This is a genomic window from Pirellula sp. SH-Sr6A, from assembly GCF_001610875.1.
In the GTDB taxonomy this organism is placed as follows: domain Bacteria; phylum Planctomycetota; class Planctomycetia; order Pirellulales; family Pirellulaceae; genus JBKCUI01.
In genome coordinates this window covers 5,464,979-5,580,321 of the sequence record NZ_CP011272.1, presented here as the reverse complement: position 1 = coordinate 5,580,321, position 115,343 = coordinate 5,464,979, and the positions used below count along the sequence as shown (strand labels likewise).

The 115,343-nt window shown below is 53.2% G+C and carries 88 protein-coding genes and 1 tRNA gene (1 of these 89 cut by a window edge); 46 read left to right on the top strand and 43 right to left on the bottom strand.

Translation table 11 applies throughout. From position 1 onward, the window contains the following. Positions 1-505 precede the first annotated feature (505 nt). From VN12_RS21680 to VN12_RS21670, 3 genes are all read left to right on the top strand, one after another. Entirely contained in the window at positions 506-973 is a 468-nt protein-coding gene (locus VN12_RS21680) for a hypothetical protein (protein WP_146678761.1), read from the top strand. Further along, positions 967-2,268, top strand: a complete 1,302-nt coding sequence (locus VN12_RS21675; RefSeq protein WP_146678760.1) for an IS256 family transposase — start codon at positions 967-969, stop codon at positions 2,266-2,268. The genes VN12_RS21680 and VN12_RS21675 overlap by 7 nt, the downstream gene beginning before the upstream one ends. A gap of 118 nt (positions 2,269-2,386) precedes the next feature. Further along, the gene (locus tag VN12_RS21670) at positions 2,387-2,758 is read left to right on the top strand and encodes a hypothetical protein (RefSeq protein ID WP_146678759.1); all 372 of its coding nucleotides are present in this window, start codon (positions 2,387-2,389) and stop codon (positions 2,756-2,758) included. A 39-nt stretch (positions 2,759-2,797) separates the two neighbouring features. On the opposite strand, the gene VN12_RS21665 is transcribed toward VN12_RS21670, so the two are convergent. Next, positions 2,798-3,391, bottom strand: a complete 594-nt coding sequence (locus tag VN12_RS21665; protein ID WP_146678758.1) for a hypothetical protein — start codon at positions 3,389-3,391, stop codon at positions 2,798-2,800. A 691-nt stretch (positions 3,392-4,082) separates the two neighbouring features. Between VN12_RS21665 and VN12_RS21655 the strand changes: the two genes are divergently transcribed. Further along, a complete protein-coding gene (locus VN12_RS21655) occupies positions 4,083-5,405 on the top strand; it encodes an IS110 family transposase (RefSeq protein WP_240491222.1) in 1,323 nt (440 codons plus the stop codon). Continuing rightward, positions 5,405-5,530, top strand: coding sequence for a hypothetical protein (locus VN12_RS26660; protein ID WP_256388109.1), 126 nt, complete (start codon positions 5,405-5,407; stop codon positions 5,528-5,530). The genes VN12_RS21655 and VN12_RS26660 overlap by 1 nt, the downstream gene beginning before the upstream one ends. A gap of 623 nt (positions 5,531-6,153) precedes the next feature. Here VN12_RS26660 and VN12_RS21650 read toward each other — a convergent pair. From VN12_RS21650 to VN12_RS21635, 6 genes are all read right to left on the bottom strand, one after another. Then, on the bottom strand, positions 6,154-6,645 hold the full coding sequence (locus VN12_RS21650; protein ID WP_146678756.1) for an ABC transporter ATP-binding protein: 492 nt from the start codon (positions 6,643-6,645) through the stop codon (positions 6,154-6,156). Positions 6,646-6,977: 332 nt separating this feature from the next. Beyond that, on the bottom strand, positions 6,978-7,562 hold the full coding sequence (locus tag VN12_RS21645; RefSeq protein ID WP_146678755.1) for a hypothetical protein: 585 nt from the start codon (positions 7,560-7,562) through the stop codon (positions 6,978-6,980). After that, positions 7,549-7,722 carry a hypothetical protein gene (locus VN12_RS25990; RefSeq protein ID WP_168164561.1) on the bottom strand — a complete coding sequence of 58 codons (174 nt, stop codon included), beginning with the start codon at positions 7,720-7,722 and terminating at the stop codon, positions 7,549-7,551. Before VN12_RS25990 ends, VN12_RS21645 begins: the two co-directional genes overlap by 14 nt. 1 nt (position 7,723) lies before the next feature. After that, positions 7,724-8,116 (bottom strand): hypothetical protein, encoded by a 393-nt coding sequence (locus VN12_RS26270; RefSeq protein ID WP_205855115.1) that lies wholly within the window; start codon positions 8,114-8,116, stop codon positions 7,724-7,726. A 125-nt stretch (positions 8,117-8,241) separates the two neighbouring features. Further along, positions 8,242-8,937 carry a DUF4190 domain-containing protein gene (locus tag VN12_RS21640; protein WP_146678754.1) on the bottom strand — a complete coding sequence of 232 codons (696 nt, stop codon included), beginning with the start codon at positions 8,935-8,937 and terminating at the stop codon, positions 8,242-8,244. Positions 8,938-9,620: 683 nt separating this feature from the next. Further along, on the bottom strand, positions 9,621-9,896 hold the full coding sequence (locus VN12_RS21635) for a hypothetical protein (RefSeq protein WP_146678753.1): 276 nt from the start codon (positions 9,894-9,896) through the stop codon (positions 9,621-9,623). A gap of 961 nt (positions 9,897-10,857) precedes the next feature. Between VN12_RS21635 and VN12_RS21630 the strand changes: the two genes are divergently transcribed. Continuing rightward, positions 10,858-11,247, top strand: coding sequence for a BlaI/MecI/CopY family transcriptional regulator (locus VN12_RS21630; RefSeq protein WP_146678752.1), 390 nt, complete (start codon positions 10,858-10,860; stop codon positions 11,245-11,247). Between the two features lie 36 nt (positions 11,248-11,283). After that, positions 11,284-14,133: a M56 family metallopeptidase gene (locus VN12_RS21625; protein ID WP_146678751.1), complete on the top strand. Its 2,850-nt coding sequence runs from the start codon at positions 11,284-11,286 to the stop codon at positions 14,131-14,133. Positions 14,134-14,919: 786 nt separating this feature from the next. Here VN12_RS21625 and VN12_RS25985 read toward each other — a convergent pair. Continuing rightward, a complete protein-coding gene (locus VN12_RS25985) occupies positions 14,920-15,093 on the bottom strand; it encodes a hypothetical protein (RefSeq protein ID WP_168164560.1) in 174 nt (57 codons plus the stop codon). A 695-nt stretch (positions 15,094-15,788) separates the two neighbouring features. Here VN12_RS25985 and VN12_RS21620 point away from each other — a divergent pair. From VN12_RS21620 to VN12_RS21605, 4 genes are all read left to right on the top strand, one after another. Then, entirely contained in the window at positions 15,789-16,262 is a 474-nt protein-coding gene (locus tag VN12_RS21620) for a hypothetical protein (protein ID WP_146678750.1), read from the top strand. 568 nt (positions 16,263-16,830) lie between these two features. Next, on the top strand, positions 16,831-17,337 hold the full coding sequence (locus VN12_RS21615; protein WP_146678749.1) for a hypothetical protein: 507 nt from the start codon (positions 16,831-16,833) through the stop codon (positions 17,335-17,337). 3 nt (positions 17,338-17,340) lie between these two features. Next, positions 17,341-17,688 carry a hypothetical protein gene (locus VN12_RS21610; RefSeq protein ID WP_146678748.1) on the top strand — a complete coding sequence of 116 codons (348 nt, stop codon included), beginning with the start codon at positions 17,341-17,343 and terminating at the stop codon, positions 17,686-17,688. Between the two features lie 269 nt (positions 17,689-17,957). After that, the gene (locus VN12_RS21605) at positions 17,958-18,287 is read left to right on the top strand and encodes a hypothetical protein (protein ID WP_146678747.1); all 330 of its coding nucleotides are present in this window, start codon (positions 17,958-17,960) and stop codon (positions 18,285-18,287) included. A gap of 459 nt (positions 18,288-18,746) precedes the next feature. Here VN12_RS21605 and VN12_RS21600 read toward each other — a convergent pair whose 3' ends face one another. Next, on the bottom strand, positions 18,747-20,168 hold the full coding sequence (locus VN12_RS21600) for a DUF2252 domain-containing protein (protein WP_146678746.1): 1,422 nt from the start codon (positions 20,166-20,168) through the stop codon (positions 18,747-18,749). A 417-nt stretch (positions 20,169-20,585) separates the two neighbouring features. Between VN12_RS21600 and VN12_RS21595 the strand changes: the two genes are divergently transcribed. The 10 genes from VN12_RS21595 (at position 20,586) to VN12_RS21555 (ending at position 30,608) form a co-directional block, all read left to right on the top strand. Then, positions 20,586-21,443, top strand: a complete 858-nt coding sequence (locus tag VN12_RS21595; protein ID WP_146678745.1) for a methyltransferase family protein — start codon at positions 20,586-20,588, stop codon at positions 21,441-21,443. Between the two features lie 398 nt (positions 21,444-21,841). Beyond that, positions 21,842-22,786: an alpha/beta hydrolase family protein gene (locus tag VN12_RS21590; RefSeq protein ID WP_146678744.1), complete on the top strand. Its 945-nt coding sequence runs from the start codon at positions 21,842-21,844 to the stop codon at positions 22,784-22,786. A 308-nt stretch (positions 22,787-23,094) separates the two neighbouring features. Continuing rightward, positions 23,095-23,961, top strand: coding sequence for a hypothetical protein (locus VN12_RS21585; RefSeq protein WP_315850177.1), 867 nt, complete (start codon positions 23,095-23,097; stop codon positions 23,959-23,961). 117 nt (positions 23,962-24,078) lie between these two features. Beyond that, positions 24,079-24,999, top strand: a complete 921-nt coding sequence (locus VN12_RS21580) for a cation diffusion facilitator family transporter (RefSeq protein ID WP_205855114.1) — start codon at positions 24,079-24,081, stop codon at positions 24,997-24,999. Positions 25,000-25,488: 489 nt separating this feature from the next. Next, positions 25,489-26,433 (top strand): hypothetical protein, encoded by a 945-nt coding sequence (locus VN12_RS21575; protein WP_146678742.1) that lies wholly within the window; start codon positions 25,489-25,491, stop codon positions 26,431-26,433. Positions 26,434-26,691: 258 nt separating this feature from the next. After that, positions 26,692-27,672 (top strand): outer membrane lipoprotein-sorting protein, encoded by a 981-nt coding sequence (locus VN12_RS21570; protein ID WP_146678741.1) that lies wholly within the window; start codon positions 26,692-26,694, stop codon positions 27,670-27,672. A gap of 106 nt (positions 27,673-27,778) precedes the next feature. After that, the gene (locus VN12_RS21565; protein ID WP_146678740.1) at positions 27,779-28,720 is read left to right on the top strand and encodes a hypothetical protein; all 942 of its coding nucleotides are present in this window, start codon (positions 27,779-27,781) and stop codon (positions 28,718-28,720) included. Between the two features lie 260 nt (positions 28,721-28,980). Further along, positions 28,981-29,958, top strand: coding sequence for an outer membrane lipoprotein-sorting protein (locus VN12_RS21560; RefSeq protein WP_146678739.1), 978 nt, complete (start codon positions 28,981-28,983; stop codon positions 29,956-29,958). Positions 29,959-30,000: 42 nt separating this feature from the next. Next, positions 30,001-30,144: a hypothetical protein gene (locus VN12_RS25980; RefSeq protein ID WP_168164559.1), complete on the top strand. Its 144-nt coding sequence runs from the start codon at positions 30,001-30,003 to the stop codon at positions 30,142-30,144. Between the two features lie 392 nt (positions 30,145-30,536). After that, positions 30,537-30,608, top strand: a tRNA-Cys gene (locus VN12_RS21555). Between the two features lie 146 nt (positions 30,609-30,754). Here VN12_RS21555 and VN12_RS21550 read toward each other — a convergent pair. Continuing rightward, complete coding sequence (locus VN12_RS21550; protein WP_146678738.1) at positions 30,755-35,611, bottom strand: DUF4011 domain-containing protein; 4,857 nt, start codon at positions 35,609-35,611, stop codon at positions 30,755-30,757. 262 nt (positions 35,612-35,873) lie between these two features. On the opposite strand from VN12_RS21550, the gene VN12_RS21545 reads away from it, so the two are divergent. The 5 genes from VN12_RS21545 to VN12_RS25970 all read left to right on the top strand — a co-directional run bounded on the left by VN12_RS21545 (position 35,874) and on the right by VN12_RS25970 (position 41,758). After that, a complete protein-coding gene (locus tag VN12_RS21545; protein ID WP_146678737.1) occupies positions 35,874-36,704 on the top strand; it encodes an efflux RND transporter periplasmic adaptor subunit in 831 nt (276 codons plus the stop codon). 14 nt (positions 36,705-36,718) lie between these two features. After that, complete coding sequence (locus VN12_RS21540; RefSeq protein WP_146678736.1) at positions 36,719-38,317, top strand: efflux RND transporter periplasmic adaptor subunit; 1,599 nt, start codon at positions 36,719-36,721, stop codon at positions 38,315-38,317. A gap of 24 nt (positions 38,318-38,341) precedes the next feature. Beyond that, positions 38,342-40,504 carry an HlyD family efflux transporter periplasmic adaptor subunit gene (locus VN12_RS21535; RefSeq protein WP_146678735.1) on the top strand — a complete coding sequence of 721 codons (2,163 nt, stop codon included), beginning with the start codon at positions 38,342-38,344 and terminating at the stop codon, positions 40,502-40,504. 289 nt (positions 40,505-40,793) lie between these two features. Then, positions 40,794-41,369 carry a hypothetical protein gene (locus VN12_RS21530; protein WP_146678734.1) on the top strand — a complete coding sequence of 192 codons (576 nt, stop codon included), beginning with the start codon at positions 40,794-40,796 and terminating at the stop codon, positions 41,367-41,369. A gap of 248 nt (positions 41,370-41,617) precedes the next feature. Next, positions 41,618-41,758, top strand: coding sequence for a hypothetical protein (locus VN12_RS25970; protein WP_168164556.1), 141 nt, complete (start codon positions 41,618-41,620; stop codon positions 41,756-41,758). Positions 41,759-41,768: 10 nt separating this feature from the next. Here the strand turns inward: VN12_RS25970 and proC are convergent, their stop codons facing one another. Further along, positions 41,769-42,572 (bottom strand): pyrroline-5-carboxylate reductase, encoded by an 804-nt coding sequence (gene proC / locus VN12_RS21525; protein WP_146678733.1) that lies wholly within the window; start codon positions 42,570-42,572, stop codon positions 41,769-41,771. Further along, the gene (gene metF / locus VN12_RS21520; RefSeq protein ID WP_146678732.1) at positions 42,572-43,438 is read right to left on the bottom strand and encodes a methylenetetrahydrofolate reductase [NAD(P)H]; all 867 of its coding nucleotides are present in this window, start codon (positions 43,436-43,438) and stop codon (positions 42,572-42,574) included. The genes proC and metF overlap by 1 nt, the downstream gene beginning before the upstream one ends. A gap of 262 nt (positions 43,439-43,700) precedes the next feature. Here metF and VN12_RS21515 point away from each other — a divergent pair, with 262 nt between their 5' ends. Together VN12_RS21515 and VN12_RS21510 are read left to right on the top strand one after the other, a co-directional pair. After that, the gene (locus VN12_RS21515) at positions 43,701-44,231 is read left to right on the top strand and encodes a type 1 glutamine amidotransferase domain-containing protein (RefSeq protein ID WP_146678731.1); all 531 of its coding nucleotides are present in this window, start codon (positions 43,701-43,703) and stop codon (positions 44,229-44,231) included. Continuing rightward, positions 44,228-46,687, top strand: a complete 2,460-nt coding sequence (locus tag VN12_RS21510; RefSeq protein WP_146678730.1) for a DEAD/DEAH box helicase — start codon at positions 44,228-44,230, stop codon at positions 46,685-46,687. The genes VN12_RS21515 and VN12_RS21510 overlap by 4 nt, the downstream gene beginning before the upstream one ends. On the opposite strand, the gene VN12_RS21505 is transcribed toward VN12_RS21510, so the two are convergent. Further along, positions 46,668-48,092 (bottom strand): DUF1501 domain-containing protein, encoded by a 1,425-nt coding sequence (locus VN12_RS21505; RefSeq protein WP_146678729.1) that lies wholly within the window; start codon positions 48,090-48,092, stop codon positions 46,668-46,670. The two genes, VN12_RS21510 and VN12_RS21505, sit on opposite strands and share 20 nt — an antisense overlap. A gap of 271 nt (positions 48,093-48,363) precedes the next feature. Here VN12_RS21505 and VN12_RS21500 point away from each other — a divergent pair, with 271 nt between their 5' ends. The 4 genes from VN12_RS21500 to VN12_RS21485 all read left to right on the top strand — a co-directional run bounded on the left by VN12_RS21500 (position 48,364) and on the right by VN12_RS21485 (position 56,508). After that, positions 48,364-49,839 (top strand): DUF1501 domain-containing protein, encoded by a 1,476-nt coding sequence (locus VN12_RS21500; protein ID WP_146678728.1) that lies wholly within the window; start codon positions 48,364-48,366, stop codon positions 49,837-49,839. A 32-nt stretch (positions 49,840-49,871) separates the two neighbouring features. Then, the gene (locus VN12_RS21495) at positions 49,872-54,182 is read left to right on the top strand and encodes a DUF1549 and DUF1553 domain-containing protein (protein WP_146678727.1); all 4,311 of its coding nucleotides are present in this window, start codon (positions 49,872-49,874) and stop codon (positions 54,180-54,182) included. A 16-nt stretch (positions 54,183-54,198) separates the two neighbouring features. After that, entirely contained in the window at positions 54,199-55,539 is a 1,341-nt protein-coding gene (locus VN12_RS21490; RefSeq protein WP_168164555.1) for a c-type cytochrome domain-containing protein, read from the top strand. A gap of 93 nt (positions 55,540-55,632) precedes the next feature. Then, the gene (locus VN12_RS21485) at positions 55,633-56,508 is read left to right on the top strand and encodes a DMT family transporter (RefSeq protein ID WP_146678725.1); all 876 of its coding nucleotides are present in this window, start codon (positions 55,633-55,635) and stop codon (positions 56,506-56,508) included. A 16-nt stretch (positions 56,509-56,524) separates the two neighbouring features. On the opposite strand, the gene VN12_RS21480 is transcribed toward VN12_RS21485, so the two are convergent. The 5 genes from VN12_RS21480 to VN12_RS21460 form a co-directional block, all read right to left on the bottom strand. Continuing rightward, positions 56,525-58,666, bottom strand: a complete 2,142-nt coding sequence (locus tag VN12_RS21480; protein WP_146678724.1) for a sensor histidine kinase — start codon at positions 58,664-58,666, stop codon at positions 56,525-56,527. Positions 58,667-58,679: 13 nt separating this feature from the next. Next, positions 58,680-59,102, bottom strand: a complete 423-nt coding sequence (locus tag VN12_RS21475; protein ID WP_146678723.1) for a hypothetical protein — start codon at positions 59,100-59,102, stop codon at positions 58,680-58,682. 11 nt (positions 59,103-59,113) lie between these two features. Then, positions 59,114-59,797, bottom strand: a complete 684-nt coding sequence (locus VN12_RS21470) for a PspA/IM30 family protein (RefSeq protein WP_146678722.1) — start codon at positions 59,795-59,797, stop codon at positions 59,114-59,116. 56 nt (positions 59,798-59,853) lie between these two features. Next, positions 59,854-63,558 carry a hypothetical protein gene (locus VN12_RS21465; RefSeq protein ID WP_146678721.1) on the bottom strand — a complete coding sequence of 1,235 codons (3,705 nt, stop codon included), beginning with the start codon at positions 63,556-63,558 and terminating at the stop codon, positions 59,854-59,856. A 265-nt stretch (positions 63,559-63,823) separates the two neighbouring features. After that, positions 63,824-64,642, bottom strand: a complete 819-nt coding sequence (locus tag VN12_RS21460; RefSeq protein WP_168164554.1) for a DNA alkylation repair protein — start codon at positions 64,640-64,642, stop codon at positions 63,824-63,826. A 121-nt stretch (positions 64,643-64,763) separates the two neighbouring features. Here VN12_RS21460 and VN12_RS21455 point away from each other — a divergent pair, with 121 nt between their 5' ends. Then, on the top strand, positions 64,764-65,195 hold the full coding sequence (locus tag VN12_RS21455) for a universal stress protein (RefSeq protein WP_146678719.1): 432 nt from the start codon (positions 64,764-64,766) through the stop codon (positions 65,193-65,195). Here VN12_RS21455 and VN12_RS21450 read toward each other — a convergent pair whose 3' ends face one another. The 4 genes from VN12_RS21450 to arfB all read right to left on the bottom strand — a co-directional run bounded on the left by VN12_RS21450 (position 65,196) and on the right by arfB (position 69,122). Next, positions 65,196-66,014: a 3'-5' exonuclease gene (locus VN12_RS21450; RefSeq protein ID WP_146678718.1), complete on the bottom strand. Its 819-nt coding sequence runs from the start codon at positions 66,012-66,014 to the stop codon at positions 65,196-65,198. Between the two features lie 66 nt (positions 66,015-66,080). Further along, positions 66,081-66,944 carry an enoyl-CoA hydratase/isomerase family protein gene (locus tag VN12_RS21445; RefSeq protein ID WP_146678717.1) on the bottom strand — a complete coding sequence of 288 codons (864 nt, stop codon included), beginning with the start codon at positions 66,942-66,944 and terminating at the stop codon, positions 66,081-66,083. 107 nt (positions 66,945-67,051) lie between these two features. Continuing rightward, positions 67,052-68,536 carry a Gfo/Idh/MocA family protein gene (locus VN12_RS21440; RefSeq protein WP_146678716.1) on the bottom strand — a complete coding sequence of 495 codons (1,485 nt, stop codon included), beginning with the start codon at positions 68,534-68,536 and terminating at the stop codon, positions 67,052-67,054. Positions 68,537-68,699: 163 nt separating this feature from the next. Next, on the bottom strand, positions 68,700-69,122 hold the full coding sequence (arfB, locus tag VN12_RS21435) for an alternative ribosome rescue aminoacyl-tRNA hydrolase ArfB (RefSeq protein WP_146678715.1): 423 nt from the start codon (positions 69,120-69,122) through the stop codon (positions 68,700-68,702). Between the two features lie 63 nt (positions 69,123-69,185). Between arfB and VN12_RS21430 the strand changes: the two genes are divergently transcribed. Next, on the top strand, positions 69,186-70,658 hold the full coding sequence (locus VN12_RS21430; RefSeq protein WP_146678714.1) for a PQQ-binding-like beta-propeller repeat protein: 1,473 nt from the start codon (positions 69,186-69,188) through the stop codon (positions 70,656-70,658). Between the two features lie 21 nt (positions 70,659-70,679). Here the strand turns inward: VN12_RS21430 and VN12_RS21425 are convergent, their stop codons facing one another. The 8 genes from VN12_RS21425 to VN12_RS21390 form a co-directional block, all read right to left on the bottom strand. Beyond that, on the bottom strand, positions 70,680-71,132 hold the full coding sequence (locus VN12_RS21425; RefSeq protein WP_146678713.1) for a response regulator: 453 nt from the start codon (positions 71,130-71,132) through the stop codon (positions 70,680-70,682). Further along, positions 71,122-74,541, bottom strand: a complete 3,420-nt coding sequence (locus VN12_RS21420) for a PAS domain S-box protein (RefSeq protein WP_240491452.1) — start codon at positions 74,539-74,541, stop codon at positions 71,122-71,124. The genes VN12_RS21425 and VN12_RS21420 overlap by 11 nt, the downstream gene beginning before the upstream one ends. A gap of 192 nt (positions 74,542-74,733) precedes the next feature. Then, positions 74,734-75,771 carry an esterase/lipase family protein gene (locus tag VN12_RS21415; protein ID WP_146678711.1) on the bottom strand — a complete coding sequence of 346 codons (1,038 nt, stop codon included), beginning with the start codon at positions 75,769-75,771 and terminating at the stop codon, positions 74,734-74,736. Next, positions 75,771-76,193 (bottom strand): hypothetical protein, encoded by a 423-nt coding sequence (locus VN12_RS21410; RefSeq protein ID WP_146678710.1) that lies wholly within the window; start codon positions 76,191-76,193, stop codon positions 75,771-75,773. Before VN12_RS21410 ends, VN12_RS21415 begins: the two co-directional genes overlap by 1 nt. Positions 76,194-76,449: 256 nt before the next feature. Then, positions 76,450-76,806 (bottom strand): hypothetical protein, encoded by a 357-nt coding sequence (locus tag VN12_RS21405; RefSeq protein WP_146678709.1) that lies wholly within the window; start codon positions 76,804-76,806, stop codon positions 76,450-76,452. Between the two features lie 252 nt (positions 76,807-77,058). After that, positions 77,059-77,877: a tRNA pseudouridine(38-40) synthase TruA gene (gene truA, locus VN12_RS21400; protein WP_146678708.1), complete on the bottom strand. Its 819-nt coding sequence runs from the start codon at positions 77,875-77,877 to the stop codon at positions 77,059-77,061. Continuing rightward, positions 77,878-79,437, bottom strand: a complete 1,560-nt coding sequence (locus tag VN12_RS21395; protein WP_146678707.1) for an aldehyde dehydrogenase (NADP(+)) — start codon at positions 79,435-79,437, stop codon at positions 77,878-77,880. A 62-nt stretch (positions 79,438-79,499) separates the two neighbouring features. Continuing rightward, entirely contained in the window at positions 79,500-80,354 is an 855-nt protein-coding gene (locus VN12_RS21390) for a fumarylacetoacetate hydrolase family protein (protein WP_146678706.1), read from the bottom strand. Positions 80,355-80,825: 471 nt separating this feature from the next. Between VN12_RS21390 and VN12_RS21385 the strand changes: the two genes are divergently transcribed. After that, positions 80,826-83,783: a zinc-dependent metalloprotease gene (locus VN12_RS21385; protein WP_240491221.1), complete on the top strand. Its 2,958-nt coding sequence runs from the start codon at positions 80,826-80,828 to the stop codon at positions 83,781-83,783. Between the two features lie 463 nt (positions 83,784-84,246). Here the strand turns inward: VN12_RS21385 and VN12_RS21380 are convergent, their stop codons facing one another. The 3 genes from VN12_RS21380 to VN12_RS21370 all read right to left on the bottom strand — a co-directional run bounded on the left by VN12_RS21380 (position 84,247) and on the right by VN12_RS21370 (position 89,918). Further along, the gene (locus VN12_RS21380) at positions 84,247-84,702 is read right to left on the bottom strand and encodes a rhodanese-like domain-containing protein (protein WP_146678705.1); all 456 of its coding nucleotides are present in this window, start codon (positions 84,700-84,702) and stop codon (positions 84,247-84,249) included. 69 nt (positions 84,703-84,771) lie between these two features. Then, positions 84,772-88,653, bottom strand: coding sequence for an ATP-binding protein (locus VN12_RS21375; RefSeq protein WP_146678704.1), 3,882 nt, complete (start codon positions 88,651-88,653; stop codon positions 84,772-84,774). Next, complete coding sequence (locus VN12_RS21370; protein ID WP_146678703.1) at positions 88,650-89,918, bottom strand: exonuclease SbcCD subunit D; 1,269 nt, start codon at positions 89,916-89,918, stop codon at positions 88,650-88,652. The genes VN12_RS21375 and VN12_RS21370 overlap by 4 nt, the downstream gene beginning before the upstream one ends. A 210-nt stretch (positions 89,919-90,128) precedes the next feature. Between VN12_RS21370 and lpxD the strand changes: the two genes are divergently transcribed. Both lpxD and VN12_RS21360 read left to right on the top strand, forming a co-directional pair. Further along, the gene (lpxD, locus tag VN12_RS21365) at positions 90,129-91,208 is read left to right on the top strand and encodes a UDP-3-O-(3-hydroxymyristoyl)glucosamine N-acyltransferase (protein WP_168164552.1); all 1,080 of its coding nucleotides are present in this window, start codon (positions 90,129-90,131) and stop codon (positions 91,206-91,208) included. After that, the gene (locus tag VN12_RS21360; protein ID WP_146678701.1) at positions 91,201-92,052 is read left to right on the top strand and encodes an LpxI family protein; all 852 of its coding nucleotides are present in this window, start codon (positions 91,201-91,203) and stop codon (positions 92,050-92,052) included. Before lpxD ends, VN12_RS21360 begins: the two co-directional genes overlap by 8 nt. Positions 92,053-92,247: 195 nt before the next feature. Here the strand turns inward: VN12_RS21360 and VN12_RS21355 are convergent, their stop codons facing one another. Both VN12_RS21355 and VN12_RS21350 read right to left on the bottom strand, forming a co-directional pair. Beyond that, entirely contained in the window at positions 92,248-92,697 is a 450-nt protein-coding gene (locus VN12_RS21355) for a hypothetical protein (protein ID WP_146678700.1), read from the bottom strand. Positions 92,698-92,805: 108 nt separating this feature from the next. Continuing rightward, entirely contained in the window at positions 92,806-93,063 is a 258-nt protein-coding gene (locus VN12_RS21350) for a hypothetical protein (protein WP_146678699.1), read from the bottom strand. Positions 93,064-93,240: 177 nt separating this feature from the next. Here VN12_RS21350 and VN12_RS21345 point away from each other — a divergent pair, with 177 nt between their 5' ends. Then, entirely contained in the window at positions 93,241-94,185 is a 945-nt protein-coding gene (locus VN12_RS21345; RefSeq protein ID WP_146678698.1) for an SMP-30/gluconolactonase/LRE family protein, read from the top strand. A gap of 94 nt (positions 94,186-94,279) precedes the next feature. Here the strand turns inward: VN12_RS21345 and VN12_RS21340 are convergent, their stop codons facing one another. Together VN12_RS21340 and VN12_RS21335 are read right to left on the bottom strand one after the other, a co-directional pair. Beyond that, the gene (locus VN12_RS21340; RefSeq protein WP_146678697.1) at positions 94,280-95,707 is read right to left on the bottom strand and encodes a hypothetical protein; all 1,428 of its coding nucleotides are present in this window, start codon (positions 95,705-95,707) and stop codon (positions 94,280-94,282) included. A gap of 152 nt (positions 95,708-95,859) precedes the next feature. Further along, complete coding sequence (locus tag VN12_RS21335; protein WP_146678696.1) at positions 95,860-97,233, bottom strand: DUF6265 family protein; 1,374 nt, start codon at positions 97,231-97,233, stop codon at positions 95,860-95,862. Between the two features lie 105 nt (positions 97,234-97,338). Between VN12_RS21335 and dnaX the strand changes: the two genes are divergently transcribed. Further along, positions 97,339-99,345 carry a DNA polymerase III subunit gamma/tau gene (gene dnaX / locus VN12_RS21330; RefSeq protein ID WP_146678695.1) on the top strand — a complete coding sequence of 669 codons (2,007 nt, stop codon included), beginning with the start codon at positions 97,339-97,341 and terminating at the stop codon, positions 99,343-99,345. Between the two features lie 51 nt (positions 99,346-99,396). Here dnaX and ruvA read toward each other — a convergent pair whose 3' ends face one another. The 4 genes from ruvA to VN12_RS21310 form a co-directional block, all read right to left on the bottom strand. Beyond that, a complete protein-coding gene (gene ruvA / locus VN12_RS21325; protein ID WP_146678694.1) occupies positions 99,397-100,032 on the bottom strand; it encodes a Holliday junction branch migration protein RuvA in 636 nt (211 codons plus the stop codon). Beyond that, positions 100,029-100,589: a crossover junction endodeoxyribonuclease RuvC gene (gene ruvC / locus VN12_RS21320; RefSeq protein ID WP_240491220.1), complete on the bottom strand. Its 561-nt coding sequence runs from the start codon at positions 100,587-100,589 to the stop codon at positions 100,029-100,031. The genes ruvA and ruvC overlap by 4 nt, the downstream gene beginning before the upstream one ends. Continuing rightward, positions 100,586-102,169: a PQQ-binding-like beta-propeller repeat protein gene (locus tag VN12_RS21315; protein ID WP_168164550.1), complete on the bottom strand. Its 1,584-nt coding sequence runs from the start codon at positions 102,167-102,169 to the stop codon at positions 100,586-100,588. The genes ruvC and VN12_RS21315 overlap by 4 nt, the downstream gene beginning before the upstream one ends. A 186-nt stretch (positions 102,170-102,355) precedes the next feature. Further along, positions 102,356-104,443: a carboxy terminal-processing peptidase gene (locus VN12_RS21310; protein ID WP_168164549.1), complete on the bottom strand. Its 2,088-nt coding sequence runs from the start codon at positions 104,441-104,443 to the stop codon at positions 102,356-102,358. A gap of 268 nt (positions 104,444-104,711) precedes the next feature. Here VN12_RS21310 and rpmI point away from each other — a divergent pair, with 268 nt between their 5' ends. From rpmI to pheT, 4 genes are all read left to right on the top strand, one after another. After that, positions 104,712-104,915: a 50S ribosomal protein L35 gene (gene rpmI, locus VN12_RS21305; RefSeq protein WP_409994262.1), complete on the top strand. Its 204-nt coding sequence runs from the start codon at positions 104,712-104,714 to the stop codon at positions 104,913-104,915. Between the two features lie 200 nt (positions 104,916-105,115). Further along, entirely contained in the window at positions 105,116-105,475 is a 360-nt protein-coding gene (rplT, locus tag VN12_RS21300; protein WP_146678690.1) for a 50S ribosomal protein L20, read from the top strand. Between the two features lie 189 nt (positions 105,476-105,664). Next, a complete protein-coding gene (gene pheS / locus VN12_RS21295; protein ID WP_146678689.1) occupies positions 105,665-106,699 on the top strand; it encodes a phenylalanine--tRNA ligase subunit alpha in 1,035 nt (344 codons plus the stop codon). 29 nt (positions 106,700-106,728) lie between these two features. Next, on the top strand, positions 106,729-108,759 hold the full coding sequence (gene pheT, locus VN12_RS21290) for a phenylalanine--tRNA ligase subunit beta (protein WP_146678688.1): 2,031 nt from the start codon (positions 106,729-106,731) through the stop codon (positions 108,757-108,759). A gap of 9 nt (positions 108,760-108,768) precedes the next feature. Here the strand turns inward: pheT and VN12_RS21285 are convergent, their stop codons facing one another. Both VN12_RS21285 and VN12_RS21280 read right to left on the bottom strand, forming a co-directional pair. Beyond that, the gene (locus tag VN12_RS21285; RefSeq protein ID WP_146678687.1) at positions 108,769-109,596 is read right to left on the bottom strand and encodes a TIGR00730 family Rossman fold protein; all 828 of its coding nucleotides are present in this window, start codon (positions 109,594-109,596) and stop codon (positions 108,769-108,771) included. A 94-nt stretch (positions 109,597-109,690) separates the two neighbouring features. After that, positions 109,691-110,308: a TetR/AcrR family transcriptional regulator gene (locus tag VN12_RS21280; protein WP_168164548.1), complete on the bottom strand. Its 618-nt coding sequence runs from the start codon at positions 110,306-110,308 to the stop codon at positions 109,691-109,693. 153 nt (positions 110,309-110,461) lie between these two features. Between VN12_RS21280 and VN12_RS21275 the strand changes: the two genes are divergently transcribed. The 3 genes from VN12_RS21275 to VN12_RS21265 all read left to right on the top strand — a co-directional run. Further along, a complete protein-coding gene (locus VN12_RS21275) occupies positions 110,462-111,805 on the top strand; it encodes an efflux RND transporter periplasmic adaptor subunit (RefSeq protein WP_146678685.1) in 1,344 nt (447 codons plus the stop codon). Then, on the top strand, positions 111,802-114,918 hold the full coding sequence (locus tag VN12_RS21270) for an efflux RND transporter permease subunit (protein WP_146678684.1): 3,117 nt from the start codon (positions 111,802-111,804) through the stop codon (positions 114,916-114,918). Before VN12_RS21275 ends, VN12_RS21270 begins: the two co-directional genes overlap by 4 nt. 131 nt (positions 114,919-115,049) lie before the next feature. Continuing rightward, positions 115,050-115,343, top strand: partial view of a ThuA domain-containing protein gene (locus VN12_RS21265; RefSeq protein ID WP_205855113.1) — the 5' portion only. The gene runs 612 nt beyond the window's last position; the window shows 294 of its 906 coding nt (coding positions 1-294); it begins with the start codon at positions 115,050-115,052; the stop codon falls past the right edge of the window.

Here is a 115,343-nt window from a genome sequence, read left to right as displayed (position 1 = left end):
CGATCCGCCCCGTGATCGTCTTGTGATGACGACTTGGCACGACAATGAAACAATCGAAGATGTTTTGTAGTTTGCACTGATGAATTCAAATTTTGACGCTCATGAATTTCACGACTATTTGGTGCTGATGATCGGCGCGGATCCTGTTATCGAAGCCGAACTTCTCGCCACAATCCAGAGTCAACTTGCAACACAATAAGAGTGCAAACAATAGGATGCACCCGGATACCCGTTGCAGAGCAAACTCCCAACGCCACTGCGTGCTTTTACTTTCGCAACCGCTATTTGGTATACTGACTTCGTCAATCGCCCCATCTCGCATGAGCGATTTGAACTCCATTGAACAATGCCCGTGCCGGGAGTCCCTGAGCGATGCAGGCGAAGGCTTTATCGGCGGTTTTGACTTGCGCTGAGCCTCCTGCTTGCGCCGGCTGAATTGAAACATAGTCGGGAACAGAACCCGAACAAAATGCAAACTCCCCCGAGACGAACCAACGCAACAAACTTGTCGGATGACGAGTTGCTGCTGTTCGACTTCCTTTTCGACAAGAGTCTTTCCTTTCATCATCTTCGAATGGAGGACTATTCGTTTCACATGAATTGCCCTTATTCGCACAGTCTGACCGATGCGGATTTAGAATTGACGCTCGCCTCACTGGTTGCCCGAGGGTTTCTAAATTGCAGAGTTGGGAAGATATGGCGGATTGAAACCCGTGATTATGTTGATGGAAAAACCTATACAATGACAGCTTCTGGTGGCTACCTTTGGGAACTCGAAAGACTTCCAGACTGGGATCAATATGTTGCTACATGCCAATGGATGTTAGGCACTGACAATCGTGAAATGATACGAATCGTCTGCCAAACCGAAGAGATCGGCCGACTTTGCCTGGGTGCAATGTTCGCAGCCGGTTTGATTGCACCAAGTGGCCGTATCAGGGTTCGAAACGGGAAGCGTCCCACTAATTGTTGAAAGTTGAAAGATGGTCTCCCGGAGGGCAGAATCTGCCCTTCGCAACTTTTCAATTTTCGTCGGGTGCAACCGACGGGGAGACCATCATGAATGAAGTTAGTCTTTTGCAATCTCTTGGGCAAGTTTCTGCGTCAGAAACCGGGGAAATCTTTCGAGCGTTCTTACGGGGCCACATCCGCCAGATGATTTGTGAAGTCATGGCTGCCGAAGTCACTGAGCTTTGTGGGCCCAAGCACGATCCGTCATCGAGCGATCTTTATCGCGCGGGATCCGCCTCGGGGCGAGTGCTTTTGGAGGGCGATCGGGAGGAGGTCGTTCGGCCACGTGTGCGTCAGAAGTCCTCAGACGGGACCAGCTGCGAAGTCGAACTGGCCAGCTACCGGGCGGCCAAAGATCCGCAGCAGTTGCAAGCTCAGATCGTCCAAGCGATCGTCTCGGGCGTCAGCTCACGAGCCATTGAGGAGATCAAGCCAAACTCTCCGGGCGTCAAACGCTCCAGTGTTTCACGGCTTTGGCAGGAGGCTGGCAGCCGGTTCGTTGAGCGACTACGCGGTAAAGATCTTGGCTCGATCGCGTGGTGTGCATTGATGCTTGACGGAATCCGATTAAGCAAGGACCAGACAGCAGTCGTGGCTCTGGGGATCGACAACGAAGGTAACAAGCATGTCCTGGATTTCGTATTGGGAACCAGCGAAAACATCGAAGTTTCTCGTGACCTGATGAGTCGAATCGTCCGGCGTGGTTTCGCTTGCTCACATCGTCTTTACGTCGTACTCGATGGCAGTGATGCGTTGCGTGGGGCGGTAAAAGAATCCTTTACCGACTGCGTCGTGCAACGTTGCTTGGTGCATAAGGAGCGAAACATCAAAGGCAAATTATCCAAGCGTCATTGGGGCGAACTATCGCGGTTGTTTACGCGCATTCGCAGTGTGCAGGGGATCGGGGCTGCTGAGGAAGTGTTCAAAGAGTTGAAATCATTCTTGAAGCCGATCAATGCGGAGGCTTACAAGAGTCTACAGGAGGCCGGTGAGGACCTTTTGGCGTTGCAACGTCTTAATGTCCCCAACACGCTTCACCGTTCGCTGCTGAGCACCAACGCGATCGAGAACTCTTTCTTAAACACACGTCGCAAGATCGATCGAGTAACCCGTTTTCGAGCCGAGACGGATCAAGCCTCACGCTGGCTTTCGTATGCGCTACTCGAAGCGGAGAAGGGCTTCCGCAAGATCGCAGGGCATCAGTCGCTACCTGCCCTGATTGCGGCATTGTCGCGTCCCGAGGCGGCACCCACCTGATCGGCTTCGCCGCCATTTTCAATCGCCTCGGCGATTGAAAATGGCGGCGAGCAGTTGAAAGTCAAGTCAAGTAACCCTAAGTTTTCACCAGCGAGACCATCAAGAGTTTCAACAACAAATGGGACATCCCCTGGGATTCGACAAACCAGGAATCAAGCCTCCTATTTGGATCATCGTCTCGATGCTCGCTCTCCAGGTCCTCGGCATGATATCGATGGCGATTGTGATTCTTGTGCGATTCGATCATGGGTCGAAAAAATTGATGATCCTAACGAATGGCCGGCCATATGCCTGGCGGAAGTGCACCCAATTTCTTTCAATTGCCTGTTTGCTTCTGTTTTATCTTCTATCCAATATTTCGGCCGCATTTGCGGGTGCTGAGTTCCTCCTCGCCGGCGCGGCCCCTTCTTTCCTCGCATACTTGGCCTTCAATCGTTTCGCCTTTGCCGGAGCAGAACAGATCGGGCCACAGCGGCCGAGCACTTTGTGACAACGATCAGGATCCTTGAACTCGGATGACTGACGCGTCTTATTCGAACCAGGGGGCTTTGACTTGAACGATCCAATCGGCGACTTCGATACAGAAGTCCCTGTTAGCGAGCATCTGGGCGGACAAATAACTGTCACTGTATCTTTCATACTCAATGTCTTCGTAGCAGTACTCTAGGTACACGCCTTCATCGAGAGCGTAATGTGTGATTCTTACGGCGAAAGGGCCTTTATCGGTCATGTCGGTGTACACTCCGTTTTTCGCGAAGCCATATTGGAATTGGCGCGTTGGTCGGTGACGCTCGACGTCTAAGTTAGCGATAGCCAAAACGGTTGGATAACGCTGGGAAAATTCTGCTATCAGCGTGGCAAAATGGCGTATTGCCATCGCCTCATCGGTCTCATCCCATTTCAAGATCTCCCACCAGCCCATGCTCGTGTTTCCGCGATCAAGTTTACGGACTAGCCATTCAGAAAATTGGCGAAAGGGTGGAACCTCAGGCGACGTCACGATCCCCCTGCTGAGAGCAAATCGATATCCATCCATGAAGGCCCTAATCTCACCCACAGTCGCAATGCTATACGTCTCAGGGTGGAGTCCCATGTCAAGAAGCACAGCGTAGAGGTCAGGCATTTGCTTGGAGAGTCTGTGACAGGTTTACCGTGATCATTCGCCACGAGCGGTCGCCCCAGCGCAAGTCACCATGGCCGATCTAGGGCTTCGCGTCCAATGGTTTGTTTCGTTTTTTTCTGGTCGCGATTAACATTACGAACGTAACCGCGCATGACACCACCATACCAACTGTGGTCGGTGCGATCAAAAGGAACCAGTTGGGATCGTTGAAGTTCTCGGTCAAAAACCAACCCACAAAGCAAGCAGATGGCCCGAACAGCAGAGGAATGAATAACACGTACTGCCGTCTCGTTTCAATCGCGATAGCGAGAAGAGTGGTTGCGGTAACGAACATCATAAAGATAGCAAGCATCCCGTTTAGCCCACGAAACGCATCAGGCATGTGATGACCTGGCAAACTCTGCGATAAATACCGTTCAACATCAGGACGTACTAAAAATAGACCGAGCGAAAAAAGTGCAGCGATTGACGCGAATCCTTGGAGCAGCCTTAAACGAGCGATTCGTAACATGTCGCGATCAGAGCCTAAGTTCGATTTCGTCCGATTTCCATTAGAAAAGAATCCATGTAAGTCCTGGGTTTGGGGCGGGAGCCATTCGAATAAAATCTGGCGACTCAGACCCGTGATCTTAGGTCGCTGTAACGACCGCTGCCACATTCTTCCAACCCCAAACCCATGGAGCAAACCAACATGTTGATTCTCGCTCTCGACCTCGGCAAATTCAAGACAATGTGCTGCTTTTTCAACACCAAAACACGCAAAGCTGAATTCCAAGTCGCTGCGACTGAACGCGATTATCTTGCCAAAGTCTTCGCGTCACGCAAAGTCGACCTTGTCGTCATGGAAGCTTGCGGCCCCTCCGGTTGGATCAATGACCTGGCCATCAGCCAGGGACTCAAAACTCTTGTTTGCTCAACCAACGAAGACGCTTGGAAGTGGTCCAACGTCAAACGCAAGACCGACAAAGACGATGCCCTCAAGCTCGCTCGAATGGCCTCGATGAACGAACTTAAGGCTGTGCACATGCCGTCTGAGAAACTTCGAGAATTCCGCTCCTTGGTCAAATATCGCAAGACGCTCGATCATCGCATCTGCAAGATGAATTGTGCTATCCGCGCGTGGTTCGTTAATCATGGTATCACCATCGACTCGGGCGAGAAGGCCTGGAACACTGGCCGGAAGCGTATCGATTCATTCCGCAAGCCGCTATCGGAATGCGAAGACAAGGAACTGTGGCGAGCCGAACTTGATATCGAACTTACGCAGCTCGATGCACTCACCGCTCAGCATGACCTGGTGGTCAAGAAGCTTGAAGCAATCGGTAAGAACGATAAACGAATCGGACGTATCATGACGATCCCCGGCGTTGGACCAAGAACCGCTGAGATCTTGGTCGCTTGCATCGACGATCCGCATCGCTTCTCTAGCGGCCGCGAAGTGTCTGCCTATTTCGGGCTCGTACCACGCCAATATCAATCCGGTGAGACCGACCGAAACGGTCGCATTACCAAGCGAGGCAACCCATTAGCTCGAACCATCCTGGTCGAATGCGCATGGGCATCGCTGCGATACAATCCATGGGCCAAGTCCATCTACGAGCGAGTCTGCGGCAAGCAACGCACTCGCAAAAAGAAAGCTGCTGTGGCACTTGCCCGCAAGATAGCGGTCTTAGCCTGGGCACTGATGCGAGACGACAAAGACTGGGATCCGAAGCGCATGATTGACGTCACGGAGTCCTTCGGTCGCATGTCGCCTACCCTCAAAGCCACACTCTCCGAGATGAAGCCCAAGGAGAACAGTGACCAACGCAAGAGTCGCCTCCGACGCGAAGCTCGAGCCATTAGAGAGGCTGCGGCTGAGAAAAACGCCAAGGCCAGGCCGGTGAAAACCAAAGCCAAAACGATTGCAAAATCAGACAAGCCACGCAAGACAGCAGCAACCAAGTCTAGTGCAATTAGCAAACAAACACCAACCAAACCACGGCGAGCAAGAAAGCCCGTACCGGCTGCCTGATGCGTTTGACATCGGAGAACGAATGCGCCTTGCTCGCCAATTTACAAAACGAATCATTGGACAACCAGTATCGCGGGCTGATCATTCAGATCGGAGAACGAATTGGACCATGGATTCAACAATAACCCGACAACACCATTTTAACCACGGAGCCAGTGTAACCAGCGATTAACAGACAGCCATCAAGGAGAAGACCTACCCAATCGACTCAACACCCATCAAAACTGACACTGACGGTTCCATTAGGACATGAGCTTCGGCTCACGGAATCGTCAAACACGTCGCCCTAAAGAATGTGTCGTCGAACGGAAGGTAGCTTGCTGCTCACAGAAGCCTCCAGGCAAGCTATAGCCACTGCGGAACAACATCGAATCAAAGATGCTTGAACCGTGTATGGATAACTGAGGGGACGCTACCTGCATCAGCAGGCGCACAAGACCGAAGAGCGTTTACACCTCGAATAGTCGTTTAATCAACATCCTTGTATCGCAGTCACAATCGCCAGGGCCAAGCTCCCTCAAAGCTCTCCAACAAAGGCACCGGTGCCCTCCGCTGCGCCGCTTGTCATTCGCCATACGCTCCGCATGCGCTGCGCCGGGGTGAGCGACCGACAAGCGGCTCCGACGAAGGCACCTACCGGGAACTCTCATGATGTAAAAACAAAAATCCAAAAATCGTGGCGACCGCCGCTTGCAAACCCAGGACTTCATAGTCGCCTGCAAACCCAGGACTTCATAGTCGCCTGCGATCAGCGCTCCGGGAAAGTTGATTTACTACCTGCAAAACCTTGCAAGCCCGGCTCGGTTGCATTGCTTGGTTCTGTGCGCATTGCCCGCATGGCCTCTTCCAAAACCCCACTGCTAAGTAATGCCAAGCCGGTACAGCAAGTCATTACTCCCGGAATTGCAGGCAAAAGACCTCGCGGTGGGTCCGGAATTGCAATGTAGCCAAACGTGACCATCGCGATGCCGCCAAAAACACAAAAGAACCATGACGTACATTCGTAGGCCCGGCCATGTCGTCTCCGTCCGGTCAGAAAGGACGTCAGATACCCCAAAACTGCCGTCAAGCAAAACATGGCAGCGAGAACCAGGACGAGTTGTCGAATAATGGCGAAGTTGACTCCCGGCACGTTGATATTTGGAAGTACCAAAGCGAACGTTAGAGATGGTGCCCAGATTAAGAATGCAAGTGCAAGAATTGCCCTCGATAATTCAAAGAAGAATCGGGGGCGACCCATTGCAAAGATTCCCAAACGTCGAAGATTTCGTACCGAATCGTATCCTATTGCCACCGTGCCAACGAGTCCTGAAATCCACAACGTTAACCAGCCCGACCATGCCAACACAAGATCCTGCACCCAACCGTTGAGTCCGAACATCACGGGCGTCATGATGCCAAACCATGCGAACCATCCCTTGGGCATTGCCCAACCGGGAGACGCTCGACGGTTCGTAAAGATTGCATGGTTAAGGTTCATGGGAACAAAACTGCAGTGGTAACCGATATCGCCGCAGACCACCTATCAAAAACTTAGCGACGCACCGGCGGATTCTTCGGGGCTCCCCATTGTTATTTTCTTCCGCCGGGTTTCCAAATGACGGTATTGGCCACATTCTCGATCGCAGATTGTATTAACCAAAACCGATAGTCGCCGTATCCATTCGCATTTCGTCTCGTCATTGGGTCTTTTTTGTCAAAACCGACGTTAATCGCAGCAACCACCGGGTGAGAAACCATCACCTCAAAACCAACGTCGCAATTTTCGGCATCAAACCCAAACAACTCAAGCAGCAATGCCAGTTTACCATATTCTTCGATCGCGACTTCGCCCCGATGTAGTCCTATCTTCTCTACACCCGTAGTACCTTCGTATTCTGCCTTTCCGTCCCGCCATAACAGAATTCGATACTCCGTGCCGCCGGGTTCGTGGGTAAAGGGATCAAACTGCCCCCACTGTTTCAGTTCAATGAATTCAAATGGAATTTTTTCCCGAAACCCATCTGCGTACTGTTCCTGTACCAATGAAGAGACGAACCCGTACTTGCCTTCGGGTCTTGCCGGTATTGCGATAACCGATGGCTTCGGCACCTTGATGTGGCTTTGTTGGGCAACAGCCACCAACGCTAAGGTCACAGCAGCGCTAAGTGCGATCATAGCTCGCGTTGATTTCCATGGTCGCATCGGCGATTTCTCTCCAGTAAATGACGACAGCGGTAATGGGGCCGCCACCAAGAAACATGGACTTCACAAAGGACGCGATCGGCGGCCTCGCCTCCAACGCTTTGTTCGCCCTGGAGGGACAAGTCAACCTCATTCTACCAATCATTCCACCACCAGATGAGCCTTTTATACGGACGGGCAGAATTTGAGTCTTCTTCCGCGTTAGCAATTAGGTGTCCATATTTCAAAGTCCACTCCTGCGGATTGTCGATCGTATCGCCGTTTGGTGAGTAATAAGTTTTCTTATTAGCTCGTTTCGCTTTCCAACGGAAGGCAAGCGAACCATCGGGAAACCAACGTATAGTTTCGACGCTTTGGATTCCCAAGCTCAAAGTTCGCCGTTCCCATTGCTCCCATGCTCGCTGTCCGTTTGCGTAGCTACCCGTCAAGGCGTATGGACGCGTCCACCATGACCCGAGAATGCCCAATAGAACGGCTACAATAATCGCGCCCAGGAAGAAAGTTCGGATTCGAAAGCGAATTTTCATGGTCGAAGATAGGTTCTCGCCTTCAGGCGAACGGTTGAAATCACTGGGATTCGGCAGGTGACCTGACAATCAAAAAACGCGTGCCCCGCCCCCCCCCGTGCATTTGTTGGTTCTCTGTCAGCGATTCATGTGTTTCGATCGGCGACAATGAAAACCGCATTTTCGATGTCAATCAGGTATATCGTCACGTCAGTAATTTTTACCGCACCATCTACGCCGGTGTGCAGTTTATAGAAGTACGCGACGCGAGTGGTCGGAAACGCCAGCGATTTTGCTGACAAGTCGCGTACGGCGTCACTTCCGAGGGCAAAGTCTAGATATGTCCAATCGGACTTCTCCACTGGGGATTTCCACCCCAGCGAACGCCAATCGTTACCAAAGCCGGTCACATGCGGAGTAAACGTTGAGTTCATTTGAAGTGAACGAAGAATCTCAGATGGGATACGATAGGCAGTTGCCGAATAGCCGTCACCGTTAAACGCTCTACGTGATTCACCGCCGTTTGCTAGTGGAGTCCCCAGTTGAAAAGAAACACCGCAGACCTTTCTTGTCATTACCATTTCGTGATACCAGCCCAAGCCTGGAATCGCGCGAAAGTACATGGCATAGAATGTGATCGCCGTCAAAGAGGTCGCTATGCCAAACCACGCGAAAGTTCTGCCCCGTAGCTCGCCATCGCTATTTCTGATCCGAATCAAGGCGACGATTCCACTGATTAGAGCCAATGGAGCAGCGAGACAGAGAAAGGAACTAAGCCCTAAAGCAAAGGACGCCACAGCAAAAGGATCGCGACGTTCGTTGACAATAATGGGTTGTACCATGCTAGACGTTGCGCCATGTTAGACAAAGATCAGCAGGTTTCCGTAAGCCCCAGCCATTGACTTAACGCAAGTCACAGCGGCCGATCTAGGGCCTCGTGTCCAATGGTTTGGTCTCTCTCTGTATTCTTGTGCTGCTTGCAGGCAGCCAGCCAAGAATCAGTTTACCCATCAAATGTTGACACGGAAGTGCTATCACCAAGACAGCGAAGGCTACCGGCAATGAATGGAGGGCATGCAAACCCGCGGCACCTGCTCTAAGTGCAAGCACTAGGGAAACGAGAAGAATCACTGACAATGGAGTGAATTGTGACACTCGGCAATAGTGCATCCACATCCCGACTGGGAAACATCCGATCATCAATCCAACCGAGTATGCAATTGGTTCGAGGAACGATGATGATTGATGAAAAAGATCAGCAACGCTGAGGCCAGGAATCAAGAGAATCAATGCAACCATTGTGTCAGCAATCCATTGAAATGGATTCTCCTCGCCAACGCGAACGGGGAAGGGTAACCGGTACCAGTCGCGGAAGCGTGCAAGTACGGATCGATCATCGATCGTAGCGGGAGGTGGTTCGTACGGATTGGGTGTCATTTTCATTTGAAAGATCGGATGTTTTCACGGGGGGACGGACCAACACCCTCGTCTTTCAAAAACCTCGCAAGCGTTCCTCCCGTGCCTATCATGGTTCGCCGCTCGATTCGGTCCGTGCTCGTTCACCGCGAAGTTCTTCAAGACGGTCGCGAATTGTATCAACGCCATGCTTAAACCGCGCTGGACTGCCCCCAGTATAGACATACGCACCCCATTTGTATGTGAACTGGGTGTCGTCATGGAGCTTCACCTTGATCACCGCTGGATCCATTCCAGCGATATAAACCAATTCGAAGTCGTAGTCATCCAGGCTGCCTTCGGTAGCGGATTTGATTGGTCTCAAAGCCGAGATCAGGTTTCGCATCAGGCAACAATCGTCAGGAGCGATCGTCTGCCATCACCCGGCACGCGCAAGTGAGGCAACCATGTGCAAATGCTCGATCGCGTGCTCAGGAGCATGGCTTGGTTACGCCATGTTCTTTGTAGGGCGATTCAAGTCGCCATTGCGCCACGAGCCCAGGTCCAATCGTAGCAGACATAATGGGTTGTGTCGAAAAATTGCTCGCGCGTCATCATCAGGGATGGGGCAGCCCAATGGCTGAAGTCCACGCAGTTTCGGAAGCTCTGCCAAGCGGCGGAGCGCATGCAGCGATAATCCGCACCCGTTGCAATCGAGCATCTGTATTCCGGTCAGTTGCGAAATTCGCCTTGCCGCATCATCGTAAACGTCCACGACAGAGAGGTAGGCAGGGCTGGGCGGATTGGCTTCAGGTTTGCTGGCGCTTGAACTTGGCGGTGAGGAGGCTGCACGCACGCGTTATCTGTTTTCGATCAGATTTGTAGCGACTTTCTTCTTGTCGATACGTTCGAATCGCCCTCTGACGCCCTTGATTCCCTTGGATCGTGCAGAAGCTTCGTGTAATCGGTCTCGCACGAGAGCTGGTGATCCAACACGTCCTTCAAGTACTTCCACACTTCGAGACCATTGCGCTTCGCACCGCGCATGAGGGTCATCGGCCTCGCGGACCGCTCACCAACCGGGACATTTGCAACGAACAACCAATTCCTCTTACCCTCGGCAACTTGCCTTACCAGTTGCTCCGCTCGGTTGGACGCGGCAGCCACCCTGGCCGCTGCTGCCGAACACGACAACCGAAATCAAGACCACGTCGGGTCTGAAAGGACTGGTGCTGGTGAACGCTATCACTTGCTCGAGTTTACTCAAAAGTAAAAAACTCTCTTGCGAATGCCTCATGGGTCTTGAATCTGGAATGCGCACCTGCTAACTTATTAGCATATTGCTAATTTCTTAACACAAAGGGGACATGGTGGGAGACACAGAGCCAGTAGAACTTGGAAAACGGCAGCAGCAAATCTACGACACCGTGCTGCGGCTTGGTAGCGCGACCGTCGCACAGGTTTGTCAGAATATGGCAGAGGCCCCAAGCTATTCTTCTGTCCGCACCATGCTTGGGATCCTTGTCGACAAAGGTTATCTAAAAGTTGCCGAGCAAGGAAAACGCTATGTCTATTCGGCAGCCCATCCCAAGCAAAGAGTTCAGCAGAATGCCGTTCGACGCTTGCTAGACGTTTTCTTTGGTGGGTCCTCGACCAGTGCAGTAGCCGCGATTCTCGATTTAGAAAAAGACGGAATAACTGCAGAACAAGCGGCTCAGTTGCGTGAGATGATTTCAGAAGCAAGGAAGCGTGTTTAACTTGCCGTATTCTTTCAATTATGCCCGGGGTGTGAAATGAATTGGATCGAGACAGTCAACACTTATTTGCCAGCGTTCAAGTTTGCTACTGCAGTCGCTCTGCCATTTGTTATTCCGCTATTCGCCGAAGTCTTCCCACGCAGATTTTCTGCGGACTTGCGGTGCAAACTTTGGTTACTCGCCATGTTCTCAATGAGTGCGGCCCCTTTTTTGTACCGCGTCGATGTCCCCTTGCTAATCACCTCGAGAACGACAGCACAAGCAGCGAGACCGCTGAGCGATAGGAGCAACGAATCTGATGACGCTTCCCCTTCAAATTCGCATCCAATTCTTGACGGTCAATCTGGAGCGGAACTTCGTCGCCGACCTGCCGCACTCCCGGAATCCCCGACGTTATCCAATGCCACGGGAAGCCAGTTCAATGCTGTATCCAAAAGCAATCCGTTGTTCTCGTTGTCCACTCTCTACTCAGCAGTAGTTTGCGTATTGCTATGCAAAGTTCTTTACACGCATTGGAGAGCTTTCCTGATTCGTTCTAGAAGCGAACCTGTCGAAAGATTGGGAGGCCATTCTTTCCTGCAAGGATGGTCAAATCAACATTCGATTTCGATCAGAACGTCTAGAGACATTCGGGTGCCAACTGTGGTCGGTCTAATCAGACCGGCAATTCTCTTGCCGAAAGATACGGCAAACTGGCCAGCGGAAAAATTGATGGCTGTGGTTCAGCATGAGAGCGCGCATATCACGCGCCGCGATATTTTTTGGACGACGGTAGCATTTGCTTTGCGGGCTATTTTTTGGTTCAATCCCTTGGCATGGCTCGCTGTCGAACGAATCACGAGACTTCGGGAATTGGCATGCGATGACGTGGCGAGCAAGCAAGCGATCAGCGCGTATTCCTACGCGGAACACCTTGTTGCCATTGCTAGCGAGTTGAGCATAACGCGAGAAAAAAGTCTGTTGACAGCAAGTACCGCGAGCGCCGTCCAGCAAAGCGAGTTAAAACTCCGACTGCGACATATCCTCGACGCACGCCAGAATCGAGCACCATCATCACTTTGGTCAACTCTATCCTTCGCTGTCGCTTTCAGCTCTGTTGCTGCTTTTTGCGGAGCGTTTCTCCCAAGTTCGATTATCCAGACAGTTTTAGCGTCTGAAACACCGCCAACAACCAAGACCACACAAGACACCGTGTTGTTCTCCGGTTATGTCAAGGATGTGCAAGGCAATCCGCTCGCAGGGGTGCGAATCTACCCGGGTATGTGGCAGAGCGAACTATCTGAACAAGACCGCATAAATTCCGAGACGACTACGAATGAAGATGGCTATTTCGAGTGGCGCACTCCCTTGGTGCTTGTGCTTAATATTACCAAGTATGGATACCTATACCAACAGATCGAGGTTGGTGAGCCAAATGAACTTCAGATTGTCCTGCAAGATGCGTTCAAGATTCGCGGAGTGGTACTTGGCCCCGACTCCAAGCCGGTCGCCGGAGCCAAGATATCGGCTTTCATCGAAGCTGACGTTGCACAGCCCCCTCGAACAATTATCGTTACTGATGCACAAGGCATGTTCGAACATGCTGGTGTATCGAGACGGTTTATAAGTGTTGCAGCAATTGACGATGACGGCCAAGCTGGAACTCTTGCCAACGCGAGCAGCATGGATAAGCAAAACATCATCCAGCTTCATCCGCCGAAGAACGTAACGATTAGAGCTAAGGATCACATGGGCAATCCGGTACCAGACGCCAAAATCACCCTGGGATCATGGAACAAAAGTGGCGCAGTTCGCTTTTCGGAGAAGACCAACGACAATGGTGAGGTTGTTTGGCCCAAGGCGCCTTCCGGAACGCTCTTGCTAGCAGCAATGCACCCAGGTTTTCGTACTGCATGGGAAATTCTAGATACGCAATCGTCAGCGACTGCCGAGATCACGCTGTATCCGCCCTTAGACTTCTCATGCACCGCCGTCGACGACGAAACTGGAGAGAGCATAAAGGACTTTTACGTTACACGTCGATACGAGCGAGGGTTCTCTGGACGTTTTGAGGATGAGACGATCGATTTGGGAAGCCTACCCGCAACATTTCGACGGTGGCCGTTGATTGGAGATCGTTCTAAAGATGGAGTCTTAACCTTTGTAAGCAACAATGCGTTCGAAAAAATGGTTTTGCGAGTCCACGCCGATGGATATCAACTTCTCGAAGAAAGCATCGCCTCTAACGCCACTCCACAGCTCCGACGTAATTACCGCCTAACGAAATTAAAACATGACAAGGGAACGGAGATTCAAGTGGTTGGGCCAGATGGAAAGCCTGCAGCTGATACTTATCTGCAGGTTCAGACTCCGGGCATATGGCGCTCACTCAGATTTGATCCGGATTACATGGAGGCCGAGAACTTGGTGTATCCCAACATCAATTTGAAGACGAATTCGGCAGGAATGCTCTTTCTTCCTGCGACCCCCAAAGTGGGTACCGTAACCGCTTGGGGAGACGCTGGTTGGTACTTTGACAACTTGAACAGCTTCGATCCGACAAAACCGCTCGTATTACAACCCTACTCACGCGTTCGGATACGGTTGCCGTTAAACATGCGACAAGATAGGCGTGCAACCTTTGTTTTGAGAAAGTACGTTAGGGTATCGCCCCAAAAAACATCTTTCCGCAATTCCCTTTCCATAAGACTCAATCCTAGCCGTGGTGATATTCCGGACGAGATTGTGGTCGAAAGAGCGTTGGGGGGGACGCTTTCACTCGTCCACACTCCGTTTAAACTTAACGATCCGTCCCGGACCGAAAGCGTTCTTGCTTCCTTTGAGGTCGAACCAGGCTCCGAAATGCTAATCGATCTAACGGGAACATCAAAACCCACGGGTAACTAGACGATGCCAAATACACGGATTCTCGTCCGGTAGCGAACCATTTATTTGTTTGGGTAAACTGCAAATCGGTTACGTTCTGCAAACCATCGCAATGCTTACTTCGATTCGACATACAAGAAGGTCTCTCGCAAAGGCGCAAGGACGCAATGTACTCAATCCACAGCGTCGCGCCTTAGCGCCTTGGCACGCGATTGATTTCCAATCTGAGAACGAAAAGGATCACTGACGTCGAGAGAGGAAAGCATGGACCGCCCGAGGCCGGTTGATCGAGACGTTGAGTGCATCCGTTGGTTAGATTATGCCTGCTCTGAACCCACGGGCTCGACTATGGATCGATCCCTGAGGACGGTCAGGAAGTTGTTGAGCGAAGTGAACGAGTGAGTGACAAACTCGCACCTAGACCGTTTCCTATCAGATCATTCCATCGATTGCACATCAACCCCGGGAAAACCGCTGAAATGAGTCAATCGGTCAGAGCTCGAACAAGGACATTGCTAGAGTGTAAAGTTCAGCGTTTTGAGAAAGCAGGAACACTAATCTCCACTTATTCGCACTAATCAAAACCCGCGACCACCTTGTTGCTGCTCCTTATTAGTGGTGATTAGTGACGATTAGTGTTCTTCTCCCATGCAATCCGAGGATCTGATTGGTCGCGAAGCCATAGGTTATCGATCATATGTTCGGTAGTACACAATTGTTTGCAAATCAACCTTAGATCGCGAAAGACCTGTCGCAACTCTCCTGAGTTTGCATCGACCGATGGGCGAGAGGTGATCCCGATACAAATCAGGGCCGAAGAATCGAGCTCTTCGGTCCAATGCCTTGTTCGCGATACTTCTCGTACTCGATCGATCCCTTGAATACCGTGTCCGTTCGTTGGATCAACCGAGTTAACATCGACACGATGCGCTTCAAATTGATTTTTCCATTCCGATTCAGTTCGGTATGAAGATGCGACATAGTCGATCGCAATTCGGTACCTTCTCCGTATTCGCAGCCGCGCCATATAGAGGAGCAGCGACCACTAATACGTTTTTGTTTCCGAAGATCAAAGAACCACGGAACATGCCGAACACACGGAAATAATTCCACTCCCTTCCCTGGTTTCTGTTCCGTGTTCTCCGTGTTGTCCGTGGTTAAAAATCACCATCGCGACTCGCAGAGTTGATACTGAGTCGTTGTTGCAAATGCGGTACAATCCTTATATCTAACGTGTGCACTTTCATTCCGCGCTGGCACAGCTCATAAACGGATTCGAGCAACCAAGGGCCGAGCACCGCATGGACCTTCATCGCTGCATCGATACTCTAGCCAATGATTTCCTTGATCTCCGTTTGCCTTCCCTCCGCGCATCTCCGCCATCTCCGCGGTTAACCCTTCTTAGGCGATTGGTAATGCCGCCCGTCTAGTACTCTTCGCAGAGCTTATCGATCTTGCTGCTTTTGTTTGTATTCAGTGGCGGATCAACCGCGGAGGACACGGAGTTGATATGGGCCGGATTGCTGATCGGCGCATTAGCCCCATTGCCATTGCGATATACTATTCGCGAACCATAATATTCGCCTAAGTTGGCTTTCGTCGGCCATGTCTTGCGGTGCTATCCGTCCCCAAGCCAACCGACACCCATGATTCAGAAACCTTAGACAATCCAAGCGATGCCTCCAAATCGCTATCGAATGAGTTACGACGTTAATCCATACACTTCCCCCAATGACTTGGATTCTCATGAGCCCGTGCCCCCCAAAACAAGGGAACGCTGGGGGCCGTTACTCTATTTCGCCATTGCAGGAGTCATCGCGATCTTTATTGCCAGTCCGCTCCCCGTTCCTAAATCGATTGCGGTAAGAGACGATCCAAACCCGCTAGGCTATCTTCTGATCCTGATTAGTTTCCCCGTTGGTGGCTTAGTCTACCGAGTACGATCGAGAAAATGGCCGATCGATAAGACCGTCAGGAATCGGCAGATCACCGCATGCTGTGCAACATTACTGCTTCCAATCGCAGCGGCTTTGCTGACCGGAATGGGAGGCCAAGGCTTACACATGACTGTAGTCGGCGGGATCGTATCGCTGGTATTCATGGCCAGCGTACTCATATCCGGAACACGCCGCTGTCGAAACGTGATGTGATAAGGCTATGGATCCAGGTTGCCGAGCCATCGCAGAAATGGCGTTCGATTTTAAAACCTATTCACCCACCGATGGTATTCAACGCTATCGAATTAAGTAGTTATTTATGAATTGAGATGATTCGGTGCAGAAACAAGTATCAATCCGCGGGCTAATGCTTTGTGTTGTGGCGATTGCGATTGGGTTTCAGTGCAATCTTTACACTCGAGTCACTTTCGATTCAACCCTGAACTGGATTGAGCCTACTGGCGATACGTGGAGGAACACAAAGCGAACGCAAGGCTGGCCTTTTGAGGTTTTCGAGCGTTCGCGTCAGAGCCTTGCCCATGTCATCAGGAAGAACGATAAAGGTGGCAATATCTGGTCGATGGTATACTACTCCAAAAAGACACGCCCCATTGCGATACTTGCAAATTTCATAGTCGGTGTTTCGTTATTTGCCATTTTCACCTTTTCGCTTAAGATTGGATATGTGTCATTGAATCTGTATTTTACGCACCGTTCAACGCATTTACCCAATTGTCGTTGGTTCTCATTTCCCTTTCGCTTCACTTGAAGCACCAGACTGATGGTTACAAATCACCTGCTGACCGGATTTACCTTCGGACTTTCGATTTCCGTCATTTCATGGATGGTCGGAATAGTGGGGAATGCCATTTTGCTGAGAACCAGTTACTACGATAAACTCTCCCACCTGAATTTCATTCGCAGCAAAGCCCTGAACCGAGCTCTTGGAATCGAGCAGTTCAAATGGATCGTAAAAAACAGCTTCTTCCGATTCTTCAATCAGAGCATCAAGATTGAAGGCAAGCATACCGACTTGGCCTCGATCCGGCATCAAATGACTCTTGCCGAAGTTGGCCACTTGATTGGGTTTCTTTTCGTGGGAGCCGTCGCCCTGTATCAGAGCATCAATGTGAGCGTCCTCTTTGGGCTCTCCATGATGATCCCGAATGTCCTACTCAACGGCTATCCCTCCCTACTCCAGCAAGAAAACAAGAGACGCATCGACCAGTTCATCGACCGCCAGGCAAAGCGAACCGATGCCCGCCCCCAGCAGCAGCGGAGCCAGTAGAAGGTGGTAACAAGACGTACCGGATTCAATCCAAGCCCTAATAAGCAATTCCGCTTGCGTTCGCTCTTCGTAAATTCGGTTTCCACCAAGACAATCGCTATTGCTTCGATGGGAGTCGGCGTCTTCATCGTCGTGTTCAGCCGGGTCATCGTTTTCCCGGGATTGGAAATGATTCTGGGCATTGAAACATTGGTCGGCAAGGAAAACGTTAGCTACCAACCCAATGGCAACTATGCGTACACAAACCCAGGAGCTATGGCGGCTTGGATCCTAACTGTCTCAGGGATCGGATTGATGATTGCAGCAAGTGGCGCTGTGATTTTGTTTCGCACCCGTAAGCGGGTCGGATGAAGGGCCAGCCACCGACGAGCTGGCCGATGAGCCTGACGGACAAGATTGCCAAACCGATTTGTTGACGGACTAACATTCTTCAAAGAGAATAATGCTCGCTAGGACTGCCACTCTGCGATTGAGTAATACACACCAAAACGCCTAACATGCGACTGCACCTATTGCGTGGTCAAGACGGTTTTTGAATACACATTTTCTGTCGATTGCGGGAGTATTGATGTGTAGATTGCAATCGATCGTTTGGATAATTTCTTTAAGGAAACTGTTTGGTGTCGAAAAACAATCGCAGCGCAACAAGAAGCATTGGCACGGGATTATTTCTGACAGGACTCGCGATCCTTGCGTATGGCGCTATCGCTTTTTGGATTATTAAATCGCTCCCGCCCAACGGTGGACCTACTGGACGTCTGCCAAGTTTATACGTGATAGGGGTTGGGATTGTCGCCGTGCTGGCTGGTTTAGCGGTTCGCGATCTTCGTACGCGGCACAAGAATTCAGTTTCCACCGAGGGCGAAAAAAAGAGTATCCCGACGAGCGTCGGTTTACTCATTCTGGCGTTGATGCTGGTACTATTCTTCGTCGTTGTATCTCAACTCTGACCGAAAAGTTTTCGTTTACAAGGGCATATGCGTGGCATGGGTAGTGGTCGACGAGCGTTCCTTCGCCTTCTCGGCGTTGGTACTCAACGCCAACAGAGTTCGCGCGTCGTTGTGGAGCTTCGCCGAGGATTCGTCGCAGCTCGGGGAAGACAAGGCAGCTACAAATGTCTCGGTCCTTTGTGGTGCTCGACATCTGGCTTTGGGATGCTCATATGTTCAACTCCCAATAGTTGTCATCCCAGGGCTGTGATTGAGTTTCTGATGGCGTACACAGACCGCCGTACCGACTCTGGCCAAGATTGCACGTCACAACGCATTGGCTTTCCTCATCCGCTTGTCGGGTTAACGCGGTGCGCGATTCACGGTTTAGGACGCGATGGTCAAGAACATCAAATCTTACTGAACTCCGGTTACGCACTCGAGCGGAGGATTCTAGGTAGCATTGGCAACGTAAAGCGATTATGACTCCTCTTCGACAGTTGCCTCAATTTCGCCACTTGCGACGGCAGCGACGAGCTCTGCATGATCTTGCTCATTTTGGTCGGCATAGGCCGTGGCAAAGTCGCCGATCGCACAATCAAAGTCATCCGATTTACCCATGTAGCCGCTAATCGTCGCTGCATCGCCTGATTTAGCGTGTGAGTGTGCCAACGTTTGGCCGCAGATTGTTGCATACAGCATCGCCTGCCGAATTGAAACATCGACCGTGACGCTCGCGGACATTTTCATGTCTCGCAATTGTCTTACGAAGAAATCTCGGCCGCGCCGACTTCGGGTCCACCCCAGGAAGATGTCGCTGGCGGACTGACAAAGGCGTTGCCCCACCACGACGCGCTGGCCATGGTTTTCATAGCAGCTTTTGGCGACGTAGGGTTCCAAAACAGAAGGACCTGCTTGTTTGAATTGTAGCAATAAGGGGTGATTCTCGGAAGAAAAGAACAGCCCCACAAAACACATCGTACCGACGCTTCCGATCCCCACTGCTTTCACGACGACATCCGCGAGGCTGTATCGATCAAAAAGAATTCTTCGTTCATCGGGCAAAGACAGTCGGTACTGCTCCAATACATCGTGGATGATATCTTGCTGATCGGAATCTTGTTCTTGGGTGACATGAAACATCAAAGGAGGTTGGTCGATGATTCTCCTACGTCCTCCGACCTCTTCACTAATCTTTGGGTAAAGGTAATCGCTGATACGCTCTTTGGCCTTGGAGACAACTTTTTGACGAGTGTCTTTGATATCGGCGTCGGGTGCAGAGTCAATGAGCAAGCGGGAATCTAATTTGTAATACCAAACATCGAGCGGGCACATCTTCGAGAACTTCCTCAACTGCTCTCGATAGGCACGAACGCACTCGATGGCGATTGCCTCGGCATCCTTATCGGTTAGGCCGATTTCACGCGCGGCAGCGACAAAACTGACCGCCAGTCTCTTGAGGTCCCATTCCCATGGCGCAGGAAGCGTTTCATCGAAGTCGTTCAGATCGAAAATCAAATTACGTTCGGGAGTCGCGAACAAACCAAAATTGAGCAAGTGGCAATCCCCGCATGCCTGAACCCGAACGCCCGTCGTCGGAGTGCTGGCCAAGTCAGCAGCCATGATCCCCGCAGAACCACGTAAGAATGCAAATGGACTTTGCATCATTCGTCCGTAGCGGATTGGTACAAGTTCGGGCATCCGATCCCGGTTGGACTCCTTGAGAACTTCGATCGGGGAACGTCTATCCCTCGGAGCATTCCAACCGGCGTGACTTTCACGTGCTACTCCCTCTCGAAGAGCTTTGCCGATGGCGATGCGATCATCCCGGGAGCGAAACAACGAAGCGTCTTCGCCTTCGGCGGCAGGGTTTGTATTGGCGTTGGAGATATCGTTTCGCATGGATGATCGTCTAATACTGCAAAGGTGCAATTCACCCCTAAGAGCGAGTTTTGAAATTGCACTGAATTGAAAAAATCGCTTTGGCTGGAGGAAGCGAAAAAGCTTCCCGGACACCAGGGGTCCTTAGCGATCATAAGTGGACTGGATTATCCAAGTTGCCTATCCGACAAGCAATGGCAGTTGATTCAAAAACTATTCCCCCCCGCCAATCTTCGAGGACGAAAACGACTCGATTTTGTTTTGATATCCTAGTCGACTTGCTCACGCCCGCCCTCCTGGATCGATCGAGTCGTGTTCTTAGGGTTCTTGAATTTTGTAGGCGATTGCTTTGCCGCTCGTGCTTCGACATACTGGTCTGTGCCTGCAGGTGCTGCAGGGTCTTGTGCTCCGTTCGGGGTGTGTCTTTGAGAAAGACGTATGAAAGAGACCGCTTACCTACTGCAATCTGTATTGGTTAGCCTCTGGTGGCTCGGACTCGCTTCCGACCAAGTCTTCTTTTCTGCTTTTCAGTTTGAAGAGATACCGCCCTCTGCGTTTTGGGCATTCCTGATCCCCGATCTCCTTTTGATCGCCGGCCTATCGGCAATTCGCGCTCACATCCAGACCACTTCAATCGAACATGTGATTTTGGGAGCATTTGCCTATGCAACACTCTACTGTTTGAACGCCACAATTCTGACTGCCAGCGGTTTCCTGCCGACCGGACTGATGCTAATCGGCCTTGCGTACAATTCGTTTCTCACCTTCAATGCTTCCTTCTTCCGTGTCTGCTCAACCACCATGACATGGAATGTAATCAAGACACTCATCCAGGTTGTTTGCATCTGGATTCTGGCATTGGTGCTCATTCCGTATGTAATTCTGGACGCATTTGACGCTTTAATGCACCCGAGCATGGGGCCATCGCTGGGCGTCGGTCTATTTCTCTTTGGCAGCTTTAGCGTTCTGGGTTTAACCAGCGCGTTTTTCATGGTTCGAGACGGAAACGGGACTCCACTCCCACTTGATCAAACCAATAACTTGGTTGTTTCAGGCCCCTACCAATACGTTCGCAATCCCATGGCCATTGCGGGAATTGGACAAGGGATGGCACTTTCCGTTATCTTTCAATCGGTGCCAATTTTGATCTACTCCGTCCTTGGGGCTTTGGTTTGGCATGTCGTAGTGCGACCATCCGAAGAACGCGATCTGGCGCTGCGTTTTGGGGAACCCTACGAGGTTTATCGCCGACAAGTTTCTTGCTGGATTCCCACCCTCAGTCGACGGCCCTCGTAAATCGAGAAACTGCCTATCGAAACGTGCCAGATGTTAAGCGATGGCGGCCTCACCGTAGATTAAGGAACCACAGACCACACAAAACACACCGAAATAAAACCATACCCATTCCTTGTTCCCTTTCCGTGTATTCCGTGTCGTCCGTGGTTGAAAATTCCATGCGACTCAAGGCAACGATCACGTGCCACACGGATTAGACGGCCCCCACCTTCGTTGAAGACGAGTGTTCGGGCGAAGCTAACAATTGTGGGAAATAAGGCCATCCGTCGGCAGGATTTGGTTGACCGTCGAATCACTATCGAGTAACAACGAAGCACAAACGGATATCCGAGCGATGGTGTCTATTCCCGAGCATCATACTTCGGTGTAAGTACGTGATGCTAAACCAAGGAGTTCTTATGCGAATCATACTAACGATACTTGCCCTCGTTGTAGCCGGTTGCGACGCCTCATCAACTTCGACGTCGTCTCTCAATTCATCATCATCGTCGCTGGGCGCTTCGTCGAAGCCACATCAATCGCTACTCAAGGCGAGGAAGGGATTCGCAACCAAAATAATCAAGTCGGGGGAGTCGGTGGGCGCCCCGGACAAGCCACATGGGAGCGAATTCGAATTGACGCAATATCCGTCTCCCATCGGCCCCTTATCCGCTTACGTGACGCCAAACCCAGGTGACGGCAAGAAACACCCAGCGATCGTGTGGATTACAGGGGGTGACAATAATTCAATCGGTGATGTGTGGACGCCACAGGATCGGAGCAACGATCAATCTGCCCGCGCGTTTCGCAAGGCCGGGATCGTCATGATGTTCCCTTCGCAGCGGGGCGGGAACGACAATCCGGGGAAACGCGAGGGGTTCTATGGAGAAGTGGATGACATTCTTGCCGCGACCGAACATTTGGCAAAATTGCCGTATGTCGATTCAGAAAAAATCTATTTAGGCGGACACAGTACAGGAGGAACGATCGTCATGCTGGTCGGAGCGTGCTCTGATCGATACCGTGCCATTTTCTCGCTTGGCCCGGTCGCCGCGGCAGAGCAATACGGTGGTGAATATGTGTACTGCGATCCGAACAATCAGGATGAAATGCGACTTCGTTCGCCAATCTACTGGATGCACTGTGTTACGAGTCCTATGTACGTCCTGGAAGGAGAAGAAGGAAACTGGGATGGCGCGATTGAGGTCATGGCGAAAGAGAATTCCAATCCGAGAATTCATTTTTACAAGATCGCTGGTCATGACCACTTCAGCGTGATCGCCCCACTCGCAGAGTTACTGGCTAGCCAAATAGTGAAGGGGCAGATCGACGTAACACAGCAAACATTGCAGGGTTTGCGATGACGAGCAACGATCGGTGGTGCATCGACCCTACCTGCGATGCTTACTCTGTGGACACCTGCCATTCGCTGTAGGGAATGCGGTGAACGAGCTAACCGTTCTCTCCATGGGACGCATGCGAGATTGGCCGAACACGCAAAAACCCCACAAGTCGCAGAGACCTAAAAATGGTATGTTTGTTCTTGCTCTGTTTCCCCGATGCTCCAAATGGATGACCATCTATGCTTTTGTGCCTCCGTCTACTGCTAAACGCCTCAGCCACTTTCGTCTTGCTCTCAGCAATGATGGGATCCTACGCTCGGTGTGATGACGTGACGCATCGCTTTCTCGCCTGTGGAGCGAAGACATATGTCATGGAAGCGGATGGAAAGGCATCTTGGACCTATCCGCACAGCACTCGAGATGGATATGTGCTCGAGGATGGTCGCATTGTTTTGACGCTGAGCAAATCACCGAAGTTTCCCTCAGGTGCGGTGATTGAAATCAGCCAAGATGGCAAAGAGCGTTTGATATGGAATGGAACACAGTCCGAAGTCAACAGCGCACATCCAACCGAAGAGGGAACGTTCGTCATCACGGAGGCCGGCCCCAATCCACGATTGCTTGAGATCGACAGCGAGGGGAAGGTGTTGGTGGAGTTCCCGCTTCAGTGCCAAAAGCCTAACCATCATATGCAAACGCGAATGGCGAGGAAGCTCCATGACGGCACGTACCTAGTACCACACCTCCTGGATTTCGCCGTCAAGCAGTATGACAAAAAAGGGGATATTTTGAATGTGATCGATACGAGTGTCCAAGAGGATACGGAACGAACGATACACACATGGCCTTTCACCGCTATCCGCCATGGCGAAGGGCACACCCTGGCCTGTTGCACCAATGGGAATCGCGTCGTCGATTTCGATGCAGCGGGCAAGATCGTATGGGAATTGACCAACAAGGATTTGCCGGGACCGTGGTTACAGGATCCTTGCGGAGGCCAAGTTCTTCCCAATGGAAACATCGTGATCACAAGCTACGCGGCCGGTGGTAAAGATCCGAAGGGACCCAAACTGATCGAAGTGAATCGCGAGAAGGAAGTTGTGTGGACTTATGTCGATGGACAACCAGTCGGAATCCACCACTTTCAGATTTTGAAAACCAATGGAGAGGTACTTCGCGGCCCCACGTTGAAATAGGCGTTGCCCCCCCAATCTAGGGAGATACGTTTGTCGGGGGATACGAGTGAACGTCGGTATGATCCTAGCTCCGAATTCGATGTGGCGGTCAGGAGAATGGTTGCTAGGATAGGACAAATGAATCCACCGGACAGGAACTCGACCAACTTGACCTCCGTGCCACTTCTTGGCATGGCGGTCAATGCAGCGTTGGCTTCGCTCAAGATCGTCGCAGGGGTGTTCGGGAATTCGTATGCGTTGATTGCCGACGGAATCGAATCGACGGCGGATATTGTCACGTCGCTAGTTGTTTGGGGTGGTCTGCGGGTTTCGATCACTCCAGCAAATGAAAAACATCCTTATGGGTATGGGAAGGCGGAATCGCTGGCAGGAATCATTGCGGCGATTGCATTGCTGGGAGCTGCTGCGGCGATCGCCTTTCAGAGTATTCGTGAGATATGGACGCCACATCACTTACCCCACTGGTCGACACTCGTTGTGCTCTTGCTCGTTGTGGCGGTCAAGGAATCCCTTGCACGGTGGGTTGGAAATCTTGGAACCGAGGTCGATAGTTCCGCGTTGCAGGCGGACGCGTGGCACCATCGCTCCGACGCGTTGACTTCGCTTTCGGCATTCATCGGTATCAGTATCGGTTTGATCGGCGGGCCAGGCTACGAACCGGCAGACGATTGGGCCGCCTTGGTTGCATGCATTGTTATCTGCTATAGCGGTATAAGGCTGCTGACAATCGCGGTTCGCGAACTACTCGATGCAGCTCCCCCCAAACACTTCGAAGATCAAATTCGGCAGCTAGCGCGCGAAGTTGCGGGAGTACTCGATGTCGAGAAGTGTCGGATTCGAAAGAGCGGAACAACCTATTTTGTCGAGATCCATGTTGAAGTGGATGGCGATGCGACGGTTCAGCAAGGACATGACATCGGTGGCAAAGTAAGAAGCAGGCTGAAGAACTCATCGATGCGCATCGCTGACGCCTTCATCCACATCGAGCCTTATCGCAACATTCCCCTTCCTGACCGGGAAGCCTCGCGGTTGGATTGAACCGCATCTTCGGGCGGCGAAAGACGAGTCAGATTTTTTCGGATATTCTCGTCATTGTTCGCAGCGTCCAATATCGATTCGATACAATTTGAGCGTCAGGTTTCACGACGCACTTCTTCCATCGCGTCACCTTTTCCCAAAGGGTCCAATGCCCATGCGCCTCCTGAGTCTTCTCTTTTCGTTTGTTATTGGTTTACCATTTCAGACGCTTTGTCTCCTCGGAGAGATGCCCGATCAGGCTGTTGATCTTGGGAAATGCCAAGTCGGATCAATGTTCGAGGAAGTTATCCCATCAGAACGTCTTCCAGCGGGATTCGTCATCAAGCAGGATGCAAGTGAACGACGGAATACAACGGAACAGGATTACCGCTAAGGTTTTATCGAACGATTTTTGGAGGAAGTACAACTCGGAAATGATCGGAACCAAGCGTATCGATTGACCGCTAGTTAGGCTTTTGTCGAAAGTCCCATCAAGCAAGGGTTTAGACGATGTTAGACAAGATCAGATCCGCCATTGCCCGTACGCTGTCCATGGCATTAGCAACTGTTTGTATTCTCTTGGAGGAATCGAATGGTCAAAATGCCTTTTCCCCTTGTGATAAATCTGAGATCGAGACGTTGGTCATGGATTTTGGCATCAATGCCGAGCGAAAACATCACTTCGGATACAAAGCCGATGTAAAGCTTGAGCAGCATGGTTTTACAGACCCGAGAGAGTCTGGAACTACGACATGGGATGTTCTGTGGTTTGAAGACCGAAAGTCAAAATCGAAACGCCAAGACGTTTTAACTGTATTGCCCAATCCAACGGATACGTCTTATTGGGTTGTGGCAACGACCCACAAGGGGAAGTTCAATGTATCGATGGGCGACCGGACCATATACAACAAATCAGTTCCGAGTATTGGGCTTGCGCCGATTGCCGAGGATCCGTGGATGGCCCCTATCTCCGAACCGCGTCTTGTGGAGAGGGGAAAAGCGGGGCGCCCTGGTTATTGGGCAGATTTGTTGTCGATGGACAAGCTACTCTGGTGCGAATCAAACGGTCGACTAGTAAGGGGGGAATGGACCCTCGGTGAAGGAAAGTACAAGACTTACGTTCAAGTCTATTTTGATAGTGCCAAAGATGGAATGCCCGTTTTAACTCGATTTGTCATCCCAACGGACTACGAGAAACGATTCGCGAAGTTTGGGAAAAGATATAGTTGCGAAATCAAAACGAAGTGGCTCAAAGAGGGTGACATCTATATGCCCCTTTTAGTAGAGACAGCGATTGAAAACTACTCTACCAAGGGCGTGTTCAGATCAACTATGGATTACAGTGTGGAGTACACTTGGAAATCTAAGCTAGTTACCGAAAAGGGTGTCGATCCAACCGTGTTTGAACATGCCAAGATTCCGAGTGAGGAGTTGTCAGGCATGTTTGATCCTTAAGTGATTGCAGGGTGAGTTTCGCAATGAGTTTGCGTTGCTTGCATCTATCCCCAATCCACTTGTAGATCGGTTCACCGGCGACTACCAACCGCTAGCTGTCGAGGTCCTCATTGTAAATTTCATCAACGCCGGCCCAACCATGTCTGTGAGTGTCGACTGCCTGAATTCGACACCCCTAGTAGCCCTTCATGCGATGGCTCAGTTCGCCATGCCCTCCTATCCCTGCAACGAGCCCTTAAATCGAGCGAGTGTGTATCTATGAGACCGATCCTTATCTACCTTGCGGCGATGGTTGCTTTTCAGCTTGGCTCAGTGCCGCTTCTGGCCCAAGACAATGCTCGCGATCTCATGCTATGCGTTCTCGAAGAACGAACGGAGCCGATTCGGTACGAATTTGATTTTGAACTCCGTGACAATTCGTTTACTGCGGTTGCTTCGGAGAAGCCTACCGAATACGGGATGCTAAAGGTGACGAAAGGGAAATTGAAGTCGGATGAGCTAGCTGGCTTTTACTACGTAGAGATGGAAACGGAGATAGTTGATGTGCTAGCCGAGACTAAGTCAGAAGAGGAAGCCATCACGGAAAAAGCCAAATATTATTCCGAGTTTCCTGCCATGAGATTGATCCTACCTGATATGCAGTTCATGGTTGAGCCAAGAGCAGGTGTGGTAACTCAGGTTAGTTCTCGTGGTCGACCTGTGAAGGGGATGATTGACTTTGATTTTCGAACACTCGGGTGGGCGTTGGACTCCGAACACCAATCCAAAGATTCCCTGCGGCAAATATTACAACACCGCATTGAGAATTGCTCCCCAGACCCAAAGGACGAGTACACAAACTACCGGGTGAACGACGACGGGATTGCCTCTTTTCGTTGTATAGGTAGGGATTATTTCGTGGACACCAAGAGGGATTACGGGCTCACGAAAGTAACCATTCCAGCGATCATTCCGCGGAGTGGTGGTAAAGAGCGGGTGTCAGCCCGAACGGATATTGAACTTGAGAAACTGGGGGAGAGGTGGGTACCAAGCAAGGTAAAGATTGAAAACTTCGAGCCTCGCGGGCGATCCAAACAAGAGTACACCTTCAAATGGGAATCGTATAACAAACCGATTCCTCAATCCTACTTCTCCGAACAGTATCTGAATGACCGTCTTGAGGCGCTTGTCGACGCAAAAGACAAGCGCCTTCAGGAGAAAACCGCTAAAGAATCCTCCAAATATTCTGAAAAAAAGTAAGTTGCGGCCCCCTTCTCGTTTGGCTTCCAATCGGCCCGCCTGCGTGGGCGCCCCCTATAACCACACTATTTTGTCCTTACATATTTTTTCACGGGTTGCATGAACAATGGCATTAAACACTTTGATCAAAGCGACATTTATTTGTCTTTTAGCACTAGTGCCACAGATCGCTAACGCTCAAAACAAGTTCGTTTCATGCGATCCGTCCGAAATCGAATCTTTGATTTATGATTTTGGTATTAACGCTGAGCGGCTGAATTCATTTGGATACCTTGCGGAGGTTTGCCGAGAAAGAAATTATATTGCCAAGCAAGAGCCATCACAAAGTCTTCAGTATGACGTGGTCGCTTTCGAAGACCGAAAATCCAATTCAAAACGAGTGGATTGGATGCGTTACATCGGCTCCCAACCTGTCCCCTTAGGGGGCTGGAGCGTCTTTACTGTGCTAAAGGGAAAAACCTTGGCATCCATTGGCGACCTCCCAATTGTCAATGAAAAAGGAGAATTCTCCCCCGTTGGGCGGTCCCCTGTTCCAGAAGACCCTTGCATGGTCGCGATCGCCGAGCCTCAACTAACAACATCCGGTGGCGCCGGTAAACGTGACTCTTGGTCCGAACTTCTAGACATGAAGAAGATGCTTTGGTGTGAAACCGATGGGAGATTAACTCGGGGGGAATGGACATATGGCACCGGAGAGCACCGCGCGCATATTCAAGTTTACTTTGACAAGACACAGGGTGGAATGCCGGTTCTGACGCGGTACATACTCCCAAAAGACTATGAGAAGAGATTCGTTCGTATTGGTCGGAGGTATTGCTGTGATATTAACACGAAGTGGACTAATTACAATGACGGGTTTGTCCCGGCCCGCGTCGAGTGCAGGATTGAGAACTATTGGGGCGATAACGATCTCCGTACTACAGAGAACTTTAGTATTGGTTACGTTTGGAAGACAAGCCTGGTTACTGCCAAGGGTGTTAATCCCGATGTCTTCGTCCACAATAAGATTCTAAGTGAAGAGCTTGTTGAAACATTTAAGGCAAAGTGATTGATGGCAACGTAATTGTTTTGCAAGTCATTCGGTTGATTCAAAGCACTCTACCAACCACTTGTCGATTAACTCACTGATGACCACTAATCGTTGATAATCAAAGTCTTCGTTGTAAATTTCATCAACGCCGGCCCAACCATGTCTGTGAGCGTCGACTGCCTGAATTCGACACCCCTAGTAGCCCTTCATGCGATGGCTCAGTTCGCCATGCCCTCCTATCCCTGCAACGAGCCCTTAAATCGAGCGAGTGTGTATCTATGAGACCGATCCTTATCTACCTTGCGGCGATGGTGGCTTTTCTGCTTGGCTCAGTGCCGCTTCTGGCCCAAGACAATGCTCGCGATCTCATGCTATGCGTTCTCGAAGAACGAACGGAGCCGATTCGGTACGAATTTGATTTTGAACTCCGTGACAATTCCTTTACAGAAACTGCAGCAGCAAACCCGACTCAGTATGGAGTTTTGAAAATCTCCAAGGGCAAGGTAAAATGTGATGAGCTGGCGGGATCCTATTACATGGAAATGGATACCGAGATTGTTGATGTACTGGCTGGCTCAAAGCTGGAGGAAGAAGATGTCCTTCGGAATTCCAAAAGCTACACAGCCTACCCTGCAATCCGAATGGTCCTCCCAGACTTACACCTTGTGGTTGACCCAAGAACAGGTGAAATCCGCACTATAGGTTCGAATGACGGGCGGGTGCGAGGTGTTGTTGACTTCGACTTTCGAACACTTGGATGGGCAATGGATTCAGAGCACCAAGCGCGAGATTCTGTGCAGAAGATCTTACAGCACCGGGTTGAGTTCACGTCTTCGAACCCGAAGGAAGAGTACACAAACTATCGGATGAATGAGGATGGAATCGCAATATTTCGTTGCATTAGTCGAGACTACTTCGTAGACACGAAGAGGGATTATTGGTTAACGAAAGCAGTTCTCCCGGCGATCATTCCGCGGAGTGGTGGCAAAGAGCGGGTGTCTGCCCGAACGGATATCGAGCTTGAAAATCTAGGGGAGAGGTGGGTACCAAGCAAGGTAAAGATTGAGAACTTTGAGCCTCGCGGGCGATCCAAACAAGAGTACACCTTCAAATGGGAATCGTATAACAAACCGATTCCTCAATCCTACTTCTCCGAACAGTATCTGAATGACCGTCTTGAGGCGCTTGTCGACACAAAAGACAAACGGCTTCAGGAGAAAGCCGCTAAAGAATCCTCCAAATCTTCTGGAAAATAGTAAGCTACCGCACGTTTCAATTTGGGATAGAGAAGGAAGCTTTTGAGTGACTGCATCCCCCAACCACTTGTCGATCAAGTCACCGATGACCACGAAGCGTTGGTCGTCGAAGTCCTCGTTGTAAATCTCAGCAAGGCCGGACCAAGCGTGTCCGGCGGAGTAGGACCTGGCGCACTTATCTTTTGAAGGCACCGCGATGGTAAAAGCAGTCCTTCGCGGGGAAGCAAATTCGGTGTTCCAATTTCATTGGAGGCGAAACCATATGCGTGTCGATACGATGCCAGTACAGCACTCCGCCGCGACCAATTCCTTGAGGGCGTCAGACCGGTTTCTAGACTCGTGCGAAAGCGATTCAGAATCCCGTTGATGCCTGGAAGTCAGGTCCCGATTTTTTGGGGCTTCCAAGGAAAATCCGGACTGGGGTTGATTAGTGGTTTGTTGATCGGTTACACTCCTCGTCGATACGGAACACACGGGCTCAACAACATCTCGTTTTGAGACGTCGCGAGTGTGATGTGGAGTGTGACCTCGAAAAGGCCACGCTCGACAGTATCGAAAACCCTGCAAAATCATTGCTCGGCTCCGTAGCCAAGTGGCTAAGGCAGCGGATTGCAAATCCGCCATCGTGGGTTCAACTCCCACCGGAGCCTCTTTCCAAAGACCCAGTGCTAGCGTTTCAGCTGGCACTGGGTCTTTGTCGTTTCTGGATCGGAAAGTTCGTTTCGGATTGGGTTTTACCCCACGTGAGCACACCCTTCGGACCGATAGTTCGGGACCCTTATTGCGCCCAGAGTTGCTAGGAAGCGGCGTTCACCAGTCGGTGGATCGCTTTTCGCAGGCGGTCTTCTTCGGCCGACCGATGGAGAAACCAATCGACGCACCAAATGCGATGGACCGGCCAGCCACGTGCTTCGAGAACCTCGTTGCGAATTCGGTCGCGATCGCGAGCGGATTTGGCTTCCCGGTAACCGGCACCATCCGATTCGATTGCGATCAGAAAGTCGGTTGGAGAATTGGGGTGCCGGACCGCGACATCGAGATAGCAGCCCGAGACCCCGACCTGAAAAACTGGCTCCAGGCCCATCGACCGGACGACGCTCGCGATGGCATCCTCCAATGGAGACTCGGGAGATCGAGATGGTGGCGTCGCCCGCTCCTGCGAGCACTCTGTCTGGATGAACTGGAGGAATTCGCGGAACGCGCACACACCGCGGCTGGCATTCGCACCGACTGCAATTTGGTCGAATCGAAGGGACGAGAACACCTCCATCCGCTTTCTCGCTCGGGTTACCAAAACATTCAATCGCCGCCAACCCGCGTCGAAATTGATCGGGCCGAATCGCTGAAACACCTTGCCCGTTGTGATATCCGGGCCGTAGGTGTACGACAGGAACATCACGTCCCGCTCATCCCCCTGTATGCTCTCTAGATTCTTGATAAAGAGCCCGTCATGGCGTTGACTCAACTGGGCCACTGCTTCTGCGGCACGAGGATCACGGCGACAAATCAAGGCAACTTGGTCGTCGATCCACTCCGCTTGCAACTGATTGAATGCGGCGACACCGAGGGACTCGTCAGGATTATCTAAGGCGTGCTGGACAATCGCGTGGGCAATCATTTCCCCTTCAACTTGATTGATCCCTTGAGAGAAACGCCCTTGTTCGACGAAGTGGCTGCGGATTCCATAGCCAGCATCCGGCCCTTTGGGGGAGGGAAAGACGATCAAGTCTCCGTCATAGAATTGCTCGTTGGAAAAACGGATTAACTGCTCGTGATGGCTTCGATAGTGCCATCGCAATCGGCGACATGGCTGGAAGGCGCGCATGGCGACATCTAAAATCGATTCCGCATGATCGAATTGCGTTTGGTCGGCTTCCTCCTCTTCAGAAATCTGGCGTTCAAAAAAATGGGTGGGGGGCAATTGTTTAGGATCTCCTACCACCACGAGTTGCTTGGCACGCAGTATTGCCCCAATTGCGTCTTCGGGTTTGATCTGAGACGCTTCGTCCATGATGACAAGATCGAAGGAAATCGATTCCGCGGGCAAATAGCGTGCGAGTGACAGTGGGCTCATGAGAAAACAAGGCTTCAAGGCTTGCACGGCACTTCCCGCTCGGCTCATCAAATCGCGAATCTTGCAGTGCCGCAGTTTCTTGTTTACCTCATGCTTGATAAGCCCCAGTTCGGTGAACTCGCCAACCCGGCCTCGGTTCGAACCGGTTGGGATGGGACACTGGATGAGATTCCCTTGTATCTCTTGAGACTTGAGCGTCTGAAACGCGTGATCCAGCTTCTGGTAGGAGGCAATCGCGTCTTCTAGTTCGGTGCGGGTAAAAGTTTCTCCCCAATGCGAATTGGAAACGGCGCCCGATGCAATCCTGTCGAGGAGAGTCAGTTCGAACACATCCCCCAGTTGCTCCGTAATGGGCTCTTGCTCAAAAGCCCTCCAGACAAAGGCTTCGCATTGGCATCGTTTGCACCGGGCGATGGTTCGGCAGAGACCAAACCACGCCTCTAGCCGCCCAAATTGGGAACCGAGGCGGTCCATAGGCCCTACGAGATCGTCTTTGAACTCATTCTTTTCGCCGTGTGTATTGGGAGTTGTCCAGTTAGCCCAATCCGAATTCATCTCCGAGGTGGTTCCGATGAGACCGCGGATCTCATCCCACCGTTTCGTCGCAATCTCCACGTCCAACGCGCTGCGACATAGGGACTCGCACAGCTGCTCCGCGCCCATGCGATCGAGTTGGCGGATGGCTTCCGTTCCCAGCTCTAGCAGCTGAAAATTCCGAAGCCACTGGATTTCACTTCCGATCGCGCCTCGTTGTTGACGGACGTACTCCCAAATCTTTTGTCGAGTAGGATCCGGCGAGTCGGTAAGAACCATCGCGCGTGCGTGAGCTTGGCGATGTTCAGCCAGATTGCTGAGGATCTCTTCAAGTTCAGAAAAGGGAGAAGTCTTTCCAATTCCCGCGAGGTTGGCAAAAGCCTCCAATTGCTGGATACCCGATGCCCAGTGCTCCAGAAGTTGACTGGAGTCATCCCATGCCCCTTGGCTATGGGGCATCGCCGGTGTGAGAAGACGCTGGGCAACCGGGAAATCAAACTGGAGAGTCCATTGATCCCACGCGCGGAGAAACGCCTCCCAATCCAGGTGGGCTGTCAATTTGCTTTGCAGCGAGCGAAATCGGTTTGCCTGTTTGGCATCGGCGCCGAAAGATTGCAAACGAGCGACTCGGTCCCAAATTTGGGAGACCAATTCCCAATCGGTTTGGTCCTGTTGGAAAAGCGGTCCTAAACATCGTTTCCATTCCTTTTGATTGGAAAATTCGGTTCGCTCCACTTCAAACAGGCGAAGGGACTCCAATGCGTGGATGATTCGAGCGATGCCAAAGAACCGATGAAAGGTTGCAAACCTTTGGATGGACCGAAGGGTTCTGCGATACGTGGAGTCGAAGAAACGCCACCATCGGCTGGCGTAGGGTTGCAGTGACTTCAACAAGTGTTTCAGTTCGTCAGCACCGGGGGCCTGCTCTAGATCAAAGTTCGTTTCCAATTCTCGTCGACTGGATCGAAGTCGTTGATTTCTATCGAGAGCCGCCTCGATGGTTTTCTTTGTGGATTCGAGGAACCATTCTTCGGGTATCGATTCGAGTCCGTTCCAGACAGGTTCACCTAGCAAGGCCAGCATCTTGGCCTTACGAATCGATTCGTCGATCCGCTCCAAGGGTTCTTGAATTGCATCAGCGATCTTGTGCACATCATGCCGAAGTCGTTCTTGGAGGGAGCGAGTCGTCGAAACCCAGCTTTGAAAGGCCTCCAGGGTGTGAACGGGTGAAAGGGGATCGAGTTTCTTTAACAGATCCAGAGCGAGGTCGTTCGGGATGTTCGAGTGGTCGCGGGAGTGTTCTCGCCACGCAGGCCAAATGCGATCGAGCCTCGCCTCGCATCGATCGATTGTTTCGATGCAGGCTTCCAGTTCTAAAGCGACCGACTGCAATTCCGGGTCAAGAAGAGCTTCGCAAGAGACTCCCGAACCTGACCGATAGGAGGCTTGAAGTTCTCGGATGCGAGCGATGGGCGGGTCTCGCAAAAAGACATTCGATCGATCGCGTGCACCGAGTAGAGAATCGAGGGATTGCCGTTCTCCTTCGATCGAATGCGCGAGAAGTCGTAATTGGGTGACGCATTCTTTGACGGTATTCAATCGAGATACAGAGCAGTCCTCGGGAAAGAACCCAAACCATTCGCTTTGAGAGGGGTCCCCGAATTCATTGGCCGTGCGAGCGAACGCGTTGAGAGCTGACTTGCACTCGCCCAGAACGTCTCGGGAAAGATTTAGATCCAATTCGGCCGTTTGCAATGGAACAAGTCCTTTTTGTCGCCATGGAACCATGCGCCACATCAGCTGATGGAGCGGTTCACGATAGGGACCTGACTCCTGGTTTGTCCAATGCAGATACGACTCGATGGTCTGCTTCGCGCACTGGATTTGTTCGCGTGTTTGGGACAATAACGGATTAGGGGGTTCGGACGGGCAGTTCAACCGCCTAGCGAGTGATTCGAAGACGTACTTCGGTGCAACCGAATGTCCGTGCATTTCCAGGCAGTAGTTTCCAAGCCCGATGCTATCCAATCGTTTGGCGACAACATCGAGTGCCGCAATTTTTTCTGCGACAAACAGAATTCGTTTCCCTTGGCTGATCGCGTGCGCGATTGCATTGGCAATGGTCTGGGATTTTCCCGTCCCTGGTGGTCCTTCGATGACCAAGCTTTTTCCTTCCGAGATGTCGGCGATCGCTGAATGCTGAGAGCTGTCGGCATCGAGAGGTAGTTCGATTTTGGAGGCAGAGGGGTGAACATCGATGGCATAATCTTCTACGTACAGAGAGGGCTGGACGTTTCCGATCGATCCGACGATGAGTTGATAGGGTAGTGCATCCGCACGGAGAGCATCGGTCCGCTCCCAATGTTCGGGATGGATGTCCGCGTACATGGAGAGTTTGTGAAACGAGAAGAATCCGAGGAGCATAGTCTCTGCGATTTGCCAATCCGGTTTGCTTTGCAATACGGCTTGAATGGACGCGAAGAAGGCTGAGGGAGTCTCATCTTCCGCTCGTTCGGGCAGCGTGAGGCGAAAGTCCGTTTCCAGTTTTTTCCGAAGGCTCGGATTGGTCTGTACGTCGTCTTCATCCCATGCGACGAAGTACTCGATTTCGCCGGAGGGTTGAACGCGAGAACGAATTTCGATGGGGATAAGAAGAATAGGAGCGAGGCGATCATCGTCGTTCGCTGGAGCGACCTCTTTCCATTTCAAAAATCCGACAGCAAGGTGTAGGTAGTTGATTCCGGTTTCTTCGATAATTGTCTTTGCGTCGCGTGAGACGCTTCTCAACAAACCGTCTAACTCCTCGGCTTGATATGGGGTATGCAAGCACTCCGGTTCGCTATCGACGGTGAGGGGAGTGAGCCTCATCGGCCGGAACTGGTCGACCAATCGATGGAAGACGGCATCCGGCTGTTGGCCTTCCAGCAAGACCGTCTTTCGTTTTCCTATGCGGTAGTTCAGCAAAGGGTTTCGCAGGCTCAGGTCGAGCAGTTTGGATTGGAAACGCAGCAGCTCGCTTCGAATGTCGATCGCGTTTTCAGGCATAGTGATGAGAGTCAGTGAGTGAATGGGATTGTGGGTGCATCGGAGTTTCGAAGTCGGCCACCCATCGTAACTGCGAAGAGGATTGGGTATGAGGAGGCACCATCGACGTTACGATTGGCATAACCGAATTAATTGGAACGCCCTTTTCGTGAAAGTTTGAGGAATAGGAAGACTAGACTCGATTCCGGTGACATTGTTGGTTGGACAAATTTTTAGGCATAGTGCCTAGAGTCCGATTTGGTTTCCATTCACCGAATTCGCCATGCGTTCACATTGCCTCCAAACGCTCGCGCTGTTATTCGCGTTTTTCTGCATCAGCGAGCCACTCCTGTCTCAGTCTGTGATTTCGAGGAACACATCCTCGATCGATTCGCAGGGTGGATTGGAACCGTACCGAGTCACAGAAGTGGCGACGGCGGAAATAGGCTTAGTGCGTGAAATCTACGTGAAACGAGGGGAAACCGTCGTCGCAGGAATGCCTCTTGGGCGTTTAGACGATGAGCAGCAGAAAGTGGCATTGAAAGAGGCGGAGGCGGACGCCCTGGCGACGGGAATGATCGAAACCGCCCGCAAAGAAGTCCATTTCAACGAGAAGCGTGTGGCTGTCACCAAAGCGCTTGTCGAGGATGGGAAAGCCAGTCCCAGAGAGTTGGAACGTTATGTCATGGAATGGGAGATTGCTGCGGCAAAGCTCCGAGCGCAGGAGGAGTCGAAGCAGATTGCGAAGGTCCGCCGCGAGAAAGCCATGATCTCTCTCAAAGACCGCACCATTCGAGCTCCCCATGATGGCGTGATCGATGAAATTTTTCGCGGGGAAGGGGAGTACATTGCAAGCAATTCTCCATCCTTCGTGCGGCTCATCGACGTTTCCCGTCTCAGAGCCACGTTTATGTTACCGGAAGAGTTGGCCGACAAATTTCGGAACCGTGTCGAAGCCGAGATCAGGTTGCCGAGCCATTCCGTGGTTTCTGGAAAGATTGAGTACCTATCTCCCTTTGCGAGTGCAGAGGGGAGAACCATCGTCATGACCGTCTTGATCGAGAATCCTGATTCGACCATTCGATCTGCTCATTGCGAGCTCGTGTTGCCCTAGTTGGAGATTCGACGATGACCGATCCTCTCTCATTCCGACCAAAGGGCACCGAGTCCCATCCAGTTCCGTCCTCGGTACTGAGCTCACCATTGATCGATATGGATACCACGCTTAGTCGGTTATCCGACGCTGGTGCGATGCTTGAAGAGTCCCTCGACGCGAGCGAGCAAATTCTTCGCGAGTTGGCTGTTGGTTCCCAACTGGATGAAATGCAATCCGGCGTCAAGCAGCATGGAGATCGGGTGGCGATCCCTTCTCCGACGCCTCCGGGCCTGGACCCCATGGATCCCCATTTCTTGGACCGTTGGCTTTCAAGTGCGAGCCAAGTCTTCGAATCGGCCGCGGGTTTCGTTTTGGTAAACGCATCCGGGAAGATACTCGAGAGTTACTTCAAGGGATTTGATAGTGTGCCGCTGCGGCTGCAATCGGGCATGCTGACCAAGATCGCGAAGCAAGCGATACTCGATTCGAGCGTTCTCTTGTCCGTAAGCAGTATCGCTGCAAATGATTCGGAGGATGATCCCACTATCCCCGCTTCGAGCAGCAACTCCTTTTGCGTGAACCTCAATCGATTGAGTCAGATCACAAAGAGACCGCTTCTGGCGTGGGTATGGCGTCTCCGTCACTCGTCGGGCTTTGCCATGCTCATTGTGGATGCATCGATCGATGCAGAAGAAAAGATCCGATTGGCCCAGATCATCGACCATCAACCTACAGAAGCGAGGTTGATCCGGCTCGAGCGTGAGCTCGACGCTTGGTATCTCATCAAACGATGCAAATGGGCCATCCGTTGGTTCCATCGAGCCGACTGGATCAAGACACACCCGCGAGCCTTTGCGATTCCAGCGATCTGCGCCGTATTGAGCTTAGTGTGTCCGGTACCGTATTACCCCAAACGGGAATGTGTTTTCGAGCCCGAGTTCAAGCAGTTTGTCCCCAGCCCCGTCGAAGGCCGTATCGCAAAATGCTTCGTGCGACCTGGGGATCGCGTGGAAACTGGTCAGTTGTTAGCCAATCTCGACGGCGAAGAGATGAAGCGAGAGCTCGCAACAGCCGAAGCGGAATTAGAGGGTGCACAGAAAAAATTCAATTCCGCCCTGGCATCCAAATCGTCCGGTGAACTGGGACTAGCCAAGGTGGAGATACAAAAATCAGAAGCCAAGATTCATAATCTGCGAGATCAATTGCAACGTCTCGAAGTGAGAGCGACCACGGAAGGGGTGATTGTGCAAGGCGATTGGCAGAAGAGTGTCGGCATGCCAGTGACACTGGGACAAAATCTGTTTGAAATTGCAAAATTGGAATCGATGACCGCGGAAGTCCATTTGTCCGCACAAGATCTGGGCCAGATCACAGTAGGGGATCGGGTTGCAATCCGCACGGATGTATCGGGAGGGCATACGTTCCTGGGTGAGATTGGTCGCATCGAACCTCGCGCCAAGATCGAAGATACCGAAGCGATTTTTGTGGCAGATGTCGTGATCAGTGATCCCCACTTCGAATTGCGTCCAGGCATGAAGGCCAGCGCGCAAATCACAGCTGGTTGGCGATCTGTCGGCTGGTTGCTTTTCTCGCGCCCTTATCGATGGTTTCTAAACCAATGGGTCTGGTAGTCCAGATGCAGGAGTCCTGAATCTATGTCTAACAAGAACCCTATTGTTCGATTGCGACCTGAGGTGAGCTTTCACTGCGTGCCTACCCGGCAGGGAGTACGCTATGTGGCGGAGGACTTGAGCCGGGACAAGTTTTGGCGATTGGGCCCGCTCGAATACGAGCTATGTGCACTGCTGGACGGCGAGTGGCGACTGCAGGAAGCCGTGGCCATCGGACGTAAACACAGCCGCGTCATCGGAGCGCAAGATCCTAGCAAAGTTCAAAAAACGCTTGTCTGGCTAATGCAGGCGGGCATCTTGGAACGAACCGACGAAGAGTCTTCGGTCGCATCGCTCGAGCCTGCGACAGCAACACCTCCTCCGAAGCTTTTTGATCCTAGTTTTTTTCGCATACCGGTTCTGAATTCCGAGCAACTCGAAGCGATCACAAAACCTTTATTGTGGTTACTTTCCATTCCCGCAGCTTGTGTCGCAGCGTTGATCTGGGGAATCGGGATCAGTTTCGCGATTACCGATTTTCATAAGATCACATCGCTGAGTTCGGAGCTCTTTGTCCCGGGCAGCTATTGGTGGTTATTGATTGCCTGGGTTGTGCTCAAAACGGTGCATGAATTGGGACATGCTGTCGCATGCACTCGAGTCGGAGCGAAGCCTCGTTCCGCAGGCATTGGATTCATGTTTTTCGCACCATCCCCCTATGTGAACGTCACCAGCGTTTGGAGAATTGACAATCGATGGTCTAGGATCCTCGTCAGCGCATCGGGAATGCTTTTCGAATGGACGATTGCAGCGGTTGCAGCGATCGGGGTTTGCACGTTGGAGTCACCCAATCTTCGGTACATGTGCGCTTCTATTGTGACGATGGGGACTTTTTCAACCCTCGTCTTCAACGGTAATCCATTGATGCGATTTGATGGTTACTACATTTTGATCGATTTGATTGGACGTCCAAATCTGTGGCAGGACGCGCAAGCCACGGTGAAACAGATAGGGCGTCGAATGTTCTTTCGGTCCGAGCGAAACACACCCATTGCACCGATGTTGTTGCTTTATGGACTTGCAAGTTGGGCATCGCGAATGCTGACCATGTTGACGATGGGCTGGGGTCTTTGGGTCGCCTGGGATGGAATCGGCATGCTGGTCGTCGTAGCGTTTTCGCTTTTGTGGTTCATCGTACCGCGTGTACTCGCACGCAAATCAACATCGCCGGGGTTGGGATGGCGAGCGATCATGAAATCGTTTCGGGAGCTTGATCCAACCAAATGCAAACGAGCCGCGTTGCTGCTTGCGGGCATCATCGTTCTCGGATTCCTTCCCTCTCCGCTGCAAATCTACTGGCCTGGCTGTGTCGACTTTATCGAACCCTCGGAGCTCCGCGTGGATGCGTCAGGGTTTGTGAAGGAAGTTCTGGTGCACGATGGACAAGGGGTACGCGAGGGGGACGAAATCATTCGAATGGATAATCCTGCGCTGCAAATCGAGTACGAGATCGCGGTGCAGATGAAAGAGTCCAGTGAGCGTCGATGCCACATGCTCCGCGCGCAAAAGAAAGAATCGGAATTACAAGCCGAAGAAGCAGTTCTGGAGGCTCTGCGATTCCAGTGCACTTCTTTGAAAGACAAATTGGATTCGCTCATCGTGAAGGCTCCTCGAGATGGCGTCTTAATGATCCGAGCGTCTCAGAATTTGAAAGGCAACTACCTGGAATCAGGCAGTTCGATCGGTTTGGTCGTCGATCCCGCGAAGCTCGAGGTTCGAGCCAGTATCCCCCAGGACGCTTGGGAACGAGTTTCGTGCACGAACGGGGAGCCGATGGTCGTTAGACTATCGAATGGCGAGCGCTGGGAAGGATCCGTGCTTCAAGTCCTCCCGAGATCGACCGAGGTCTTGAACTTTCCAAGTTTGGGGGGCATCTTCGGAGGTCCCATCGCAGTGCGATCGGAGAAGGATGAGCAGGGGAAGGAAGAGTACAAAACAGATAAACCGAGGCTGGAAGTTCGCGTTGCATTGAAGCCCAAGTCAGTCACTTCATCTGCGTGGAACACAGCTATGGCTCGAAGCCTTCCTCCTGCCGGCATTCATTGCTCATTGCGTCTGGAAAACGAGAGCGAAAATAGTTGGCAATCGCTATGGCGGTGGGTCGACGCAGCGCTGAGGTTTCAGTTCCGAGACGGTCCGACTGCATAGGACACAAAACCCGGTACGCAAAGCGATTCGACAATAAGCCCGAAAATTCCACCTCGAATACCGATTGGACTTTAACGGTTGTATCGATCGTAGGGTCTTCGCGTGGTAAGACGTATCGATTATGCGGCTTCTGATTTTCACGTTCGCGAAAACTTCATCGCAACGTGTCTTTTGCTCAAGTCAAAGCTTTAATCCCAAGATTGCCATGGATACATTGGAGGGGACGAGTTGCTCGATCGAGACCTCGCACCAACCTGACTCACAGCTCTCCAAGAATGCGTGCTAAGCAATGTCGCAAGTACCCGTGCCAATCGAAAGCGAAGTTGATTTGTTGCTCCGAAATGCTCAATTGCGCGACGAGCTGGAGCCTTACCTCGATGAATCGGTTGACTTAGTCTCTCTACGGCAGATGTCGCTCGTGGAGGAGAACGAGTTTCTCGCCTCCATTTTGGCTTGGGAGCGAGCCCCGACACTTCCGATCAGTCAGTGGTTTGAGCCCGAGCTGAAGCTTCCCAATCCTGAATCATTGTGCGATTTGGAATTGCACCAATTACTGTGGCAGACGATCACAGCGTTGTATGAACAACGGGTCGTACTTGACTTGACCGATCACCTCAGTGACCGCCAACTGTATTGTCTCATTGCGAGAGACATACTTCCCTCGTACGAGAAGCGTATTGCGGACCATCGTAACTATCTTCACTGGCATTGCTTGGAGGAGAACGATATGGAGTGTTGGTTGAGGTACTATGCGACGGATTGCGAGCGACAGCAATGGGAAGAAGAAAACGGGATGGCGGCACCGGAAAAGTCCGATCCTCCCTACCCTCGAAAGATGCCACGTCGCCCCAGCAACCTTAGCTAAGTCCATGTTGGATTGCTGCCCTCAGCGTTCTTCGTGACCCCTCCAAGGCCGCATTTCATGCGGCCTTGTTGCATTTTGGGTGACTTCTTCGCGGAAGCGGACCGATTTCGAAAATTCCGCGCCCATTCGACTCTCCACATCAACCTTGGTAGGTTAATGGCAAGATGTACCAAAAGGTTGGTTCATAAACCGGAGACAGGAGAAAGCACAATCCGCAGGGGTGGCCGCTGCGAAAGGAGTTTTGCAACATGTACTGGTGGCTAGGGATTTTTGTCGTCCTCTGCTTGTTCCCCGTCTGGCATTTTCTCGCAAAGTGGTATGACGAAGACAAGCCCTCTGGATTCACACCACGAGGGGAGGAAGAATCCTCTCGAAGTTATCCCGAGTAATGAGACGCAATCAGCTCAGTTCGCGCGACCGTTGGGAAGCAGCCACGACAGCGTCGATGAGAGCGCTGCGGAATCCTGCTCGCTCGAGGACAGCGAGAGCAGAAGCGGTTGTTCCGGCAGGGCTGGTAACTTGCTCGCGAAGCACCGCGGGATGGGTTCCAGTCTCTTGCACCATGGTAGCTGCCCCTAGGACTGTTTGTACGGCCAGTTCCAAGGCTGTTTGTCGGCTGAGTCCGCTCATGACACCACCGTCGCTCAGGGCTTCAATCATCATGAGCACATAGGCAGGTCCCGATCCCGAGAGCCCGGTTACGGCGTGCAATTGGTCGTCGGTGCACCGGACAAAGCGCCCTACAGCACCGAAGATCGACTCGCACCACGCGGCGTCTTGCGGGCTAACCCCTTTCCCAACGGCGATTCCACTTGCACCTTGGCGGCTTTGGCAGGGGGTGTTGGGCATCACACGGATTACGCGTTCGCTCTCAAACCAATCCGACAACTTCTTTAGGGGAATGCCCGCTGCGATGGATACGAGCAAATGCTCGTTGCGGGTGTGGTGTCTCAGCGAGATCGCGATCTCCGCAAGGACTTGCGGCTTAACAGCCAGCACCACGCGCGCGGCCTTGTCGAACAATTCTTGCGTTGACTCGGGGAGTGTGCACTCTGGAAATAGTTCGCGCAATCGGGTTTGTTGCGTGGCATTCGGTTCATAAATCACCAAGTCCGAGGGCTTTGCGAGCCCTGCAGCGATGACACCCTTGGCAATCGCCGTGGCCATTTGCCCGCCGCCGAGAAATCCGATTGTGTTTGACATCAGGCGACAGTCCAGTGGGCTTTGAGAACTTCGGAAGTCGCTTGCGACTTGTTCAACACATAAAAGTGGACGCCAGGAACTCCTCGTTTCAAGAGATCATCCACTTGTGCTTGAGCGAACTCCACTCCGACTTGGAATTGCCAGCTTGGGTCGGCATTGTGCTGCAGCCGTGATACAAACGAGTCAGGCAGGGACGCTTTGCAGAGGGATGCGATCCGTTGAATTTGGGCCAAATTGGTGACAGGTAGGATTCCAGGAACGATGGGGATCTCGATTCCTTTCGCCTTGCACTTGTCAACGAATCGGAAGTAGTCCACGTTGTTGTAGAAAAGCTGCGTCACGATGATGTCGGCCCCTGCATCGACTTTTCGCTTTAGGTTGTCCAAGTCGACTTCGGCGTTGGGAGCCTCTTGATGCACCTCCGGGTAGCCAGCCACGGCAATCCCCAATTGGCTGAACTCGGATCGGATCAGAGAAACCAATTCATTCGCATAGCAAAGTCCCCCTTCGGTTTGCTGAAAAACAGTTTCCCCCTTGGGGGGATCACCGCGAAGGGCGACGATGTAGTCCGTACCGATTGCGATCGCGGCACGAAGATAGTCACGGAGCTCGTCCACCGTGGAGCCAACGCACGTCAAATGCGAGGCCACGGGGATGCTCGTTTGTTTTTTCACTCGCTCTAAAATTTCTAAGGTTCTTCCCCTGGTCGATCCACCCGCGCCATAGGTGCAGGTGAAGAAATCGGGCGAGAACTCTGCCAATTCACCGACTGTCACCAGTAATTGCTCGACGCCTTCGTCGCTCTTGGGAGGAAAAAGCTCGAACGAAAGACCTCTTCCAGAACTAAAATAATCGCGAAGCCCCATCCAGACTTTCCTCAAACGGTTGAACTGTCGATAGAATTCCTACCCTCCGGTTCCGCTGGTCACGACCTCATAAAGGTCATCCAGGGGGAAGGGAGTCCCTGTGCCTAATTGACTTGGACAGGAGCTAGTTTAGTTGATCCCATCCGGTGGACAAAGCGGTCTTCGCGTTGCTTTTGCCCTCGCGGATCGAGAAAAGCTAGAAACCGATGCCAATTGTCCCTACCGCTTGCCAACCAAAGAAACTCCTTGAGGGAAACACCGTATGCAAAAGCCTCTCGTTAACCGACGAGTTCTCGCATTCGTCGGGGACATCTATGAAGATCTAGAGCTGTGGTATCCCAAGCTTCGGTTAATCGAAGCGGGGGCGGAATTTGTCATCGCGGGAGAAGAAGCTCAAAAAGTGTACGAGGGGAAAAACGGATACCCCTGCAAATCGGACATCAGCATCGATCAGGCGAATGCTGGCGAGTACGACGCGGTCCTGTTGCCAGGGGGCTTCATGCCTGACCGATTGCGAAGGCTGCCAAAAGTGAAATCGCTCATTGCGGAGTTTGCGGAGAGCCAAAAGTGCGTGGCGGCGATCTGCCATGGTGGTTGGCTGGCCATTTCTGCCGGAGTCTATCGCGGCGTTCGCGTGACAGGATCTCCTGGAATCAAGGATGATTTGGAGAACGCCGGAGCGATCTGGGAGGATGCTCCTGTTGTTGTCGATCGTCATTTTGTGAGCAGTCGCAAACCCGACGATTTACCTTGGTTCGCCTCCGCGATGATCGAAGTGATCAGCCAACGATGAGCGTTGATCGACTCGATATTGCGGCAGAGTACTTCGAAAAGCTGGCGTATACACCTTACCCTGTTCAAGAAGAAGCCATTTACGCTTACTTCAGCTCCGATCAGGGAGTTTTGGTGTGCGCTCCGACCGGCACCGGCAAAACGCTCATCGCAGAAGCGGCCATCTACGAAGCCTTGCGCACGGGCAAGCGTTGTTATTACACGACGCCGCTAATCGCCCTAACCGACCAAAAGCTTTTGGAGATCCAACAAACGGCTTTGAGATGGGGCTACCCCATCGATTCGATCGGGTTGGTTACCGGCAATCGCCGGGTGAATCCCGATGCTCCTGTTTTGGTCGTCGTCGCTGAGATCCTTCTTAATCGGTTGATGGGACAAGAAAACGACAACTTCGACGACGTCGCGTCGGTAGTCATGGATGAGTTCCATTCGTTCAATGATCCCGAGCGAGGGATTGTTTGGGAATTGACACTTGGATTGATGCCCAAGCATGTTCGAACCATGCTTCTTTCGGCCACGATTGGGAACAGCGTCGAGTTCTGCAGTTGGCTTTTTCGGTCACACGGTCGCAATTTGGAACTTGTTCAAGGGACCGAGAGAAAAGTTCCCTTGCAATTCGAATGGGTCGATGATGCTTACCTCGATGAACATCTCGAGCGGATCGCAGAAGGTGACGAAGCAAAACGTCGCACTCCAGGATTGGTATTCTGCTTTAATCGCGAGCAGTGCTGGCAAGTTTCGGAGCTGCTAAAAGGAAAGAAGCTCATCGACAAAGAGCGGCAGGCGATCATCACCAAACGGATTGAGACATTCGACTTCTCTAAAGGCGCAGGCCCCAAACTCAAACAGATCCTCATCCGCGGCGTCGGGGTGCACCACGCGGGCATCATGCCCAAGTACCGCCGTCTCGTCGAGCAGCTTTTTCAAGAGAAATTGCTCAGCGTCACCGTATGTACCGAGACGCTTTCCGCGGGGATCAATCTACCCGCACGGAGTGTCGTTCTACCAAGCATTGTCAAGGGTCCGTTCGGCAAGAAGAAGATTGTCGAGCCCAGCACTGCGCATCAGATATTTGGGCGTGCGGGACGCCCTCAATACGACACGCAGGGATTCGTTTATGTGCTCGCACATGAAGACGACGTGAAGTACCTGCGATGGAAGCAGCAGTACGATCAGATTCCTGAGGACACCAAGGATCCCAATCTTCTTCGCGCCAAGAAGCAGCTTAAAAAGAAGATGCCGACGAAGAGAGCGGGCGAGACGTATTGGACTCGCGAGCAATTCGAAAAGCTACGCAATGCCCCCGCTGCCAAACTCGAGAGTCGCGGCATGTTGCCATGGCGGCTGCTCGCCTATCTGCTTCTCAACGACTCCCAGGTGCAGCCGCTTCGCGATCTTGTCGGACGGAGATTGCAAACCGCCGATCAGATTGCCAAGGGCCAAAAGGACCTCAATCGCATGCTCGTTACCCTCTGGAAAGCAGGTTTCATCGAGCTGACCCCCAAGCCTCAGCCGTTGCAACCCACCGCAACCCCTCCCTCTTCCCAAAAGAAAACGACTCAGCCACGTTGGCTCGATATCGACCTCCCCGAAGCCGAAACGGAAGAAGACGAGGACCTGCCAACGGCGGGATCTCCTCTGAGTGAAGAGGAACCGATCGCGTTGGATCTCGAATCGTACCGTCCGGAATTAGCTGTACCGACTGATCGTTTAGCCTACCTTTCGCAGCTCCGCAGCATCAACCCGATTTACGGACTCTATTTAGTCAACATGCTGCAGTACGCAGATGAGGGGGAACGTATCCAAGCGCTCGAGAGCGTTCTTGAGTTGCCTGCGAACATCGCCAAGATTGTTCGGGTCCCGTTTCCGGATCAATTGCCACCTGGTCCGCTCGCCCACTCGATCTTGCATCCTCAACTCCTCTCTCTGGGACTGGCCAGCGCCGCAGAGCTCACCGGGCGAGCGGAGGATGAAGAAGAAGAACCGGACGCCGAGCAGCTTCAGGCGGAGGCTGGAGGGATGAAGGGTCGCTATCGACGTTGGGAAAGTCGAGACGAACCACCTCCTCGGCCCTTGGTGCTCGCAGAGAAATTGCGGCGAGTCTTCGATTACGAATTTCCTGGCGTGCATGATGTTTTCACACGCGGAGTTTGGGTCGTTGGCGAGTTGCTCGAATTCGGTGGCGATTTCAACAAGTACATCGTCGCACGAGGGCTTCAGAAACACGAAGGACTGCTGTTCCGACATGTGCTTCGATTCATACTGCTGGTCGAGGAGATCGCTCAGATCGCGCCATCCGAAAGCAAGCAAGAGGATTGGGAGGATCCACTCTACGCGTTAGCCGATCGATTGGTCGAATGCTGCCGCAGCGTGGATCCGGAATCGACGGATGAAATTTTGCAGGGGGAAAGCAAACGGCCCCATCCACGATCGGCCACTAAAGTATCGCTTGAATAGGGGTACCATTGCTAATTGCCAATGGCCTCCCGAATCGGTCTTTCAATTCAGTCGATGGACCGAACCCCAGACAGTGAAAGATGGTTGCCGCCAAATCTTGGGGTTCGACTCGCCCCTCCAGTGGGTAGGCTCCTTGACGATCCGATGCACCGAAGACAGTCCCGCCCTTTACACCGCCTCCAGCGAGTGCCCCACTGAAGACATGGCCCCAATGGTCGCGACCTCCGGCGGCATTAAAGCGTGGGGTTCTACCAAACTCTCCGATCCATACCACGAGCGTCTCATCCAATAAACCGCTTTGCTCCAAGTCTTCTAGCAAAGCGGAGTAGGCTTGATCCATCGGGGGCATCAGTGCGTTTTTGATCCGTTCATTATGTTTTGCGTGGGAATCCCAGGCGGGGGCGACATCTTCGTCGTTTTCCCATCTTGTCCAATTAACTTGAACGAGCGACACCCCCGCTTCGATCATGCGACGCGCGAGCAAAACACTCTGACCGAATCGATTTCTTCCGTAGCGATCCCGCACGGCTTCTGTCTCCTTGTCCAAGGCGAATGCACGTTGTGCAGCAGGAGTTTGAAGCAGTTCCACCGCCTTGGATTGCCAAGAGGTCCAACGTTGCACCGAAGCATGCGATTGGATTTGGTCGAGTCGTCGATTGAGCGCGTGGAGAAAGTCACGACGCTGCGCAAAACGTTCGCTGGAGATATCGTTTGGAAGCGCGATGTCGGGGACTCGGAAATCGGGTTTGTTAGGATCGCAAGTGATAAGCCAGGGGTCGGATTGACTATCGAGCCAGCCCGCGTCCTGCCCCGGCCAAAGAAGCCGGCCAGTGTTCCAGATTTCTTCCGGCAACCGAACAGAACCAGGCAATGCACCTGAGTCCCCTTTGAGATGTCGAACGACTGCTGCAATCGAAGGCCAATTGTTGGGGGCACCGGGGAGAGCATTCTCCGAATTCTTAGGCGCGTGGGGATGCCCGGTCAACATCCAATAGCCGCTCGAAGAGTGCGCATTGTCGTCCGTGGCCAATGCTCTTAGGACTGCGATCTTATTCGTAAGTTTGGCAGTGAGAGGCATCAGCTCGCCGACTCGCAGGCCGGGCGTGGCTGTTTCGATCGAGCCAAATTGCCCTCGAACTTCCTCAGGTGCCTCAGGCTTCGGATCCCAAGTCTCATGCTGCGGAGGCCCTCCTAAAAGGAATAGCACAATGCAGTGTTTCGCTTGGCCAAATCCAGATAGGCGCTTCGGCGCATCTCCCTGCAATGGGTCGGCCCCCTTGGCGTTTTGGATTCGTAATAGATCAGCCAGGGACAAGGCTCCTGCACTGATACCACCCACTTTCAGCCACTCACGACGAGATAGGCCATCGCATAGACGGGCAGAACGACCTTGAAAAGATAACATTGGCGGAGACTCCGACCGGGTTGCACTTCCAGAGGCGAGGGAAGTTTCGTGGTCTTCAGAGATCGTAAGGAGGGAAGGAAGGGGATAGGCGACTCAAAGGCTGGACCCGCATTGTAACGGATTTTTGAATGCAACGCCTGCTTGACGTCATGTCCCCACTGAGGAGCACTTGAGACGATAACACACCACGCGTATAGAGAAATCGACTATACTTTACGAGGACTCCATCCCACCTCAAAGCCACCCACCCGTCCCATTAGGATTCCCTCCCATGGCTTTCTCTCGCAATGAAAAACCGAAGGATTCGGTTGATTGGCATCATTCTGGACTCGCCAGGAGGACTGCGCTTCAAATGGGTGCGGTTGGAATTTTAGGGCTGGGGAGCAATCATCTGCTCGGGCTCCGCGCGGCGACTGCTGCTGAGAATTCGCGCCCCACCGGCAAGGCGAAGTCTTGCATTTTCATCTTCCTTTCAGGTGGACTGTCGCAGCACGAGAGCTTTGACATGAAGCCCGAGGCACCCGAGGATATTCGGGGAGAATTCCGTCCTATCGCGACCCAAACGCCGGGGCTTCAGATCTGCGAGCATCTTCCTAGATTGGCCTCGACAAGTCATCTCTGGTCCCTCTGCCGATCGCTTTCGCACCCTTCGAATGATCATTCGACTGGGCATCATATTTTGCTAACGGGTCGATCGAACTTGCCTACAGGCTTCAACCCGAACCAACCCAGTCGGTCCGATTTCCCCTCGATTGCCGCCAACGTGGGTTATGCTCTTCCCTCCCAAAATAACTTGCCGCCTGCCGTCGTTCTTCCCGAGCGATTGGTGCATAACACCGGACGCATAATCCCCGGCCAACATGCGGGCGAGATGGGACAGAACCATGACCCTTGGTTTCTTGAAGCGTCACCATTCCATAAGGCTTCCTACGGCGCATTTCCTCAATACGCATTCGACCATCAGCAGAGGCCTGGAACAGACGATCGCGTGTTCCAAGCTCCCCAATTGACTCTTCCTCATGGATTGGGAATGCGAGACGTGCATGGGCGTCTAGAACTTTTGGAGAACCTTAATAGACAAAAGCGACAACTCGAGGTTGCTGCAGTCACGCAGCGTTTCGATGCACAGCGTCAAGCGGCCGTATCGCTCATGGTGGACCCTAAGGTTCAGAAGGCGCTCGACATTCGCAAGTTCGATGCGAAGCAAGTGGAGCGCTATGGCCCCCATTCGTTCGGCTGGTCCTTGCTGATGGCGCGTCATTTAGTCGACGCGGGGGTACCGCTCATCCAAGTGAACTTGGGAAACAATGAAACTTGGGATACCCATGGCAACGCCTTTCCCCATTTGAAAGACCGATTGCTACCTCCCATGGATCAATCACTGTCGGCGCTGATTGAGGACTTGCACGAGTCTGGCCAACTCGACGAGACGCTGATTGTGATGGCTGGCGAATTTGGAAGAACTCCGAAAATCACTCACTTGGCCCAGCATTACAAACTTCCTGGGCGAGACCACTGGGGAGCGCTCCAGTCTGTTCTTTTTGCCGGAGGTGGAATACGTCCCGGTGTCGTGGTGGGCAAGTCGGATGCGAGAGGAGAATTCCCGGTCGATTCACCTGTCTCTCCCGAAAGTTTTGCAGCGACGATTTACCACTTGCTCGGTCTTCCTCGCGAAGCGGTTTGGATGGACGCCGTCGATCGGCCCCATGCGATTTATTACGGTGAGCCCATCGACGGACTGATCTAGTTTCACCTCCTGCCCACCTGGATTCCCTCCCTATGACCCGTTCGTTTCGCTCCATGCCCCCCTTCACTTGGTTACCGCTCCTGCTGCTCGCGTTGTGCTGCCAAACATGTGTAGCGCAGCTTCAAGTCCATTCGGTCTCTCCCGTTGATTGGACTATCGGCGCCAAGAATCGAGTGACCTTCACAGGCAAAGGCATGTCCGACGAGATTCGGTTGCTCTTTACCGAGAAGCTCCAATGCAAAGTCCTCGCGTCGACCAGTGAGAAGCTGGAGGTGGAAATCGATGTTCCACCAGGTATGCCTCCGACCGAAGCGGGTGTTTGGCTCTCAAGCAAATCGGCAGTCAGCTCGGCGCATCACGTGATCTTGGATACGCTCCCCTACGCGTCCGAAACGGGCACCGACAATCACTTGTTCGAGAACGCCATCGCCGTCTCGTTCCCTTCGGTCATCGAAGGCAAAACGGAGGCATCCCACACGGACTTCTATCGGTTCTACGCTTTCGAAGGAGATTTGCTTTTCATCGATGTGCTTGCACAGCGATTGGGAAGCAATATGGACAGCTATGTGAAATTGTACGATCCCGACCGGAAGCAGATCGCATCGGTCGACGACACCGAACTGGGACCCGACAGTCAATGCCACGTCGCGATTGAAAAAAGCGGATGGTATACCCTTGCGGTACGAGACAGTCGATTCCTTGGTGGTGGCAATTACCTCGTCAGGCTCTCACCCGCCTATGATGACCAAACCATCTCCCCCCTTCTCGCGCACCGATCCCCAAAAGATGGGCTCGAACTGAGCGACCCGAAAGGGACACCGCATTGGATCCTTCCGAGTTCAAACCCGTTTGCGTTTCCGTCCATTGTCTATCAATCTTCCACATCGGTACTGGATGAAACAGATACGTCGCTCAAATCCAACTCCCCTGCCGCGCCGAAGCCGCCATTTACCTTGGTCGGTCATCTGCAGTTAGATTCCGAGCAAGACTCTTTCTGGTTTCAAGCCGAGAAGGGCAAGACACTTCGAATCGCAACCCAAACCCGATCCCTCGGCTCACCCGCTTTGTTGAGAGCTGAGCTTTGGAAGGAGGGAATGACCAAGGTCGCCGAATCACCCGTCCAGGATCAGGACGAATGGATATTAGAGTTTCCTGTCACGGAAACGGGGACCTATCAGCTTCGGGTCAACGATTTGCTACGGCGAGGCGGCCCGAACTACGGGTATGCGATCGAAATCAAGTGGAAAAACGACTTCGACGTGGTGTGGAAAGTGGATCCGAAAGGGACGGAAGCACGCTTGGCGGACGTGAAAGCGGGTGCGATTGCCGTTGATTTGGTTGTTCAGCGTCAAGGATACGAGGGTCCGATCGAAATTCGATGCGAAGAACCTGCAGGTTGGCGGGTTCTCAATCCACGCATCGAGGCGAAACAAGTCGGTGCACGGTGCTATGTCCAAGCAGCCACAGATTGGGAAGCGGGCGAGGTCCAATGGCTTCGCTTCGTTGCATCCCCCGTGTCCCAGGAGGCCAGCGGAAGCGACCTCCCGGCAGCGAAAGTGGTTTCGAATCTGTCTTGGCTTCGAGCTAAGCATCCCAATCAACCGTATCCGGCTCGATGGAAACAGCACCGTGGAGTCGTTCTGACAACGGCTGCATCAGACGCACCCGCTTCGGCTCGTGCACCGGACGTGTCGCGTCGCAGTCGAGAAAGCGAAGCGTTGGAATGGAAGATTGCCTTGGCTGCATTGCAAGGTTCCTTACCGGCGGGGGCGGAGTTTCCAGCCATGGAAATTGCAAACCACTGGACGGTCAAGGGAAGCGTTAACAAGGAACATGTTCACTTGTCCCTCGCTCGAACGTCGACCGCTGATAAGTCGACCGCTGATAAAGTGTATCCCGAATCGTTTTCTGTCCCCTTCTATTATGAAACGCAAGGGATTGGACGGCTTGGAACGTTCGAGCTCCCGATGGAATGGTACGACTCCCCGGAGCGCGTCGAGTTTTTTCCTCAACGCATCGCGGTGCATCGGAGCCGGGACCATCAGCGACTTTCGTTATCCGGATGGGATTCGTCAGGCATGGTCCGCGATTGGTCCGATTACGTCGAGTGGACGGTTTCCGATCCGAAGTTGGGAGAAGTGAAGGGTGGGATTTTCTATCCCAAGGATTCGGGAGCAGGTACCGTTACAGGGAAACTTGGCAAGCATAGCATCCGTGTTCCCGTAACCGTCGAACTCTCAGGCAAAACGGCGTCTGTGGAATTCGAGAACGAAGTGCTCGTGGCGTTGTCGAAACAGGGATGCAACTCCGGTGCATGCCATGGTTCACCGAGTGGCAAAGGGGGGTTCCGGCTTTCGTTGAGGGCGTTTGACAAAGAACTAGATTCCCTCACGCTCGTAAACGAATACGCTGCACGCCGAGTTAATACCCTCGAGCCGGACGAGAGCCTGTTGATCAAAAAAGCCTTGATGAAGGTTTCGCATGGTGGCGGCATGCAACTCAAGAAAGGGGAGGCCGCTTACCGCGTCCTTCATGACTGGATTGCGGGAGGAGCGAAGCTGGATCCACCTGATGCAGCGCGCTGCGTAAAGCTAGAAGTCTATCCCAACGATGCGCGAACCCTTCCGCTCCAGACTGGTCAACAAAAGCTCATCGTCATGGCTCATTTCGCCAATGGCACCTCGCGAGACGTCACCGACTTGGTCTCGTACGAGAGTTCGAGCAGCACTGTCGCAACGGTGTCCAAGCAAGGGATCGTGACGCCCAAATCACAAGGGGAAACGGTTATTTTGGTTCGGTTCCTGGAACATATCGAATCGATTCCATTCGTCTTTATCGACTCCCAACCAGAATTCCAATGGGTTAAGCAACCTGAATTGAATTGGATCGATGGGTTGGTGGATACAAAGCTCGAGCGATTTCAAATCAACGCATCTCCCGTGTGCGACGATGCGACATTCTTGCGTCGTTCCTCGCTCGATGTCATCGGTCAGCTCCCGACGCCGAGCGAGACGCGAGAGTTTCTGGCGAGCACGGATCCTGGCAAACGTTCCAAATGGATCGATCAGCTTCTGGATCGGCCGGAATACGCGAGTTTCTGGGCACTGAAATGGGGCGATCTCCTTCGTGTGACAACCAAAGGAGTGACCGAAGAAGGGGTCTATAAATACCACCGATGGATTGAAGAAGCATTCGCTGCCAACAAACCTTACGATCAGTTCGCGAGGGAATTACTACTCTCCAAAGGGAGTACCTTTCTTCATCCAGAAGCCAACTTCTACCGGACGGCCAAAGATGCACAGGAGAGCGTGGAAACCGTCTCGCAATTGTTTCTAGGGGCAAGATTGCAGTGCGCCAAATGCCACAACCATCCTTTTGAACGATGGACTCAGGACAACTACTATGGGCTGAGCGCGTTTTTCAATCGGGTGCAGCGCAAGAACACGACGCGCCCCAATGAACTGTGGATTTGGACTAGTGCCCAAGGAGAGATTCAACAGCCTCGCACCGGAAAAATCATGGCGCCTTGGGTACCGGGCGAACTCGCTGCGTTGGCTGCCGACGCAGACCGTCGGCAAGCATTCGTCGAGTGGTTGGTGAATCCCGAGAATCCCTATTTCGCTCGAGTGGAAGCCAACCGAATTTGGAGTCAACTTTTTGCGAGAGGTATTGTCGATCCGATCGATGACTTTCGCGATTCGAATCCTCCTACCAACAAGCCGTTGCTTGATGGTCTGTCGCAATTCTTTGTCGAGCAAGGTTACAATCGCAAGGCATTGTTGAGAGTCATTCTTAATAGTCGCACGTATCAAGCTGATTTCGCAACCCATCCTAGCAATGAAGAGGATGCGCTCTACTTTTCGCATCAAGAGCCAAGGTTATTGTCGGCGGAGCCACTTCTCGATGCGGTGAATCACTTGCTCGGAACCGAGCAGCGGTTTGGGGTATTACCGGAGGGGACCAAGGCGACGCAGTTGCCCGCACCGGACGTTGCCAAGCTCGAATTTCTGCGAGTCTTCGGTCAACCAGAGCGTTCCACCGTTTGCGCCTGCGAGCGTTTGGATGAATCCAATTTGGGAATGGCTATCGAACTGTTCAATGGTTCGTTCCTCTATGAAAAATTGCGAGCCCCCGAGAATCGCTTTCGCCGCATGCTTCACTCCGGGAGCGATTTGAAGGCAATCATCCAAGAACTCTATCTGGCAGGTTTTTGCAGGGAACCTAGCGAAGAAGAGCTACAGCGATGCGTGGCTCATTGCCAGTCGAAAGACAGCTTGGAGGCCGGGTTGGAAGACCTTTGCTGGGTATTGCTCAACACCGATGAATTTCTGTTCCAGCACTAAAGAACTACTTCGATCCATGCTTACTACTGTTGTTCATCGATCCAGTTTCGTCGTCGTTGGATTATGGCTCGGCACCTCGGTTCCAAGTCTTTCCGCCGACGAGCCTAAGGAGATTTCGTTCCGACGCGATATTGCGCCGATCCTTCAAGAGCACTGTGTCGCTTGCCACGGAGCGAAACGGGCGGATGGAGGTTATCGCCTAGATACCGTCGAGAATCTCCGATTACCAGGCGAATCCGAGGAACCCCCTCTTTCTCGCGATCTAAACAATCCAGGAGAGATCCTCGCGCGCGTTTGTTCGAGCGATCCCTCTGTTCGGATGCCGTCAGACAGCGAGGCCTTGAGCGCTCCTCAAACAGAACTGCTGAAGAAATGGATCGCATCAGGAGCCAAGTTTGATGTCGACGACGAGCGTTCACCACTCTGGATGTCTATTTCCCCGAAGATGGCAGCTGCTCCCCAAAGCTATGCTCAGCCACAACCTATTACATCGATAAGCTTGTCAAGCGATGGGGAAAAAGTCTGGCTTGGAGGGTATTACGAGCTCTTGGTATTCCCAAAACCGGAATACGGTTTGGGGCAACGCGTTGCTCATCAATCTCAGCGGGTCACGGCACTCCTGCCAACTCGCGAGGGACAGTGGATCGCAGCGGGCGGTGCCCCTGGTTTAAGCGGAGAGATCCGGATTACGGAAGCGAGTACGCACGAGGTAGTCCGAACCAAGGTCTTGGGCACCGATTTGGTTCTCGATGTCGCACTCCACCCAGCAGGTACGGAGTTGGCGTGCGCGATGACCGACGGAACCATACGCATTTTGGAACTCTCATCCCTTCAATCGAAGAAAGTTCTAGCCAGCCATTCGGATTGGGTAACCCAGGTTGCGTACAGTCCGGACGGCAAGCAATTGGGGAGCGCGAGTCAAGACAAAACTGCCAAAGTTTTCGATACGACGAGTTGGGAAACGGTTGCTAACTATTCAGGTCACCAGGCTGCTTTGCGAGGCATTGCGGCAGCTGGAAATGGAGAATGGCAAACGGTTGGCGCCGATCGACAGTGGCATCGCTGGACCACAGCTGGAGCGAAGAAAACAGCCGGGTTGGCATTGAGCGGAGATCCGGGAAAGATCGCCGTTTCCGATACGGAGACCATCGTTCCATGTTCCGACGAGGCTTGGCATCAAGTCGACTGGAAAGGGAACAAGATTACCCGTTCGGTGCGAGTTCCCATGGCCATCGGGTCCGTTGGTGTGGATCGCGAGCGAGGCACGGTCGTAGTAGGTGGCCGTACCGGGGAATTTGGAGTCTGGAGTTTGGCGGACGGAACGATGCTACGGATTGTGGAAAGACCGTTTCCGTAGCGGGACGAGCGAATTGAGAGTTGGCAAATATCCCGTATCGTCAATACTGGTGTGTCGCTCAGCTTTGCTCCGAATCGGTTCCGCGGTCGCCACATGATGATCAAAAAGTCGGGTCTTTTGTATGCGATCGCGAGCGCATTGGCATTTGCGATTATGGGCTATTGGGCAAAGCACCTCAGTCGCGAGATGCCTTCAACAGAGGTCGTCTTCTTTCGAGGATTTCTCGGTGCCATCTTGTTGCTTCCTTGGTGTTGGAATGAGTTTGGGCATTTCCGAAATCCTGCGTCAAAGTATTTGGTGTTGCGGGGAGTAGCGGGTGCTGGATCTGGACTTTGTTATTTTGCAACGATTGCAAAGACCACGGTGGCGAACGCCCGCGCAATCGCCGATGTTGCGCCGATCTTCGTCGTCTTACTCGGTTGGCGCTTTCTGGGGGAGCGACCGACGAACAGGCAATTGGGATATGTGCTAGTGGGATTATCGGGCACGTCCCTTCTGGGAATTCCGGGTGCAAGCACGTGTCCTACCGATGCTTGGTTAATCGGGTTGCTGGGAGCTTTGTTTGCCTCGCTCGCCTACTTTTCTTTGCGGCAGGTAAGTCAGATCTTTCCCATGAGTCTTACGGTGTTCCTCTTCATGGCAGCTTTGGCGATGACAGCCTTGTGCTTTATCAGCACAGGCTGGGTATTGCCTACCGAAAGTCAGTGTTGGGTTCTCTTTGGTATCGGGATCAGCGGAGTGGTTGCCCAATTATGGATGACGGCTGCGTACGCTCGCCTTCCGGCATTCCTAGCGACTTCGTTTGGACTTTCTTCGCTCCCGATCATTGCAGCGATCGAATGGGCTTTTGATCAGGATATGCCGGAGCCCTTCGAGTTGCTCGCCTATGCGCTCGTTTTGTGTTCGGTGATGCTCCATGCCCATTCGACATGGAATCGCACTCCCGTTGCGGCAACGCCACCGGAGTGATTCGGTTCAACGCGTTTTAGAGATTTGAACGAGGTAAGACGACCGTAAACGTTGCCCCTTGTCCTGGAATGGATTGGAGGGAGATCGTTCCTCCTAGTTCCTGAACCCGTTCTTTGACAATGTACAATCCCAGTCCGGTACCGGTCTCTTTGTAGGTAACAAACGCCTCAAAGATGAAGTCTTGGTCCTCAGGTTCGATTCCTTTTCCGTTATCGATCACCGATGCGTGGAATGATTTCTCGTTCGCCCCGGTAACGACCCTGACTTTGGCATGTTGATGTTCCGAGCAAGCTTCGATGGCATTTTTGACGAGGTTCATAAAAACCTCGTTCAGTGTTTGTTCGCTCCCCGCCACGGCGATTTGTGAGGCCCCCAGTTCGAACTCCAGAACCGTGCCGCGTTGCAAGGCATAGTAAGAGAGGATCGATCCAATCTTCGAAATGACGGCATCGGGTTCCGAGTGGGAATTGGAATCCTCCGGGAGTCTTGCATAGTCGAGCACTCGTTGGAGTGTGAGATGGAGGCGATCCACTTCGGAAACGATCATTTCGACGTCGTGCCGGTGAGGGCTACCAGCCGGTGTTTCTTCGGCGACGAGCGATGCGATGGTACGAATGGAAGAAAGAGGATTGCGAAGCTCGTGAGCGAGAGTTCCTGAGATCATCCCGAGGGTCGAAAGCTTTTCTTTTTGAAAAAGGTCTCGCTCCATCGTTCGACGCATTCGTTCTTCGACAAGGTTTTGGAGGGTCGCTGCGAATTGATCGACCAAAACAAGGAGTGAGGTCAATTGTTCATCTGCTAACTGCAGGAAGCTTTTATCATTGCCGAAAAGAATCGCTCCTCGAATGGACTGGTAGTTCATGGGAAAAGCGGCGTCGCATCCCAACGTATCCATCGCCTCTTCCAGGACCGAACTGTTTGTATATCCCCGTTCTAGAGGAGCGGTCCGATCGACAAGAGCACGGAGAAGATGGGCCAGTGCATGGGGGTCATTTTCGGGCACCCAGACCTTGTACGGAGAGATACGAACTCGTGAGGTGACAGGATCTACTACACGGAATTCTCGATAGTTCTCTGCGGGCTGACCGGCATCCAAATACAAAATGCGTACCCACGTCAGTTCAAAACGGAGGCGCAGTTGTTCTGCAAACCACTCACATCGAGCTGAGATATCAGGGGATGTTTGTTGCGTGACTGCCAGTGCGAGCTCTCGGATAGCATCGCGAACCTCAAATGCTCTTGGACTCATCAGGAATCGAAGAGACTCGCTGGCGCGGCGTCGAAAAGGCCGAATCCAATAAATCAATAAAACCAAGATAGCCAACTCAAGCAAGACAAAATCCACATTGATAATTCCTCGCAATCGATTGGCGACAGGCTGTGCAATCAATTGATGTGCAAATAGCCCAGCAATCAAGAAACCACCGTAGACAGTCGTCTGTTCGAATACGACCGGTAATAGTCGATTGGTCAATACGTACCAGACCAAGACAACTGAGGGGAGCAACGGAGCGATCGCCAGACCAATACGAATGGGATACTCCCATTCCGGCCGGTCGGAGAGAAGTACATAAGCGGTTGCCGCCACGGTGAACAAAACGAGAAGAGATGAAATCCATACAAAGAACCATCTTCTGTTCGAAAAGGGGGTGGTAATGGCGATGGTTGCGAAGATGAGCGTGCAAACCCCGTTTGCGGTAGCAAGCCAGCCGATGTAAAGAGGTTGGATGGGCCGGACGCTTTCCATGAAGTTCCCGCGTGGACCGGTAAATATTTGGTACACCGCGGGCAATAGTAGTAGGAGGGGAAAATAAAGAGCCCAGTACAATCGACTGTGGCGTGACATAATTGGTATGGGGTGGCGTAGACTCGTGCGCAGGTGCAATGCAGCGTGGAGCATCGCTGACGGCATGATAAGCAGCCCGGTACACAGAATGAGCATCGCACCACGGTCACCGATAAATGCCGCATCGGTCTTTTCATGGAAGAAGAACAGACGTCCGAAATAACCTAGGTGAAAAAGAAATGCGCCACCGACGAGCCATTTCAACCAAGGTGCCGCATACTTTCGATTGATCGGTTGGCAAAGCAGGAGGAGCAACACCAGCTCAAAGAGCCCTGCCAGCCCTACCAATAACCACTCCAACCGTTCCAGCATGTTGTAGGCGTTTTCAAAGAGATAGATTTTGAGAAGGGATCATCCAATCCTCGTCGAGCAATAGTTCCCATTCTAGTCCAATCGGGCGTGCTTGGAGCATCGAACGGAAGCCATCGCTCGGAAGAATCAAGGTATCTTGATACGTCGGCCTTTGCTGAGTCCAGTATTGCCGGAAGACCGGCTCACTGTTCAACGATGCGTCCAAGATAATGAAAAGGGGCCGGGCGTGGTGCCCCTCTTCATTTCCTAGATGCAAAACACGAACATTTCTTAATTCCTCAACCCTCAATTCCTCCACCCGCAATAGCGAGTAAAGATGATCGCGAAAGATCAGATGATCCCCCGGGCGTAAAGACCCCAAGAGCAGCGAGCGTGAGGAGACGCGGATACGATCCTGCCCCCACCAAGTCTTGAGCAACTCTCGGACTGTCTTCATGAGCCCGTTTCTCATTGGGAACTTTCAGCAGAGGTCATTTTTCGAAGGGCGTCGAGCTCCGCTTCGAGGCGTTCCTTTTGTTCCTGCCGTAAAAACTCTTGCTCGAGATCGCTGGGAACATCGTCGTCCCCCATTTCGGAAAGCGCCTCCAGTTTGGCTTCCTGGCGATCGATGCGATCTTCCAGCTTTTGAAAGTGTGAGAATGCCGATTTGCTGTGGGTTCGGTCCAACGCTGATTGAATTTTATTGGTCGACTTGGCGCGCGCAAGCTTCGCAACCAGCAGTGTCTTTTTATGTTGCGCCTGACGAATCTTGTCTTCCAAATCTCGGACAGCTGCTTTGAGTTTTTCGACTTCGACCACCTGTTTGTTATGATCCGACTTGTACTGCTCGAGTCGCTGTGTGCAGGACAGTCTTTGTTCCAAGGCGGTTCGCGCCACCGATTCGTCCCCTCGCTTGATGGCCTGGGTCGCGCGTTCTTGCCATTTCGTTTCCTCTTCGGCCTCCTTGTTAATACGTTTTCGCATCAGGATTTCGTCGGCGACCGCATCGGCGACACTGGATCGAACGACATCCAGCTCGTTCTGCATGTCGATCAACAGTTGATGCAAAACCTTTTCGGGATCCTCGATCTGCTCTTTGAGCGCCGTAACGTTCGATCGCATGATCAGGGTAAATTGAGATAACCAAGACATAACCATTCTCCTTGAAAGGAAACAACAACCAGGGGAAGACGGGAATGGAAACTAGATCAATTCCACGTCGCTAACTCATCCGACAACTCTCGAATTCGAGCACGAATCCGATCGCGATAGATTTCACAGACAGCACCGAGTGCAATGACAACGACTCCAATCGAGAGTCCAGCAATCCACAGTCCACCCGGTTTGTCCATCGCTGTCCGTACCAGGATCGAAATCAGATCGATTGCTAGGAAGGCCGTACCCGTTGCCATCAGCACCTTGATCCGCAGGCCGATGGCTAGCAGGACAACAAGTACGCTTAAGACCATGAGGGAGATCAGGTGCCACCAGCTTCCTTGAACAATCTGGGCCAAGGGGGAGACCAACGCAACGAGCGAACCGGCTAGACGCAGGTTGTAGGCGGTCGACTTTGTCAGGTTGGCTCTCAGTAACTCCACCATGGCAACCATCGAAAATCCGAGTGGGACCAAATAAAGTTGAAGATCGCTCCACCCTACGGTTCGAGTCCACGACGTTAGGCCCGCGTTGAGTAAAACTAGGAGCGCCCAAAAGCTCCAAGTGGACTTGGTAACGTACGCTTCGAACGCGGAATAAAAACTGGCCAGAAACAAACAGAAGGTGGTAACGGATTTCCCGTGCTCGTGAATACCGAACAGATGCGTCATCACGAACCAGACACTCAAGCACGATGCGATTCCCATCGCAACGATCTGGAATGGGTGAGCAATGAACTTCCAATCTTCCTTCGTGAGAGATCGCTGTGCACACCATGCGAGGCTGATTGCCAAACAGGTCCACCCAATCGGCGTATACTCCGCAAACTCCGCGAATGGGATCTTGGCGGTGCCTAGAAGAATGGCTCCCAACAAAAGTCCGAGGCAAATCCAGACACGGGATTCATTCTTCGCCCAATACGCCTTGGCCATCTCAACGCCGCTGAGCAAAAACAAGAGTGCAGTTCCGACTAAACACCACTGGATATCAGCACGGGTGCTCACGCAGGCGATCCAGGTCATCTTGAAGATAAGAAGCATCAGGCCTCCTTCCCAACCACGGGCGAATCTTCGATCAAGATGCGGCAATAGAGTTTGAATGGCGAGCAAACTGAACACAAAGAAGCTCAAAACGGTTGAGACATAGGATCGACTCTGCACCCAGCCTGAAACGAAAAGGATCTCAAAGGGATTCACTCTCATGCCGTGGCACATCAGCATAAATGCGTAGTAGTGGCAAGCTACTGCCCCGGCCCCAAAAGACGAGGAACCAAGGGATGGTTGCCTCACCCCATACAGGACAACCAACGCGATCAACCCAGCCCATGCCAAAAGCGGAACAACAGGGATGCAGCAAAGACAGAGAAGCAAAACGCACCAAGCCGTCGCCGTGTGCTCGAACCACTTCACCCAGGGCTTCGCATCCTCGACATGGCGATTCCAAAGACTTATCGGCAAAACCAACGCTCCAACAACAAGCCCCCATAGGAGCGGGATCGCGTCCTCTTTCGTAGAAATCCAGTTCATGTGAAGAGCGAATCCGGACATAGCTAGCGGAGCCATCAACGTGAAGATGAATACCGAGAGTGGAAGTCGAAGCACCGCAATACTGCCCAACAACCAAGCGATAGTCAGAATCAGAGACAATTGAAAACTTCGATCAAGGTTCCAATGGATATCCAACAACATGACGAAATGCATTCCACAGCAAGCCATGGATAGGATCGAGAACCAATCCCGGGCAGGGACGCATAACGCATCCCATAAAGTGCCAGCCGAGACAAAATCGGGTCGATTTCGATTTGGACTTGTTGCGTGGAAATGAATCATTTCGCTCCAACCAAAGCCGATTTGGGAGTTGCGTGTCAGCAAATACCCCACACCGGAGCCGATCGTCGAAACAGCCGAGATTAGCCACATCCAATCACTCGCATCGTGAGCGATTCTCGAGAAGAGAAGAGCAATGGCAAATGTCCATGCAATGCAATGAGCTGCACCCGAGATATATCGGCGCGTCATGGTTGTGTTCAACGCATGCCCGATCATCACGAGAGCGAGCCAAATCCAATCGAGTTTCGACATGCCAGCCCCGCCAACCCGGAGAGCATGTGTCGCCAACGTCAGGGAAAGGATGGTTAGCAAGATCAGTGCGAACAATTGCCCGAGAGGAGCCAGTCTCCCTTTCCATACCGGCCAAAGTTTTGCAGTTGCATCGGGAAGACTGAAACGTTGAAGCAAACATTCGGCTGGTAAAATAAACAACAGGTTGCACCAAACTCCCAGCAGAACGAACGACATGCTCGAATCCATTTGCCACCCGAACATAGCATTTCCAAACGGAAGTGCACTGTAGATCGCCGCACTCATTGCGAAGAGTGTTCCAACCATGTATCGACGATCATTCCACATCGCCGCTTGAAAGGTGTAGTAGACAACGTAACACGCCGGAATCAGGAACATTGCCTTGGTATTGCTAGCGGAGAAGAGGAGCAAGGCGAGCCCCAAGAGATTGGCGCCCCAAATGAGTGGCATATAAAAGACGCGCCAGTCACCCTGTGCAATTCGTAATGATTTTGACTTCAAGGCGTACGCGAGGGTCGACCAGCTGAGAATCAATGGGAGACAGGTCAATCCGTAGAAAGCGATCGGCAGTTTGGATTCATTCAATCCCGATGCGGCAGTCGAAGCGACACCGCGTGCCCAATCCGCAAACCACACCGGACTGATGATGTATCCGATCACGACCAGACCAAGTCCCACCCAAGTCAGAACAGATTGTTTCGATTCGTATGCCGCCCAGAAATAGATTGCCGCAGCCAGGAGACTCGCAGGGACAAGAAGTTTCAGATCCGGACCGAGATGAAGGAGGACATTGCTCGATAGAAACACCCCTGCGGTGGCCATCAGCAGACAGATCACCAACGTCACCCCTGCAGAAACAGGCCAGGTCTTCAAAAGCCCACCGGTTCGCACACGATGAACATGCAAAAGAGATTGCGCTGTGACGGCGACAGGAATTGCGCACAGGACCAAAGCGAAACCAAACCAATGCTGCGATTCCACCCATCGCAACTTAGAAGAGAAGAGAAGCAACATCTCGATTCCCATCAGGCGGACGGGGAAGAATTGGTATGCGCTCATCGGTGCACGGTGCTGTTCACCGAGCCAAAAGAGATAGCGATTGATCTTGATAATTCCAACCGTTCCCACGAGCCAGATAGCAATGGCCATTCCTGTGGTCGGGATAGAGAAGGAATCGGGAATGCTCCCAATAACACCGAGGAGAACAAAACAAATCTGATAGGTGATTTGCCTGCCCGACAGAAGCTCTCGAAGGATGCAGTCCGAGATATAGGTAACAACCCCAGTCCCGACGACGACTGTAGGAAGCCACTCCCAAAGGCTGATGGTCTGATGGTTACTGAGCCACCCAAGCGAGAGAAAGCTTATCGGCAACAGAAAGAGAGTGATACCTCGCAACGTTGCGGATGTCGCTTTCAAACCCAACAATCGATTGCTCGCTTCGGCGAACCCAAAGATGGTCGCGATGTATCCGAGAATCGAAAAGAACTTGATCGACAGATGCCAATCTTCCCATTGCTGGGCGACTAGTTTCAAAGAGCAAACGACGATAATCGCCGCTCCGATCAAGAGCATCCACTTGATGCTTCGTTCTTGCAGGAAGGCTTGAAGGAACTGTTCAAGAAGGGGGCGACTTGTCGTCTTGTCGTCGCCCTCTTGATGGGTTGCATGTTGCATAACAGAGAACCTTGCACTCGTGGGGGAAGGAGGTAGACGTCGCTTCGTTTGCGTCCACCATCACTACCCAATACACAAAACGTGCCAAGTGTCCTGTCTGAGAAAACAAATATCCTAAGTACTTAATAGGAAAGACCTTACGCTCACACAATTATTTGCCCGTTATCGCTGGCTTCCGCGCGCTGCAGAGGAGAAACTGCAGGGAGCATGCAGGGTGAGGACTGCAGTTTCGCCGGGTTGGCGAGCGAGGCAGGTCCGGATTGCGTCAGGATTTTCCGCGGAGAGTCCGCAATGCGCGGCGGATGATATATTGCGTGTGAAGGGAGCCGGACTCGCGTTGCCAGCGATCGGTGATCTCGACCACCCAATCCGGTTTGGTTTTGCTGGCGTCGTTCAGCCAGTTCGCAACCGAGTCTTTGACGTATTTGGAATCATCCTCTTTTAAGGGTTCCAAGATATCGATAGCCAACTCCGGGCACCTTTTGAGTTGCGCGATGTGAAAAGTCCACACACCTCGCGGTCGGGTGAGTTCGCTGGCGAAGCGTCGCAATCGCTCATTTCGGCTTCCCGTCCAAGGCACGAGGCGCCGGATGCACTCCTCGGTATCGCGGAGAACGTCATTACGGAGGGAGATCCAAGCAATCTCACGAAGCCCTGGGTTGGAATCATCCGCGAAGAGTTTGATCCAAGCTAGTTTCTTTAAGAACGACAGCGGAGCGTGCCCGACGACCAAGGCAGCCCATTCACGCACGACATCGCTGGCGTGGATGGACATCGATTTCCAAGCGTTATCACCGACCTGAACGACTGTCGCCAGATAGGCTCCAATCCATTGGCTCTTTTTGAGCGCTGCCAATTCCCGCGTGTCATTTTGAACCAATCGAATCGCTTCGTCAGAGATCGGCAACGACAATTCCTCGGAGAGATGTTGCAGTAAGCGAATGCGATCCACGCTAAGCCATTCCACCAAATTCTTGGACTCCAAGACGCCCAACGACAAGCCCTCACGGACCTCATCAGCGACTTCCACCATGCGTCTCGCAGGTTTGCGATCTTTCCACTCTTCAAATGTTTTTCGACTCATCCTACCCCTTCGGAAGCTTGCTACAAAGAATGCCAGCGGAACAGTATAATCCAGCGTTGTAACCTCCTGTTGGGCACGTGCTACTTCGTCCCGTTCTGTCATCCTCAAGGGCCGTTTCATCATGCCATGGTCGATCAACAAGCCAGTTTTGGTTCCCTTTGATTTCTCCGAACCTTCTCATGCCGCGATCGACAAGGCTCTGGAGATGGTGGAGGATCGATCCCAAGTCCACGTGCTGCACGTTCTCCCAATTTTCGTACCTCTCGCCCCCGAGGGGATTCCGATCGAGTGGAGTGACGACCAGAGAAGAATCGATCAAGCGATGGACTTGCTTAAGAAGGAATTCGCGGAGAAACGATACGGAGGAATCACGGAAGAGGTGATGATCGGTGATCCAGGAACCGTTTGCGCCGACCGCGCCGAGCAAATCGAAGCGGGTCTGATCATCGTCCCATCGCACGGCCGAAGCGGGCTGACTCGACTGTTGCTCGGGAGTGTTGCCGAGCGGATCGTTCGGTTAGCGAAGAGCCCCGTACTTGTTCTGAAAATCTAATCACTGGGTTTGTTCGAGCCTGCTCCAGTGGTTTAGGTAGAGTTGGTAGGCGGGATGGGAATCGGATTGTTCTTCGAGCATACTTCGGACTTGCTCGATCAATTGCGACTCCCGTTCCGATGTGATCCGTCCCATTACCAACAGCGATCGGAGGTAAACGAAGTATGTGTCGAGTACATCGCAGCGGCAGTACTCGCTGATTTCCGCCAGTTTCCCCTCATTGTAAAGCTCGTGAACCATGTTCCCCTGAACATCAATTTTGCCGGGCTTCTGAATAATTTGAGCGGCTAGGTTCAAACCACCGCGGAACCAACTGCTGCCAAAGTTGGTCAATATCTCATGCAGATCAAGGTGAGAGCTGACGTTGTACCGATTTCGGTATTGCTCAAACGCTTTGTCGTAAATGTTGAACCACGATGGAATGCTTACTCCATAGCGATAGGCAGACAGTTCCATAAGCGGTAGATCGAAGGAGCGACCGTTAAACGTGATAAACGTGGGGCGAGCGTACCGTTCCCACCCTACCCAAAAGTACTTCGTGATCACCTGGGGACGATGTTGCGGTTCATCGAGAGAAACAATCTCCATCAAGCTGAAATCGTCGCGAATTTTCGCAATCACGACAGCGACGGGTATGTGATAGGTGTACGGGATAAAGTCCTTCCCTGACTCCTTCAACAGTTCAAAACGAAAGCGTTCGCAAGCTTCCTCCGGTGCGAGCCCCAAACCTGGGTAGCGAGTCGATGCGATCATGGCACCATCCGCGACACTTTCGACATCGAATAGCAGATATTTGACTTCGTTGCTCGGTTGGGTCATTTCTGTGTCTTTGGGCGTACGTGAATAGCAGGCCGGTGTGCTCGGCCGGGGGAGAGCGAGTAACTTCTACGGGAACTTGGTCGGCCGCTTTTCAACAAAGGCTTTCAAGCCCTCGGAAGCCGACTCGGTGCTCATGATGGTGGCCATCACGGCGGCTCCACTGGTGAGGTGAGACCAAGTCGATTCGCCAACCATCTCATTGAGCAATCGCTTGGTCATTTGCATGGACTCCACCGAGGACTGTGCGATATCCTGAACAATCTCATTTCCCTTCGCCCAAATCTGTCCGGAGTCTACCAAGTAATGGACCAACCCCCAATGGTAGGCCTGTTCAGCACTCACTGGATGGGGATGCAGCAACAACCGCGCAGCCACCGAGGCTCCTGAGCGGAATGCGAGAAGCGGGGCGACCAATCCCGAAACCAACCCTACCCGGGACGCGAGCGACGCGAAGCTCGCTCGTTTCGATGCCACCACCAAATCCGAGGCTAATACCAGACCGAGCCCCGCCCCTAGCACCGGGCCGTCGATGGCGACGACGATAGGCTTCGGAAATCGAAGCATCGTTTCATACAACTCCTGAAGTTCCGTTGTCACATCCTGCCATGCGGCCAAGGACTCTTCGCTCCCTTGAATCTCACTCCATTGCTTCAAGTCTATCCCCGAACAAAACGTTGAGCCCGTAGCGGTCAGGATGACAGCGCGCACGCTTTTCTCACGGTGAAAATCGGCAAACGCCTCGGTGAGATCTTCGATGGTTTCGCGTGACAAGGCATTCCTGGTCTTCGCGTTGTCCAACACAATCGTTCCGCTGGGTGCAGATGTTTGGATGCGAATCCTCAATGATGACATACCGACCTTCGATGCCGTGAGAAAGAGAACAGGTAGCGTTTCGTAATGATAACGCGACTTTTCTACGAGAGATACCATGCTCAAGCGGTAAATGGAACGAGGCCGATGCAACCGCTCGAGGAAGCATCGGCCTTGGAAGATTCAGAATGAAGACGTCTCGCAGGGAAAGATCGAGAACATTCCTCTTAGACGGACTGTTCGGAAGGAAGTTCGTATCCTTTGCGGTATTCTCGCGAGAGCATGGTATTGGCTCGGTCGTTCCCGACAAAGGATTCGGAAATGGGGTCAAAGACCAAATGAGGGCCAACCTGAACTTGAAACGACTCTACGGAATTTTCCTTCAAATGGTCCACAGTCCGATCCCATGCCTCCGCAACCTTGGATGGACCCGCGATCTTCGCAACACGTTCGGCCGCGTCCTTCTTTTCCAACTTATCCCCCATGAGCAAGGAAATATTGCCGAGATGGCACAACGCGCTCGAGAGATGTCCTTCTTCGACGTCGGCGTTGAGAAGTTTGTGATCGCGTGCTCGTACCGCCTCTTCAAAGTTCTTGTAGTGGTAGGAATCGCTTCCGCCGTCAAAGGTCTTGATCGGTTTTCCGTCCAAGTCGAATGCCGTTCCTGATTGGTAGGTGGTCATGACAAGGTATCCTTTCGATCCTTCGACGATGATACCAACGCTCGCGCCTTTGTAATCACCCGTCTTCAATCCTCGGACTTCGAACGCCAACTGCTTCTCGCCGAAATCATGAACAACGAGTTGCGTATTGGCGGTCTCACCTGCGTCCTCGTAGCCTAGGCGTCCACCGATGGAGAACGTCTGTTCGCAAAGCTTATTCGCATTGAGAGCCCATCGGCACAAATCCATTTGATGGATACCTTGATTGCCGAGATCACCGTTGCCGTATGCCCATTGCCAGTGCCAGTCGTAGTGAAACTGTTTGCGCGTTACCGGCAGGATGGGAGCTGGACCGGACCAGAGGTCGTAATCGACTTCCTTGGGAACCTCGTAGGTACCCTTCGGTCCGATGGAGGGTCGACGCTTATAACACAGCCCCCGAGCCACGGAGACTTCTCCAATACCCCCGGAATGGATGAATTCCATCGCCGCACGCATACCCGGATTCGATCGGCTTTGGGTGCCGGTTTGTACGATACGGTTATGCTTGCGAGCCGCCTGAACCAATCGTCTCCCTTCGAGCACGTTGTGGGACACAGGCTTCTCGACATAAACGTCTTTGCCTGCCTGCACCGCCCAAATCGCTCCGAGCGAATGCCAATGGTTGGGCGTCGCGATACTCACTGCATGGATAGATTTGTCTTCTAAAAGCTTCCGGACGTCTTTTACCCAAGCCGGTCGCATTCCACCTTGCTTTTCCGCAGCGGAATCGCAAGATCGCTGCCCAGCCCGTTCATCGCAATCGCATATGTGAGTGACGATCGTTCCTTTTTTGCCCGCGAAACCACCGATGTGGGACTGTCCTCTCCCCCCGCCTCCAATCACCGCCACGTGGATCTGCTCGTTGGGACTCACCGAGGGCGACTGATTGTCCTGCGCCATGGCTGGGGATCCGAACCGAGATTGGGCTGCTAGTAGCGCTGCCGTGGTCAGCATCGATCGTTCGAGAAACTCGCGGCGAGAATTGGGTCGGGAACGGGACACGCTCATGATCGAAAACCTCAGAAAGGGCAGGTAGGGGTGCAAAGACGCTATAATACACCAGTTCAGGAGAAATGGCATCCATCCGGGACGAGGCGGGGAACCGGAACGTCTGGAGTTTGCATCGAAAAAGGAGACGTCGCTTTGCGATGGATTGGGAGTTCTCGTGTGGCTACTCCCAGCCCCCGGCCCTGCCTTGTTTTTTCTGGCTCTGGATACGTTTCCCCTCGATGCGGCGCCGCTGAGATCCTCGAGTAGGTCGCGTCGGCTTACGGACCGTCGGTGGCGTCATGGCATCGAGAATCATATGACGAAGCCGTTCGCGACACGCTTGAATGTTGCTGAGCTGATCGCGATGGACTTGGCTGGTGATCTGCAACATTCCCGATTCCGTCAATCGCGAACCAGCGAGCGCCTTTAGCCGTTGCAAGGTCCCAGGGTACAATGCCTGGGTACCTGCGAGATCCCACGTCAACGTGGCCTTCGAGTTGACCTTGTTTACGTTCTGCCCCCCCGGCCCCCCACTTCGCGAAAATGTAAATTGCAATTCGCTCGCTGGGATCAGGACGTGCTCATTGATGACTAAGTCTTCCATCCCCGCTCCTCACCTTTCTCAGCACCCACCGCTCCACCCGCTTCTTTACCCAACAAATACACGATGTTCGATTTCACGATGCTCGCCTTCACGATACCCCACCGCAGCCAACGACTGAAACACTTCCTCATTGTCGCCATTCTAGGATTCGTCACAACCGTATGCCCGTTGAGAGGCGTGATGGCCCAGGTTGGTTCGGGGGAAACCCAGTCCCTTTGGACCCGCGCGCAAGGCGAGGATTGGCCCCGCATGCTCGGAGCGCGTTATGATTCGACGAGTACTGAGAAGGGCATACGGACCAATTGGGGAGACCAAGGCCTGCGCGTGGTCTGGTCGGCACCGACGGGGGAAGGTTACGGAAACGGTGTCGCGAGCCATGGTCGCTGGTTTCAATTCGATCGCTTCGAAGATCGTGAACGATTGACTTGCCACCACGCCGAGACTGGACAGATCCTTTGGACCTGGGAAAGCCCCGTCACCTATTTCGATGCTTACGGATACAACAACGGGCCACGCTGCAGCCCCGTAGTCGATGGAGAACGAGTCTACGTTTATGGAGCAGCGGGCAAACTGGCCTGCGTGTCCACAAGCGATGGGAAGCGGATCTGGGAAAAGAACCTCAATGAGGAGTTTTGGGTCATCCCCAACTTCTTCGGCGTGGGTGCCTCGCCCTTGGTCTATCGCGATATCCTCTGGGTAATGGTCGGGGGGAGCCGTCCCGACGGGCGGTCCGCCGCGGATCTTTCGGTCAACGATGTCCCTTCCTCTCGCCCAAACCAATGTGCGCTGGTTGGTTTCGATAAGCGAACCGGCAATGTACTTCATCGTGTCGGCAACTATCTCGCTAGCTACGCCGCACCGGTAGTCCGCGAAATCAATGGCAAGGATGTCTTGCTCGCATTCGTTCGCGAAGGGTTGCTCGCATTCAATCCCTCCGATGGCTCAGACGAACGCTTTTATGCTTGGCGAGCGTCATCACTGGAAAGTGTGAACGGGGCGCCACCCACTTTGGTGCAGGGCGATGTTTTAATCGGTGAAGCGTACGAGAAAGGGGGCTCACTGCTTAAGATAGGATCCAGTGGACTGCAAGCTATATGGACCGACGGCAAGTCGCGCCGTGATCAGGTTTTCCGCCCCCACTGGACCAATCCATTGGTCATCGGTTCGAACGTGTTTGTCAGCAGCGGTCGGAATGAACCCGATACCGATCTGCGGTGCTTGGAATGGAGTAAGGAAAAAGGCAAAGTGGAAGTCACAACCACTTGGTCCATTCGCAATCGCGATCGCATGACAGGGATTGTGATCGATAACCACTTGCTCCTTTTGGGAGAAAGAGGAGTTCTGCAATTGGTGAAGCCCAACACATCCCGGTTCGAATTGGTGGCAGAGATGGACCTCACGAACCAACAGGTCCCGGGAGAACAACGCCCTTACGTTCATACTCCAAGCTGGGCGCCCCCTGTCGTTTCGCACGGCTTGCTTTATGTTCGCGGTACGGACCGAATCGTGTGCTTGGAGTTGATCCCTACGAGTTGAGGTGGTGAGGTCCCCATCTGATTACGAAATCGAAGCTGGATTATTCACTCGCTTGATTTCCAGCTCCAAAAACTCTTGGGGAACTTCGGCCTTGCTCATCCTTCGTTCGCGGACCATGGTCCGCATCCGCTCCGCAAACGCGTTGTAATCGGTCGGCTTGAATACAATCTCGTCAACTCCACGCAGCTCAAGGTCTTTGGTTAGCTTGGGTTCCAAAACCGCTGTATGCACAACGATAAACGGCCTTTCTCGGCTTTCTAGCAATGTAGACGCCAGTGCGTATCCGTTGGTCTTGGGCATCGCGAGATCGGTGATCACGAGATCGAATGTGCCACTATCCAAGGTTGCAAAAGCGTCAGCACCATCGGTGGCGCAAAGACAGCTGAAGCCGATTCGTCCGAGAGCAAAAGACAACATCTTCCGCACGACTTCATCGTCGTCCACGATCAATGCACTCATTCGTTCATTCATCATCGGTTACAACTCCCTGGCGAGTCTCTTGAATCGCTTGCCCCTGTCGAAGAATCCTATGTTTGCATTCGCCAATTGAACGATGGCAGGCATGTACTTCTCGCACCAATTGTTCGAGGCCCTCCGTCATGGTGAGTCTATCCTCCGTTTGTGCGGCCATCTCGACCTTTTCCGCTAACTGCGCGAGCCGGGACGCTAATACAACACCAGCGCTTCCTTTTAAGGAATGAGCGAATGCACTGGCCGATGCAAAGTCTCCGGATTGCACGTGTTCGATGAGAGCTCGCAATCGATCCGAGCTTGTCGCGAGGAATGAATCCAAAAGCGAGACGGCAAAGTCCATCTCCCCCATGCATCGCTCTTCAAGGAAGGCCGACTCGTTGAAGGTAGAATCGGGTGGATCGCAAGACTCGCACGCGGGGCCGATCAAATCGGAATGCGATTCGTCGGATGGACGATTTTTGATCACGGACTCAATCTCTTCGAGGAGAGATTTAGGAGTGAAAGGCTTTGAAAGATACGCATCCATTCCGGCGGCTAAGCATCGCTCTCGGTCCCCCTGGATGGCGTTGGCAGTCAACGCAATGATGGGCACGCGAGTCTGAGCGTGTGTACTCTGTTCAAACTCTCGAATGGCGGCGGTGGCAGCAAAACCGTCCATGTCTGGCATTTGGCAATCCATGAGCAGGACATCGAATTTCGATCGTTTATAGGTTTCAACTGCACTTTTGCCGTTGTCCACCACTTCACAAACCCAACCATGCCGGGTGATCACCTCTTCCGCAAACATTTGGTTGGTCGGATTGTCTTCAGCCAACAGAATGTGCAGCACACGGGAAGGGATCGGGTTGGCTTGATCATCGGTTGGAGGAGCGATCTCGGGGAATGTTCCTAGTGGCAAATCGAGTTGAAACCAAAACTCCGAGCCAAACCCCTCGGTGCTCTTGACGCCGATGGATCCTCCCATCGCCTCAATAATACTCTTACTGATCGACAATCCGAGTCCTGTTCCGTTGAATCGTCGGCTCGCAGACTGATCCACTTGGGAAAACTCTTTGAACAAAAGTCGGAGTCGATCTGCTGGAATACCAATGCCTGTATCTTTGACCCGTACACGTACTTGGGCCCGCTCTTCGGTGGCTTCCACGGGATCCACAATAATGGAGATCAACCCTTCGTCCGTAAACTTCACAGCGTTGCTAAGTAAATTGGTTAAGACCTGACGAATCCGATGACTATCTCCGAGCAAGCACAAGGGGGACGGATGTTCGAATCGAAGACGCAATTGCAGATCTTTTTCTTCCGCCCGGTGGCCGATCAACTCCATCGACTCTCGGATCAGCTGCAACAAGTCAAACGGGTGTGAATCGAGCTCCAATTTGCCAGATTCGATCTTCGAGAAGTCGAGAATATCATTGATCAGTACCAACAGATTTTGACCGCTCTTACGACACGCATCGACAAATCGTTGTTGACGTGGTTCAAGCCCCGTGTCCGACAGCAGTTCTGTCATGCCGATGACACCATTGAGAGGAGTACGCAACTCATGGCTCATCGCTGCCAAGAATTCACTTTTCGCTTTACTCGCTTGCTCGGCGGCCTGCTTTGCCTGTTGGAGATTCTCCTCCGATCTCTTTCGATCCGAGATATCGACTTGGGTCGCAATAAAGTTGGAGAGATTTCCTGCCTCGTCGAGCACAGGATCAATCTTCAATTCGATCCAATAAGGCCTGCCGCTCGCATGATAATTGACAATTTCCGTTGCGATACTAACCCTTGCTCTTAGCGCCTCGCGAATACTCGTTACGGCTTCTGGATCCGTCAATTCTCCCTGAAGGAATTCGCCGGGCTTGCGCCCAATCACGCTGTTCGTTTCAAATCCCGTCAATCGAACAAAGGCTTCGTTGCACCATTCGATCTTTCCCTCCGCATCGGTGATCACCACGGAGTGCTGAGTTTTGCTCGCGACTAGGGAAAGCTTTTCTACTCGATCGTGATATTGCTGGAGTTCCAGTTCGGTTTGCTTTCGACAATCGATATCCTCAATTACTTTCACAAAATGCTTCGGTTCGCCGCTCGAGTCGCGAACGAGAGAGGCCGAGAGGCGCACCCACACCGCGTGCCCATCTTTGCGAACGAACCGCTTTTCCAAGCAATACGATTCCATCGCGCCGTCAATCGCCGCGTGCATCGACGCATTGCTTTTTTCCAAGTCCTCGAAGTACGTGATCGTTTGCGAGGACATCTGCAATAGTTCGGAGTCAGAATACCCCAGAATGGAGCATAGGATCGGATTCACCTTCATCCACCTTCCCTGTACGGATACCTGAGCGATCCCGATCGCGGCATTTTCGAAAGTGCCTCGAAAGTTTTGTTCGCTCTCAGATAGTGCCGCATCCTTGGTATGCTTTTCGGTGATGTCGACGCACACACCGATCAACAATCCTGGCTCTGGAAGCAATGAGCTCCCTGGCTCTTCTACAAATCTTCCTTGGTATTGAACGAACCGAATTGCACCGTTCGATTGAACAATGCGAAACTCTGTCTCAAAAGTAGTGCGACCGTCGACGGCAGCTTGGAGCGCGGCGGAGAAGCGTTTTCTGTCATCGGGGTGCACCGTTTCTTGAATGGCAAGGAAACTTTCGCAAGATGGACCCTCCTCCCATCCGAAAATCGCTCGCGTCTTCGCATCCGCGACGGCTTGCTGTGCTCGAAAATCCATTTCGAGAACACCGATCTTGGCCGCCCCCAACGCAATGTCCAATCGCTCTTGGCTCTTGAGTAATTTGGTCGCCAGCAAAGCACTCGACGGCAATCGAAGGGCGATCGGCATGATTCGAACTAGCACGATTACCGTTACCCAAGAAACGATGGCTGTCAGGCATTTCACCAATCCCGAGAACCGATAGACGGGCCACCAAAAAATGGATGCTTCGATCAGATGCCCCAGACCGCATGCGAGGATGAATGCAGCAAAGAGCCAGATAACTTTCGGAAACGGCAGGTCTTTTTTACGCAATATGAAGAAAAGAAGAACACATGGAATCGCGAAGTATGCGGTGAAGATGCCTAAATCAGAAAGGATGTGTAACCACCCCACGTCAGTCGACCATACACCGCAATACCACCGGGCGGGAAAGTCACCAGTGTCGAAAAGCTTGGCGACGAATGTCTTTACGCCCTCGGTTTCAAATGGACGGCGAACGCCTCCCGATGCGAGAGTGGCAGGGATGCAGCAAGTCGTCTGTAAGGACTCCGACTTGGACGGCTGCAGGTCAAGGAGTGAATCCGCCTCAACGGGGGCCATACAGATCGTCAGGAACAATCCAGCGAGGATGGACGAGATCATGAACTGTTCCTTGAAGCAGTACTTGGGACCTAGCACTGCGGATGAAACGACATCACTTCGCATTGCCACAATACGGCGCCTCCTAGGTCGGACAATCGGAATAATCCGATCGAGCGACACTTCGTGATGCAAGCGTAGCTCGCGACGGTTGCGCTGCACAAGGCGGACTGCTTTTTTGTGGGATTTTGCCAAGCCGCAGATCGAAAGCAACCATCGGGATTGGCACGTACCGATCCGTGCCGCTCGTCGGTTCGATCAGGGTGCTGGCGATAGGCTCCCGCCGAAAAGGAAAGATACCGTCGCTCTGGTAATGTTCTCGTCGCTCATGAGAAATGAATGAATGACCGGAAATGTGCGGATTTCCGACGCGGTCTCCAAGGTCGCTTCCGAAACCGTGACGATCCCGTCGCTAGCACCTTCCAGGAAGGGGTTTTGCAATCGAGATTGAGAAATATCACCGATCACAATCGCAAAGGGGCAAGGAGGAGTTCCCAGTTCACTTTGAAGCTTTTCCCAAGCCGCCCCGAGATGAACTCCCGACGAACCGGCCAAGGTTTCAAATACACCAAATCCCGTAAGCGACTTCGCCAAGGCAGAGCCGTTGTTGGGAGGCCCTAACATGACTGCCCGTTCGATGCGTGGCAGCAATCCTTTTGGATCGCCTGATCTCTGCAAGTCACCAATCATGTATCGAAAGACGATATTGCCAAGGCTATGTCCGACGAACCAAATTTTTGGCTCCCCCTCCAAGTTTTCTAGCAACTCACGCATCGCCGTTGCGTGGTGCGCAATCGAATTTCGGGTGCTCGCATAAGTCATCGACACGCATTCACGCTTTTGTGTCGGAAGCTCGGGATGTGCAGCTTCGTAACGACGAAGCTCTTCGGCAATCGGCACCATACTGCCATGGGTTCGGAACAAACCGTGCGCCAGAAGAACGACAACCTCCGGTGTATTAGCATTCGAAGCCGTTTGCTTCGTCGCTTGGAGTTCATCGAGCATGGCTTGCTTTCCACCCCATGCGCGACGGATCCCCTTCGGATCCAGCAATCGCCAATGATGGAGGGTGCTGTTGTATTGAACTTTCCATCCATTCCACCAGCGGAAGTCGGTCCAAAACTGCTTTCCCCCCAGCGTGGGAAGTGGAATGTTCCAAGCCTTCTTTCCGTCTTCCATATCTTCCGTTACCTCCTCCAAGTCGGATGTCTGATCTTGAGCGACCACGGATAGTGAGCCTATTCCCGCGCCAAGGCCGAAGACACTCGCCAGCAACAGCCGAATCGCTGGCAACATCAGATCCTCACTTCCGCTTCGGAAGACTCCCCTCCTGCTTCGTGAATTCCGAGAGCTCCGGCGATCAACGCCAATGCTGCTCGCTCGGATCGATTCACTTTGTTGCCGAATCCAAACGTCCCGCCTGCGGCATTCGCGATCGCCTGGGACATTTCATAAAGCACGTTTAAGAATTCCGAAGCGTGCTCGGGATAGCGTTCGAGAACGAAGTTTCGGCAAAGGAGTAGACGAGCTGGCAATACCATCATGTCTTGATTCCCAAGCTCCCGCACCAAGGCTTCGCAGTCTCGATACAGTCGCCGGCTCGCTGCCTGAAACACCTCGCTCACCAAAGGATTGCGATGTTCACGCAGCTGCGACACCAACTCTTCGAACCGACTCTGTTCTTTGGGATCCACATCGCCGTCGAAGGCCGATGTCAAAATAAAGCAAAGGGAGGGTGAAGACTCTAGTAAGTCTCTGTGATCGGGCTGGTTCATCGATCGACATGCCTATCCGAGGAAAGAATTCAACTCGAAGGCTTTATAGAGGGGGAACAGACCGCTGGCAACCCAAGGGCGATATTGGGTTTAGATTCTTATTTGGTTCTCAGCCAATAAGCGGTCATGGCAAAAATGACAAAAGTGAGCATGGCACTTCCTCTCTTTGGAATAAGTATCGACGATTCCGTCGCCGCGATCACTTTTGGTTCCAACGATCTGCCATCTCCGAAACGGCCTGGAACAAATCATACCAGTGGCGAAAGGATTCCAAAGTATCGACGACCCAAGCGTCGTCGCGATCGAATCCTCGTTCGCTGATGCGAATGGTCTCCGAAAGGTGGTGCCCTGCATCGACACTTTTGATTTCGTTCGATGCCTGCAGTTCCAGTCCTTCATCCGACTCGCCCCATTCGCCCGCATCACTCTCATCGACTTCATCCAGGGGTAACACGTCCCCCATCACCAGATTCACAACCCACAACGCGGCTCGATCCAGATCTACACTATCGATGACAGCTCGAACCGATCCACTTTGAACGTAAAACTTGGCCATGATTTCTCTTCCTTGATCTTGTAAGTGTGTCAGCAACTTGGTTGGAGGCACCACTCCTCCGCTCCTGGACGTGACCTTCAAGATGAGGGGTCTCGGAGAGTCCAGGAGCAGAGGATTGGTCGCTTTTGGGAGTGTCAGGGCGATCCTTCGGATCTTGTGGCTCAGAGGTGATCGACGTCTGCTTCGTCGCCAACCACCGTCGCCTTGACAACCTATTTATCGCCCACCCTTGGACACGTTAGGTCCCACCGCTCAAGAATTTTGATTGGAGCTGGAAATATCTTGCGAATCCTGGGTTCCCAATGGAATAAAACAACTTTCGGGATACCGGACAGAAACCAAACAAAGCCCCTGGCCCGGAGCGGTTTGGCTCGAAGAATCTCGCATCTTGGACTCCAACACGGACTGGATCCAGCGCGGCGAAAATCGACCTACCCCAACTTCGCACAGCGCTCCGACGATATTGCGAACCATGTTGTACAAAAACCCATCCGCCTCCATCTCGATGGAGATGTTTTGGCCATCGAGATAGGGAACCGACCGAACGGGTAAATCGTAGATCGTTCGAATGCTCGATTTGCGAGGAGAGCCTAGGGTCTCAAACGCTTTAAAATCATGCGTGCCTAGCAATAAGTCTGCGGCACGTTGCATGGCCTCGACATCGAGAGGTCGCGGCACCCACCAGTGAACTCGGGCATGCAGTGGGTCCGAAACCCGCGCATTCCAGATTGAGTAGCAGTATCGTTTGCTCTTTGCATTGCGAATCGCATCGAAGCCGTCGACGACGTGCTGCACGGATCGGACCACAATGGACCTCGGCAAAAATCGATTGATCGCCGGGACCAATCGTTCGGGCGGTGCCCTCCAATTTTGCAATCGAATAGAAGCGACCTGCCCGGTCGCATGGACTCCCGAATCGGTTCGACCGCTCCCTTGTACATGCACCTTCTCCCCAGTCGCCTTTTCGATCGCGATGATCAAATGCTGCTGGATGGAAGGTGCATTGCTTTGGACTTGCCAACCGCCGTACGTGGTACCGTCATAGGCGACTGTAAGGGCAAACCATCGCATCTAGAGAGTCCAAGCTCCGTCGATAAGTCGCCATGCTTTTCGCGGATTGCTATCCTGCAAGAGATGTGGCAAACGGTCGTGACGAACCGCATCGTAACATGTCAACTTCGCAAAACGAATCAAACTCGCGGGGATCCCAACGGCTGTAAATCCTGGATGGGCCGTCGCAGGGAACGGTCCACCATGGTTCATCGCTGGGCTCACGGCGACACCGGTTGGCATCTTGTCATTGAGCAAACGCCCAACCTTCTGCAACATTTCCGTAGCGATGGGCCCATACATCGCGTCATCGCTCCCATCGGTTGCAGAGTACACGCAGCCGGTCAGGTTACCTTCGAGGGACTCGATCGCTCGAAGGATTTCCATCAAGTCTTTGCAAACGACAATGAGCACTGCGTTGCCAAACGCTTCGGTTTGGAATTGAGACGGTGCGAGAAGGAACGCTTCACCGGATACTCGAAGGACGGTGTTCGCCACAGCGCATCGTCCGCCCGCGATCTTGTCTCCACCAGCCAACAACTCGGCACCTGCGTCCTTGAGCACGCCGATGCTCTTGACCAGCGAGCTTTCCACTCCCTTGGACAACAGGGTTCCGGGCGGAATCTGCATGTACTTCGCGACGACCCCTTCCACAAAGTGTCGAGCCTCGGGCGAATCGATCATCAGCAGCAACCCGGGATTGGTACAAAACTGCCCAGCCCCCATCAAGCCGCTCGTGACATATTCCTCGATCAGTTTGTCCCCACGCTCTTTCAAGGCGCCGGGTAGGAACACGACGGGGTTCACACTGGAGAGCTCCGCATAGAAGGGCTTTCCGACGCGATCGGCAGCCGCTTTTAACTGCAATCCAGCATGCCGCGAGCCCGTGTAACCAATCGCAGCCAATCGCGGATCGCTCACCAATTTTTCCCCATCCGCGTGGGTCGTTCGGTAAATCAGCTGGACCAATCCTCGCGGCATCCCCGTTTTCTCGATGGCTTGCAAGGCCAGCTCTGCAAAGCGCTGCGTGGTGGCTGGGTGGGACGAGTTCGCCTTTCCTATCACAGGATTTCCGGCTGCAATCGCCGCGGCAAAATCTCCCCCCGCCAAACTGTTGAAGGCAAATGGAAAGTTATTGGGGCCGAAGACGCAGACCGGCCCGATCGCTTCGTACGAGGAGCGAATATTGGCCTTGGTATCGATCGTCGGCATAGCCCAGGAACCGGTGCGCGCTACGGCCGCCGCTTGCTTGAGCTGGCTCACTGTTCGTGGAAGCTCGACATCGCCGAGCCTGGGTGAAACGGGCAGGCCGGTCTCTTCGTGTGCCAAGGCAACCAATGTTTCCTTATCAGACTGGATCAAGTCCGCGAACGTTTCCAAGAACTCCGCGATCGTATTGGGATGAATCGACCGCAGTTCTTTGAAAGCTTGACTCGCAGCCGCGAGCGCTTGATCGAGCTCGCTCCAAGCGCTCAGCGGATAGGTTCGAGCAATCGATTCGCCGGTCATCGGATTGGTCGCTTGAAAACTTCCGTTGGTGTTGGAGTCGATCCACTGACCGTTGATTAGAACTTTTTCCATGGTGTTATCGTCGATTTGAATGAGTTAGGGAGCTGAATGAAGAAACGGCAATCGGGTAATCGCTACCCCTGAACGATCACGTTGGATAGCGTTCCGATGCCGTCGATCGATATATGCACTCGGTCCCCAGGAGCGAGCGTGAAGCTGCTGTCGGGGACAATTCCGGTTCCCGTTAAGAGAAATGCTCCATTGGGCATGTCGTTGTCTCGCAGCAACCAGGAGACGAGATCTTCCAAATTCCTCGCCATCTGGGAAACACCCGTTTCCCCTGTGAAGACTTGCGCACCATCGCGATGAATTTCAAGTCGAATTCCAATCGTCGAACGTTCGGGCATCGCAGACGCGAGTGTGACCCACGGTCCCAAACCACAGCACTCGTTGTAGACCTTGGCCTGAGGAAGATACAAAGGATTGTCCCCCTCGATATCTCGACTGCTCATGTCATTGCCGATGGTATACGCCACAATCTTTCCGACTCGCGAAATCACCAACGCCAATTCGGGTTCAGGGACATTCCAAGTCGCATCGGTTCGAATGCGAAGCTTTCCAAGATGGCCGCTGCACCGGTTGGGCGTCGCTTTGAAAAAGATCTCCGGTCGGGCTGCGGTGTAGACGCGGTCATAGCAGCTCGCGGCCGCCTCGCTCTCTTCCATCCTCGCTGTTTGTGATCGTTTGTAGGTCACGCCAGCAGCCCAAACCTCCTGCTGGTCGATCGGCGGGAGCCAGCACAAGGAATCCAGTTTCATCGCATCGCCAGGGGTCGGCAGTTCGACTGCGAGCCGCTCCAGATCCGGCGACGAGAGAAGATCCTGTAGGGTCGTTAACCCAGCGGCTCCCAAATCCAAGACCGCGGCTAGATTGTTCTGGATCCGAACGACGGCGACATCGGAACCGATTTGAATGCGTCCAAGTTTCATGAGGAGGAAGGCCTAGCGCGACAAGGGAATACAAATGGAGACTTTGAATCGGTATTGAACCAGCTTGGGGATCGATTGACCAGTACCAGCCCCCTTGGAGTTCCCGTCCCCATCGCCGCGCGAACCACAGATTGAATTGTTAAGAAATCACTAGACGGAGCCCAACAACGGACACATAATTCTTGCTAATGCGAGAATTACGACCTAACGGTTGTGACGGCAAGACAATTTATGCGGTTGTTTTTCGGCAAAGCTCCTTGGACGGTGACTTTCCTCGCTATCCCCACTCGGACGCTGACCTAGGCTTTTCCACTCCCTCCAGCCTGCGCCCGTCGACCGGCCAAGCCATGTCAGCTCTGGATGGATCCCCTAGAATACGAACGAACCAATTCAATATCGTTATCTCCCGACGACAAGCGAATGGGTTGTGCGTACTTGTTTTGCATCGTTGTACCTCTTTGGAAAATCAGAATGAAACGGTATCGAGATCTGATGTTGAGATACTCGCTGTTGGCTGCGGGGACTTTGCTGTTCCCAACCGCAACGGTTGAGAAGAGTTTTGGACAGGAGGGAGCCGTACCCGAGTACCCTCCCTTTGAAAAGGTGACAGAGGGCTTCACTAAAATGGAGTCAAAGTCCCCTGACCGAGCAGCGAACCCAAACGGTCTGTGCAGCGTTTGGACTCGCGAGAAAGACGGCCAAATGCTTTTGGAAATCCCAAAAGACTTTGCGAGCAAGAAGTACTTTATCGCTTTGACAGTCAGCGCTGGTGATCAATTCGCAGGACTGCAGTCGGGTGATTACTACGTCTATTGGCGACAATACAACAAGCGACTCGCGTTGGTTCTTCCAAACTTGGAAATCCGTTCCAATGGCGAACCTGAGTCGAAATCGTCGGTCAAGAGACTCTTCACCGACACGGTTTTGCTCGACGTGCCCATCGTCACGATGGCTCCCCGCGGCGGCCCCGTTATCGATGCTGACGCACTCTTTGTTGGGCAAGCTAGCAAGTTCTTCGGCGGTGCCGTGCGCATCCAAGATCCACAGCTGACCAAAATCGCCAAGGCAAAAACGTTTACGAAGAATGTTGAACTGGCTTTTGAAGTTGTCTCAGCCGGTGGGAAGTTTCAAACGCTTCACTACTCGATTAGCGAAGTCCCAGAAGACTCTGGCTATCGTCCTCGCAAAGCAGATCAACGCGTTGGCTATTTCGTAACCAACTTCACCGACCTCGGTAGTTACGACGACGATAAGAAACGAGTTCGTTACATCACTCGCTGGCGACTGGAAAAACGAGACCCGAATTTGAAGGTGAGCCCTCCGGTCACACCCATTCGGTTTTACATCGAGCACACCACTCCCGTGCGATACCGCCGCTGGGTGAAACAAGGGATTGAATACTGGAACAAGGCCTTTGAATCGGTTGGTTTTTCCGATGCGATCGAAGTCCTCTACCAGGACCCGCGTTCCCCAGCAACTATGGACCTCGATCCCGAAGATGTTCAATACAACTTCGTTCGCTGGCTGAACAACGACGTGGGAACCGCGATTGGGCCAAGCCGCGTGCACCCGATTACCGGAGAAATCCTGGATGCGGATATCGTGTTGACCGACGGCTGGATCCGGCACTTCAATTTCCAATTCCATGACATGATGCCCGAGTTGGCCATGGAAGGAATGACTTCGGAAACGATTGCTTGGTTGGGCGAAAACCCCAGCTGGGATCCGCGTGTGAGACTTGCACCTAGCGCCAATCAAAACCATTTGCGCGAAGTATTTGCCAAGCAAGCAAAGCTCCCGTTCGCGGGGCACCCGATGACCAAAGTGGATGGCCGTCTGATCGGCAACCAACCCTATGACGGTCTCGTCGGACGCATCAGCCAAGTCAATGGTTACTGCAACGTAGCCCTCGCCAAGCAAATGGATATGGCGATGGCACGCATGAGCATGGAGCTTCTCGAAGAGATCTATAGCCAAGAAACGAAACCGGGCGAAGCCGGCGATAAAAAGCCGGAAGAAGGCAAACCCGAAGAAAAGAAACCAGCCAAACCCAAAGAAGACATGCTCGATGGGATGCCGGAATCTTTTATCGGCCCCTTGTTGGCAGAACTGGTCGCGCACGAAGTTGGACACACCCTGGGGCTCCGCCACAACTTCAAAGCTTCTAGCCTCTACTCGCTCAAGGAGATCAACTCCGATGCGGTCGCTGGCAAGAAACCCCTCGCATCGTCGGTAATGGATTACATTCCAATCAACATGCCGTACAAGCTCGAGGAATCGGTTAAAGGTGATTGGACTATGACCGGCATCGGGCCCTACGACATGTGGGCGATCGAATACGGTTACTCCACCGATGAAGCCAAGCTTCCGGAAATGCTCAAACGGACTTCGGAACCTGAGTTGCAGTACGCGACCGATGAAGACACCGGCGGTCCCGATCCTCTGGCCCGTCGCTACGACTACTCCAAAGACCCTCTCGACTACGCTGAAAACCAGATCCGTCTGGTGAAGCTCTATCGCGAACGGCTCTTGGATAAATTCGTCAAAGACGGGGATAGCTGGTCCAAAGCGAGACGCGGGTACGAGTTGACCCTCGGAGAGCAAATGAAGGCAGTCAGCATGATGGCCAACTGGGTCGGTGGAGCCCACGTCAATCGCGACAAGAAGGGGGATCCAGGTAATCGACAATCCTTGGTTCCTGTGCCTGCCGAAACCCAACGCAAGGCTTTGGAGTTTGTCATTCGCAATGCGTTCCGAGACGACTCGTTCGGAATCACCCCGCAAATCCTCGAACGACTCACCAACGACAAGTGGGCTGACGAAGGGATTCGATCGATGGGCGAGTCGACATTCCCCGTTCACGACCGCATCCTCGGGTATCAAGCATCGACACTGACCATGCTGATGAACCCGACCGTTTTGCGCCGCGTGTACGACAATGAGCAGCTGGTTCCACAGGACAAGGATGCGATGACGCTTCCAGAACTGATGGACAAACTTTACAACGAAGTTTGGTCCGAACTCGATGCGAAGGTCGAAGGAGAGGCTTCTCCTCGCAAACCACGCATCTCCTCGTGGCGACGCAATTTGCAACGCGAGCACTTGGAACGCTTGATCACTCTCGGCATGCCAACTAGCACTGCCGCAGTGAGCAAGCCCATTGCCTCGCTCGCATTGCTCCAGCTGAAAGAGCTGAAACGAAAGATCGATGCCGTGCTCGAAACCAAGGCGGGTCTCGATCCCTATTCACTCGCTCACCTCGGCGAAGCTCAACAGCGTATCGCGAAGGCAGTCGATGCCATCTACATCTACAATATGCCTTCGAGCTTCGGTGGCGGTGGCGGCGGAATCATCATTCTCGGTCAAGAGAAAGATGGCGAGACCAAGATCGTTGAACCGACGGAACCTATCGTCCCAACGCAGCCCTAGTACTGCGAGGACAAACGAAAGTCCCTAAAAGAAGTCTGTAATAAGAAGTAAGTCCCATAGGTCGCATGCGACCTATGGGACTTTTTTGTTGAACGTGACATGCAGAGTTGGAGCACCGATAGTCCCCGTAGGGACACACAAAACCATTGCCATATCAATCGTTTGCAAACCGCCCCGCTCGGCATCCCTTCGTTTAACAGCCAGCCGCACGCGTACACGCTCCACCGAAGGTGGATACCAGAAACGCAGAATCATTGACCAGGACCAAACGTCAGCTCCAAGTGCTCGGTGCATTATCTTGCTCAAAGAGCTCTCTCAACCCGCCATCTCGCGTGCCATGCGATATTCTGATTGACCTTCAGCCGACAAGCCTACGTGTCACCACCTCGGAGCGAGCCTCTTGCTCTTTCATCCCGACCGAGACGACGTCCGGGGCCATCAATCCATTGCGAAATTCTGTGTTTCAACGGCCGTCCAAGTCATATTTATCACTCTTAAAGCCAGCAGCGACAAGTTCTTTGTAGCCAGGCTTGAGAGGACGGACTTCGATACCAAACTTCTCGAGCATGGCACCTGCCTTCAGAGATCGATAGCCGACTTCGCAGTAGGTGTACGCGATCGTCCCTTCCGGAATTAGCTCCCGATACTTCTTTGCATCTGGCTTCTCTTGCATACCACGCCACGGAAGATGGACCGCACCCGCGATGTGCCCGTTGTTCCACTCGACGAGTTCTCGGACATCGACGAGCACCGCCTTTTTCTTCTCAATCCGTTCTTTAACTTGCTCCAACGAATCGGTGGTGTGCTTCAATTCCTTCTTCGGCGGCTGGGGATCTTCCGCCATGGCAGCAGGAATGCTCCCACAAGACAAGAAGGGGATAGCGATCACAAAACCGAGCAGGAGCTTTCTTCGCAACATAATTATTCGATGGGGATAGAGGGAGCGACGTGCGTTCCCACCAGTATAGCGAAGCGAACCCAAAAGTCCCTATTTGGCTTCGCTCCACCAGAGGTCATGGGGTTCACCTTCGAAAGGGAGATCCATACGATCGAGCTCGTTCCAAAGACGCTCCGCAGGATCCCCTGCCGGTGTTTGGGTTGCCTCCTCTTCGTACCACATGGCGAACGGCATGGATTCGTCCTCGTCTACCGTGTGCATGGCAGGCACCGGTTGACGTCGCGGCTTGAGCACCAGAGGCTCGACCGGGACGACCGATTCCTCTTTCTCTACTTGAGGCTCAGAAATAGTGGGACGCTCCACTACGATCGGCGCGACGGGTACTGGTGGCAACTCGACATTTGGTATTACCTCCTCCGCTGCGGGTGCAATCGGAGCTGGCTTCGGTTTGGTCCGTTTTTCGACGACTGGTTCGACGATCGGTTCGGGAACTTCAACCACCTCGACGGCCAAGCGTATTGGCTTTTCCACCGGTAGATCGTGGGGTTGATAAACCTTCGCTTCTCCCGATTGGCCTTGCGCCGGGAGAACACGGACTTGAACACCGATATCGTGGAAGATTCGCATGATATGTTCGTGGCACGTGAACATGATGACTTGGTGACCTAATGCTGCGAAATCGCGAAGCACTTGAGCAGCAAAGCTAGCTCGAATGGAGTCAAAATTCACGAGCACGTCATCGAGGACCAATGGGAGCGTCACTCCGCGGCGCGAGTAAGCGGCCGCCAAGGACAATCGCAATGCGATGAAAACGGCTTCTCGAGTTCCTCGACTAAGCACCTCCAAAGGCAAACTCTGGTTTTTATCGTTATCGATTCGCAACGCGTTCTTTCCGAGAGGCGTCCAGACGCGCACATACTTTCCATCGGTAAGTTGCTTCAAGAAGGCCGAAGCCTCGCGGAGGGTCTCAGGCTGTCGCTCGGTCTCATATACCTCGCAGACTTTCTCAAGCATGCAAGTCGTCGCACCGAGGGTTCTCCAGTGTTCTGCACAGGCAGCGATCTGCCTTTCGAGACTGGCAAGTTCCAATTTCGCTTCCGCGATGCGGCGATCGGCGGCCAAACTCTTCATCTCCTGAGACGTCTCCCCTTGCCGTTGCAGAAGAGCAGCAACTCTTTCCTCGGCTTGGGTAATGCGCTGACCGAGCGTTTCCCATCGCTTTTCTAGCTCATGTGCCGGGGTATTCTCGAGAAGTCGCATGACGGTCTCATACGGAACATGACCACCGATCGTACTTCGGATGCGGTGATCCAATTGCGCTACCTCGTTCTCCAAGCGGAGATATTCCGATTTGATTTGCAAATGCTGCTGTAGCTGCTCCGCGTCCTCGACACCCAAGTCGGCGAGGTGCGATTGTCGTGTTCGAATCCACTTCTCCATCCCTCGCGTGGCAATCTTCTGCTTTCGCGACAGCTCTTCGTCCTGCGATTTGAGTTCTTTACGCAATACGATGTACTGTTTGTGCTGGGCGAGGGTGTTGGTGAGCTCCTGCAGTCTAAGCAAAGGCCCTTCGCTGTTATCGGGTGCTGCGGCAGCGGCGGCGGCCCGCAGGGAGATCTGCTCGTCTCGCTGACGTTGATCTCTGCGATCCCTGTCTCGGTCCTTATCCCGATCTCGATCCCGTTCTCGATCTCGGCGCTCTTCGCGTTTTGCTTCTTGGGGAACGCGCACGCCATCTCGGCGCGATTCATTAGGATCGCCCCAAGTCGGACGCGTCGCATCCTTGATCGCCTGATTGGACTCTTCGATCGCAACTTTCAATTGGAGCGACAGAGCCTCGATACGTTGCATGGCCGTAGAGAGCTCGATTTTTCGCTGGGCTAACTCGTCTTGCTGCGCCTTCAACCGACGTCGCGTTTGCGTAAGCGATTCGTAGCCCTCAGCCAAAATGCGAATGCTCTTAGGGGACAAGGATTCGGCCATTCCAAGCTGGCTCAGCATCCTCTTCCAAGATGATCTGGCCGATTTCAGACCATGCATCGCCTCCTTCGCATGTTGCTTTGCTGTTTCATAGCGCTGCTCTGCGGCTTGGAGATTGTGCAACGTCGGGAGATAATTCTCGCACTGTACCAGATCGCTTTCGGCGTCGCGGATGCGCTGCTCCAGGGTTCCGGTGTGTTCGGGTAGTGATTCGAGCAACTCGTCCCGTTCCTGAACGGTTTTACGAAGCTGGGAATCGACGGCGTCGAGCTGCGAGTCACAGCTGTCCAGTTCGTCTTTCGAATCCTGTTCCAAGCTCTTCCATTTAAAGAATGTGTAACACAGCAATCCGATCCCGACGAGAACCAAGAGAAATCCGATCGTTTGCTCGCTTTGGGCAGGGACTTGCGCCGTGCCGCTCGCGGCAATGCGTGACGCCCGCATCAAGTTCCAGCCAAGGAACTTTCCAAGCCCCAGTACGAGCATCATCGAGCCGCCGACAAAAGGGAGCAGCAGGCGTCTTGCATCGTCGATCGGAAAGACCTCTTCCGATTCCAAGTCGACCGCTTGGTCCTCAATCTCTTTGCGATGGCGGCGATATTTTTCAATCCGTTCATCGAGTTGCTGCACCTTGCGAAGGTTGCTCAGCAAATCATGAGCGCTCTTATGGGCTGTTTGGAGATCGCTCACACCTTGTACCGACAGAAATCCCTCGATCTCAGCGGCCAACCGGGACGCTTCTTTTTTATCGTTGAGTCCTTGCTCTTTGGCTTGCTTCAACCGTGTTTGGTAGCTTCGCACGTCCCGCGCGGGGCCTGCCAATTGGCTGATCGCTTGCCTGGAAAGGTCTGGCAGATTGGCCAATCGCTTATCATTGAGCAAAGCCTCTTGGTCTTGCTCCGTGAGCCCCAATCGCTTGGCATCTTCGAGCAACTGCTCTTCGGATTGTTGGCACTCCGATTCAAGCCGTTGGATTTGCAGTTGCAGGCTGGTAATCCAAGGTCCTTGTTCATTGGCTGCGTCAATCTTTCCTGCGAGCGTGAGAATCCCTTTGCTTACAGGTAAATTGGTGGCCCGCTGGCGAAGAGCCTTTCGTTCTTCTCGGATCGATTGGACCAGCTCTCGTTTCTCTTCGATTTCGCGTTGGATCTCTTCCAAGCGGACGTAGCTGTTATCGGGAAGATCGACACGAGCATTCAACGATTTGAGCTTGGTCTTCGTCGATTCGCGCGACTGCCAGGGCTCACGAATTTGGATCGCCGTTTCGACGGTCTTCGACTCGAGCTCCCACTGGCCGACTCGGAGTTTTAGCTCTTCTATTTCGTTTTGTTGGTTGCGGCGGTGAGCGGCCAGCTCACCCCATCGGCGACCGCGTACGGTAAGCGCCTCGATTTCATCGCGAAGCTTCTCTCGCCGTTGGAGCATGAGCGCCATCTGGCCTTGGTCGGCTTCGGTTGAAACGATTTGGCCGCGTGCACCCTTCAATTGCCGCATGACATCCACGAGCGAGACTCGGTCCAAACCGCTCGAAAGTTTGTAAAGCTCGTCCGCCGCAGCGGTATCGTCGAGGGTACTCAGCTCTTGCAGCTCGCGCAATCCGATTGCAAAAACGTTGGTGAAAATGGATTCATCGACACTGCCGAGCAAGGAGGTGAGACGATGCTGCCCCTGGGTAACTCCGTCGCTGCTCGTGACGGTCAGCTGTCCCACGATGGAAGGATCGTTCAACGTCGCGCGGCGAGCTATCTCGTAACCTCCCCCTGGACCGGTTACTCGCATCGCTCCGCCAGGCTTGCCCCCGAAAACTGGAGGCAGATATCGCTGACGTCGATCGGCCGTGAAACCGTACAGCATGGTCCGGAGGAACTGCATCAACGTCGTTTTGCCCGCTTCATTGGGCCCGTAGAAAACAGTCATTCCCTCGGGCAGGGAATCCACAGACAATCCCGACCAAACACCGAAGCCATCGATTTGGATGTCGCGGACCTTCATGACTTCATTCCTCCGAAGCGTCGTGTGGGTGCGAGCAGATCCATTTTGTGCCCGCGGAGCATATCCACACCCAATAGGGTTGATTTATCAAGCATCGACGTGACTGTGGTCGGTTCGTCGTTATCCAAAAGCGATTGCCATACCGGCGTTCCGGGCGTTTCGCATTCTACCAAAGGCTTGAGGTTGATGTTCTTGCCGAGAGCCTTGCGGGTATCGGTAGCTGTACGAAGAAAATCACCGAGGATGGTATCTTCTTCTTGCCATTTGCTCGGGAATGTCTTCGGCGAAAGGACTTCGATGTCGGTTGACCATACGCTGCAGGCACCATGTCCGTATTCGCGACGGACCCAACCCAACATTTCTTCGAGAGCAGCAGGCCCCACCATGGCGGCATTTTCGAGATCCATTTCGATCTTCCACTCGATGATCAAATGTCGCGTGCCGTTTTCGGATTGCAGCTTGGAGATCCGCTTGGACATCAACTGCCTGATGTCGCGTCCCATGGCGAGATCCTCAGCGTCCAACGTCTGGGTGATATAGCGAAATAGATCGACATCCGTCGAAACGATTTGCGCATCGTGGTTCCCATCCACTTCCACAGTGTAACAACCATGTGCACCGCTTTCTTGGAACGATCTCCCTTGAGGCGTTCCGCAGACCCGCATGTGGGGAGCTTCACCATGAAGCGTTTGTCGCTGATGATTACCTCCCAAAGCCCAGTAGTCGATTCGTTGACTGATGAGTGTATCCCGTTCCGCCACACCGTGAGCCAAGCCAATGGTGTAGGTATCGTCTTCATCCATTTGGAATTCGGCGGCGCGAATCGATTCGCGACCATCATTGGATCGGCCGAGGATGGTGGCGAGAGGCGTTCCGTTTCGACGATAGATAACCGGTTCGACTTGCTTCTTGGAAAACAAATGAACGTTGGGTGGGAGGCTGACGGCTTCGGGCCATCGTTCGGGATCGTCCACCGTACCCGACGCCCAGAAGACCTGAATTTTGTTTTGATTTAGCTTTTCAAATTGTTCCAACAGAAAAGCGGGCCCCGCTGCGCCGCACGAAACGGGATTCAGAATATCCCCTGCGAGCAGCACGAAGTCGACATTCTCGACAATCGCAGTCTCGAAGATTGTCTCGGCCGCCTTCCATGGGGCATCGACCAATTGGGATTTGAGATGCTCGGGCAGATCGAGCAAATCCTGCATCGGGCGTTCTAAATGAAAATCACCTGCGTGGATAAACCGAATCGACTCTTTTGCCATCGCCCCCTCCCTGGTGCTGCGAACCGCGGCGTCCTACCTATCTTGCGCCGCGCGTTAGTTTAGTGGAATTGCGAAGACTAAGCCAACATCGATTTAATGGGTAGGGGAGGAAAACTGCGTTGATTTTGGTAATTCAGATCACGTATAGTCCCGCTCATGAATCCCCTCTGCGGAAGCAGGGTCAATCCTCGGACAGAAAAGGACTTCAAGATGACCGCCATCGATCTTGCAACGCTAGCAAACCGCGTCCACGGCGAACTGTTCGCGCGAAGCAATGAATCTCAATCGAACGTCCCTTTGATCACAGGGGCCTCTCCCCTTGCGGATGCAAAGCCCGGCCACATCACCTTGATCGATAACGAGAAGTACCTCCCGCGATTGGAGAACTCCCGTGCTGCAGCGTGCGTGACAAGACAAACCTTTCCCAATTGCTCGATTCCCCAGATCGTGGTTCCAAACCCACATGAGGCTTTTGCCCAAATCTGCCAGATCTTCCGGCCCGCTTGCATTGTACGCTCGGCGACAGGCATCCATCCCACCGCGGTGGTTGCTGAAACAGCCCAGGTGAGTCTCTCTGCCGTCGTGGAGGCACATGCTCACGTGGGCGACCACTCTCAGATTGGAGACCGAACCCATATCCATCGCGGTGCCACGGTGATGGAGGGATGCAAGATCGGTGAGGATTGCCAGATCTTCCCAGGCGTTGTCCTCTACCCAGGCACGGTGCTCGGCGATCGCGTAGTGCTTCATGCCAATTGCGTGCTCGGTGCGCATGGATTTGGTTATCGCATGGTCGATGGAAAGCATGTTTCTACCGCTCAATTAGGTTGGGTCGAGATCGAGGACGATGTCGAAATCGGTGCGAGCACCACCATCGATCGCGGAACCTTTGGCGCGACGCGAATCGGTGCGGGGACCAAGATCGACAACTTGGTCATGATCGGCCACAACTGCTCGATCGGTAAACACAATTTGATCTGCTCGCAAGTCGGAATTGCGGGGAGCACCTCCACCGGTGAATATGTCGTGCTCGCTGGTCAAGTTGGATTGCGGGACCATATCCACATCGGTTCGCGCACGATGGTTGGAGCGCAAAGCGGCGTCGCCTCGGACGCCCCCGAAGACCAGATCTTGCTCGGCAGTCCCGCCATCCCTCGGATGGAGCAAGCCACATTGTTCGCTGCCATCAACCGATTGCCCGAGATGAGAAAATCTCTCAAACGACTTGAAAAGCAAGTCGAAGCACTGAAGTTGGATGCAGCATCGAATGAATCGGGCTCGAATGAATAGTTCGCAAACCGTTGGGATTGTGGCAGGCTGGGGCGAGTATCCCATTTCCGTGGCGAAGGCGTTGCGGGAAAAGGGATGCCGCGTGGTGATAGCAGCCATCCGAGACCACGCATCCCCGGACATCGAACAAGTAGCGGACGCCACCCAATGGGTGGGAGTGTGCAAGCTTGGTGGGATGCAACGCTTTTTTGAAAAAGAGCGCGTCGAGCAAGTTTGCCTATCGGGAAAATTATTCAAAGAGACCATCCTCTTTCATGGTTGGGGATGGATGGGGCACTTACCGGACTGGGAGTGTATCAAAACAATGTTTCCACTTCTTTACTCGCGGCGAGCCAACACGACCGACGACTCCCTCTTGGGCGCAGTCGTCCATTCCTTTGCACGCAAAGGTATGACGACGATCCCCGGGACCGATTATGCCCCGCAGCTTTTGGCGGAGGCAGGCGTGCTGACTCGCAGGCATCCAACGGCACGACTTCAGGCGGACATGGACTTTGGCTGGCGAATGGCTAAGGAAATGGGGCGACTCGACATTGGTCAGAGCGTGACCATCCGCGATCGGAGCGTCCTCGCCGTGGAAGCGATAGAGGGGACCGACGCATGCATCACCCGAACCGCCTCGCTGTGCCCGCGCGGCGGATTCTCGCTGGTCAAAGTGGCAAAGCCTCAACAGGACATGCGATTCGATCTGCCCACTATCGGCCCACGAACGATCGAAACGATGAGAAAGGCAGGGGGAAAAGCCATTGCCATCGAAGCGGGGAAAACGATTCTGCTAGACCGGGAAAAGACTCTGGCCGCCGCCGAAAAAGCCGGAATTGTTATCGTCTCCATCACCCAATAAGGGAGGCGAGGGCCGATCCCGCTGTTGCCCTGAGCTCGGTCCGAGACCTATACTGACTGCAGGAGTTGTTGATGTTCCAGAAGTCTGTCGCCATTTATTTAGTGCTCTTTATCGGGGTCGGTATCGACCCCGGCTGCTGCTTGCGCGCCTGGATTTCCAACTCCTTCGCCTCGGCACTAACTGCTCCATTTTCCATTAGCAAACTTCACTCCGGTACAGGTCCCTCTCGCGACGGTTCGGCTTGTTGCGCCGAAACGTGCTGCGTGCAGGACGAAGGGCGAGCCGAAGAACATCGAACAGCCCATGTCGCGACCGACGAATCAAGCGATTGTTCGGTCGACGCGTTCCCATCTTCTTGCTGTCTGCGTCACGCCTCCAAGCCACCCGTCGGTGCATGCCAATGGGATGGTGAAGAGAGTTGCCGATGTAAGTTGTCCAAACCTTTAGCGACCTTCTCGTATGATGGCACAGCCTGGACACCGATCCTTCTTTCGGTTTGGATCGAAGAACCCATTGCCCTTTCAGCTGGAACTTTTCCAGCTCCTCGCCAAGGGATTCCCATCTGTAATACGAGCCCGCCGGAGCGGCTGGCGGAATTGTGTCGATGGAATTGCTGACATCGAGCAGATCGATCGGCATTTTCATTTCTATTGTTTGACACAGTTTTGGTTCAGGATTTACACAGATGTTCAAAATGAATTTAGGTTGGTTTGTAGCTAGTTTTGCCGCGTTGGTACTCGTCGTAGGTGTGACCTATGCAGCGAACCAAAAGAGTTCGATTTCGACCGCCAAAGCGGAATGCGTTTGCGCCCAATGCTGCGAGGGCGGCGTCTGCTGCTGCGAAACGGGCGTCTGCACTTGCGAAGCGTGCGCATGCGACTGTTGCGTCAACAAAGCAGGTTGCTGCGAAAAGGGAGCGTCATGCTGCTCCGAAAAAGCGGAATGCTGCAGCGTTCCCGCAACCACCGAGTGCACCGAAGCTGGTGCTTGCAGTGGTTCGGCTTGCAGCATGAAATAGTAGCGCGAAACCTCGATTAAAAGGCCTGTTCCATGCAGTCGTTTTCGGCTGCTTGGAACTTGGCTGGGGAGTGATTGCGATCCTCGAATGCGAATCGCTCGATCCGAGAGTAGAATACTTCTTCTTGAAACGGAGTTGTGTGTTTATCCTCTCACTCAAAGACTTAGACGATGCGTGCATTTTTTCTATCGACGATTCCCTTCCTCGTGTGCTTTCTCGGTGCATTTGCATCGACCCACTCGAGCTGCTCAGCGCAGGATTTCCCAACTGCTGGACCTGTAACGAAGGTTCACGACGGTTTTCAATTCACAGAAGGCCCTGCCTACGACGGCAAGAAATATCTTTACTTTACAGACATCCCCAACAACCGAATCCTTCGAACGGATTTGAAGGGAAGCCTCGAGGTCTTTCTGGAGCCTTCAGGCAAGTGCAACGGGCTGATGCTAGACGGGAAAGGGACCTTGATTGGCTGCCGGATGGACGGTGAACTCATTGCCGTGGATACCACTTCGAAAAAGGTTACCACGCTTTCGGGAAAGTACCGAGGCAATCGCTTCAACGCATGCAATGACTTGGTCATCGATCAACAGGGGGGAATTTATTTCACCGACCCTCGTTATGCGGCCCCTGAACCTTGGCCACAAAAGGTCGAAGCGTTTTACTACCGATCGCCCAATGGTGACGTAACCCGGCTTGGCGAACAATTGACTGCACCGAACGGCATCATCCTAGCACCCGATGAAAAGACCCTTTATGTTCTGCCGAGCATGCAGAAGGAACTGATGGCCTACGAAGTCGTCGCACCAGGCAAGATAGGTATCGGCAAGGTTCTTTATGAGATCAAACAGCCGGCAGGAAAAACGAATTCAGGTGGAGACGGTCTATCGGTGGATGTCGATGGGAATCTCTATTTGACCACCGATTTGGGGATTCAAGTTGTCTCGCCACAAGGGAAGCTGCTGGGGATAATACAATTGCCAGAACAACCTGCGAACTGCGCATTCGGCGGGCCCGGCAACAAGACCCTGTTTGCCACGTGCAGGACTGGCCTTTACAGCGTCGAGCTTGCCAAACCGGGACATGTGTTCCCTGGAGTGGTGTCGCTTCAGCCCTAGAACCGGCTGGGTCTTTTAGAGAGTCGAGCGGTCCTGGAGACTCGCTCGACGGATTGGCTACCCAAGTATGGAGGCGTGTTCGCGTATTGGAAGATTAACGAGTGGATGACTCTGCGTTCTCGGCGGTCGCAACCTCCAACGCTTTGCGATCGATCTTCTTCGGCCAGTCGATCAGCTCAAAGGTGCTCACAACCTGAGCGTCTTCCGATGCAAATGTTTCCATCTGCTCGGCATTGAGCATGAAGACTAAGACGGCACGACGGCCATTGTCGTTGGATAAGTGGTAGTGGATCCAAACGATGTCCACGCCCTGAACCGTTCCTCGCGAGGTTACCTTGATGGCTCGGAGCTTCGAGGAGGTCAGACTTTCCGTAGACTCCAGCAACTCGGACATCATGCCTTCGAGCGACTTCTTCACATCGCTTACGAAGCCTTCCATGCTCAATTGTTTACCAGGCTCGAAGTCCACCATGTTGGTGACATTGCACTGCGCAACGCGTTGGTTATCGATAACGTAACGAAACGTTGCTTCTTCGCCATTATCTCGATAAGTCGTCCATTTTCGATTGGCGAGGAATCGGTAATATCCCAAGTCGGATTGGAATTGCAGGAGATCCGCGTTCTCTTTCGTCGGAATACGGGATTCGATCGACGCGAGAGACTCGCTGTTGGAGAGCTCCTCGATCGAAGCGCGGCGGATTTGAACTTGAGCCAGAACCTTGAAGCCAGGCTCGTACTCCCCGATGTCGCGCGTTTCTTCGAGGTTGGCCGCGAACCACGTGACGGAATGGGTCTTTCGGTCGACTTGTGCTTTGGCGTCCAAGACGATCGTCGTACCAACTTGCCGGATCGAACCCGAGACAGTTCCCTTGAGGTCGAGTTGAGCGGTGGAGTCGTTTGCATCGACCAAGCAGACGGTGATCTCACCTTCGAGAATGGCATCGAGTCCGAGAAGTCGACAGGCAGCCTCTTCGTCCATCTGCCATTTGTCACTGATCTTCACCTTCGTCTTGGTGGTGATCTTGTCGAGGAACATCGAATTGATCGGGGGTTCCAGCAAGTCACGCTCGGCCGCGAAAAGTGGATTGTCTAGACAGGCAGTCGAGAGTCCTTGGTCATTGCAGAGGCGAACAATATCGAGGCAGGTATCGCGCAGTTTGGTTTTCGTGATGTGCCGATCCACTTGCACTTCCGATTCCGCTTGGGCAACTCGTAGATACGCTTTGCTTTCGGAGAGGGGAGTGCTGAGCAAGACATCTTCCTCGTAGTCGAGGTTTGTAGTGGCCTGCATCGGAACCGTCTTGGCCGAGGAAGGTTTCCCATTGCGGCTGGTAGCATCTGCGATCTGACTTTTCAGTCTTACTTCGCCGTGCGTCTTGATCACGGTACGGACACGAAATCGATTTCCGACGCCAGAGCTATCGTCCGATGCGAAGACCACACGCCCTTGGGTTACCCCCATGGCAATGCAACCCAGTATCCAGTTTCGGCGGTTGAAAGCGGAAATGCTTGGCTTCGTCATAGCTAATTTGAATTCGGAGGCTATAGGTTCGGATCGATGCATCTAAAAAGTCCATCGACCCGAAGACGAGGCGAGCCTGAGGGGAACCCGAATAACCGACAAACTCTCTCGAATTTCTCCAAATACCCAAGAGCCCTAGAGGTGGCTTTTCCTCACTTAGAACGCTCGAATTCGAACATCAATTCCTTCGACGCTCCATCCTTTTGCTTCATGCGAACGATTGCCTGCATTTGGGTTGGGGAGACCTGGATATAGGTAAGGCCGTCAAAGTGAAAGCGATTGCCGATTCGCTTCACAAATGGAAACTCCACATACTTGTCCTTTTCCTCCCAACCGACCATGTCGGCTCCGAAGTGCTTCAGCTTCAAGGTGACAGAACGGCCTGATGGCGAAATCGTGAAGACCTCGCTGAACACGGGTTTGCCATTCTCGGCGAAGAGAAAGCTCCCAACTAGAGAGCCTGCGATCGGCTCGCTCCAGGTCTCGACACACTCTCCCCCGAGTCCTTTGCCTCGCCAACTCCCTGCGAGCCACGACAAGGCATCGGCGGTGATGGGCTCGGGCGATTCTCCCTGAGCGAGCGAGATGCACATCGGTTCCAGGCTCGAGCTCGATTCCCCCGATGCCAGCTTCGAAGTCAGTTTTGTGAGCCCCGCCAAATTCGCTTGGAGCTGAGTGCGAGCGTCGTTGTCCGTGTGATTGAGAATCCCGATAGGACCGCGGTACTTTGAATTTTGGATAGCCTTGAAGACCTCCACATCGCGATCCCCTTCACCTATGACCAGAATCTTCTTTCCAACTTGATCACCGGCCGTTTGCATGCCATTGACATTGAGTACCAGCAAATGAGGAGCAAGAAGCTCGAGGACTTCTGGAAGCCGATCGAGTTCATCGTGAGCATGATGCAGGTTGTAAACGATCCCAACGTTCGGGCGATCGATGGCACGAAGCAGTTTCACCATATTTTCTGGCTTCCCAAACCAACCACCATGATTGTAGAGTCCCACTTTGCAGCCAATCTCGGCAGCCGCGTCCGCAATCGGCCGAAGCCTTTTCTTTTCGGACTCGATAAAGGATGCTTCTTGTTCCGCAGACATCTTCGCGCCACCTCCTCCCATCACCCACAGCTGTGGATGAATCTTGTTCTTGGAGATGACCGAAAGAATGTGTTTGGCTTCATCGTTGAGCTGGGTGGGAAACCACCAAGCGCTGATTTCGATCCCGTGTTTTCGTGTTTGCGAGATTTCCTCTTCGAAAGTAGGTATGTGCTCCGCCCGGTAATCGTACGCGAACTTTCGAATCCCCAGGTCCTGCAGCATCTCGGCTCGCTCGGCAGGTGTTCGCTTTTTGCTGTCGAAGGGAACGATACACCACGCTATCAAATTCTCGCGTGAATAGAGCCCCGCAGGTGCCGTTGATTGCGCTGCGACGGGGGAAGAAATCCACCCCAGGGCGACCAGCCAGACAATGCAAGTCCAACTGAGTGCCTGCGATCGAGATGGAGTCGTAAGACATAGAGAGTGCATAGCAAGCTGGCCTCAGTGCAGCGGAGGGAATGGCTGTTGTCGTCAGAGTAACCGGAGTATACTCAACCCCGGAAGCGATCGACTACCCGCTGGACATTGTAAGACATGGAAACTCCCTTGGATGCTACGACCGGAAATCAGAAATACACGGTCGTCGCACGTAGGTACCGGCCGAAAACCTTCTCCGAATTGGTAGGGCAGTCGACGGTAGCCCAGGCGCTGCTCAATGCCATCCATACGAACCGGGTCGGACATGCGTATCTCTTTACCGGGGCGAGGGGGGTTGGAAAAACCAGTACCGCCCGCATTTTCGCGAAGGCGTTGAATGCTTCCGCGAGCGCTGACGGAGAATTTGACCCTCAATCCGACATCGCCCAAGCGATCGACTCGGGTGAGGATATGGATGTCATCGAGATCGATGGCGCGAGCAATCGTGGGATCGATGAAATTCGACAGCTCCGCGCCAACGCTGCAGTTCGTCCCAGCCGATCTCCGTACAAGATCTACATCATCGACGAAGTCCACATGCTGACAACCCAGGCGTTCAACGCATTGTTGAAGACGCTGGAGGAACCGCCTGGACATGTGAAGTTCATCTTCTGCACCACGGACCCAGAAAAGATGCCGATCACGGTATTGTCCCGGTGCCAACGTTTTGATTTCCCCCCCGTTCATACCGATCAGATTTTGGGGCGGCTTCAATACATTTGCGAAAACGAGGGTACCGAAGCAGACGAAGCCGCACTGCAGATCATCGCTCGCCGCGCTGCAGGCTCCATGCGTGACAGCCAGTCCCTACTGGAACAACTGCTCAGCTTTAGCGGTAATCGGATCACCGTATCCGATGTGCATGCGATGCTTGGAACAGCCGACGAAACGAGACTGGCTTCGTTCGCATCCAAAATGATTCAACGCGATGCGGCCGGAGCCCTCGACGAATTGAACGTCGCAGCAGGAGAAGGAGTCGACGTCGGTCAGCTCGCCGAACAACTTCTTGGTTATCTGCGGGACATGATGGTCGTGACGGTCGGGTGCGGTAGCGACCTTATCAAAACCGCGAATCCATCCAGTCTCGAGCCATTGCGAACCTGGGGACAACAATGGGGCGTCGCCTCGCTGATGGCTGCGATTCAGATTTTGGATGAAACAATCGTCAAGATGAGGCACAGCGTCCAGAGCCGTGTACTCGTCGAAATCGCCATCGTCCAAATTTGTCAGCTTCAAGATCTGCAGGCCCTCACAGACTTGGTTAAGGCCCTGGCGTCGGGGCAATCCCTCCCTCCCCCCCGGCCGCCCGTTCATACCACGACGGCACTACCAACGCCTCCTGCAGGATCGTCGAAGCCTGCAACTCCAGCGCAGCCAGTTGTTCCAAGCACAGGTTCCTCGCAACAAAAACCTGCCTCCGCTGCAGCATCGGAATCGACCGAAGCAAAAAAAAAAGATGAGACCGTAACGGGAGCCACGCTCCCTTCGAGAAACGAACCATCGCCCGGGACCGAGAAACCCGCCGCACTGACCGCCGCTGCGACTTCGCCGACGACCGCGACACAAGCGAACGACCAAACCGCAGCCCTGTCCGTGTCGAAGGAGGGGGAACCGACTCCTAAAAATCCTTCCGATACGAACGTCGCGGACACTCCCCTGCATCAACTGCGAGCCGCAGCGCAATCGATCGGTGGATTGATTGTGGAATGCGTCAACATGATCACCCGTGTCCAGGTCGCTGACAAAGGAAAATGGAGAGCTTTCGTTGCCAAGGAAGGTCGATTTGCGATCGATTATTTCCAAACTGCGGACAATTCCAGAAAGCTCACAAGCTCTCTTGCTGACCAATTCCGCGTCGAAGCAGTTCTTGAATTCACTCTCACCGATGAGGTCGCCCCGCATGTTGAGAGCAAAGCGCCGGCACCCGTTGTCGAGGAGTTCCGACCGAGTGTTCCTCAATCCCAATTGATTCGCAAAGCGATGACCAATCCCATCGTTCAGCAATTTGTCGAAATGTTCGATGGCCAGATCGTTCGAGTAGATCCAGCTCAATCGATCCGTCCGGTCATCGCGCAAACGAGCACTTCCGAGCCGAGCGAACTAATCGCCGACACCGACGAATAGTATTCATTGCAAAAGAAATGTTAGTGCCGAGGACCTACCCGCCGAGAATGGTCACTTCTGAGAGTTTGCTTGGCGTTGGTAGATGGCTTGTATCATGGTCTCGGTGTCTTTGAATTTCTGACCGGTCGCGAGAGCTTGTTCGATCAATCGACGGGCATCGGCTTCACCGTGTCCCAACACCAGCAACGCGGCAAACGTTTCATCGACAACCCCGGGCTTTTGCACCTCTGCGTTGGGCATTTCTCGGCGGACCAAAAGTGCAAAGCGAGGCATTTTGCGACGAAGGGTCGCAATGATCTTCTCGGCCGTCGCCGCTCCGATTCCGGGCAAAGTGGAAAGCCCTTTGGCGTCTTGCTGCTCAATCATGATCGCCGTGTCTTGCACCGGACGGACCATGGCACGAAGCGCTTTCTTTGCCCCAACTCCATCGACCGAACAAAAGAGCTCAAAGAAGTCGCGTTCAATCGTGGTCAAAAACCCGACCAATTTCGGGGTGAGACGCGACCCCTGTGCTGCGTTTCCATCGATGTAATGCAAGGTGTGGAGGGAAATCGATTTCCCCAAGTCGGCCTGCAAATGCCTGCGGGTGTACTCGGGAATCGAGACTTCGTATTCGAATGGCGGAATGTGAAGGGTCGCGGTGTCGTTAGAAAGGCTCAACAGCTGGCCAGTTATTTTCGTGATCACTTGGTTTTCCTGCTCTTGGTGATGATCTCTGCCATGGGGCCTTGAGCATAGTAATGGCACAGAGCGATGGCGAGAGCATCTGCCACGTCAGGGGGATCCGGAGGAGCTTTCAATTGGAATTGCATCTGAACCGCGCGCTGCATCTGATCTTTGGGGGCGCGGCCGTTGCCCGTCAAAAGCTTCTTGACCTTGGTCGGTTCGTAAGAATGGACCGAAATACCCTTCTGGGCTGCCGCGAGAGTCAGTACTCCGCGAGCGTGCCCCATGAGGATCGCCGTCCGAGGCCGCGCGTAATGCGAATAGAGCTGCTCGATCGCAACCGCAACGATTGGATAGCTCTCGATCACCTCCGATATTCCGCAGTGCAGCTCCAGTAGCCGCTTGGACATGGATTGATTTCGTGAGACACGAATCACACCTGCCTCAATCAATTTTGGACGACCGGGTGTCCATAGGATGACCCCATAACCCGTCACTGCGAGCCCGGGATCGATACCCAGCACATACGACGTCTCCGATCTCAGTCCCGACCTGGCATTCGGTGGCGTCGAACTCATGGCGGCACCGATTTCGATTGGATCCCCTCCTCCGAGGGAGAGAAGAAACAAACCATTTCAGAGCCATTGCGCATGAGAATAAAGGGACCTGCGACCGCCGGATAATTCCATGTAACTCCATCGAGCACATCGATCGCATGCAATTCCTTGCCTTGATCGGGTTCTACGAGGATCAACCGCCCATCCTCCGAAGTCACCATCAGCCTGTTATTCACCATCAGCAACTGGCCTTGCCCATATCGACCTCCTCGCCAAATTCTCTTGCCCGTTTCTGGTTCGACGCACTCGAGTATGCCATCGCTCAAACCGTACAAGCGGTCGGAGTGATAAATGGCATTGGTCAATTTGGTTTTCAAAATCCGATGATTCGCCCAAACGTCTTCGGCCGACCAAGAAGCAGGGCCATCGGTTTGCGACTTGCCAATGCGAATCAATTTCGATCCTGCAGCGTAGCCTTTTCCGAGCAGGATGCGATCCGATGAGCAATCGACAGGCGACGACGAACAGGCGTCCGCATTGGAATGGCTCTCCCAGGGTGAACTCCAGAGAACGTCGCCCGTCTCCACGGAGTGCCCAGCCACGATGCCTTCGTGAATCGCGACGATCTGTTCGACCCCTGCGAGTTTCATCAACATGGGAGAACCGTATGCGATTTGAGCAGCTCCCCCTTTCCACTTCACTTCACCCGAACTGGCATCCATTGCGATGAGCGAACCCGACTGATCGGTGTCAGGCTTTCCACCCAACGGGTAAATAACCAAAAGTTGCCCCGAAGACTGCACCAGTAGCGGAGAACCACTGCGTCCCCATTTGATGGATTGCTCCGACTCAGATTGACTGGCAAACCCCTCTCGAAGCAAGTCTTTTTGCCACTCGATGGTTCCCTGCGACGCATCTAGGCAAGCCGCGATGCCAACGGCGGTTTGGATCCAAAGCTTACCGTCTTGCCAAGTCGGTGTAGAGCGAGGACCTGTCCCACCCATAGGTTCCGTATGCCGTCCAGGAAACCGGGTTCGCCACTTTTCCCGCCCTGTTGCGAGCTCGTAGCAAACGACGGCTTCCTCGGCTGGGTCCTGAAGCAGGGTCCACACCATCCCGTCGGCAACGGTGATACCCGACCAGCCATCCGCCACCTGGACTCGCCACAAAGGAGTAGGCCCTTTCGCGTGCCAATCCAAATCGATCGAAGGTGACTGGATTTTACCGCTGCGATCATTACCGAGAAACTGGGTGAATCGAGCGTGCGTCGTCCAAGGCTTCAGACGCTCGACCGCTTCATCATGACCCGTCTGTCCGAGGCCTTCCCGGTCAGACGGGATCGACTGCGCACGCCATCGGAACGTTGGGACGAGCTCTCCGGTAAAGCCTCGAAACTCGAAGTAACGGGAAAACAATGCGATGGCCAAAATCACCGTCACCAAGTAGACGATTGTTGCGACCCACGGTAGTCGCCTCAGGATTCCTATCGTGAGAGCGAGCACGCCCACTGCGATCAACAATGCGGTTGCAATATTGGCATATTGATGATCGATTTCCTCGAGCGACCATCTCGCGACTGGCACCAAAAGCAAAACTCCCATCCCGATCCAGATCGAGAGGGGAGTTTTCTTAGATACTGAAGTTTTCGGAGCAGCGTCGCTCATAGGCTCTCTCGGGTTGTAAACCACTGGCACTGTATCCATGCCAAAAGGTCGCCACTGTCGCGCCCCCAAACCGTAGTGCATGACCGCCGGGGGAATGGCCCCGACGATCTACTTCGCTACGATCTACTTCGCTACGATTTTGTTGTTGCGACGGAGTGCTTCGACATAATCTTGGGTGACGTTCAGAACTTCTTCGTTATAGAAGTTCTTATAGAAGATCTTCCCTTTCTCTTCCTTCGCAATGATCTGCTCCTCTTCCACCTTTTCGGAGTTCAGTTCTTTGCGTCGAGCCATGTAATCCGACTCTTTCAAGGAAATGGTCTTTTCTTCTTTTTGGCGGACGTAGGAATCGATTCGAGCCAAAAGCTTTTCGAACTCGGGGTTCTTCGCGACTCGATCGTTGGCTGCATTTTGCAACGCCACCTTCATCGCCGGGTCGGTCATTTTGTAGTGCTTATGAACCTTGGCGGCGACTTTGTCCGCCGGGAGCGGATAGTCCAAGTCCGATTCGGAAATGTCGAGCTTGGCGGTGATCGAGGGGAGAACCACATCGGACGCAACCCCATCGAGTTGGGTTGATTTTCCGTTGGGGAGATAAAACTGTTGGATAGTCAGTTTTAAGCCGCCGTAGGATTTGGATCCACCGATACTCCACTCTTGAGCGAGGTCGCGGAGGGTCTGAACCGTTCCTTTACCATGCGTCTTGGGATCACCGACGATCAATCCTCGATCGTAGTCCTGGATTGCTCCTGCAAAGATCTCGCTAGCGCTCGCACTCATCTGGCTGATCTTTACCACGAGGGGTCCCGTCCAGATCATGCTGCTATCGGTGTCATCGAGCGATTCGACATCGCCACCAGGGGACTTCACTTGGACAACAGGTCCCCGTTCGATGAACAGGCCGGTCACGGCGATGGCTTCTTGGAGAGATCCGCCACCATTCTTGCTCAAATCGAGAACGATGGCATCGATCCCTTTTTGTTTGAAGTCGTTGATGATGTTGGTCAGGTCGCGGCGCGTGCTTCGATAGTTCCGAACATTTCGGCGAGCTGCATCCATATCGAGGTAGAAGCTCGGGAGGTTGATGTAGCCGATCCGATACTTCCCTCCATCGGGACGCATACCGTGTTCGATGATTTCGCCGCGCGCTGCCTCGTCTTCGAGTTTGATCAAGTCGCGAGTGATCTCATAAATTTGCGTTGCGCCGGTCCCGCCGGGTTTCACGTGGAGGCGGACGCGCGTTCCTTTCGGGCCACGAATCAGCGAGACGACGTCTTGCAGTTTCATGTCCGATGTTTCGACAACTGGCGAGCTCTCGTCCTGCGAAACGCCGACGATATGATCCCCTACCTTGAGCCGTCCATCCCGGTCCGCAGCCCCACCCGTAACAATGTTTTCGACAACCGTCTGTCCATCGTCGGGACGAAGGGTTGCACCGATGCCCGTGAATTCGAGCTTCAAGTGAACCCCGAAGTCCTCTTGTTCGCGCGGCGACATGTAGGTGGTGTGCGGATCCAAGGCATTGGTGAGGGAGGTCAGATAGATTTCCAACAATTCATCGACGTCGGTCTGCGACTTGGCCAAGTACAGCGTGCGATAGCGTTTGTGCAGCGTCTCACGAGCTTGCTCCAGCGTCTTGTCGTCCGCTTTGAGGGACAAGATGTTCAGCTTGATTGTTTTTCGAATACGATCCTTCAGTTCGGCTTCGTTGGCCGCCCAAGGAATCTCTTTGGCATCGGCAAGAATCGTTTCGTCGACGTTGAAGTCGTGATCTGCATCGATCTGCTCGTGGATGTAAGGCATCATCTCATCGAGGCGAGTCAGATAGCGTTTGTAGACTTTGTATGCAAATGCGACATTGTTGACCCGGATCAAATCGTCCAGTTTGTCGCGATAGACCAAGAACTCGTCGATGTCGGGTTGGATGAAATACATCTTGAGCGGATCGACATTGCGGAGGAACAAGTCGAAACCGCGAATCGACATTTCGTCATTGAATTGGGGGTGGGAGATATGCTCGTTCTCGACCAATCCCTTTACCATGCGAACGATCATGGCCGTGTTCGCTGGCGGTTCCTCCACGGCGGCGACTCTCGGCAATTCTTCCGCGACGGATATCGCGGGGACCGAAAAACAAGTCCCGCTGACCAGCAACCCAGCGATCGTCGCCCTTGCAAAAATCCGTGCCTTCCAATCCGCTTGCTTGCGCATTCTTCTTCGCCCCGGGGAGTCCATGGTAGGTAGTTTAGAGAGGACGGGTAGGATTTGTGCCCTCATCTTGTAGTGCATAGTAGGAGATGGTCACCCTCAAAGCAACATGGATAAACCTGGCGAAAAATCCGACCGCCCTTCTGACCGTCCAAGGGAATCTTCCGGAAAACTTGTTGAAATCGCGATTTTTGGCATCCCTTTACCCTTGGACGATTTTTAGACCCTCGTTAAACTCTGGGCCCTCGAAAATCCGAAGGACCACTCAATCATGACAAAACAAAAAACACACAAGTCCACACGCAAGCGATTCCGCCTTTCCGCCAATGGTAAGGCAAAGCACCGCAAGGCTGGAACCAGCCACTTGGCCATCAGCAAATCGGCCAAGAAAATCCGACAATTGCGAGGGACGAAGGTTCTCGAGCCTCAGTTCGAGAAGGCGATTCAGGAAGCGCTCCGCGGATACAGCTACTAGTATCGCACCGGCGTGGGCACGTTACCGCGTCGCAGCATTTCCTTCGAGTTTCCTTGAAATTCTGTAAATCCAAGGCCCTATTTCCATCCTGGTGTTTGGGTATTGAACGAACGCAGACCGTCGCGACGGGCCGCCGAAGCTGAGAATTGCTCAGACGTTTGCGTTGACCTGAGGCACTTTAGCAACCGAGTTGCATAAAAATGAGAACAAGAAAAGGTTCTGCCCGTAGGCAGGCGAAGCGTCGTTTATTCCAGCGAGCAGAAGGGTACGTCGGCGGTCGCCGCAGGCTGTATCGTACTGCAAAGGAAACGCTCTACCGAGCTGGCAAGTTTGCGTACCGGGATCGCCGCCGCAAGCGCCGTGATTTCCGCCGACTTTGGATCATTCGATTGAATGCGGCGGCTCGGATGCACGATCTGCGATATAGTCAGCTGATCGACGGTCTGAACAAGGCGAATATTGAGCTGGATCGAAAGATTCTCTCCGATATGGCGATCCACGATCCAGCAGGTTTTGCTGTGGTCGTAGCGGCCGCTAAGAGCGCTCTCGGCATCAGCTAGCAGTTTATCTGAGCGGACTGCCGTTCTGCGAACAGGAATGTCGATATTCCTGTCGCTCGCGAGTCGGCATTCCAGCGCTGATGGAGATTCACGAAACGGCCCCCTGGTAGGGCCGTTTGTTTTTTGGGTCAGCACTTTTCTGACCCTCGTTTTTCATAGTCTTCGGCGATCTCCAAATTGGAGCGAGTTATGTCGTTGAGTCGTTTCTTGGCAGCCCTGGATGAATTGGTCGAGGATGCCACGCGAAGTCTTGCATCCGTTGACAGCACGGAGACGTTAGAAGCTCTGCGCGTGAAATTCGTCGGGGCAAAGAACGGCGCTCTCAAAAGCGTCCAAAAGCTATTGGCTTCTGTAGAAGTTCCCGACAAACCAGCCGCAGGGAAGCGATTCAATGAGGTTCGCGACACGATCCAAGCGGCACTGGATGCCGCTGCAACAGGGCTAGGTGGAAACGCCAGCACTCACCCTTCTGGCCCCAAATTGGACCCCACCCTACCAGGACTACGGCCTCGGTTGGGGCAATTGCACCCCATCACTCAGACGATTGAGCATCTCAAGGAGATTATGGGGCGACTGGGATTTTCGGTTACAGAAGGTCCCGAAATTGAAGACACATGGCACAACTTCGTCGCGCTTAATATCCCAGAAGATCACCCCGCTCGCGATCCGCTCGACAATTTCTATCTAGCGACCGCCAACAAACAAGCCGCTTCTGACCACGATGCGATGCTGCTTCGAAGCCAGACGAGCACCGTGCAGATCCGTGTTATGGAAAGCCAACCGCTTCCATTGCGAATCATTTCGTTGGGCCGGGTTTACCGTCCGGATGCGCCCGACGCTACCCACTTCCCCATGTTCCATCAAATGGAAGGGTTGTGGGTCGATAAGCATGTGACCATGGCGCAGCTCAAAAGCGTACTGAGGCTCTTTGCGACTAGCTATCTCGGTAGTGATGTCAATGTGCGGTTCCGACCCTCGTTCTTTCCCTTCACCGAGCCCAGCGTAGAAGTGGATTATTGGTGGAACGGGCAATGGATCGAATTCGGGGGAGCAGGGATGGTCGATCCGAATGTATTCGCTCATTTGAATATCGATCCCGAGCAGTACTCAGGTTTTGCCTTTGGACTGGGAGTGGAACGTCTCTGCATGCGACGTTTCGGCATTACCGACATTCGCGATTTATATCGAAGCGACGTCCGTTTCCTTCGTCAGTTCGCGTCGTAGATCGTCTTTTTGAGAGAAGTGAATTCGCCATGCTGGTATCTTGGGAATGGTTGTCGGACTACGTCGATCTCACCGTGGATCATGATGAGATGGCGACGCGATGGGCATTGACCGGATTGAATCACGAGAGCACCGAGTTGATCGAAGGTGTTCCAGTGATCGACTTAGAGGTAACGAGCAATCGCGGTGACTGTCTCGGGCACATTGGAATCGCCAGGGAAGCCGCCGTGCTCCTGTCGCAAACGCTCCGGATCCCCCAACCCAACCCCTCGGAGAGTGGCTCCGCGGTCTCGGAACAATTGCGTATTACCAACCAATTCCCCGAGGGATGTCCACGCTACATCGGTCGATTGATACGCGGAGTGAATGTTGGTCCTAGTCCTGAATGGTTGCAAAAGCGACTGCGCGCCATCGGTGTCAAATCGATCAACAACGTTGTCGACGCGACCAACTACGTGATGTTTGAATGCGGCCAGCCTCTGCACGCCTTCGACTTCGCACAGATTCGGGGCGGCCATATCATCGTTCGCAGAGCAGAGCCCAAAGAGACCTTTGTGGCAATCGATCACAAAACCTATTCCCTCGACCAGGATATGGTCGTCATCGCCGATAGCGAACGACCGGTCGCCCTGGGGGGGGTGATGGGTGGCGTCGATAGCGAAGTCACCGAACAAACCGTAGATGTTTTGCTCGAAGCAGCCGATTTCGTTCCGATGGCTATTCGGCGAACGGCTCGCAAACTCAAGCTTCACTCGCCCGCCTCCCATCGATACGAGCGACGCGTCGACGCAGAGCAACTCGAATGGGCTTCGAAGCGTTGCTGCGAGCTCATTCTGAAACTTGCAGGGGGAACGCTTCAATTGGGCTCGGTCGACACGGGTCGCCCGGGGCGCTCGGTTCCCGAGATAACTCTGCGAGAAGAGCGCATCGCGAAGGTTTTAGGGATTGAAGTACCGTGGACAACGTCGGTGGACATTCTCAAGCGATTGGGGTGTTCGGTCGTCCAAAGCGAGTCTTCGGGAACAGCCGCAGTATTGCCTCCTTCCTACCGAATGGATCTGACCCGCGAAATCGATTTGATCGAAGAGGTCGCCCGCATCTACGGCTACGACAAGATTCCGGAGGATGCGGTAGTACCGATGGTGGCCAGCGCTCGGAGGCCCAAGGACACGATGATGCAGACCGTTCGCAACGTTTGCTGCGGGTTTGGTTTTTCCGAGGCGATGACTCCGAGCTTGATATCCAAATCGCCCGCCTCCTCGATTTCGCCTTGGACGGAGATTGCTCCGCTGGCTACGGTCGTGCCATTGTTGGAGGGCGCCAGCCAACTTCGCCGATCGCTGGTTCCTAGTTTGATCGGTTCGAGACTCCACAACCAACAGCAGTCGAACAAGGACGTGCACCTTTTCGAAACCTCTAACGTTTACTTGCCAGTGACCGCGGGCCTGCCCAAGGAACAATTCCATTTGGGTGTACTCGGTGGAGTTGATTTACGGGAGGTGGTCGGTCTCTTTGAGGAGGTGATCGGGCGCGTCTGCGGTTGGGATCTGTTCGAAAAGCAGATTCAAAAGGAAGTGGTTTCGTGGCCGTTCCTCCAAGCTGAATCGGGGGTGCAGTGGACACTCGACGGACATGCGCTCGCCTGGGCAGGAATCGTATCGCGATCGATTGCGGACGGAATGAAGCTCGACGCGGCGGTAGGAGTGGGCGAGCTAAACCTGGATCGGCTTTTGACTCGGGCGCGGGAAGTTCCTCGGTTGCAGGGGATCGTTCCGTTCCCTGCCGTCGACCGAGACTTGAATCTGATCGTCGACGAGCCTTTGCGATGGCTCGAACTGGAACAAGCCGTTCGACATGCAGCAGGCCCCTTATGTGTCGGAATTGCGTTCCAAGAGGTTTATCGCGACACGAAGAAAGATGGCGAAGGGAAGAAGCGGATTCTGTTTAGCCTCCAGCTGCAGAGCGCGACGGAAACGCTGACCAGTTCCCAAGCCGATGAAGTAATCCAGCAGGTTGTGAGCCGATGCAAGGAACAGTTTGGCGCCTCGCTCCTAGCATAACAAATCCCATCAGGACTTCGGTACAGCGATCGGTTTCAATTTGCGTGCGTAAGCAATCGGGTCGGTTTCGCCCAGCCACCAGCGAGGCCGCGGAACTCCGTGTTGCAGACCGAACGTAGTCCGAGCGGAATGGCTGATGCGTTCTGCGATCTCTTGGGCTGAGTCGGTAATGATAAATCGGTCAATATCCGCTGCATCGATCGTTCCATTGGCGAGCATCGTCTGTCTCAGGAAATCCAGCATCGGAGTCCAGTACTCGACGCCTGCGAGAATGATGGGAAAGGCTTTGACTTTTGTGGTTTGCACCAACGTGGCGATTTCAAAGAGTTCATCGAGCGTACCAAACCCACCTGGACAGGCGACGAACGCGTAGGAGTATTTCGCCAACATCAGTTTGCGAACGAAGAAGTAATCGAATTCGACAAAGAGATCGAGGTAGGGGTTCGGGTTTTGTTCGTGAGGGAGAACGATATTGCATCCCACACTTCGGCCTTGCACATCTTTAGCTCCGCGATTGGCTGCTTCCATGATTCCCGGCCCGCCTCCGGTCATGACCGTGAAGCCAGCTCGCGCCAATTCGGCTCCAATCTCCCGTGCCTGCGTGTAGAAGCGATGGTTCTCCGGGAATCGAGCGGAGCCAAAGACGGTCACGCAGGGACCTACGAAGTGGAGATAGCGAAAACCGCGAATGATCTCTCGAAAGATCTTCAACGATCGAAACAGCTCGGCGCGCCGGCTGCTGGGACCTTGGAGAAATCGCCGTTCCTCAGCAAATTGCTTGGCGGAGTTATCGGGCGGCTCAGAAACATCCCCCGTGGGGATTGGGATCGTACGCATGGGTTCTAAAAGACTGGGGCTTGGGGCATAGGAAGGCTTGAGGGAACACGCGTGTAACGTGAAGTCAACGACTCCACTCTAGCTTGAGCGGTTGCTATCGGGATGGTGCGCGGTAGGTCTGAAGAAACATCTTGACAGCGGCGTTCGCGATTTTCTTCTTTTGCGGCTTGGACGGGTTTGTTGCATTGAGGATGAGCTGGGGCCAAACACAGAATCCTTCTACGAGCATCAGTAGTTGTTTGGAAGCAAAGTTCGCATCGCCTTCCAAAATACGCTTGTCCTTTTGGGCCGATTGGATCCATTGGACGAGGAGATTTTCGAAGATTTTTGTATTGCCAAACATTTCATGCCCGAGCTGTGGATTACGGATAAACCGGGAAATGAGGATTCTTCCGAGAACCCGCGAATCCGGATGACAGTGGAATTCGATCACGCCGAGGCAAAAGGGCTCCAGTTGCCGTTCCAGCGTTTCGTCCGACCGGTAGCAAAGAGGGACCGCGCGAGCGGCATGGTCTTTGAGTTGCGACACAATCGCCTCGAAGAGGCGATCTTTACTGGGAAAATGGTTGTAAACCGTTCGCTTCGAAACTCCGGCCTGCTGCGCGATCAAATCCATACTGGTGTTGTCGAAACCCATTTCAGAGAAACAGGATACGGCGGCGGAGAGGATATCGACTCGCTTACGGTCGGTTAGCCGTTCACCGGTTTGCATCGCTCCAAGATCCCTTCCTATCACAAAAATTCTTTCCAACTCGCCATCTCGAGAAGGACCATGTTGTAGCCGAGGGGGCTTGACTTCGTAACCGCCCCGGAAAAAATCCCTAGGCCGTAGAAAAACTACACCGTGCAGTGTACATTCGGAGGAATGATGAACGAAACCGAAAGCAAATGGAAGCGGGCTATCGCTGGTGTAGCGTGCGTGGGGATTCTGGCAGCATCGCTGGCGATAACAGGCTGCGGTGGGCATGGAGCAGGAGGAAAACTGGGGAAACCAGGTTCGGGCGTTCCTGGGGCGTCCATGCCGGAGAGGCCTTCCACCCCCGTCGATACCATCGATGCCAAGGTCAAACAGGTCACGGATTACCGGGACTTCACAGGGCGGACCGCCCCCGCGCACTCGGTCGAAGTTAGGCCGCGTGTAAGCGGATACCTCAATCAAACTCCGAATCGGTTTCCCAGCTCGCCTCGCCCCACCTCGTTAGCACCCTCGGCGCAATCCATTGCAACCGATCGGTTCACTCGGGCGGTCTCCTATACCCAACCCTTTATAGTCCAAGCAAAAGAGGGGGAGAAAATCGAAGCAGGAACTCCCTTGTTCGAGATCGACCCAAGACCCTATCAGTTCGCCCTGGAACAAGCACGCGGAAATCGCATCGCTCTCGAAGCGCAACTGGAACGACTTCGGAGCGAACTGAATCGACTCGAAAAGCTAAAACCATCGAATGCAATTAGCGATACCGATTTAGAACTTGCGAAAGCCAATCTTCACGAGTCCGAAGGACAATACCAAACCCTCCTCGCTGCCGAAAAACGAGCGGAGCTCGACCTGGAATTCACTCAGATCAAAGCCCCCATCGCGGGCATCCTAGGTCGCTCTTTGATCAATCCGGAGAATGTGGTCACGGCCGATACGACGTTACTCACCACTATCGTTTCGGTCGCCCCAATTCATGTTTATTTCGATATCGACGAAGCCTCTTTTTTGGAGTACCGAGACTTGGTTCGCGCTGGCAAATTACCAGCAGCCAGTGAGGGTTCGATTCCCGTTTCGCTCGCTCTGACCAATGACGCCACGTTTCCGTATCACGGACGTATCGATTTTCAAAACAATACGACCGATCCTGGGACAGGTAACACCCTCATTCGAGCCGAATTCGCCAACGAGCAAGGCCTCCTCACTCCGGGACTCTACGGCAAGGTCCGAGTTCCGTTCTCGGCTCCTTATGAGGCTGTACTCGTACCGACGAAATGCCTGGCCATGGACCAACAGGGCAAGTACTTGATGGTGGTTGATCAAGACAACATCGTGCACCGAAGAACCGTGGAGGTTGGCACGACGCATGGTTCCTATTCTGTCATCCGCGAAGGACTGATGGTTGGAGAGCAAGTCGTGTATGAGGGATTGCAGAAGATCCGCCCTAAAGATCGGGTTCAACCCAGTCCCTCGAAAGAGGTTCCTCCGCTGAATACGGAGCGAATCGGTCAATGAGCATATCCAGCTACTTCATATCGCGCCCCGTCGCCGCCAATGTCATCGCAATCTTGACGGTCCTCTTTGGACTGGTCGCGGTTGTAAATCTGCCGGTAGAACGCTATCCGAATATCACTCCTCCTACGATCCAAGTCACCGCAAATTATCCAGGAGCTAACTCGCGAGTCGTCTCGGATACCGTCGCATCGGTCGTGGAGCAGCAGATCAACGGCGTGGAGCGGATGCTCTATATGTCGTCGACTTCTTCCTCCAACGGTTCCTACTCCCTGACGGTCACCTTCGAAGTCGGGACGGATCTCGATCAAGCGCAGGTACTGGTTCAAAACCGCGTGGCCCTCGCCGAACCGCTCCTCCCCTCGGAAGTCCGGCAGCAGGGATTGAGCGTGAAGAAGCAGTCGACGAATATTCTTCTCGTCGCTTCATTGATCTCTCCCGACAAATCATTCGATAGCCTCTTCTTAAGCAACTACGCAAATCTTCGATTGCGCGATGAATTGAGTCGCGTCCCGGGGGTTGGGGAAGTGACGGTGAGCGGAAGCGGAGCGTATAGCATGAGGATCTGGGTCGATCCCACACGACTCGAAGCTCGCGGTTTGACGTTCCAAGACCTTTTAGCCCAATTGCGACAGCAGAACATCCAAGTTGCAGCGGGACAGATCGGGCAACCTCCTAACGAAAACGCACCCGATTTCCAGCTCACTATCAGCGCTCTGGGAAGACTGACCGATCCCGAGCAATTCGAAAATGTCATTATCAAATTCTCGGAGGATGGTTCGCTTACCTACCTTCGCGATGTCGCGAGAGTGGAGATCGGAGCCCAGTCCTACGATTCGTTCGCACAGCGTGGAGGCATTGATTCCGCGAGCGTTCTAATTTACCAGCTACCCGGTGCCAACGCGCTCCAGGTAGCGGATCGTGTTCGAGAAGCCATGGACAAACTCGCACAGTCGTTCCCCAAAGGAATGGAGTACGATATTCCCTTCGATACGACCACCTTTGTCTCGGCAGCGATTCATGAAGTTTATAAAACCTTAGCCGAGGCAGGCATCCTCGTCCTTGTCGTGATCCTGGTCTTCCTCCAGGATTGGCGAGCGGTATTAATCCCTGCTACCACGGTCCCCGTTACCATCATCGGCGCCTTCGCCGCGATGCCATTCTTGGGTTTCTCCATCAACCTCCTCACTCTCTTTGGGCTCGTTTTGGCCATCGGAATCGTGGTCGACGATGCGATTGTGATCGTGGAGAACGCGGCCCATCACATTGAAAACGGGGAAGCCCCCAAGCAGGCCACCGAGCGCGCGATGCGCGAGGTAACGGGTCCGGTTATCGGGATCACTGCCGTCTTGCTCGCCGTCTTTGTCCCTACCATCTTTTTGGGTGGAATCACCGGCGAATTGTATCGCCAATTCGCACTGACCATCGCCGCAACGGCTCTGATCAGCGCGATCAACGCGCTCACGCTTAAGCCCGCACAATGCGCGACATGGTTGAAACCTGCGAAAGGAAAGAAGTTCTTCCTAGCGAGATGGTTCAACACTTCCTTTCGTTGGGTCGAGGGTTGGTATATCTTCTTTTTGAAAGGTGTGTTGAGAGCTTGGCCAGCCACCCTCGTGGCGTTTGCGATCCTCATCGGCGGTACCGTATGGTGGTATGCCAAAATGCCAACTGGATTCCTCCCTTCCGAGGACCAAGGCTACTTGATTACAGCGATCCAGCTTCCGGACGCAGCCTCTCAATCTCGAACGAAAGAAGTGATCGAGCAGATCAACGCAATCCTCGCCGAGACCGAAGGGGTGGAAACGTGGTTCACGCTTGGTGGAACCTCGCTCTTGGAGGGGAGCCAATCCTCGAACGCGGCCACGGTTTTCATTCGAACCTTGCCATGGGAGGAGCGGACAACCGAAGAGCTTTCCCAAGAGCGCATTGTCGAGAATTTAATGGGCCGATTGGGTGCGATCAAAGAGGCTTTCATTCTGGTCATTACACCACCCGCAATTCAGGGGCTCGGCGTCGGTGGCGGATTCGAAATGCAGGTAGAGGATCGAGGCGGAGTCGGGTTGGTAGAACTGCAAGCAGCGGTGAACAAGCTCGTCGCCGAAGCTCAGAAACAACCGGAGCTCGCCCGCGTGAATTCTACCTTCCGCGCGGGGGTGCCTCAGATCTTCGCCGACATCGACCGAGCTCGCGTGATGTCGATGCAAGTTCCAATTGGAGATTTGTTTAGCACCATGCAGGCCGCGCTCGGTTCGGCTTACGTCAATGATTTCAATCTCTACGGTCGAACCTATCGGGTGACCGTTCAAGCTGATGAAGAATACCGTGACAATGTCGACGACATTCGTAAACTAAAAGTTCGCAATACCAAGGGAGAGATGGTCTCGCTCGGGAGCGTAATGAATCTGAAAGACTCATTCGGAGCCCAGATTGTTCGACGATTCAACCTTTATCCTTCCGCGACCATTACGGGCTCCGCAACCCCCGGAAGCAGTTCGGGCCAAGCATTGCAAAAGATGGAGCAGCTCGCGAGCGAATCATTCTCGGATGCGATCGGCTTTGATTGGAGCGGTGTTTCCCTGCAAGAAAAGAATAGCAAAGGGGAAGAGATCTATATTTTCGGTTTGGCCGTATTGCTCGTCTATCTCATCCTCTCGTTCCTGTACGAGAGCTGGATTTTACCGATCGCGGTAGTGCTCGTCGTTCCATTGGGACTGCTAGGCACGGTAGCGGCTATTTGGTGGGCGGGGATGGATAACAATGTGTACGTGCAGATTGGAATCGTGTTGATCATCGCTCTGGCGAGCAAGAACGCGATCCTGATTGTCGAATTCGCACGGGAGCTTCACGAGTCGGGCAAGTCGGCTTGGGATGCAGCCATCGAAGGATCTCGCACACGATTTCGACCGATCTTGATGACCTCCATTGCGTTTATATTAGGGGTGCTACCCCTTGTATTTGCGGAAGGAGCGGCAGCAGCCAGTCGCCGAGCGCTCGGAACGGCTGTTTGCGGTGGCATGATCACCTCCACCGTGCTCGCGATTTTCTTCACACCGGTTTTCTATTACGTCTGCCAGCGAATTGCCGATCGCTTTACCCGCAAGGCGTCGGCTTGATGGGGTTTTGCCGAACTTTGTAATCGATGCGTTCCCGTGGAATGCCATCTACCTAACGGCAGGAAAATCTGGCTAGAATGGAGGCGTCCTATTTCCCATCTTTCCTCCCTGCCACCGAAGAGGCAACACCTGTGAATCCATCTCACCCCTTGGTTTCCCGTCGTTCTTGGATCCAACAATCGGCGATCGTTTCGGGCGCTCTGCTCGCGGCCCCCAGCTTGGCCAGCGCTGCGAAGCCTGCTCCGAAGAAACTCCTTTTCTACTGCCGCAGCGCGGGCTTCGAGCACTCGGTCGTGAAACGCAATAACGGTGCCCCATCCTATGCAGAACGAATGATGGACGAGTTTGCCAAGAAGTATGGCTTCGAAGTTACCAGCACCAAGGATGGTCGCATCTTCGATAAGGACTATGAAGCATTTGATGGG

Coding starts and splice junctions, on each gene's coding strand:
- VN12_RS21600 (WP_146678746.1), bottom strand. CDS start 20,168: ATGCGAAACGATATCTCCAACGCCAATACAAACCCTGCCGCCGAAGGC.
- VN12_RS21590 (WP_146678744.1), top strand. CDS start 21,842: ATGCGAATCATACTAACGATACTTGCCCTCGTTGTAGCCGGTTGCGAC.
- VN12_RS21615 (WP_146678749.1), top strand. CDS start 16,831: ATGGTTACAAATCACCTGCTGACCGGATTTACCTTCGGACTTTCGATT.
- VN12_RS21550 (WP_146678738.1), bottom strand. CDS start 35,611: ATGCCTGAAAACGCGATCGACATTCGAAGCGAGCTGCTGCGTTTCCAA.
- proC (WP_146678733.1), bottom strand. CDS start 42,572: ATGTCAAACACAATCGGATTTCTCGGCGGCGGGCAAATGGCCACGGCG.
- truA (WP_146678708.1), bottom strand. CDS start 77,877: ATGCGATGGTTTGCCCTTACAGTCGCCTATGACGGTACCACGTACGGC.
- VN12_RS21275 (WP_146678685.1), top strand. CDS start 110,462: ATGATGAACGAAACCGAAAGCAAATGGAAGCGGGCTATCGCTGGTGTA.
- rplT (WP_146678690.1), top strand. CDS start 105,116: ATGAGAACAAGAAAAGGTTCTGCCCGTAGGCAGGCGAAGCGTCGTTTA.
- VN12_RS21395 (WP_146678707.1), bottom strand. CDS start 79,437: ATGGAAAAAGTTCTAATCAACGGTCAGTGGATCGACTCCAACACCAAC.
- VN12_RS21475 (WP_146678723.1), bottom strand. CDS start 59,102: ATGAAGACAGTCCGAGAGTTGCTCAAGACTTGGTGGGGGCAGGATCGT.
- dnaX (WP_146678695.1), top strand. CDS start 97,339: ATGGAAACTCCCTTGGATGCTACGACCGGAAATCAGAAATACACGGTC.
- VN12_RS21630 (WP_146678752.1), top strand. CDS start 10,858: ATGGTGGGAGACACAGAGCCAGTAGAACTTGGAAAACGGCAGCAGCAA.
- VN12_RS21530 (WP_146678734.1), top strand. CDS start 40,794: ATGTCGCAAGTACCCGTGCCAATCGAAAGCGAAGTTGATTTGTTGCTC.
- VN12_RS21620 (WP_146678750.1), top strand. CDS start 15,789: ATGCCTCCAAATCGCTATCGAATGAGTTACGACGTTAATCCATACACT.
- VN12_RS21635 (WP_146678753.1), bottom strand. CDS start 9,896: ATGCGAAACCTGATCTCGGCTTTGAGACCAATCAAATCCGCTACCGAA.
- VN12_RS21380 (WP_146678705.1), bottom strand. CDS start 84,702: ATGTTGCGAAGAAAGCTCCTGCTCGGTTTTGTGATCGCTATCCCCTTC.
- VN12_RS21440 (WP_146678716.1), bottom strand. CDS start 68,536: ATGAGCGTGTCCCGTTCCCGACCCAATTCTCGCCGCGAGTTTCTCGAA.
- VN12_RS21595 (WP_146678745.1), top strand. CDS start 20,586: ATGAAAGAGACCGCTTACCTACTGCAATCTGTATTGGTTAGCCTCTGG.
- VN12_RS21340 (WP_146678697.1), bottom strand. CDS start 95,707: ATGACGAAGCCAAGCATTTCCGCTTTCAACCGCCGAAACTGGATACTG.
- VN12_RS21565 (WP_146678740.1), top strand. CDS start 27,779: ATGGCATTAAACACTTTGATCAAAGCGACATTTATTTGTCTTTTAGCA.
- VN12_RS21490 (WP_168164555.1), top strand. CDS start 54,199: ATGCTTACTACTGTTGTTCATCGATCCAGTTTCGTCGTCGTTGGATTA.
- VN12_RS21560 (WP_146678739.1), top strand. CDS start 28,981: ATGAGACCGATCCTTATCTACCTTGCGGCGATGGTGGCTTTTCTGCTT.
- VN12_RS21655 (WP_240491222.1), top strand. CDS start 4,083: ATGTTGATTCTCGCTCTCGACCTCGGCAAATTCAAGACAATGTGCTGC.
- VN12_RS21645 (WP_146678755.1), bottom strand. CDS start 7,562: ATGATCGCACTTAGCGCTGCTGTGACCTTAGCGTTGGTGGCTGTTGCC.
- VN12_RS21310 (WP_168164549.1), bottom strand. CDS start 104,443: ATGCGCAAGCAAGCGGATTGGAAGGCACGGATTTTTGCAAGGGCGACG.
- VN12_RS21315 (WP_168164550.1), bottom strand. CDS start 102,169: ATGGGAGTTTTGCTTTTGGTGCCAGTCGCGAGATGGTCGCTCGAGGAA.
- VN12_RS21420 (WP_240491452.1), bottom strand. CDS start 74,541: ATGCGAAGTGATGTCGTTTCATCCGCAGTGCTAGGTCCCAAGTACTGC.
- VN12_RS21540 (WP_146678736.1), top strand. CDS start 36,719: ATGACCGATCCTCTCTCATTCCGACCAAAGGGCACCGAGTCCCATCCA.
- rpmI (WP_409994262.1), top strand. CDS start 104,712: ATGACAAAACAAAAAACACACAAGTCCACACGCAAGCGATTCCGCCTT.
- VN12_RS21580 (WP_205855114.1), top strand. CDS start 24,079: ATGAATCCACCGGACAGGAACTCGACCAACTTGACCTCCGTGCCACTT.
- VN12_RS26270 (WP_205855115.1), bottom strand. CDS start 8,116: ATGAAAATTCGCTTTCGAATCCGAACTTTCTTCCTGGGCGCGATTATT.
- VN12_RS21280 (WP_168164548.1), bottom strand. CDS start 110,308: ATGCAAACCGGTGAACGGCTAACCGACCGTAAGCGAGTCGATATCCTC.
- VN12_RS25985 (WP_168164560.1), bottom strand. CDS start 15,093: ATGTCGCATCTTCATACCGAACTGAATCGGAATGGAAAAATCAATTTG.
- VN12_RS21500 (WP_146678728.1), top strand. CDS start 48,364: ATGGCTTTCTCTCGCAATGAAAAACCGAAGGATTCGGTTGATTGGCAT.
- arfB (WP_146678715.1), bottom strand. CDS start 69,122: ATGGAAGACTTAGTCATCAATGAGCACGTCCTGATCCCAGCGAGCGAA.
- VN12_RS21470 (WP_146678722.1), bottom strand. CDS start 59,797: ATGTCTTGGTTATCTCAATTTACCCTGATCATGCGATCGAACGTTACG.
- VN12_RS21570 (WP_146678741.1), top strand. CDS start 26,692: ATGAGACCGATCCTTATCTACCTTGCGGCGATGGTTGCTTTTCAGCTT.
- VN12_RS21375 (WP_146678704.1), bottom strand. CDS start 88,653: ATGAAGGTCCGCGACATCCAAATCGATGGCTTCGGTGTTTGGTCGGGA.
- lpxD (WP_168164552.1), top strand. CDS start 90,129: ATGACCGCCATCGATCTTGCAACGCTAGCAAACCGCGTCCACGGCGAA.
- VN12_RS21575 (WP_146678742.1), top strand. CDS start 25,489: ATGTTAGACAAGATCAGATCCGCCATTGCCCGTACGCTGTCCATGGCA.
- VN12_RS21460 (WP_168164554.1), bottom strand. CDS start 64,642: ATGAGTCGAAAAACATTTGAAGAGTGGAAAGATCGCAAACCTGCGAGA.
- VN12_RS21370 (WP_146678703.1), bottom strand. CDS start 89,918: ATGGCAAAAGAGTCGATTCGGTTTATCCACGCAGGTGATTTTCATTTA.
- VN12_RS21425 (WP_146678713.1), bottom strand. CDS start 71,132: ATGATGAATGAACGAATGAGTGCATTGATCGTGGACGACGATGAAGTC.
- VN12_RS21345 (WP_146678698.1), top strand. CDS start 93,241: ATGCGTGCATTTTTTCTATCGACGATTCCCTTCCTCGTGTGCTTTCTC.
- VN12_RS21480 (WP_146678724.1), bottom strand. CDS start 58,666: ATGCTGGAACGGTTGGAGTGGTTATTGGTAGGGCTGGCAGGGCTCTTT.
- VN12_RS21670 (WP_146678759.1), top strand. CDS start 2,387: ATGGGACATCCCCTGGGATTCGACAAACCAGGAATCAAGCCTCCTATT.
- VN12_RS21350 (WP_146678699.1), bottom strand. CDS start 93,063: ATGCTGCAAGCCGAACCACTGCAAGCACCAGCTTCGGTGCACTCGGTG.
- VN12_RS21430 (WP_146678714.1), top strand. CDS start 69,186: ATGTTCGATTTCACGATGCTCGCCTTCACGATACCCCACCGCAGCCAA.
- VN12_RS21535 (WP_146678735.1), top strand. CDS start 38,342: ATGTCTAACAAGAACCCTATTGTTCGATTGCGACCTGAGGTGAGCTTT.
- VN12_RS21545 (WP_146678737.1), top strand. CDS start 35,874: ATGCGTTCACATTGCCTCCAAACGCTCGCGCTGTTATTCGCGTTTTTC.
- VN12_RS21485 (WP_146678725.1), top strand. CDS start 55,633: ATGATGATCAAAAAGTCGGGTCTTTTGTATGCGATCGCGAGCGCATTG.
- pheT (WP_146678688.1), top strand. CDS start 106,729: ATGCTGGTATCTTGGGAATGGTTGTCGGACTACGTCGATCTCACCGTG.
- VN12_RS21465 (WP_146678721.1), bottom strand. CDS start 63,558: ATGCAACATGCAACCCATCAAGAGGGCGACGACAAGACGACAAGTCGC.
- pheS (WP_146678689.1), top strand. CDS start 105,665: ATGTCGTTGAGTCGTTTCTTGGCAGCCCTGGATGAATTGGTCGAGGAT.
- VN12_RS21385 (WP_240491221.1), top strand. CDS start 80,826: ATGAAACGGTATCGAGATCTGATGTTGAGATACTCGCTGTTGGCTGCG.
- ruvC (WP_240491220.1), bottom strand. CDS start 100,589: ATGAGTTCGACGCCACCGAATGCCAGGTCGGGACTGAGATCGGAGACG.
- VN12_RS21355 (WP_146678700.1), bottom strand. CDS start 92,697: ATGAAAATGCCGATCGATCTGCTCGATGTCAGCAATTCCATCGACACA.
- VN12_RS21640 (WP_146678754.1), bottom strand. CDS start 8,937: ATGGTACAACCCATTATTGTCAACGAACGTCGCGATCCTTTTGCTGTG.
- VN12_RS21360 (WP_146678701.1), top strand. CDS start 91,201: ATGAATAGTTCGCAAACCGTTGGGATTGTGGCAGGCTGGGGCGAGTAT.
- VN12_RS21450 (WP_146678718.1), bottom strand. CDS start 66,014: ATGACCCAACCGAGCAACGAAGTCAAATATCTGCTATTCGATGTCGAA.
- VN12_RS21415 (WP_146678711.1), bottom strand. CDS start 75,771: ATGTTGCCAGCGATTCGGCTGTTGCTGGCGAGTGTCTTCGGCCTTGGC.
- metF (WP_146678732.1), bottom strand. CDS start 43,438: ATGGGGCTTCGCGATTATTTTAGTTCTGGAAGAGGTCTTTCGTTCGAG.
- VN12_RS21510 (WP_146678730.1), top strand. CDS start 44,228: ATGAGCGTTGATCGACTCGATATTGCGGCAGAGTACTTCGAAAAGCTG.
- VN12_RS21405 (WP_146678709.1), bottom strand. CDS start 76,806: ATGGCCAAGTTTTACGTTCAAAGTGGATCGGTTCGAGCTGTCATCGAT.
- VN12_RS26660 (WP_256388109.1), top strand. CDS start 5,405: ATGCGTTTGACATCGGAGAACGAATGCGCCTTGCTCGCCAATTTACAA.
- VN12_RS21285 (WP_146678687.1), bottom strand. CDS start 109,596: ATGCGTACGATCCCAATCCCCACGGGGGATGTTTCTGAGCCGCCCGAT.
- VN12_RS21390 (WP_146678706.1), bottom strand. CDS start 80,354: ATGAAACTTGGACGCATTCAAATCGGTTCCGATGTCGCCGTCGTTCGG.
- VN12_RS21650 (WP_146678756.1), bottom strand. CDS start 6,645: ATGGGTCGCCCCCGATTCTTCTTTGAATTATCGAGGGCAATTCTTGCA.
- VN12_RS21625 (WP_146678751.1), top strand. CDS start 11,284: ATGAATTGGATCGAGACAGTCAACACTTATTTGCCAGCGTTCAAGTTT.
- VN12_RS21335 (WP_146678696.1), bottom strand. CDS start 97,233: ATGCACTCTCTATGTCTTACGACTCCATCTCGATCGCAGGCACTCAGT.
- VN12_RS21495 (WP_146678727.1), top strand. CDS start 49,872: ATGACCCGTTCGTTTCGCTCCATGCCCCCCTTCACTTGGTTACCGCTC.
- VN12_RS21270 (WP_146678684.1), top strand. CDS start 111,802: ATGAGCATATCCAGCTACTTCATATCGCGCCCCGTCGCCGCCAATGTC.
- VN12_RS25970 (WP_168164556.1), top strand. CDS start 41,618: ATGTACTGGTGGCTAGGGATTTTTGTCGTCCTCTGCTTGTTCCCCGTC.
- VN12_RS25990 (WP_168164561.1), bottom strand. CDS start 7,722: ATGAGGTTGACTTGTCCCTCCAGGGCGAACAAAGCGTTGGAGGCGAGG.
- VN12_RS21515 (WP_146678731.1), top strand. CDS start 43,701: ATGCAAAAGCCTCTCGTTAACCGACGAGTTCTCGCATTCGTCGGGGAC.
- VN12_RS21665 (WP_146678758.1), bottom strand. CDS start 3,391: ATGCCTGACCTCTACGCTGTGCTTCTTGACATGGGACTCCACCCTGAG.
- VN12_RS21505 (WP_146678729.1), bottom strand. CDS start 48,092: ATGTTATCTTTTCAAGGTCGTTCTGCCCGTCTATGCGATGGCCTATCT.
- VN12_RS21445 (WP_146678717.1), bottom strand. CDS start 66,944: ATGGTATCTCTCGTAGAAAAGTCGCGTTATCATTACGAAACGCTACCT.
- VN12_RS21455 (WP_146678719.1), top strand. CDS start 64,764: ATGCCATGGTCGATCAACAAGCCAGTTTTGGTTCCCTTTGATTTCTCC.